The sequence below is a fragment of the Algoriphagus aquimarinus genome, assembly GCF_007997215.1.
GTDB lineage: Bacteria > Bacteroidota > Bacteroidia > Cytophagales > Cyclobacteriaceae > Algoriphagus > Algoriphagus aquimarinus_A.
In genome coordinates this window covers 1-115343 of record NZ_VORW01000007.1, presented here as the reverse complement: position 1 = coordinate 115343, position 115343 = coordinate 1, and the positions used below count along the sequence as shown (strand labels likewise).

General features: G+C 40.3%; 93 protein-coding genes (1 of these 93 running past the window's edge). 52 read left to right on the top strand and 41 right to left on the bottom strand.

Translation table 11 applies throughout. The annotated features are described in order from the left end of the window. Together ESV85_RS12520 and ESV85_RS12515 are read left to right on the top strand one after the other, a co-directional pair. Nucleotides 1-955, top strand: the 3' portion of a protein-coding gene (locus tag ESV85_RS12520; protein ID WP_146918084.1) for an Nramp family divalent metal transporter. Its footprint begins 908 nt before the window's first position; the window shows 955 of its 1863 coding nt (coding positions 909-1863); the start codon falls outside the window, past its left edge; it ends in the stop codon at nt 953-955. 128 nt (nt 956-1083) lie between these two features. After that, nucleotides 1084-1413: a DMT family transporter gene (locus ESV85_RS12515; RefSeq protein ID WP_146918082.1), complete on the top strand. Its 330-nt coding sequence runs from the start codon at nt 1084-1086 to the stop codon at nt 1411-1413. Nucleotides 1414-1422: 9 nt separating this feature from the next. Here the strand turns inward: ESV85_RS12515 and ESV85_RS12510 are convergent, their stop codons facing one another. The 7 genes from ESV85_RS12510 to tsaD all read right to left on the bottom strand — a co-directional run bounded on the left by ESV85_RS12510 (nt 1423) and on the right by tsaD (nt 6093). Next, nucleotides 1423-2139 (bottom strand): DUF502 domain-containing protein, encoded by a 717-nt coding sequence (locus ESV85_RS12510; protein WP_146918080.1) that lies wholly within the window; start codon nt 2137-2139, stop codon nt 1423-1425. A gap of 104 nt (nt 2140-2243) precedes the next feature. Next, nucleotides 2244-2408 carry a DUF1328 domain-containing protein gene (locus tag ESV85_RS12505; RefSeq protein WP_092895095.1) on the bottom strand — a complete coding sequence of 55 codons (165 nt, stop codon included), beginning with the start codon at nt 2406-2408 and terminating at the stop codon, nt 2244-2246. Between the two features lie 418 nt (nt 2409-2826). Next, entirely contained in the window at nt 2827-3267 is a 441-nt protein-coding gene (locus ESV85_RS12500) for a hypothetical protein (protein ID WP_146918078.1), read from the bottom strand. A 69-nt stretch (nt 3268-3336) separates the two neighbouring features. Next, nucleotides 3337-3846: an HNH endonuclease gene (locus tag ESV85_RS12495; protein ID WP_146918076.1), complete on the bottom strand. Its 510-nt coding sequence runs from the start codon at nt 3844-3846 to the stop codon at nt 3337-3339. Nucleotides 3847-3849: 3 nt separating this feature from the next. Next, nucleotides 3850-4647: a hypothetical protein gene (locus ESV85_RS12490; protein WP_146918074.1), complete on the bottom strand. Its 798-nt coding sequence runs from the start codon at nt 4645-4647 to the stop codon at nt 3850-3852. Further along, nucleotides 4610-5077: an SsrA-binding protein SmpB gene (smpB, locus tag ESV85_RS12485; protein WP_146918072.1), complete on the bottom strand. Its 468-nt coding sequence runs from the start codon at nt 5075-5077 to the stop codon at nt 4610-4612. The genes ESV85_RS12490 and smpB overlap by 38 nt, the downstream gene beginning before the upstream one ends. A 2-nt stretch (nt 5078-5079) precedes the next feature. After that, nucleotides 5080-6093: a tRNA (adenosine(37)-N6)-threonylcarbamoyltransferase complex transferase subunit TsaD gene (gene tsaD, locus ESV85_RS12480; RefSeq protein ID WP_146918070.1), complete on the bottom strand. Its 1014-nt coding sequence runs from the start codon at nt 6091-6093 to the stop codon at nt 5080-5082. 77 nt (nt 6094-6170) lie between these two features. Between tsaD and ESV85_RS12475 the strand changes: the two genes are divergently transcribed. The 6 genes from ESV85_RS12475 (at nt 6171) to ESV85_RS12450 (ending at nt 15477) form a co-directional block, all read left to right on the top strand. Next, nucleotides 6171-10700 (top strand): translocation/assembly module TamB domain-containing protein, encoded by a 4530-nt coding sequence (locus ESV85_RS12475; RefSeq protein ID WP_191322000.1) that lies wholly within the window; start codon nt 6171-6173, stop codon nt 10698-10700. Nucleotides 10701-10963: 263 nt separating this feature from the next. Next, the gene (locus ESV85_RS12470) at nt 10964-12262 is read left to right on the top strand and encodes a cryptochrome/photolyase family protein (RefSeq protein ID WP_146918069.1); all 1299 of its coding nucleotides are present in this window, start codon (nt 10964-10966) and stop codon (nt 12260-12262) included. Next, nucleotides 12259-13209 (top strand): Smr/MutS family protein, encoded by a 951-nt coding sequence (locus ESV85_RS12465; protein ID WP_146918067.1) that lies wholly within the window; start codon nt 12259-12261, stop codon nt 13207-13209. Before ESV85_RS12470 ends, ESV85_RS12465 begins: the two co-directional genes overlap by 4 nt. A gap of 3 nt (nt 13210-13212) precedes the next feature. Then, nucleotides 13213-14046, top strand: coding sequence for a hypothetical protein (locus ESV85_RS12460; protein WP_146918065.1), 834 nt, complete (start codon nt 13213-13215; stop codon nt 14044-14046). 19 nt (nt 14047-14065) lie between these two features. Beyond that, nucleotides 14066-14704 carry a hypothetical protein gene (locus ESV85_RS12455; RefSeq protein WP_146918064.1) on the top strand — a complete coding sequence of 213 codons (639 nt, stop codon included), beginning with the start codon at nt 14066-14068 and terminating at the stop codon, nt 14702-14704. Nucleotides 14705-15000: 296 nt separating this feature from the next. Beyond that, nucleotides 15001-15477: an acyl-CoA thioesterase gene (locus ESV85_RS12450; protein WP_146918062.1), complete on the top strand. Its 477-nt coding sequence runs from the start codon at nt 15001-15003 to the stop codon at nt 15475-15477. 145 nt (nt 15478-15622) lie between these two features. Here ESV85_RS12450 and ESV85_RS12445 read toward each other — a convergent pair whose 3' ends face one another. Continuing rightward, nucleotides 15623-17701 carry a beta-N-acetylhexosaminidase gene (locus ESV85_RS12445; RefSeq protein WP_146918060.1) on the bottom strand — a complete coding sequence of 693 codons (2079 nt, stop codon included), beginning with the start codon at nt 17699-17701 and terminating at the stop codon, nt 15623-15625. 201 nt (nt 17702-17902) lie between these two features. Here ESV85_RS12445 and ESV85_RS12440 point away from each other — a divergent pair, with 201 nt between their 5' ends. From ESV85_RS12440 to ESV85_RS12430, 3 genes are all read left to right on the top strand, one after another. Next, a complete protein-coding gene (locus ESV85_RS12440) occupies nt 17903-19234 on the top strand; it encodes a GntP family permease (protein ID WP_146918058.1) in 1332 nt (443 codons plus the stop codon). Nucleotides 19235-19624: 390 nt separating this feature from the next. Next, nucleotides 19625-20413 carry a polysaccharide deacetylase family protein gene (locus ESV85_RS12435; protein WP_146918056.1) on the top strand — a complete coding sequence of 263 codons (789 nt, stop codon included), beginning with the start codon at nt 19625-19627 and terminating at the stop codon, nt 20411-20413. 192 nt (nt 20414-20605) lie between these two features. Continuing rightward, a complete protein-coding gene (locus ESV85_RS12430) occupies nt 20606-21229 on the top strand; it encodes a 2OG-Fe(II) oxygenase (protein ID WP_146918054.1) in 624 nt (207 codons plus the stop codon). Nucleotides 21230-21327: 98 nt separating this feature from the next. Here the strand turns inward: ESV85_RS12430 and katG are convergent, their stop codons facing one another. Then, the gene (gene katG / locus ESV85_RS12425) at nt 21328-23571 is read right to left on the bottom strand and encodes a catalase/peroxidase HPI (RefSeq protein WP_146918052.1); all 2244 of its coding nucleotides are present in this window, start codon (nt 23569-23571) and stop codon (nt 21328-21330) included. Nucleotides 23572-23904: 333 nt separating this feature from the next. On the opposite strand from katG, the gene ESV85_RS12420 reads away from it, so the two are divergent. The 4 genes from ESV85_RS12420 (at nt 23905) to ESV85_RS12405 (ending at nt 27835) form a co-directional block, all read left to right on the top strand. Next, complete coding sequence (locus tag ESV85_RS12420; protein ID WP_146918050.1) at nt 23905-24465, top strand: LemA family protein; 561 nt, start codon at nt 23905-23907, stop codon at nt 24463-24465. A 57-nt stretch (nt 24466-24522) separates the two neighbouring features. Beyond that, complete coding sequence (locus ESV85_RS12415; protein WP_146918048.1) at nt 24523-26202, top strand: DUF2207 domain-containing protein; 1680 nt, start codon at nt 24523-24525, stop codon at nt 26200-26202. Nucleotides 26203-26526: 324 nt separating this feature from the next. Then, nucleotides 26527-27237 carry a hypothetical protein gene (locus ESV85_RS12410; protein ID WP_146918046.1) on the top strand — a complete coding sequence of 237 codons (711 nt, stop codon included), beginning with the start codon at nt 26527-26529 and terminating at the stop codon, nt 27235-27237. A gap of 64 nt (nt 27238-27301) precedes the next feature. Then, complete coding sequence (locus ESV85_RS12405; RefSeq protein ID WP_146918044.1) at nt 27302-27835, top strand: dihydrofolate reductase family protein; 534 nt, start codon at nt 27302-27304, stop codon at nt 27833-27835. Nucleotides 27836-27837: 2 nt separating this feature from the next. On the opposite strand, the gene ESV85_RS12400 is transcribed toward ESV85_RS12405, so the two are convergent. Genes ESV85_RS12400 through ESV85_RS12390 form a run of 4 tightly spaced genes read right to left on the bottom strand, consistent with a single transcriptional unit; the run spans nt 27838 to nt 32483 of the window. Then, nucleotides 27838-28620 carry an SDR family NAD(P)-dependent oxidoreductase gene (locus tag ESV85_RS12400; protein WP_146918042.1) on the bottom strand — a complete coding sequence of 261 codons (783 nt, stop codon included), beginning with the start codon at nt 28618-28620 and terminating at the stop codon, nt 27838-27840. A gap of 39 nt (nt 28621-28659) precedes the next feature. Further along, a complete protein-coding gene (locus ESV85_RS22300; RefSeq protein ID WP_191321999.1) occupies nt 28660-28812 on the bottom strand; it encodes a hypothetical protein in 153 nt (50 codons plus the stop codon). A gap of 14 nt (nt 28813-28826) precedes the next feature. Beyond that, on the bottom strand, nt 28827-29927 hold the full coding sequence (locus ESV85_RS12395; RefSeq protein WP_191321998.1) for a sugar phosphate isomerase/epimerase family protein: 1101 nt from the start codon (nt 29925-29927) through the stop codon (nt 28827-28829). Between the two features lie 3 nt (nt 29928-29930). Next, on the bottom strand, nt 29931-32483 hold the full coding sequence (locus ESV85_RS12390; RefSeq protein ID WP_146918040.1) for a c-type cytochrome: 2553 nt from the start codon (nt 32481-32483) through the stop codon (nt 29931-29933). A 212-nt stretch (nt 32484-32695) separates the two neighbouring features. Between ESV85_RS12390 and ESV85_RS12385 the strand changes: the two genes are divergently transcribed. The 5 genes from ESV85_RS12385 (at nt 32696) to ESV85_RS12365 (ending at nt 38444) form a co-directional block, all read left to right on the top strand. Continuing rightward, on the top strand, nt 32696-33124 hold the full coding sequence (locus ESV85_RS12385) for a cupin domain-containing protein (RefSeq protein WP_146918038.1): 429 nt from the start codon (nt 32696-32698) through the stop codon (nt 33122-33124). A gap of 38 nt (nt 33125-33162) precedes the next feature. Beyond that, on the top strand, nt 33163-34296 hold the full coding sequence (locus ESV85_RS12380) for a DEAD/DEAH box helicase (RefSeq protein ID WP_146918036.1): 1134 nt from the start codon (nt 33163-33165) through the stop codon (nt 34294-34296). A 348-nt stretch (nt 34297-34644) separates the two neighbouring features. Further along, a complete protein-coding gene (locus ESV85_RS12375; protein ID WP_146918034.1) occupies nt 34645-36402 on the top strand; it encodes an arylsulfatase in 1758 nt (585 codons plus the stop codon). A 7-nt stretch (nt 36403-36409) separates the two neighbouring features. After that, nucleotides 36410-36994: a TMEM175 family protein gene (locus tag ESV85_RS12370; protein WP_146918032.1), complete on the top strand. Its 585-nt coding sequence runs from the start codon at nt 36410-36412 to the stop codon at nt 36992-36994. Between the two features lie 214 nt (nt 36995-37208). Continuing rightward, entirely contained in the window at nt 37209-38444 is a 1236-nt protein-coding gene (locus ESV85_RS12365) for a multidrug effflux MFS transporter (protein WP_146918030.1), read from the top strand. Nucleotides 38445-38552: 108 nt separating this feature from the next. Here ESV85_RS12365 and ESV85_RS12360 read toward each other — a convergent pair whose 3' ends face one another. Continuing rightward, the gene (locus ESV85_RS12360) at nt 38553-39977 is read right to left on the bottom strand and encodes a cellulase family glycosylhydrolase (protein WP_146918028.1); all 1425 of its coding nucleotides are present in this window, start codon (nt 39975-39977) and stop codon (nt 38553-38555) included. A 183-nt stretch (nt 39978-40160) separates the two neighbouring features. Here ESV85_RS12360 and ESV85_RS12355 point away from each other — a divergent pair, with 183 nt between their 5' ends. The 4 genes from ESV85_RS12355 to ESV85_RS12340 all read left to right on the top strand — a co-directional run bounded on the left by ESV85_RS12355 (nt 40161) and on the right by ESV85_RS12340 (nt 42584). Beyond that, nucleotides 40161-41027 (top strand): cation diffusion facilitator family transporter, encoded by an 867-nt coding sequence (locus ESV85_RS12355; protein WP_146918026.1) that lies wholly within the window; start codon nt 40161-40163, stop codon nt 41025-41027. A 124-nt stretch (nt 41028-41151) separates the two neighbouring features. After that, nucleotides 41152-41448: a hypothetical protein gene (locus ESV85_RS12350; protein WP_146918024.1), complete on the top strand. Its 297-nt coding sequence runs from the start codon at nt 41152-41154 to the stop codon at nt 41446-41448. Between the two features lie 123 nt (nt 41449-41571). Next, nucleotides 41572-42024 (top strand): aminotransferase, encoded by a 453-nt coding sequence (locus tag ESV85_RS12345; protein ID WP_191321997.1) that lies wholly within the window; start codon nt 41572-41574, stop codon nt 42022-42024. Nucleotides 42025-42164: 140 nt separating this feature from the next. Continuing rightward, nucleotides 42165-42584, top strand: coding sequence for a nuclear transport factor 2 family protein (locus ESV85_RS12340; protein WP_146918021.1), 420 nt, complete (start codon nt 42165-42167; stop codon nt 42582-42584). A gap of 1 nt (nt 42585) precedes the next feature. On the opposite strand, the gene ESV85_RS12335 is transcribed toward ESV85_RS12340, so the two are convergent. From ESV85_RS12335 to ESV85_RS12275, 13 genes are all read right to left on the bottom strand, one after another. Then, nucleotides 42586-43683 (bottom strand): bile acid:sodium symporter family protein, encoded by a 1098-nt coding sequence (locus ESV85_RS12335; protein WP_410488861.1) that lies wholly within the window; start codon nt 43681-43683, stop codon nt 42586-42588. A gap of 90 nt (nt 43684-43773) precedes the next feature. After that, nucleotides 43774-45258 (bottom strand): mandelate racemase/muconate lactonizing enzyme family protein, encoded by a 1485-nt coding sequence (locus ESV85_RS12330; RefSeq protein ID WP_146918019.1) that lies wholly within the window; start codon nt 45256-45258, stop codon nt 43774-43776. 54 nt (nt 45259-45312) lie between these two features. Next, on the bottom strand, nt 45313-46287 hold the full coding sequence (locus ESV85_RS12325; protein WP_223275990.1) for an RraA family protein: 975 nt from the start codon (nt 46285-46287) through the stop codon (nt 45313-45315). Nucleotides 46288-46350: 63 nt separating this feature from the next. Next, nucleotides 46351-47628: a mandelate racemase/muconate lactonizing enzyme family protein gene (locus ESV85_RS12320; RefSeq protein ID WP_146918018.1), complete on the bottom strand. Its 1278-nt coding sequence runs from the start codon at nt 47626-47628 to the stop codon at nt 46351-46353. A gap of 114 nt (nt 47629-47742) precedes the next feature. Next, nucleotides 47743-48678, bottom strand: a complete 936-nt coding sequence (locus ESV85_RS12315) for an RraA family protein (RefSeq protein WP_146918016.1) — start codon at nt 48676-48678, stop codon at nt 47743-47745. 60 nt (nt 48679-48738) lie between these two features. Next, nucleotides 48739-50256, bottom strand: coding sequence for a SusD/RagB family nutrient-binding outer membrane lipoprotein (locus ESV85_RS12310; RefSeq protein ID WP_146918014.1), 1518 nt, complete (start codon nt 50254-50256; stop codon nt 48739-48741). Between the two features lie 11 nt (nt 50257-50267). Then, nucleotides 50268-53810 (bottom strand): SusC/RagA family TonB-linked outer membrane protein, encoded by a 3543-nt coding sequence (locus ESV85_RS12305; RefSeq protein ID WP_223275989.1) that lies wholly within the window; start codon nt 53808-53810, stop codon nt 50268-50270. A gap of 43 nt (nt 53811-53853) precedes the next feature. After that, nucleotides 53854-54867 (bottom strand): FecR family protein, encoded by a 1014-nt coding sequence (locus ESV85_RS12300; protein ID WP_146918012.1) that lies wholly within the window; start codon nt 54865-54867, stop codon nt 53854-53856. Nucleotides 54868-55000: 133 nt separating this feature from the next. Further along, nucleotides 55001-55630: an RNA polymerase sigma factor gene (locus ESV85_RS12295; RefSeq protein ID WP_146918010.1), complete on the bottom strand. Its 630-nt coding sequence runs from the start codon at nt 55628-55630 to the stop codon at nt 55001-55003. Between the two features lie 107 nt (nt 55631-55737). Continuing rightward, a complete protein-coding gene (locus ESV85_RS12290) occupies nt 55738-56877 on the bottom strand; it encodes a DUF819 domain-containing protein (protein ID WP_146918008.1) in 1140 nt (379 codons plus the stop codon). Between the two features lie 8 nt (nt 56878-56885). Then, on the bottom strand, nt 56886-57971 hold the full coding sequence (locus tag ESV85_RS12285; RefSeq protein ID WP_146918006.1) for a DegT/DnrJ/EryC1/StrS family aminotransferase: 1086 nt from the start codon (nt 57969-57971) through the stop codon (nt 56886-56888). Continuing rightward, nucleotides 57952-59241, bottom strand: coding sequence for a glycosyltransferase family 4 protein (locus ESV85_RS12280; RefSeq protein ID WP_146918004.1), 1290 nt, complete (start codon nt 59239-59241; stop codon nt 57952-57954). Before ESV85_RS12280 ends, ESV85_RS12285 begins: the two co-directional genes overlap by 20 nt. 559 nt (nt 59242-59800) lie before the next feature. Further along, nucleotides 59801-61252, bottom strand: coding sequence for an NADP-dependent isocitrate dehydrogenase (locus ESV85_RS12275; RefSeq protein WP_146918002.1), 1452 nt, complete (start codon nt 61250-61252; stop codon nt 59801-59803). 211 nt (nt 61253-61463) lie between these two features. Between ESV85_RS12275 and ESV85_RS12270 the strand changes: the two genes are divergently transcribed. From ESV85_RS12270 to ESV85_RS12195, 16 genes are all read left to right on the top strand, one after another. Further along, the gene (locus ESV85_RS12270; protein WP_146918001.1) at nt 61464-62249 is read left to right on the top strand and encodes an enoyl-CoA hydratase/isomerase family protein; all 786 of its coding nucleotides are present in this window, start codon (nt 61464-61466) and stop codon (nt 62247-62249) included. A gap of 15 nt (nt 62250-62264) precedes the next feature. Next, on the top strand, nt 62265-63767 hold the full coding sequence (locus tag ESV85_RS12265) for a polysaccharide biosynthesis C-terminal domain-containing protein (protein WP_146917999.1): 1503 nt from the start codon (nt 62265-62267) through the stop codon (nt 63765-63767). 161 nt (nt 63768-63928) lie between these two features. Continuing rightward, nucleotides 63929-65656, top strand: a complete 1728-nt coding sequence (locus ESV85_RS12260) for a tetratricopeptide repeat protein (RefSeq protein WP_146917997.1) — start codon at nt 63929-63931, stop codon at nt 65654-65656. Continuing rightward, nucleotides 65649-66389, top strand: a complete 741-nt coding sequence (locus ESV85_RS12255) for a DUF4292 domain-containing protein (RefSeq protein ID WP_146917995.1) — start codon at nt 65649-65651, stop codon at nt 66387-66389. The genes ESV85_RS12260 and ESV85_RS12255 overlap by 8 nt, the downstream gene beginning before the upstream one ends. 5 nt (nt 66390-66394) lie before the next feature. Further along, complete coding sequence (locus ESV85_RS12250) at nt 66395-67642, top strand: murein hydrolase activator EnvC family protein (RefSeq protein ID WP_146917993.1); 1248 nt, start codon at nt 66395-66397, stop codon at nt 67640-67642. 111 nt (nt 67643-67753) lie between these two features. Then, a complete protein-coding gene (gene tatA / locus ESV85_RS12245; RefSeq protein WP_057938704.1) occupies nt 67754-67954 on the top strand; it encodes a twin-arginine translocase TatA/TatE family subunit in 201 nt (66 codons plus the stop codon). 18 nt (nt 67955-67972) lie between these two features. Next, a complete protein-coding gene (gene gatA / locus ESV85_RS12240) occupies nt 67973-69400 on the top strand; it encodes an Asp-tRNA(Asn)/Glu-tRNA(Gln) amidotransferase subunit GatA (protein ID WP_146917991.1) in 1428 nt (475 codons plus the stop codon). A 14-nt stretch (nt 69401-69414) separates the two neighbouring features. Next, nucleotides 69415-70803 carry a LysM peptidoglycan-binding domain-containing protein gene (locus ESV85_RS12235; protein WP_146917989.1) on the top strand — a complete coding sequence of 463 codons (1389 nt, stop codon included), beginning with the start codon at nt 69415-69417 and terminating at the stop codon, nt 70801-70803. Nucleotides 70804-70924: 121 nt separating this feature from the next. Then, the gene (locus tag ESV85_RS12230) at nt 70925-72022 is read left to right on the top strand and encodes a DUF4837 family protein (RefSeq protein ID WP_146917987.1); all 1098 of its coding nucleotides are present in this window, start codon (nt 70925-70927) and stop codon (nt 72020-72022) included. A gap of 23 nt (nt 72023-72045) precedes the next feature. After that, nucleotides 72046-74316 carry an NADP-dependent malic enzyme gene (locus ESV85_RS12225; protein ID WP_146917985.1) on the top strand — a complete coding sequence of 757 codons (2271 nt, stop codon included), beginning with the start codon at nt 72046-72048 and terminating at the stop codon, nt 74314-74316. Further along, nucleotides 74313-74909 carry a Holliday junction branch migration protein RuvA gene (ruvA, locus tag ESV85_RS12220; protein ID WP_146917984.1) on the top strand — a complete coding sequence of 199 codons (597 nt, stop codon included), beginning with the start codon at nt 74313-74315 and terminating at the stop codon, nt 74907-74909. Before ESV85_RS12225 ends, ruvA begins: the two co-directional genes overlap by 4 nt. A 207-nt stretch (nt 74910-75116) precedes the next feature. Then, complete coding sequence (gene sprA / locus ESV85_RS12215) at nt 75117-82052, top strand: cell surface protein SprA (RefSeq protein ID WP_223275988.1); 6936 nt, start codon at nt 75117-75119, stop codon at nt 82050-82052. Between the two features lie 56 nt (nt 82053-82108). Next, entirely contained in the window at nt 82109-82486 is a 378-nt protein-coding gene (gene gcvH, locus ESV85_RS12210; RefSeq protein ID WP_146917982.1) for a glycine cleavage system protein GcvH, read from the top strand. Nucleotides 82487-82495: 9 nt separating this feature from the next. Then, entirely contained in the window at nt 82496-82864 is a 369-nt protein-coding gene (locus ESV85_RS12205) for a VanZ family protein (RefSeq protein ID WP_146917980.1), read from the top strand. A 69-nt stretch (nt 82865-82933) separates the two neighbouring features. Continuing rightward, nucleotides 82934-83611, top strand: a complete 678-nt coding sequence (locus ESV85_RS12200; RefSeq protein ID WP_146917978.1) for an energy transducer TonB — start codon at nt 82934-82936, stop codon at nt 83609-83611. A 158-nt stretch (nt 83612-83769) separates the two neighbouring features. Next, nucleotides 83770-84441, top strand: a complete 672-nt coding sequence (locus ESV85_RS12195) for an energy transducer TonB (RefSeq protein WP_146917976.1) — start codon at nt 83770-83772, stop codon at nt 84439-84441. Between the two features lie 49 nt (nt 84442-84490). Here ESV85_RS12195 and ESV85_RS12190 read toward each other — a convergent pair whose 3' ends face one another. The 3 genes from ESV85_RS12190 to ESV85_RS12180 are packed head-to-tail and all read right to left on the bottom strand — an operon-like array spanning nt 84491 to nt 89745. Next, nucleotides 84491-85372, bottom strand: coding sequence for a YicC/YloC family endoribonuclease (locus ESV85_RS12190; RefSeq protein ID WP_146917974.1), 882 nt, complete (start codon nt 85370-85372; stop codon nt 84491-84493). Nucleotides 85373-85386: 14 nt separating this feature from the next. Further along, a complete protein-coding gene (locus tag ESV85_RS12185) occupies nt 85387-88677 on the bottom strand; it encodes a biopolymer transporter Tol (RefSeq protein ID WP_146917972.1) in 3291 nt (1096 codons plus the stop codon). Between the two features lie 21 nt (nt 88678-88698). Continuing rightward, nucleotides 88699-89745 (bottom strand): NAD(P)/FAD-dependent oxidoreductase, encoded by a 1047-nt coding sequence (locus ESV85_RS12180; RefSeq protein ID WP_146917970.1) that lies wholly within the window; start codon nt 89743-89745, stop codon nt 88699-88701. A gap of 56 nt (nt 89746-89801) precedes the next feature. On the opposite strand from ESV85_RS12180, the gene ESV85_RS12175 reads away from it, so the two are divergent. Genes ESV85_RS12175 through ESV85_RS12155 form a run of 5 tightly spaced genes read left to right on the top strand, consistent with a single transcriptional unit; the run spans nt 89802 to nt 96883 of the window. Then, complete coding sequence (locus ESV85_RS12175) at nt 89802-90455, top strand: MBL fold metallo-hydrolase (RefSeq protein ID WP_146917968.1); 654 nt, start codon at nt 89802-89804, stop codon at nt 90453-90455. Next, a complete protein-coding gene (gene pssA, locus ESV85_RS12170) occupies nt 90452-91144 on the top strand; it encodes a CDP-diacylglycerol--serine O-phosphatidyltransferase (RefSeq protein ID WP_146917966.1) in 693 nt (230 codons plus the stop codon). Before ESV85_RS12175 ends, pssA begins: the two co-directional genes overlap by 4 nt. After that, nucleotides 91141-94395, top strand: coding sequence for a type IX secretion system sortase PorU (gene porU, locus ESV85_RS12165; protein ID WP_146917965.1), 3255 nt, complete (start codon nt 91141-91143; stop codon nt 94393-94395). The genes pssA and porU overlap by 4 nt, the downstream gene beginning before the upstream one ends. A 5-nt stretch (nt 94396-94400) precedes the next feature. Continuing rightward, nucleotides 94401-95609, top strand: coding sequence for a type IX secretion system outer membrane channel protein PorV (porV, locus tag ESV85_RS12160; protein ID WP_410488860.1), 1209 nt, complete (start codon nt 94401-94403; stop codon nt 95607-95609). A gap of 2 nt (nt 95610-95611) precedes the next feature. Further along, nucleotides 95612-96883, top strand: a complete 1272-nt coding sequence (locus ESV85_RS12155) for a M16 family metallopeptidase (RefSeq protein WP_146917961.1) — start codon at nt 95612-95614, stop codon at nt 96881-96883. On the opposite strand, the gene ESV85_RS12150 is transcribed toward ESV85_RS12155, so the two are convergent. From ESV85_RS12150 to ESV85_RS12140, 3 genes are read right to left on the bottom strand one after another with little or no spacing between them, the layout of a single operon-like run. After that, nucleotides 96884-97834: a glycosyltransferase family A protein gene (locus ESV85_RS12150; protein WP_146917960.1), complete on the bottom strand. Its 951-nt coding sequence runs from the start codon at nt 97832-97834 to the stop codon at nt 96884-96886. After that, nucleotides 97834-98763: a hypothetical protein gene (locus ESV85_RS12145; protein WP_223275987.1), complete on the bottom strand. Its 930-nt coding sequence runs from the start codon at nt 98761-98763 to the stop codon at nt 97834-97836. Before ESV85_RS12145 ends, ESV85_RS12150 begins: the two co-directional genes overlap by 1 nt. Then, complete coding sequence (locus ESV85_RS12140; protein WP_146917958.1) at nt 98735-99160, bottom strand: sugar 3,4-ketoisomerase; 426 nt, start codon at nt 99158-99160, stop codon at nt 98735-98737. Before ESV85_RS12140 ends, ESV85_RS12145 begins: the two co-directional genes overlap by 29 nt. Nucleotides 99161-99263: 103 nt before the next feature. Between ESV85_RS12140 and ESV85_RS12135 the strand changes: the two genes are divergently transcribed. Further along, nucleotides 99264-99890, top strand: a complete 627-nt coding sequence (locus ESV85_RS12135; protein ID WP_146917956.1) for an IMPACT family protein — start codon at nt 99264-99266, stop codon at nt 99888-99890. On the opposite strand, the gene ESV85_RS12130 is transcribed toward ESV85_RS12135, so the two are convergent. Genes ESV85_RS12130 through ESV85_RS12120 form a run of 3 tightly spaced genes read right to left on the bottom strand, consistent with a single transcriptional unit; the run spans nt 99883 to nt 103119 of the window. Next, nucleotides 99883-100482 (bottom strand): 3'-5' exonuclease, encoded by a 600-nt coding sequence (locus ESV85_RS12130; RefSeq protein WP_146917954.1) that lies wholly within the window; start codon nt 100480-100482, stop codon nt 99883-99885. The two genes, ESV85_RS12135 and ESV85_RS12130, sit on opposite strands and share 8 nt — an antisense overlap. Then, the gene (gene nhaC / locus ESV85_RS12125) at nt 100479-101942 is read right to left on the bottom strand and encodes a Na+/H+ antiporter NhaC (RefSeq protein WP_146917952.1); all 1464 of its coding nucleotides are present in this window, start codon (nt 101940-101942) and stop codon (nt 100479-100481) included. The genes ESV85_RS12130 and nhaC overlap by 4 nt, the downstream gene beginning before the upstream one ends. A 49-nt stretch (nt 101943-101991) precedes the next feature. Then, complete coding sequence (locus ESV85_RS12120) at nt 101992-103119, bottom strand: NAD(P)/FAD-dependent oxidoreductase (protein ID WP_146917950.1); 1128 nt, start codon at nt 103117-103119, stop codon at nt 101992-101994. Nucleotides 103120-103194: 75 nt separating this feature from the next. Here ESV85_RS12120 and ESV85_RS12115 point away from each other — a divergent pair, with 75 nt between their 5' ends. Next, nucleotides 103195-103674 carry a DUF962 domain-containing protein gene (locus tag ESV85_RS12115; RefSeq protein WP_146917948.1) on the top strand — a complete coding sequence of 160 codons (480 nt, stop codon included), beginning with the start codon at nt 103195-103197 and terminating at the stop codon, nt 103672-103674. Here the strand turns inward: ESV85_RS12115 and ESV85_RS12110 are convergent. Beyond that, nucleotides 103668-105974 carry a patatin-like phospholipase family protein gene (locus tag ESV85_RS12110; RefSeq protein WP_146917947.1) on the bottom strand — a complete coding sequence of 769 codons (2307 nt, stop codon included), beginning with the start codon at nt 105972-105974 and terminating at the stop codon, nt 103668-103670. The two genes, ESV85_RS12115 and ESV85_RS12110, sit on opposite strands and share 7 nt — an antisense overlap. A 217-nt stretch (nt 105975-106191) precedes the next feature. Here ESV85_RS12110 and ESV85_RS12105 point away from each other — a divergent pair, with 217 nt between their 5' ends. Continuing rightward, nucleotides 106192-106689, top strand: coding sequence for a DUF4494 domain-containing protein (locus ESV85_RS12105; RefSeq protein WP_146917945.1), 498 nt, complete (start codon nt 106192-106194; stop codon nt 106687-106689). A 343-nt stretch (nt 106690-107032) separates the two neighbouring features. Continuing rightward, entirely contained in the window at nt 107033-108079 is a 1047-nt protein-coding gene (locus tag ESV85_RS12100) for a PAS domain-containing protein (protein WP_146917943.1), read from the top strand. A gap of 100 nt (nt 108080-108179) precedes the next feature. On the opposite strand, the gene ESV85_RS12095 is transcribed toward ESV85_RS12100, so the two are convergent. Further along, nucleotides 108180-109049: an SDR family oxidoreductase gene (locus tag ESV85_RS12095; protein WP_146917941.1), complete on the bottom strand. Its 870-nt coding sequence runs from the start codon at nt 109047-109049 to the stop codon at nt 108180-108182. A gap of 98 nt (nt 109050-109147) precedes the next feature. Here ESV85_RS12095 and ESV85_RS12090 point away from each other — a divergent pair, with 98 nt between their 5' ends. After that, nucleotides 109148-109963 (top strand): hypothetical protein, encoded by an 816-nt coding sequence (locus ESV85_RS12090; protein WP_146917939.1) that lies wholly within the window; start codon nt 109148-109150, stop codon nt 109961-109963. Between the two features lie 52 nt (nt 109964-110015). Here ESV85_RS12090 and ahcY read toward each other — a convergent pair whose 3' ends face one another. Together ahcY and ESV85_RS12080 are read right to left on the bottom strand one after the other, a co-directional pair. Beyond that, the gene (ahcY, locus tag ESV85_RS12085) at nt 110016-111335 is read right to left on the bottom strand and encodes an adenosylhomocysteinase (RefSeq protein WP_146917938.1); all 1320 of its coding nucleotides are present in this window, start codon (nt 111333-111335) and stop codon (nt 110016-110018) included. 81 nt (nt 111336-111416) lie between these two features. Further along, the gene (locus tag ESV85_RS12080; protein WP_146917936.1) at nt 111417-112175 is read right to left on the bottom strand and encodes a biotin--[acetyl-CoA-carboxylase] ligase; all 759 of its coding nucleotides are present in this window, start codon (nt 112173-112175) and stop codon (nt 111417-111419) included. Nucleotides 112176-112239: 64 nt separating this feature from the next. Here ESV85_RS12080 and rsfS point away from each other — a divergent pair, with 64 nt between their 5' ends. Both rsfS and ftsH read left to right on the top strand, forming a co-directional pair. Beyond that, nucleotides 112240-112587 carry a ribosome silencing factor gene (gene rsfS / locus ESV85_RS12075; protein WP_146917934.1) on the top strand — a complete coding sequence of 116 codons (348 nt, stop codon included), beginning with the start codon at nt 112240-112242 and terminating at the stop codon, nt 112585-112587. A 65-nt stretch (nt 112588-112652) separates the two neighbouring features. Continuing rightward, nucleotides 112653-114722, top strand: coding sequence for an ATP-dependent zinc metalloprotease FtsH (gene ftsH / locus ESV85_RS12070; protein WP_223275986.1), 2070 nt, complete (start codon nt 112653-112655; stop codon nt 114720-114722). A gap of 25 nt (nt 114723-114747) precedes the next feature. Here the strand turns inward: ftsH and ESV85_RS12065 are convergent. Continuing rightward, the coding region (locus ESV85_RS12065; protein WP_146917932.1) for an IS3 family transposase at nt 114748-115343 on the bottom strand (596 nt) is incomplete at its 5' end.

Here is a 115343-nt window from a genome sequence, read left to right as displayed (position 1 = left end):
GATTGCGGCAGGCCAAAGCTCTACCATCACAGGGACATTGGCAGGACAAATAGTAATGGAGGGACATCTAAATATCCGGATACAGCCCTGGGTTCGGAGAATGATTACCAGATTTATTGCGATCATCCCAGCAATGATTACCATCATTTACTTTGGAGAAGTTGCACTTGGAAAATTACTGGTGTTGAGTCAGGTTGTGTTGAGTCTTCAGCTTGGCTTTGCTGTGATTCCATTAATTCATTTCAATTCGGACAAGAAGCTTATGAAAGCCTTTACTATCAAGCTTTGGGTGAAAATTCTAGCTTGGAGCAGCGCTGTAATTATAGTATTCCTGAATGTACAGCTGGTAATCAATGAGATTCAAGGCTGGCTTGCCGAAGCCGGGGATCATACAGTCTACATTTATACTATCGTGATTCCGATAATTTTAGCCTGCTTTGCCTTGCTGGTTTATATTTTTGTCCATCCTATGCTAAAGAATGCTGAACAGAAAAAACGCTTGATTCCGCATGGAAAAGCACTTGATTTTGAAGAAGGAACACCAATAATATATCAACATATAGGTATCGCTATTGATTTTGCCGACAACGACCAGACGATCATTCAAAACGCAATTAAACTAGGCGGAAAAGATGCTCAATACACTCTAATTCATATCGTAGAAAGTGCTGCAGCAAGGTATTTAGGAGCGAACACCCTGGATCATGAGACCCAATTAGACATAGAAAGTCTGAAGCGCTATCAGGAAAAAATGATATCACTAGGATACAGTGCCTCACACGAAATTGGCTTTGGGAATGCAGCTACAGAAATTTCAAAAATCGCCAATACCCATTCCATGGATCTACTTATCATGGGTGCTCATGGCCACAGAGGGATTAAGGATCTGCTCTTTGGAACTACAGTGGACAAATTGCGGCACAGAGTAAAAACCCCAATTTTGATTGTGAAATAAATAATTTTGGTTGGATGTACGATGACCGATGACCCATCATTGGACATCAGACATTACCTCCTTCGTGAAGATTCCATATTACCTTCGAAGCAAAAAGTATAACTAATCACCACGATCACCAACACCCTATGAACTGGATACTACTCATTATCGGCGGACTATTTGAAGTTGGATTTGCCTCCTGCTTAGGAAAGGCGAAAGATGCTATTGGAATAGCAGTCTACGGATGGTATGCAGGTTTTGTAGTTTGTCTAACTATCAGTATGCTACTTCTGATCAAAGCAACTCAAACCCTTCCCATAGGGACTGCTTATGCGGTATGGACGGGAATCGGTGCAGTCGGTACTGTATTGGTGGGGATTTTTGTTTTCAGAGAATCAGCGGAGTTCTGGCGTCTGTTTTTTCTGGTCACTTTGATTGGATCCATTATCGGATTGAAATTCGTGTCTTCTTCTTGACTAATTAGCTCATGAGGACATGGTGTCCATCCTTTCATCCATTATTTTACTCTTTTTGATCTCCTGTTCGCTACCTTTTGTTAGTATCTCGGACAAATCCATCCCTGCCAACATATTCCCCGTTCCAGTTCCCATTCCCATGATCGTACGCATGGCATCTTGGGTACTTACGCTTAGAAAGGTAATGAGCTCTTTTGGCACATGATAAATATTCCCATTGGTGGGATTGGGGGCGGTTGGAACAAATACCGTATAGAGATCACCGTTAATTTGGTCTGTAATGAAACCTGTCATCATTGTACCAGACCTAAAAGGATCCAATAGTACAACTTCCGAAAAAGGAAGCTTTTTCAGACCTACAAACTGATAAACAGTCTGATGAATAAGATTATAAAGAGGGATTTTGGTAAGGTATTTTTTTTCAAAGCTTTTGAAATAAACCTTACCTACTTTATTGCGAACTAAGACGCCGATTAAAAATACAAAAGCGCAAAATATTGCGAGTGAAAATACATTGACTAGCCAATGCGGATCGTCAGAACCTGGATCTAAAGCCGCACTCAAAGGAGAAACAATCCCGAAAATAAAATTGAAAATGATTGAAAGTAGTATTAAAATAATAGTGAGCGGAAGAAGGATCAAGAACCCTTGCAACAGGCTATCTAATATAAAACCTCTTGTAGATTTTTTTTCAACAATTGCAGGGGAGTTTGGCTCTGAGTTCATGGTTCTAATGGAAATCCCTAAAGTCGCACGAATCCATTTTTACTGGAACCGTGCGACTGTTGGTTGGTTAGTGGTTAGTGATTTTTAATTGGCAACCCAGTTAGTTAGGTTTTTCTCACCAAATGCATAATCAAGGAAATGACAAGCAAAACCAAGAAGATGTAAAAGATGATTTGAGCGATAGAAGCTGCACCAGCTGCTATTCCTCCAAATCCTAAAACGGCTGCAATCAATGCGATTACTAAGAAAATTAATATCCAGCGTAACATAGTTTTTATTGGTTAATGGTTCGAACTGACTAAGTTCAAAACCATACCAACTGCCCAAATTGGCCCTATTGGCCTTTTTAGTATCAATCTTCGAGTTAAGTAGGATTTAGCTTGGGGAATGCAAACCCCAAAATCAGCAAATTGATTGCTGAGTAAAAGGAGAAATTAGGGACAACTATTTTCCATTTCAGCTCACTTAGTGAACGTGTTGGAAACGTAGAGATACTATCTCATAATTTAAAAGAAGGAAATTGTCTAGCTGTTTCTGCAACACTAACTATAGCTAGGAATTTAAAAAAAGGAACATAGTCTAGCCATTCTTACAAAACGAACTGCAACCCGGATGAGAATAACGACAGCCTGACAAATTCAATTGTGGCCTCTGCGAAACCTCTGTGTACTGTGCGGTTAAAAAATATTATTTAATTCTTTCGAAAACCAGTTTACCAGATCCAGGATTATTACTGACAGGTTCCAACACCATTCGATCAGTTTCAAACTCCACAATTTTGGCTTTTCTGGTTTCTGCTCCTGTATGAATAATCAACATATTATCGCTGCTGATTTCTACTATAGCTTCCTTCTGCACTACCTCCTGTTGCACATAATCTGTGTATTTCAAGGTATCTCCTGGAATAAATTCATAGATAGTGTTTTCAAGTCTATTTTTAATTTTATACTCTATGCCACCTCGCATAGCTGCATTAGAATTCTTATACTGAGGAGAATTTCTCAATTCATCCATGGCATCAAAGTGAACCAATTGCCAAGTACCAAGAAGTTGTTCGAACTTGATTTGGCTAGTCTGAAGAACAAATGCCAATAAAAGAGTGGGGATAATCGAAAGATACATGGGCATAGCAAGGCAATTATTTTGCCACAATAGTAAGGGTGTTGAAAATTGAAATCAATAAGTTGAGATCACATGCTACTGCACCAACTTAGAATTTAAAAAAGGCAACCATTCCTCCGCTTGTCTTTCTGCATATTCAGACAAAAAATAAGATAAAGTAGGCTTAAAAGGCTGCGTCTGTATCGTAAGTCCAGCTTGTTCAGGACTTTTGTCCCCCTTCAAAACATTGCATCTATGACAGGCTGTAGTCAAGTTTGTCCAGTTGGACTTCCCTCCTTTAGATCGAGGAATCACATGATCTATGGTGAGTTGTCTTCTACTTCCGCAATACTGACATTCGCCACGATCTCTTCGAAATAGATTTACACGATTAAGAAGTACTCCTCGGAAAGGGATGTTTTTGTAATTATTCAGGCATATCACCGCAGGATATTCGAAACTACGGCTAACAGTACGGATCTGAAGTAACTCATACACGGATAGGCAATTTGCTTTTTCCAGCATTAGCAAAACGATGGCTTTTTGTGGAGACACTACCGCCACGGGAGAATGATCTAAATTCAATACCAATACCCGCTTTTCCATGTGTTAACTTATTATTGACCGGGTTTCTAACTCAATCTGTTTATCCTTACTATTCCGTAAGAAGGCTTCCCATTCACTCAAGTCTGAAACTTTAATTCGATTGTCCATCCAAAATACTTCCTCAGCTCCAAGATACAAGGCATATTTCACTTGCTTCTTTTCCAACTCCCTGAAAATAAATAAATCACCTGGCAAAACGAGTTCTGGATCAATTTTTCCTCCAGGAATTTTTCCTGATTTCCACGAATATCCAGCAATACTAAAAATCAGTTCAAATCCCTGATGCTCATCCAGTCCGAAAATACTCCTCCCTCCTGCCTGATAAGGTGAATTGACATACTTAAGAGCAATATCGATCAACTCTTCTCTGTTGGCTTTCACCGAATGACTACGAATCGAACCTGTAAATCCTATGTGATCCTGCCAATTAAAAAGCTCCAAGTCGGAAAAATGGAGCCTGCTGCCCGGAAGCAAATAAAGGTTGGAGCCAAGATATTCTATGGCTGCGATTGGACTGGTTACTATTTGAAAATCTTTATGGAGGAAATTGTAATAGTCATTCTTCGGGATTTCCTTGAGGGACTGCGTAGTAATCCAACCCTGATTTCCCGTGTCTTCATGTAGTATTTTAAACCATTGCTGATCCGAGGTCATGGCTATCGTTTGATAGCATTCACCAAAAAGTAATTGGGTAACCATGGCGGAATCAAAAGTTGGTCTGCGGTAAATGGGTAAAATTGTTTGCCTACAGATCCCAAAAGCGTCAATCAAAGGCCATTCGCTGGATTTCTCTTTTTGCATCTTTTTCTTTCAGGTCCTGTCTTTTATCGTGTGATTTCTTACCTCGTCCAAGCGCAATTTCCATTTTCGCCATCCCTCGGTCATTGATAAATATACGAACAGGAATGATAGTCAGCCCTTTTTCCTGCGACTTAGTTTCGAGTTTCTCTAGTTCTCTTTTGCTCAGTAATAACTTTCTATCCCTAATTGCAATGTGATTATAACTGGCAGCCATGGAATACGGCGCGATGTGCATCTGCCGCACGTAAAGTTCTCCATCGAGAAAAATACAGAACGCTTCAGTCAGCGACACTTTTGCTTCGCGGATAGACTTGATCTCAGTGCCTTTCAGCACCATACCAGCCACATAGGTATCCACGAATTCAAACTGAAAACTTGCCTTTCTATTCTTTATGTTGATGACTTTGTCAAACTTATTATCCTTAGCCATGCTTAGATTTTCATTTTTGCGAGAGGAGTGACATCCATAGATGAAAATTCTCCTTTCAGGTATTTATAATGCGCTGCCATGGCAATCATGGCGGCGTTGTCGGTACAGTATTCGAATTTTGGAACATACAAGTTCCAGCCTTTTTCCTTTGCCAGCTTAGTCAACGTATCTCTCAAACCTGAGTTGGCTGAAACGCCTCCAGCAATGGCGACCTCTTTCACACCATACTGTTTCACCGCCAGCTTCAATTTGATCAGCAACATTTCCACAAGAGAGTATTGTACGCTGGCACAAAGATCAGCTAAATTCTCTTCAATAAATTGTGGGTTTTCCTTCAACTGATCCCGAAGAAAATATAATACCGCAGTCTTAATTCCGCTGAAGGAGTAATTCAATTCCGGCATTCTGGTGATTGGAAATTGAAAAGCTTTCGGATTTCCAAGTTTGGCATATTTATCAATAAGCGGACCACCAGGATAGGGTAAGCCTAACAGTTTTGCTGTTTTGTCAAAAGCCTCTCCCACTGCATCATCTTGTGTCTCTCCTATCACCTCCATAGTCAGATGATCTTTGACCAAAACCAACTGTGTATGCCCTCCGCTCACTGTCAAGCAAATGAATGGAAAATTTGGCTTAGGATCCTCTATAAAATGTGCTAAAATATGCGCATTCATATGATTCACCTCAATGAGCGGAATATTTAGGGAATAGGCAAATGCCTTGGCAAAACTCACTCCGACAAGAAGAGATCCCATTAGACCCGGGCCACGTGTGAAAGCGATTGCTGAAAGTTGAGACTTAGAAATCCCCGAGGTCGAAATAGCCTCCTGAACAACAGGGATGAGGTTTTCCTGATGAGCGCGCGATGCAAGCTCCGGAACTACACCCCCATATTTTTCGTGAACAGATTGTGTGGCGACAATATTATTAAGTACTTTGCCGTCAGCTATTACAGAGGCAGAGGTCTCGTCACACGAGGATTCAATTGCTAGAATAAAGATATCGTTGGTAACCATTGGAAAAGAACGCGAAAGTTACGGATTTTTTGCACAAAGCGTTTCGGATCCTGCTATGGATCGTCTTTTCGCTAGTCATGCTACTTATAGTAGTGGCTTTAACACTACAGATTACTTGGGTCCAGAATAAGGCAATCGACACAGTAACAGGTATTCTCAATAAAAATTCAACTTTTCATACAGAAATAGGAAAAATTCGAATTACCTGGTGGGATGCACTAGTCTTAGAAAATGTAGTGATTCGAGATCATCGGGATAGCCTGATGATCGGAGCCAAAAAGATTAATGCCGACTTTGAGCTGCTCTCGCTGATTCCTCCTGGCATCACCACCATCAATGCCGTTCGCATGGAAAACGCTAAGCTGCACATGCTTACGCATGAAGGGGATTCTGCCATGAATATTAATATCTGGATAGAAGAGTTAGCCGATATGTTCAGTACTGGCGCTACTTCAAGTGGTCCTACTCAGTTCAAAATAAACTCTGTTGAACTCAGAAATTCGGAAATATTTCTAGTTAATGTAATCACAGATGCCATCACTAAAGGACTGGATTACAACAAACTCCGCTTTTCAGACATTACGCTAAATGCAGAAAACTTTTATCTGGAAGGGCCAGAGATTGGAGCTGACATTAAAATGTTGACTGGAACGGAGCTGACTTCTGGTTTTGAGATCAAAGAACTCAAAACGGATATGAAGTACGGACCTGAATTCTTGGAGTTTGATAAGCTAAGTTTGAAATCAGATAATAGCCATATCAAAAACTTTCTTCGTTTTGAATATGCCACACCTGCAGCATTTTCCAATTTCGTAGAAGAAGTCGTCATCATCACCAATATGGATGAAACCAAATTGCATCTGGGAGACCTGAAGCTATTCGCTCCTTCTTTGCCGAACATTGATGATGAAATCTACCTTTCAGGAAAAGTAGCCGGGCCTGTATCAGATATTCGCTCAGAAGAACTGCTCATTAGAATTGGGGAAAAGACAGCAATTTTTGGAGCTTTCAGATTGGATGGATTACCGAATATCGATGATACCTACATCAATCTTTCGCTTAAAAACTCAACCATATTTTCCAGAGACCTTGCTCCTTATCTGCCTAGCAATGTTACCGCACAAATCAACAAATTCAACACAATACGCCTGACTGCTGATTTCGCGGGCTATTTACATCGCTTCGATACCAATGGAGAATTCAAAACATCCATTGGCGATATTGTAGGCCGAGTGAATTTTGATCTAGTAGAAGGCTTGCCCACCACCGTTTCTAATATCACGACAAAGAATCTTGACTTAGGTATTATAGTCGGAGACAGAGAATCCTTTCAAAAAGTCAGTCTTAAAGGCCATGTAAACACCAAGGGTAATTCAATAGACAACCTCCTTCTCGATGTGGACGCAGATGTCACAAAATTTGGTTTCAATAATTACGATTACACCAACATAAAAACTGATGCAACTTATGGTCGGGATCTCTTCAAAGGAAACATCACGGTCACAGATCCAAATCTGAAAATTGCCGCAAATGGTCTGGTAAACCTCCGGGAATCAACTGACTCAGTGCAGATGAATCTACAGATAGATACAGCTTTTCTAGATCGATTGAATTTCACTGAAAAAGCTACGTTCATCAGTGGAAATCTAATCATTGACACTAAAGGAATTAAGCTAGATGACATTCAGGGCATTGCGAGGTTCAGGAACATTGAAGTGGGCTATCTGGATAGGTACTTGCATATCGGCGATTTCAATTTCCAATCTCTTTTTGCCGGAGGTACTCGAACCATGTCACTTAATTCTGACTACCTAGTAGCCGCTGCCTCTGGGCAATTCAACCTAGAGCAAATGGGTCGGGATCTAGATATTTTGCTCCAGCAATACATAGCCATTATCTTAAATGAAGAGCAACCGATTGCTGATCTCGAACGAGATTTCTCTGAAATCTACAATCTCGATCTTAACCTTCGATTAATAAATATCAATCCTATTGTTCAGCTTTTTGAACCTGATCTAAGCCTTTCGAAAAACATGGTTCTGGAGGGCGCTTTCTATCAAACCCAAGAAAATACCATCTTCAATTTCTTCACCAGCATAGACACACTTAAATACAAAAACAACTCAGCCCAGAACATCAATATTGACTTTAACACCTCTAAACTCATCAATAGCCCGGATATTCTAGCCTCCTTCTATGTGTACTCCAAAACACAGGACATAGGGAAATCCATTCAGTTTACCAATTTCGGATTTGAGGCTATCTGGGATAAGGATGAAATGGATATCAATTTGACACTGGATCAAGATTCTACTCAAAGTGCTGCTAGAATCAATGCTTCTGCGCGTTTTACCTCACAAAACACACAACTCGCTTTTGATCCCTCGTCTCTAAAAGTTCTTGATAGGGAATGGAAATTTGATTCTCTGAATCTAATCACCATTACTCCTGCCGAAATACTGGTGGATAGCTTAAAAATCTACAATGAGAATCAATACATTTCTCTTCAGGGAAAAGTAAGTCGCCAACAAGAAGAGCGCTTAAATCTTAAAATCAACAATGTAAATATTGACTTGCTCAATACGCTGTCCCCACAGGATTTTGATGGTACAGCAAACGGCTCTATTTCATTCAAAAACCTATTTGATAAGGCACTGATTGAAGGAGAATTCACGCTTGATCAATTTGCTATCAACAAGTTTCCAATTGGAGACATGAGTGCAAAAGCGAATCTGGACTTGGAGAAACTAAACATTTCCATGTCCAATGTAAATCAAGGGAAAAAGACGATTGACCTTAATGGCTTTATGCTGGTTGAAAATCAAGAGTTGGACATGAAAGCCTCGCTAAATGATGCAAGTCTGGTAATATTAGAACCATTTTTATCCAATTATCTCTCCAGTATGGGTGGCACTATATCAGGGAAAATGGATTTGAAAGGCACATTGGCAGAACCTCAAATCGATGGAACAGGGAAATTAAACAATGGCAGATTTACTGTAAACTATCTCAAGACCACCTATCTGCTTAACGGCAATATACTCTTCAGACCTACACAAATCAGTTTTCAACAGTTAGAACTCAAGGACCTGTATGGACATGGGGCTACACTAACCGGCGGGATATACCATAGGGGTTTTAACGACATCAGATTGGACATCAGAGCCAACCTCAATAATCTGCAGGTGATGAATACTACAGATAATGATAATGAAACTTTCTATGGTACGGCCTTCGTCACAGGAACTGCTTCGGTAATCGGAACAACCAAAAACCTAGATATCAATGCCCGCGCTACTAGTCAGCCCAATACGCAGATTTTCATCCCTTTGAGTAGCAGTAGCACCCAATCTCAGGAGGATTTCATACACATGATCAACATCCAGGATACTGTAAGAATCAAGCAAATCGCGGAGGAAGTGAATAGACTGGAACTGGAAAATGTGCGGATGAATTTCGTGCTTGATATTACTCCTGATGCTTACGCAGAGATCATCATTGACCCAAGAACCGAAGAAGGAATCTCCGGCCGGGGAAGAGGTGTACTGACCATGAACATCGATACTCAGGGCAATTTCACGCTGAATGGCACCTACGAAATCTCTGAAGGCAAGTACAATTTCTCTCTCTACAATGTGGTAAAAAAGCAATTCAACATCAAACCTGGTGGGCGTATTACCTGGTATGGTGATCCCTATGCCGGTATCATGGACATCTCGGCTGAATACACAGAGACTGTATCGCTACAACCTCTGCTTGCCTCCACTGTAACCTCTCAAACTAAAAGTTCAACTTCCAGCCGACGATATCCAGTCAAAGTATTGCTGAACTTAGATGGCGAGTTATTATCCCCAGACATTTCTTTTGGCTTTGACTTTACCCAATTCCCAAGCACTGGGGAAACTCAGACCACTATTTCATCTTTTCAAAACAAAATCGCAAATGATGAGCAAGAGATGAATCGCCAGGTTTTCTCAGTCATCATGACCCGCTCATTTTCTCCAGAAGGGCAGTTCTCAGGAGTTTCCAATATCTCTTCGAGTTTGGGACAATTACTATCATCCCAGCTCAATAGCTTCTTGGGTCAGGTAGACAAAAATCTAGAGGTAGATCTCGACGTAGCCACGTTGGATCAAAATGCCCTTGAAACCTTCCAACTCAGTGTCGCCTATACTTTCTTGGATGGTCGATTGCGTGTGTCTAGAGACGGTGGATTCACTGACAATCGTGGCAATACCGACGCTAACTCCATCATTGGAGATTGGCAGGCGGAATACATGCTTACCGAAGATGGAGTCTATAGAATGCGGGTTTTCAATCGAAACAACTTCAATACGTTCACCTCGCTTTCACTCTCCAAAAACGTATCAACGTACGGCGTTTCGATTTCTCAAAACGTTTCCTTCAATTCATTTTCCGAGCTTTTCAAGAAACTGACAAGAAAGAAAAAAGAGAAACTGATAATCAATGATCAGGATGATTTCTTGCGCTATCAGTTTGAGAAAAAGGAGGAATGGAAACCGATCAAATTGGACAATATCGAAGAAAGACTTGACTCACTGGATCAGGAACGTAGGATTAGAATGTTGAAAGAAGGGAATTTTTAAGTTTATTCCGCTGGCAAATTTCGCTGATCAGCACTGATTTTTCTACTGAAATATTAGCGTGATAGAATCCCCCTTGATTTCCTAATTACTATTGGAAACGTAATTTAATTAAAGGGGGCTAGGGGGATTTTATTCTAATCGCCTTTTTTCACAACTGTCTTTAATGATGATTGCATCTGAGGCACAACTGGTTCTAATTTGTCTATCCCCATAAATATTCTAAACAATTAGCCTCTTTTCTCTATTACACCTATAAAATCAAAATGAAGAAAGTCAGTATTTTTTGGTTCCGAAGAGATCTCCGAATAGAAGATAATCACGGCTTATACCAAGCTTTGAAAGAAAATGAAAACGTCCTACCCTTATTCATTTTCGACAAAAACATACTGGATAAGTTAGATAATAAGGCAGACGCGAGAGTTGAATTCATCCACGATCAAATCAGACAAATTCATCAAGAATTAGAGAAAATAGGATCTGCTATATTAGTCAAATACGGAGATCCTGAAGCCATTTACAAAGAGCTTCTTAGCGAGTATGCAATTCAGTCTGTTTACACCAACCGGGATTATGAGCCATATGCAAAAAGTCGTGATGAAAAGGTAAAGTCATTATTAGAAAGCAAAGAAATCCCATTTCACACATTCAAAGACCAGATGATCTTCGAGCCAGGAGAAATATTGAATGGCTCAGGGGAATTCTACAAGGTCTTCACTCCTTTCAGCAAGGTTTGGCTGAGTAAGTTCAACTCTTCCAAGCCTGAGGAGTTCAAACCCATGCATTGGAAAAATCTGCTGCAAACTTCCGCTTTAGGACTTCCCTCCTTGGAGGAAATTGGTTTTGCAAAAAGTGAGATCTCGATTCCATCCAAAACTGCAGATGAGGAAATCATCTCACATTACAATCAAACCCGTGATTTCCCATCCCAGGATGGCACTTCGAGACTGGGAATTCATTTACGCTTTGGTACCATTTCCATCCGAAAACTAGCACACAAAGCATCCGAACTCAATGCTACTTTTCTCAATGAATTGATCTGGCGGGAGTTTTACATGATGATCTTGGCATACAATCCTCAGGTGGTGGATCAGGCATTCAAGCCAGCTTATGATCGGATTCCTTGGAGAAATAACGAAGAAGAGTTTGCTGCTTGGTGCGAAGGGAAAACTGGCTATCCTATCGTCGATGCCGGAATGAGAGAACTCAATTATACAGGCTACATGCACAATCGCGTGCGGATGGTGGTGGCTTCCTTTCTCACCAAGCATTTGTTAATAGACTGGCGCTGGGGTGAAACCTACTTCGCTGAGAAATTACTCGACTACGAATTAGCCTCGAATAATGGTGGCTGGCAATGGGCAGCAGGCACTGGTACGGACGCTCAACCTTACTTTCGGGTATTCAATCCTACCTCCCAGCAAGAGAAGTTTGACAAGAATTGGAAGTACATCAAAAAATGGATTCCTGAAATAAACTCAGATAAGTACCCAAAACCGATAGTAGATCATAAATTTGCAAGGCAACGTGCAATCGACACCTACAAATCAGCCCTGAATCAATGAATATCGGAGACCGAGTAAGACTACTTCACGGAAACGAAGAAGGAATAATCCGCAAAATTTCCTCTAGTGGAAGAATGCAGATAGAAATCGAGGACGGATTTATCATTCCTGCTTTGAAATCAGAACTGGTTCTAATCAATGCAGCTGAAAAGGAACATTTTGGCGAAAAGTCAATGGAAGAAAAAGAAATTGATACGCCTATTCCCATTTCTGGCCCAAAAGATCAGGGACTTTACCTCGCTTTTGTTCCTATCAATGATCAGAGTCTTAGTCTTTACCTGATCAACGACAGCCGGCAGGCTTATTTGGCACATGCATCGGAGGTGTTTGGTACTAATCAGCGCACTTTACTTGCAGCTACGCTGAATGCTGGTGAGGCAAAGAAATTCGATGATAGATTACTGAAGGAAATGGACGAATGGCCAGCATTTTTGCTAAGGTTTATCCCAATTCATAATACGCTGGAAAAGGCAATTCCTGCTTTTGAGCGTCAGCTGAAGATGAAGGCAACTCAGTTTTTCAAACATCTTAGCAAAGCACCTCGCTTGGATAAAACTGCTTACATTTTTCCACTAGAACAAACTACCAAGGAACTCGATATACGAGCGCTAAACCAGGAACTGGAAGAAATCAGACCAAAATCTGAAACTCCAAAAACTCCTAAACCAGCCAGATCTATTGATTTGCATATAGAAAAGCTAGCGACAGATCCCAAGGGAATGAGCAATTCTGAAATTCTTCGTGTGCAACTGGAGTCTTTTGACAGAAATCTTGATCAGGCTATGGTATCGGGAATGGATGAAATCACATTTATTCACGGCATAGGAAATGGTGTGCTTCGCAAAGAAATTCACAAGCGCCTCAGTCAACTCCAAAATATTAAGTACTTTCAGGATACGCAAAAGGATCAGTGGGGCTACGGTGCTACCTTGGTCAGAATCTCCTAATCTATGCAGGCAAAAGTATCCCCTGTCTTTCAGCTTTTTGAATCACAGCACCAAGAGGCCAAAGCAGTTTTTTTGGCTTTGGGAAAGCAGATCAAGTCCAAGAAAGCAATAGAACTTCTAGGGAAAATGGAGTTCCTGGAGCTCTATGCCGACTTGATGGCAAAGGTTCACTTTGATATTGAAGGCTTGAATTTCAATATTTTCTCGGATTTCAAACAAATGAAGAGAAGCCTGCGGAAAATCCATCATTTCAAACTAGCAGAAAAAAGCCTGAATGATCGCGAAGAAGAACTAGGTTTCAAATACGGGGGATATCGCATACATCTGGATAAATACAAGAAGAAACTTTATACCGATGCCTTTGATCTGATCGTAGGCAGCACGCTGAAAAGCTGGGATGAGTTTCATCAAAAAGCCATGACCGCCAGCCGAGGAATTAAACCTCTGGCTATTCATACCGGGGTGAATCAGATCATTCAGGAGGAACTGGAATTTTTCAATCTAGACCACAAAGGGGCCATGGATAGCAAGGCCTTGAAGGATACTTTTGAAGGTTTGCGAACCATCATCATGTTGGAAAACACCCTTATACAAATGGGATTCAACTCTATTTTTATCGCCGGGATACACGAGGAAATCGGAATTCTGAAGAACAACCTCAAACCTTGGTATTCCAATCACCTTTCGTTACAGTCATTGACACATTTCCTAGGCACCAAGCAGGAAGTATCTAAGAAATACCTAGACTGGGTAAAAGAGCTCAAAGCAGAAAAGAAGATCCTTTCTTCCCAAGCCGAGAAACAAGCACATCAGTTGTTTGATAAGATTTTGGGGTGATAAATAGATTTCGATGATCATGACAAAGAATAAAATTAGACTTATTCTTGTAGCATTAGGCGCTATATTCCTTTCGATTAGCTTAATAGCGATTGTGAAGGAATTTGGAAAAGATGAGAGCAAAACACAACTTGAAACCTACTTCGAACCCAATCAGATCGAAGAACTTAATAAACTAACTGAATTTGTAATTGGACAAATAATTAAAGACTGTGGCGGAGATCAGGCAAGTTGTTTTAACAAATACTTTGATCGATTTAATGGCTACGATTATGAAATTACTGGGATTTCCAAATCAAAGCAAAGTGAACTTTTGGACTCCTTATCTCCTGTTTTATTTAGTGACATTTGGGCTATTTGTAAAGGAACAAGATCCTATTCCGAAGATAGTGTAGTAAACGTTGAGTCTCTCTGTCCTAAAACGGGCGGTAGATTCGGTAGCTTTTTAATAGATTACTGTTCTAACAACAATAGGCTCGCTGCTTATGGAAATACTTTTGAAATGGCCGGTGACTATCCTCCGTCTATGACGGTACAACTTCTTGAAAACCCTTCGACGTTTGATTTGAGTTCGAAAGAAGAACTTTTACTAATTTCTGTTCATTTACTTACTCTGAATAGTGAACATACAATCATAGAATCTATCCCTAACGATTGAGCCAATTAGCAGAATGAAAAAATTGAATGGCGATTTATATTATCTAGAATTGTATTCCAGGCAAATATTGGTCTTGCAGTAGTCAAGATAAATCCTCAAACACAAAGCGATAGGTAGTTAAAAGAGCCTCCTGTATGCCAACGGCATTCCCAGTCCAAACCCCGAATACAGCATGGCGAAATTCAGGGTCATAGTAATCCTAAGTTAATCCAAAGTGCCAAAGGCACGATCGATACAACCTATAAAAACCCCAAAATATCCCTTAGCTTAGCAGACCTATAAAACCAAGCAAACCTATGGATACCTCACACAAAACCTCCTTCCAGTTTATTAGCGAACCTTCTGACATAAATTTCGGTGGCAAAGTCCATGGCGGAGTCGTGATGAAATGGATAGATCAAGCGGCCTATACTTGTGCCAGAACATGGTCGGAAAGTTACTGTGTGACTGTTTATGTGGGTGGTATTCGTTTCTATAAACCCATCAATATCGGTGAGGTGATCAAAGTCGATTGCTCGGTGATCTATACTGGGAGTTCCAGTATTCACATCATGGTGGAGGTGTATTCCAGAGATTTTTCGCATCAAGAATTTGAGAAAAAGACGCACTGCATTATCATTTTCGTGTCAGTGGATGAAAATGGAACTCCCAAAAAAGTGAAGCCTTGGATCCCACAAACCGATCAGGAGAAAAAACTAGAAGAATACGCTATAAAGCTAAAAGCTCTCCGTGAAAATATTCACAACGAGATGAAGCCTTTCTTTAATGAATAAACCGGGTAGCCTAAGCTCGCAAACCATTTTGTGAACCCAGAAAAAAAAGGCTACAATTGATTTAGTCCGTCAACTCGATGGTTATAATAAAAAAGGCTGCTTCTGGAGAAGCAGCCTAACTTAAGTTATCATTATAGCAACTGGCTCAATTATTCTTAATATCACCCTCAATCATCAGACTATTTCCTTCCTTGATTTTTTGCAGAAATAGACCCTCAACATAGAATTGCCAGTCCGAAAATCTAAGTGCCTGATTGGCTAAATGAGCATGGTGATCCTGATCCAAAATATAGTCATCTGGCTTGTTCAGCTCTCTGGTTTTACCATATACTTTCTCCAATTCCACCAACTGAGCGTTCCACTCGCCTTCTAGACTCAGAAGTTTTTCTTTGGCAGTCTCTCTTTCCTCAGCCGTTTTCGCAAGATCCCACTCTGCAAGAAGTAATAGGGATTTATTGGTGAATTGAGTCACTTTAGCCACTTGCTCATAGACTTCTAGCGTATAGTTATTTCTCAATGCAGCTTTTTTGGAAGCAGCGATTTTATACAAAACTGAATCAACTATCACCTGATTTACCTTGGCTTTAGCCAGTTTCTCCTTATTCCTTTCCGTCCATTCTCCAGGAGTATTGGCCTCCGGCAAAGTCAACACTGCATCCTGCATAGGATTGTCCATTCTTCGAAGTTGATTGCGATCTTTTTTGTCCAGCAAGGCATTTTTCCAAAAAGCTACTGGAGCTTCCAAATCATTGATAAAAGCAAAGTCTTCTGACGCCAATTCCGAGCCGAAAGTTCGCTGTCTATAAGCAGCATGTAGTTCTCCGGAAGTCCGCTTTTGACCAGACCAGGTGTACTCAGCAAAAATCGCAATACCTCTGCCATACAACTCAAAGTGCGGAGAATCATCATCCCAAAGCGTCAATAGTAATCCATCTGCATTATTATCAATGGAAATCAAAGCGAAATCCCGAATGTTAGCTGTATTACTTTCCTCGAGTGGCATAAGATTCCAGCGAGTCTGACCTGCGGTAGCTCCCATCACCAGGAAACCATGATCGGTAAACCATTGCATCGCACGATTATTACCCATAGTCTCAGGCATGTCGTAGTTCCAGCGCATATACACACAATTTTTCGGGAACATATCCACATACTTATTCAAGTTAGGTTCGTTCACCGTCCAGATACTATCCACCTGGACTTCCGAAAGATTCCTGTTATAAACAGAACCATATACCCCAGCATTTTTCAACGGCATATCATCCCAAAAAATAGGAGTCACACCATGCTCTTCTGCATACTTACTCACTTTATTCAGCCAGGTTAACTGTAACTCCAAGGGTGATTTCCCACTTCCTCTTCCTGTAGTATGTACTTCATCCCCGCCCACATGCAGGTATTGCGCATGGGGAAAAGCGGCCAGTGCATCCGAGTACAGATCAAATTGCACCTCGTATGTTCGCTCATCAAGCGGATTAAAAGCCCAATCACTTTCCGGATCATCACGCAAATCCTTGTATTCCTCATGCTTCAGAATAAATGAAGCGTGTCCAAGTCCTTGCACCAAAGGAGAAATTCTAATATTTCTAGCCATAGCGTAATCACTCAGCTTTTTCCATTCTGCTATAGTCCATGCATCCGAAGAACCCACTTTTGGTTGCTTCTCAAATGCTAGTTTATCTTCTATTTCCAAAATAACCCCATTGATTTTCATCTCAGCCAAGCGATCCATCAGCTCATAGTAATAGTCCTTCTTTTCCAGATGATGCTTCACATCGAGTTGCACAGAACGATACTTCAGAGCTGGCTCATCCTTTACAGAGATCAAAGGCAAAGCAGCATCTTGATCCAGCGCATCCTGAACTAATTGACCAAGCGTAATCACTCCATACCAAAGACCTTCCTTTGTAGTAGCCGTGATGGCAATGTGATCTTCAGAAATATCAAGCGTATATGCTTCTGCCTTCAAGTCAGAATCCTTGTCTAGGCTAAAAGTCAAAGACTTATTCTTAGAAGCTTCAAGGGCTTTACCCGATATAAAATCTGCTTTTGCCTGATCCACTAGATCTTCAATATCGGAGGCTAGCAAATCAGAAATCCCCGAAATTTCTACTGAGCTAGGGCTTGGTAAAATCATGAAGCTCCCTTCCTTCTTGGGTACTGAGTTGCAGGAAGCAAGTATCAGTAAGGTTATCAGCAAATTGAACGTTGAAAATAATCGCATGCAAAGAGGTTATTAAGTATAAAGAATTTTGAATTGGCTAAAATACCAAATATTCAACCCTAGTGAGGCCGCTCAACAAACAATTCAAAAGCTATTACAGCTTGAGGCTTTAATATTCCCTTTTTTTCCCTAATTTTTAGGTTGAAGGTTCATAACGCTACCTGTTTAGAGCTCTTTTTTAAAAACCCAACCTAACCCAAAATGCTCACACTTCTGATCATCCTTTTTGCCTTGGCATTAATTCTAATTGCCATCGTCAAATTTGACATCCATCCCTTTCTTGCTCTTTTCTGCGGTGCAATCCTCTATGGATTGCTTGCGGGAATGCCTGGAGAATTGATCTTACAATCCATTTCAGAAGGATTTGGAGGTGTACTGGGAAGCATAGGTTTGCTGATTTTGCTAGGTGTGATGATGGGAACTTTTCTAGAGAAAACAGGCGGAGCTATAGTCATTGCAGAAAAAATTCTTTCGTGGATCGGAGAGAAATCAGTGACACTTGCCATGATGATTTCGGGGTATATACTCTCTATCCCCGTTTTTGGAGACAGTACCTTTATCATGATGAATCCGATCAGCAAATCGCTTTCACTGAAAAGTAAGGTTCCTTACGCTGCCACTACTATTGCATTGGCTTTGGGAGCTACTGCATCCCATTCTTTAGTCCCTCCTACTCCAGGTCCGATTGCTACGGCAGGAATTTATGAGGCGGACCTAGGAATGATTATTTTCTACGGACTTATCGTGAGTTTGATTGCATTGATCCCCAGTTACATTTTTGTCAAAAAAGTTGCTTATAAAATCCCTTTGGTGCCAAAGATGGCTGTCAAAACAGAGGAAATTGAAAAGAAAAATAGACCATCAGCATTTGCTTCTTTCTTACCAATTATCGTCCCTTTGATTTTGATTATTGTCGCATCGATTGCAAAATACCCAACCAAACCATTTGGAGAGGGCACTTTTTACACCTTTATCCAATTCGCAGGAAGTCCAGTCATCGCCTTACTTTTAGGCTCATTTCTGGCTTTTACCTTACCAAAAAAATTCGATGCAAAACTTCTTTCATCCAGTGGTTGGATCGGTGAAGCGATTTTGATTGCAGCGCCGGTGATTCTGATTACTGGTGCAGGTGGAGTATTTGGAAAAATGCTGCAGAATTCTGGAATAGGTGATCTGGTAAGCACGAGCATGAGTGGTGCAAGCTGGGGTATTTTTCTTCCATTTCTAATTGCTTTTGCACTGAAAACCGCCCAAGGCTCATCCACAGTAGCGATGATCACTACTGCATCTATAATTGCCCCCCTACTTGGTTCTCTTGGACTTGACTCAGAAACTATGCGTGTCTTTGCTGTCTTGGCTACAGGCGCTGGAGCAATGGCGATCTCCCATGCCAACGACAGTTTCTTCTGGGCAGTGACTCAACTCTCCGGACTATCTATCAAACAAGGCAATCAAACTCACAGCCTAGGCACACTGATTATGTCCGTGACAGCTATAAGTGTGATTTATCTGATTACCTTGGTTGTTGGCTAAAATCTAGATTTTGGGAAAAAGGCCAATAATTGAAGCAGTTATTTTTCAAATAATACCTATACTCAAACATTTCCAAAACAGACATTATGCGAAAAAAATGGAGTAAACTTCACCTTACCTTACGAATAGGAATAATCTTATTGATTGTAGGGATCAGCCCTTTACTAATTGTTCTTGGGCTTAATGAACTAGGAGTCATTGATGCTGGAAATGCTGTAGGACCAGGAATTCTTGCAATGTTAACCTTCTATCCTTCTATCATATTAATTATAATAGGTTCTGTTTTAACCTTTATAAGGAATAGAAAAGCAAAGATATCCCTGTAAAAAACCCTGTAAACACTGACAAAGGGCTTACACTTAAAAATAGAGAAATCAGGACTGAAGGATCATGAAAAAATTTATCATTTTACTTTATACTTTTTCAGTTGTTCTATGTCTTGATGCCCAAATCCTCAAAAAACCAATACCCGACAAATTGGTCGTTCTAACATTTGATGATGCACCGGCAAGTCAGTATTCTATTGTAGCTCCAATGCTAAAGGAATTTGATTTTGGAGCCACATTCTTCGTCTGTGAGTTTCAGCCAAATTATACTGATAGCACATTATATATGAATTGGCGGCAAATTCAGGAGTTGGATAAAATGGGTTTTGAAATTGCTAATCACACGCATACACATTCCAATGTCAGCAAACTAACACAATCAGAATTCAACGAACAGCTCACTTATATCGAGACTAAATGTGCCTCACTCGGAATCCCGAAACCTACCAACTTTGCTTATCCTGGATATGGATTAAATGCTCAAGCTTTAAATTTTTTACAGGAAAAAGAATACGTTTTCGCACGAGCTGGCGGCAGTAGAGCTTATGACCCTTTGAGTGATCATCCATTCCTGATTCCTAGCTGGGCCACCGATGAAACGAATAAGGCTGAGATCATGAATGCCTTTGATCAAGCCAAAGATGGAAATATTGTCATCTTGACAATTCACGGAGTTCCAGATATAGAACATCCTTGGGTGAATACACCTCCCGAACTTTTCAAAGAATACTTAGAATACCTTGACGAGAATGACTTCACCGTTATTTCCATCAAAGATCTGGAAAAATACATCGATGTAGCAGCCGCTAAAAAAACCATCACTCCAGATTTTTCCATGAAGCTTAGTAACTGATTTCTAGAATACTCAGGTAATTAATCTCTCTGTTGAATTCATATATCTGCTAACCTGAGATTTCAAAACTCTTTTTTATCCATCTCTGATTTTCATGCTCTCCAAAAAGAAAATGAAAGAATGACCCAAAGAATGATCTTCTTGTGTAAAACCCGAATTGTAAATTAATACAGCTAGGTTCTAACTACCAAAATGGATAAGGATCAGGAGGATAAGGAGGAGAAAGATCAATTCGAAGAAATGATTCAAGGCCTAATCGACAATAAGTATGGTTGTAGTAATAACTTCATAGATTTTAATACAGTAACAGGCCTTCGGGACAATATACAGCGTGAAAATCAGTCGGGAAATCTGCAAGTTTCCGGAACAGGCAACAAGCAAGATTACCAACAAAATGCGCTGATTAGAGGTGATAAAATCAAATGGATTGATGAGAAAAGTGTCAACCAATTTGAAATGATCTACAATAAAAAAGTGGGGAACTTTATTTCACATTTGAATAAAACCTGCTTTACTTCTATCAAGACTTTTGAAAGTCATTATGCCAATTATGAGCCAAAGAGCTTTTATAAAAGGCACTTGGATCAATTCAAAAATGAAAAGGGAAGGAAATATTCCATTGTTCTTTTTTTAAATCAAGACTGGCAAGCTGAAGATGGCGGCTTGCTTTCCTTGTATCCTGAAGGAAGTGCACAACAAGACATTTCACCTATTGGCGGAAGAATGGTTTTCTTTCAAAGCGATGAGATGGAACATGAAGTTCATCCATCTTTTACCCGCGACCGAAGAAGTATAGCTGGATGGCTTAAGGATTAACTAATCCTATCAAGCTTTTCTATTTCATAAATTGACTTTCAGAAAAAAAGGTGATCTGTTTCCAGATCACCTTTTATAGTTCAATTAAGAAATTTGAATTAAGCCAAATCGTAACGATCAAGCATCATTACCTTATCCCAAGCTGCGACAAAGTCCTTAAGGAACTTATCTTTTGAATCAGAACATCCATAGACTTCTGACAAAGCACGAAGCTCAGAATTAGACCCGAAGATCAAATCCGCACGAGTCCCAGTCCATTTTACTTGGCCTGTCTTACGATCTGAGCCCAAGAAAGCATGCTGTCCACTATCTGCAGCCTTCCAAGTAGTACCCATATCTAGGACATTTACAAAGAAGTCATTGGTCAGAGCTCCTGGAGTTGAAGTAAATACTCCATGCTTAGAGTTATCATAGTTAGTTCCCAACACTCTCAACCCGCCAACAAGCACGGTCATTTCAGGTGGAGTAAGCTTAAGAAGCTGTGCGCGATCTACGAGCATTTCTTCAGCAGACGCTTTGTGCTTAGGTCGGTAATAATTACGGAAACCGTCAGCTGCTGGCTCCATAGCTGCAAAAGAAGCTACATCAGTTTGTGATTGAGACGCATCCGCTCTACCTGGAGTGAAAGGAACTTTAACCTCATTACCCGCATTTCTAGCCGCTTGCTCCACACCTGCACATCCAGCGAGTACAATTAGGTCAGCCAAAGAAATCTGCTTTCCAGAAGCATTGAATTCCTTCTGAATCCCTTCCAGTTTATCGATTACTTTTCCAAGTTGAGTAGGGTTATTTACTTCCCAATACTTCTGTGGAGAAAGACGAATACGAGCGCCATTGGCACCTCCACGCATATCGGATCCACGGAAAGTAGAGGCAGAAGCCCAAGCAGTAGAAACTAATTCAGAAACAGAAAGTCCTGATTCCAACACCTTAGACTTCAGAGAAGCTACATCCGCCTCATTCACTAATTCATGAGTGACCGCAGGAATAGGGTCTTGCCAGATTAATTCTTCAGTAGGTACTTCTGGACCTAAATAACGATCAATTGGCCCCATATCTCTATGAGTCAACTTGTACCAAGCTCTAGAGAAAGCATCTGCAAATTCATCAGGATTTTCGAAGAATCGTCTAGAAATCTTCTCATAAGCAGGATCTTCCTTCAATGCCAAATCAGTTGTCAACATTGATGGAGCATGCTTCTTAGACGGATCATGAGCGTCAGGCACTGTACCAGCGCCAGCTCCACCTTTTGGAGTCCACTGATGAGCTCCAGCAGGGCTTTTGGTCAATTCCCATTCGAATCCAAATAGATTCTCGAAGAAGCCATTGCTCCATTTTGTTGGAGTAGAAGTCCACGTTACCTCAAGACCACTGGTGATTGTATCTCCAGCATTCCCTGTTCCATACGTATTCTTCCAACCCAGACTCATTTCTTCTATCGAAGCTCCAGCAGGCTCATGGCTTACGTATTCACCTGGATCTGCTGCCCCGTGAGTTTTGCCAAAAGTGTGACCACCTGCGATAAGCGCGACAGTCTCCTCGTCATTCATAGCCATTCGACCGAAAGTCTCTCTAATATCATGAGCTGCGCCGATCGGATCTGGCTGTCCTTTTGGTCCCTCTGGATTCACATAAATCAATCCCATGTGAGATGCTCCTAGAGGATTTTCCAATTCACGATCTCCACTATATCTTTCCTTATCTCCTAACCATTCACCTTCTGATCCCCAGTATATATCCTCCTCTGGCTCCCAAATATCTTCACGTCCACCACCAAAGCCGAAAGTTTTCAGCCCCATAGTTTCCAAAGAAACATTACCTGCCAGAATCATTAAATCAGCCCAAGAAATCCTTCTTCCATATTTCTGTTTGATTGGCCAAAGCAGCAATCGAGCCTTGTCTAGGTTAGCATTATCAGGCCAGCTGTTTAGCGGTGCAAAACGCTGAGATCCTGATCCTCCTCCTCCTCGACCATCTGCGATACGATAAGTACCTGCACTGTGCCAAGCCATTCTGATAAAAAATGGACCATAATGGCCAAAATCTGCCGGCCACCAATCCTGAGAATCTGTCATCAAATCAGCTAGATCTTTCTTCACTGCGGCTAAGTCCAAAGACTTGAATTCTTCAGCATAGTTGAAGTCCTTATCCATTGGATCTGATTTCGAAGAATGCTGGCGAAGTATATTCAAATTCAATTGGTTTGGCCACCAATCTCGATTTCTTGTTCCTCCACCTGCAGTCTTTGTTACCGCACCGCCGGTGAACGGGCATTTTGCTTCGCTATCATTGACATCCCATACAGGATCTGTATTGTCATGTCCGTTTTCTTTGTTATCCATATGATTAGGGTTTGTGTTTAATTTTTACGAAAGCTAATTTACTACAAGTATTATATATGTAATCAAAAATTCAATTGATAAAAACTATGACTCTTTTACACATACGATTGAGAAAGTCATTCCTGAGGGGATATAATTGATTTTCAAAATACCTAAATTCTCGGAAAGTTTGAAATTTGTGACCTTTGATAACCAACCTTCAATTTGTTGATTTTCTTGAGTATTCAATAAAAGTTGGTATTTTGAAACTGTTAAATCATTCGACATGGATGATCCCCGTAAGTTTTCACTTTTTGATGTCTCTGTCTTAACCCATTTTAAATTCAACCCATCATGGTAGCACTTCTCATTATTGCTGGAATCATTTTGTTTCTGGGCATTATCCTAGTTGGTATTTTCAACCAACTAGTGAAAAACAAAAACATAGTAAAAGACGGCTGGAGCAACATTGATGTAGCGCTTAAGAGACGCTATGATCTAATTCCTAATCTTGTAGAAACTGTAAAAGGATATGCAAGTCATGAAAAAGAAACGTTGGAAGCGGTGATTCAAGCCAGAAATGCAGCGATGGCAGTACCTTCTGATGACATCAATAAGCAAATTCAGGCAGAGAATCAGCTTCAAAAAACTCTTCGAAGCATCTTTGCATTGAGTGAAGCTTATCCAGACTTGAAAGCGAATACTAACTTCCTTCAACTGCAGGATAAACTGAACGAGATCGAAGAAAACCTGGAGCGCTCAAGACGCTATTACAATGGCACCGTTCGAGAAAACAATACGTATGGAGAAAGCTTCCCTGCGGTAGTTGTAGCCGGTATGTTTAATTATCAGCATTTTGACTATTTCGAGGCAGAACCAGAAAGCCGTGAAAATGTGAAAGTGAGTTTTTCTTAATTGCACGTCAAAAGCCTTGCAACTTCAATGGAGCTTAGTAGGTATATGAGCACTAGTATGAAAAAAATCGCATTTCTATTCCTTATATTTTTTGCGCAGCTCAATGTCTATGCACAGGATTTCACGGTCACTTCTTATTCAGTGGATATTACACTCCATGAAGAGGGTTACTTTGATGTAATCGAGAAGTACAATATCTATTTCACAGATCCGAAGCATGGGATCTTTCGTGACATTCAGACTTCCTATGATTTTCTGACAGAAGAAGGCAATCAAGAAACTCGTAAAATCAAACTAAGCGAGATAGAAGTGCAAGGTTATAAATTTGACGCACCCTCAGCATTTGGGCAGAAAATGACCGATAATCTGCAGATCAAAATCGGTGACGCAGATATTACGCTTCAAGGCCCGCAAGAGTACGAAATCAGGTATAGGGTTGAGAATGCGTTTCTACACGAGAAAGAAGTAATTCAATTCTATTGGAATATTAAGCCTAGTGATTGGTATGCGCCTTTCAATAAAATTGATTTCAAGGTTCAATTACCTCCAGGAATTATGCTAGATGAAGGAGATTACTTTCTATATGCTGGCACTGTTGGATCAGCTGTTCCTACATCAGATTTTGAGACTACTTATTCTAACGGCATCTACTCTGGCTCCACTAAACCTGATGTGGTTTCTTTCGGTGGAGAAGCTGTCACTGTACTTTTGAAACTCCCTTTAGGAAGCATCAAAGAAATCAAACCTTTCTGGCCGTTCTGGACAAATTATGGATGGGTAATCATTTTGACCCTAGTATACATTGCATTTTATGCTATCTGGAAGAAGCATGGCAAAGACGATCACGCCACAACAACGACAAGTTACTATCCACCCAAAGGCATGGATCCGGCCATGGTGGGCTTTTTGATTGACGATTCTGGTGATACGGCAGATTTGATTTCTCTTATTCCATTTTGGGCCTCACGCGGTTACTTGACTATTGAGGAGATAGATGAGAAAGGATGGTTTGCGAAAGATGACACTAGGCTAAAGAAATTGAAAGAATTAGAAGCTGATGCTCCTTTATATCAGCGCCAGCTTTTCAATGGACTATTTGCATCAAAAACTGAAGTGCTTGTGAGTAGTCTCAAAGAAAAGTTCTACACCACCATGAGTACCGCAAGCAGTAGTCTAAAAGACGCTGCTCAGATTTACTATGTGAATAAATCCAGAAGAATCAAGAGCTATACAATTGGCGGATTAGTAGTTTTGTTTTTTATTCTGGTTCCATCGTTTTTATTTTTCTGGGGAATAATTGCCGCCATCGCTGTAGGTATTTCTCTCATTTTCTTATTGGTAATGAGCCAGTTATTGATCAAAAAGAACAAAGAAGGCACGATGATTCTATCCGAACTGAAAGGCTTCAAACAGTTCATCAAAGTAGCGGAGGAAAATAAACTCAAAATGCTACTCAAAGAAGACCCCTCCTATTTCGAATCAACAATGAGCTATGCATTAGCCTTTGGCATGTTTGATAAATGGGCAAAAAAATTCGACTCACTAAATCTGCAACCTCCAAACTGGTATTACTCATCAAGTGGTAGAATGATGTCCATGAATCATTTTTCAAAATCTTTCAACAATTCCATCAAGTCCACTCAATCCACTATGGTAAGCTCACCGGCAAGTTCAGGTGGCTCAGGTGGTGGATCATCCGGAGGTGGTTTTGGAGGTGGTGGCGGTGGAAGCTGGTAAACTACTGAGTGCAGGAATCTCCTGAAACCCCAAAACCAGAGAAAAATCCCCCTGCCCCCTTTGAAAAAAAGGGGGAGTTACCCTATCGAACCTCAACCATTGATCCCAGAAACCTACTTTCAGTTGCCCTTAAACATTTCATAATGGAAGAAAGACCAAAGATCAAAATAAAGTTAGGATTCTGTACAAAAACATCCAAATCGCTCAAGGCTTGAAAGATGGTTTGGGTCATTGGTTTTTGCCTGTTTCCTTAGGATTTGTTTTTATTCCCTTGGTTTATTTTATAGCTTATTCATTTAGAATCAATAAGAAACTTCAGGCTAAATGAACCGAGAACAACTAAACAGTAATTTTTTTCCAACAGAGTTAATGCTCAAACTCTACAGAGACATTCCAGATTCTGAATATGAATCTAAAATAAAACTGCTCAATGATTTTATAGACGAAGTTCGAGGCTCCTATGATGAGGATGTTCTTAAAATAAAACAGCACAACCAAATAGCTCACATCTACTGGATGTCGGAACAATATCCTCAAGCTACTAAGCACTTCGAAATTGTAGTGGAAATTATGGAGCCGGAAGACTATCCTTCCCTTTATTTTCTTGCAATTAATTTATTGATCAGAGGAAATAGACACCTTTCAAACTATGAAGAAGCTGAAAAATGGGTTTCAATTGCATTTGAAAATACAGAGATTTTCAACACTGCTAACAACTTAATCAACCTAAATGATTATGCTGACTTGATCACTGACTCTGGACAAGCTTTCGAGAAGAAATATATCCGGTTGATCAAATTAATAATTGATGAGCTTGGCTTTCCTGAGGTATTGGAAGATCCTGTAGAGACCATTCGATCAATGAATAAAACTCATAAGTTTTGGGCAAGGAGACTAGGTGAAATGGAATTAGGATCAGTCAGATCTGATTTGACTGTAACTATTGGTGAGTATGAGGATTATATTAAATCATGTGAAATTGAATGGTTTAGAAATTATGCCAAGAATGCTGTTGAAAAAATGAAAAACAAATAGCGCAACTCTTTATACTTGCGCTAAATTCAATAATCATCTGGCGCTGCAATAAATCTGATATCGTATGAAAAACAGCGTATTTATAGCCACCAGCTTAGACGGTTTCATTGCCGGAAAAAATGATGAATTGGACTGGCTTTCTACTTTTCCGGAAATTGATCATGTAGACACTGGATTCAATGAGTTCACTTCCCGCATAGATGCCCTGCTGATGGGAAGAAATACCTTTGAGGTGGTTGCAGGTTTTGAAGGTGATTGGTTTTACACCAAGCCTGTATTTGTTTGGAGTAATTCCTTGAAAGAGATTCCCGAAAAGTTCAAAGACAAGGCCTTTCTGGTCAAAGGAAGCATCACAGAAGTTCTTTCCGAAATTCATAGCAGAGGCTTTCACAAGCTTTATATCGATGGAGGCAAAACCATTCAGAGCTTTCTAAAAGAAGATTTAATTGACGAAATGATCATTACGACAATTCCTGTGTTGCTGGGATCGGGCATTCCAATGTTTGGAGATTTACCGAAGCAATTGGTTTTTGAATGCATAAAATCAACCCGTTTTTTAGACAAAGTCGTACAAAACCATTTCGTCAGATCTAGGTGAAATTACCTCGCTGTCCAGCCACCGTCCACAGTCAGCATAGATCCCACCATATAGGTTCCGGCAGCTGAAGCCAAGTAAATCGCAGCTCCCTGGATCTCTTCCAATCTCCCCCATCTGCCAAGTGCAGTAGCACCCACAATAAACTTTTTCCCCTCTTCTGTATCAGCAATCGGCAAGTTCATTTCGGTCAAAAATGGCCCTGGACAAATTGCATTCACAGTAATATTGAATGGTGCAAACTCCAACCCAAGCGCTCGTGTCATCTGAACAACTGCGCCTTTACTGGATGCATAAGGCGTTCTATTAGATAGTCCAACCAACCCCAAAGTGCTCGCCAAATTGATAATACTTCCTTTGCCAGCTTCTTTCATATAAGGAGTTACTGCTTTGCAGCATAGCCAAGTTCCAGTCACATTGATATCCATCACTTTGCTAAATTCCTCCAGCTGCAATTCATCGATCGCGCCGCGAATGTTGATTCCTGCACTGTTGATCAGAATATCTATACTTCCAAATGCATCAAAAGCAGCTTTTGCCATAGCTTCTGTCTGATCTTTATGTACGACATCCGCTTCAAAAGCAATTGCCTTTACACCATACAGTTCGGCGATTCTACTTGCTGATTCCTCACCTTCATTCAGAGTTCTACTTACTAGCATCACATTCGCACCAGCAGAGGCAAGTCCTTCAGCCATGGCTAAGCCCAGTCCTTTCGAACCACCTGTGATGATGGCTGTCTTTCCATTTAGGTCAAAAAGTTTGATTCCAGGTAATTTTTCAGACATGATTAGTTATAGGTTAATGATTAGATATTAATTATTGATTTATATGTATATCCGCTTTTCTGCCAGTATAGCAATAAAGGAAGTGGTTAAAGCTAGGATTGAGGCTACTTCGATTACCGGTCTTCGGGCCAGCAAACCAAAGAAAATAAGACTACTTGCATCATTACGGATAATCACATTGATTTTACACATTTTTTAGAAAACACTTAAACCAATCCTAAAGAACTTCGACTGTAATTCAAGCAAGAGACAACGTTCTGCTCTTCGTACGCGAGTTTCTCTTCAGGACTAAGCCCTGTGACATGAGGAAGATCTCCGGCAAAAGCTTTTTCCTTCACAAGTCGAAGTACTTTGGCAGTTTCCTGAGCAGATGCATCCTCAAAAGTCGCCCAATATCCATCAGTCAAATAAGGAATTTCTAAGGGATCACGAGTGATCATTTCCAGAGAAAATGTGATATCAGGATTGAATTTCTTACACAAATCTACTCCCGCTTTTACATCCACAATCCCCTCGCCAAGCGGAACCTCAGAAAGCAGAATGCCGTCTTCGTAATCTTTCACTCCCATATCCTTCACATGAGTGGAAAAAGCATAAGGAGCCAAAGTCTTGATGACTTCCATTGGATCCTCTAGAAATGACACATTGTTACCAAAGTCTAATGTCACCCCTACCCATTCGCTCCCAAGATTATTGATAATTGCTTCCAACTCTTTTGCGGTCCAGTCTTTATGATTTTCTATTGCCAGCTTCATTTTATGCTTTCTCACAATTGGCTCCGCCAATTCCATGGACTTCAATGCATTTTTTTTGAAGGTTTTATACTCCTCAGGGGTTTTGAAATTCACATATCTCCTACCACCCAAACACGCTGTCCTTAAGACAGTAGCTCCTGCTTCTTTTGCAGCTAACACTTCTGATTCAAATTTCGCGACATCCTCAGGAGTCTTTGGAAGTCCAATACTTCCTTCCAGATATAAGTCTAGCTTTTCTCTCCGATCTCGCACTTTCTTAGCAAAATCATCTGCCCAACCACTTACGAGCACCTGCACTCCACCAGCCCCGATTTGCTTGCAATGCTCCATCATATCAATAGCATCTGTAAAAGCAGGATACTTTTGACTATTTTCCTTGGATTGCCACCTCGCTCCGTAGGAATGAACGACAACGCCCATTGGAACATTCTTTAGGTTTTCAGGCAAAAAAGGAAGCGGAAAGCTCATCGCCATTGCTCCAAGGCTTGCGGTTTTAATGAAACTCCTTCTGTCAGCATCAAAGCTGAGGACATTGGTTTTGGGGTTCTTCATAGGTTAGGGTTTTGGGGTTTCTTCAGGAGGTATAGATTCTATGTATTCATTTAGTTCAGTGGCTTTCCACGGGTAAACTCTTCCTTGGGTAATCAAGCGAGTTTTGCTGACAGTACGGCCAGATATTGGCGGAGATTGATTGCCCCACTCATTCCTAATATAAGTCAAAATCGCTGCAATACTCCCATCATCCATCGTAGAATGTGAAGGCATAACAGGAAGAATATCAGGCGCATCGTAGGTTTTCCCAGCCACATCAATCGGACCTTCCAAACCATGTAGTAAGATCATTGCCAATCGTCTCTCATCTCCCAGTACCCAATCAGAATCAGCCAATGGCGGTCCCATTCGGGTTGCACCTGCTCCATCGGAACCATGACATCCTGCACAGGTCACCAGGAATTTTTGTCTACCCTGAGCAAACTGCTGCATTCCCTTCTCATCCAATTGACTTTCGGAAACTGCTTTTTCTGAAGGAACAAATCCTGGCCACGTAAATATTCGCCTCAGCATATCCAGACGATTTTCATCAATTGGAAGGTCTGTACGCTTGAAAAGCGAAGGTTCAGATTTTAATGCTATAAGCTCTTTGCCCTTTAAGTTTCCGGCCTGAATAGACATCCCTGAAATCAATATATTCTCTTTCCAGCCAAGTTCTTTCGTATTTGCCATTGTCAAAAGCCCATTAACTTCAGCAGGTTTTCCATTTTTCAGAACTGCTGTAGCCAGAGTTTCCAGAAAAATTTCCTTTGACTGATCCTGATTTTGCCACTCTGAAGAGACCCAAAGCTTTTGCAAGAAATCATATTCTCTTCCTTCCAAGCTGCTCAACATTGCATCGCGCATCAGTGGATCATCTCCATATTTTTTGAAAATAGCAGAAAGTACTTTTTCATCATCACTCGCAGAAAGCATATAACTACTCAAGGCAAGTTGTAAAGCTTCTGCCTGAGTAGCTTCTACAGCTGCATCCTCCATAGCTTTTGCTAGTTTGGATCGTGTAGAAGAAGATGCTTGCGCAAATGGCTCAAGTAATCTTAGCGCTGTACTCTGAATCAAACCCGAAGATTGCTCGAAGATTGAGAAAAGAAAATCTTCGGAAAGTATGCTTAGACCTTCCAAAGTCCAAAGTGCATGAAATCGTCCCATTTCACTCGCGTTTGGATCTACCGCCAACTTTATCAAAGCATCCTTCACGCTTAAATCCTTTCGCTCCACCAAAAGTCGCTGAGCCATATCTCTGTACCAGCCATCTTTATCAGAAAGGAATATGATTAAATCCTCATTACTTGCTTGAGAAAGCTTAGGCATAGCTCTGGTAGTTGCTCCCTCAGGAACAATCCTCCAAATTCTACCTAAATGGATGGGTAATTCCAACCCTCTATCTATCGTTTGCTCCAGCAAATACGGTGTCATAAAAGCTCCATGCTGGATCAGACCTCGGTACATGTCTGCTATATATAATGCTCCATCCGGCCCAGTTGCAAAACTTGAAGGCCGAAACCGCTCATCTGTAGAAGCTAAAAACTCTTTTCCTGGATTTGGATCGGTACCTGTGATCGTCGTCCCATTTTGAATCAAAACATTTCGCTTGACCAGATTGCCTGATGGCTCCGCTACAAAGGCATTGCCGTAGTACTCCTCCGGAAAAAGTGTGCTTCTGAATACTAAAGGAGAACATGCTGCAGTGAATTCCATTAGTTTCTGATTCTCATCTAAAACTCCCGGAATATAGCCCCTATTCACTGCTGGCGTAGGGCGAATCGGATAAACTCTACGATCCTGCGCCACTCCATAATCTATCCCAGTGGATGGACTATGATTGGGATTTCTTGAAAGGTAATTTGGAGGAACTAGATCTGCGTGAAGCTGCGACCAATTGTAATTGTAAAACAATCTACCCTGATCATCCTGACTGATTCCCCATTGTCCACGGAATTCGGTCAATTCTCTGATCCATTCTCCATCTTGATATTTATACCTGATTTTCGACTTCGCATTGTAATACCAGTTATCTACATTTCGCAGCAAACCATTATCTGAATGCTCGGGATTCCCTGAAGAGGCATAGGTCGAATCCAGCAAAACCTTTGTATCAGCTTTAAGATCTCCATCCAGATCCTGGGTGATCCAAAGCGCTTTGTTTTCTGCTACCAATACGCCATCGGCGAAAAAACCAAGAGCACGTGGCATTATCAAGCTATCCATATAGATGGTGCTTTTGTCCATCACACCATCCCCATTTTCATCTTCCAAAATGGAGATTCTGCCTATCGGTTTATCCTCTTCGGAACCCAACGTATCTGTCATAAAACCGCGCATTTCTATCACCCAAAGGCGGGCATCTGCATCGAAAGTGATAAATACTGGGTCCTCCACCATAGGTTCGGCGGCAACCAATTGGATTTCAAGTCCAGATTGCAATTGAAAAGTCTCTAATTCTTCCTTCGCTGATTTTGCAGGTGAGGGGTTTGAGGGATCTTCCTTGACTGTTTTGGCACATGATGCCAGAATCATTACTATAAAAAAGTAAGGAATACTACGGGTAATCGACATACTATAACACGGAATTTTGGGTTTGAGCAAAGCTCCCTAGGTAAGTAGACCATTTCAGATTTGGAATACTTAAAAAAGGGACTGTACAATTTGAAACATATTCAGCTGATACACAAGCTAGATTTTATGAATGTAGAGATAGATCTATAGAAAAACTGGCTCCTCTCGCTATCATTTTTGCTATATTAAAACATTCTTTAATACTTCGCCTTATGCTAAAAAACAGTTTGCTTGCCGCTATCCTACTTCTTTTTTCATTCTATGTTATTAAAAAGGAAGTACTGGAAGTCGCTGCTCCAAGTTCCGTCACACTCATCGAATCAGAACTTTCATGGAATGGAGATTCTTTGCCACATTATCCACTATCAAAGCCCAAGATTTCAATTCTCAAAATCACTATCCCTGCCCATTCGGAACTTCCGCTGCATTTTCATCCGGTGATCAATGCAGGCGTACTACTCACAGGAAAGCTATTTGTGATCGATGAAGATGGAAATGAGCTCACGCTAAAAGCTGGTGATCCTATCGTGGAAATTGTGAATAAAAAGCATTTGGGTAGGAATACAGGTGATATCGATGCTGAAATTATTGTCTTCTATGCTGGAACGCAAGGAATGAAGATTACCGAAAAAGTACAATAGTAATTTCCAAGCCTTAACTTTGCGGAAAATACGCGCACATGAACTTTTCAGAATTAGGACTTTCCAAGCAAATCCTTGAAGCAATCAAAAAAGCAAATTACGATAGCCCATATCCTATACAGATAGAGGCCATCCCTGCTATTTTGCAAAAGAAAGATGTGCTGGGAATCGCGCCTACGGGGTCTGGAAAGACCGCTTCTTACATTTTACCTATACTTCAAAGACTTCAGGAAAAAGCTCCAAATAAAGGGCGTATGATTCCTGTTTTGGTGCTGGTACCTACCCGTGAACTTGCAAGCCAAGTCGCAGAAGTGACCGAAAATTTTGCGCGATTTCTGAATAGACCTGTTAAAGCTTTGGCTGTTTTTGGTGGAGTATCGATCAATCCGCAGATGATGAAAATCTACGGAACGGATATTTTGATTGCTACTCCAGGTCGTTTGTTGGATTTGCTCTCTAAAAACTCGCTTAATCTCAATCAAGTGGAAGTCCTAGTTTTAGACGAAGCTGATAAGGTTTTGAATATGGGCTTCAAAGAGGAAGTGGATCAGATTCTAGAAAAACTTCCTAAAAAACGCCAAAACATACTTTTCTCAGCGACAAGTGAAGAATCTGTAGAAGGCTTGATCGACGAGATGCTTCATGAGCCTGTTAGAATTTCTGCCGAACCAGATACTGTTTCTCCGGATCTTATCGAGCAGTATGCGTACAGAGTTCCTATGGAGCAAAAAGGCCCTTTCCTTCGTTATTTGATCAACTCAGGCGACTGGTCTCAAATTTTGGTTTTTGCTTCATCTATCCGTGCAGCAGATAACATCGTCACGAAGCTTAACAAAAATGGGATTGAAGCACTGGCATTTCATGGAGACAAAAGTCAGGGTGCTAGAACGGAAGCATTGCATACATTTAAATCCGGGAAAACACGAATTCTTGTTGCAACTGATTTGGCAGCAAGAGGAATTGACATCAAGTTTTTGCCTCTGGTGATCAATTACGAATTACCTCGCTCGCCGAAAGATTATGTGCACAGAATAGGTAGAACTGGGCGTGCAGGAGCGACGGGCGAAGCTATTTCTCTAGTATCAGAGGAAGAATTGCACCATTTCAAAATCATCCAAAAGAAGATGAAAAAGCATGTGCAGCTGAGAAGTATAGATGAGATTGAGTTTTAAGGATTTTGCTTCCTGTTATACGTCAATTGCAAAAATAATAGGGTTCACACCTCGACTTCGCTCGGTGACCGATAATTTGATATACTATGGAGGGAGGGAGAAAAGTGCGGCGAGCCGCACTTTTCTCCCTCCCTCCTTTATTGATTAACTCCGGTGGCCGAGCGAAGTCGAGGCCAATTTAAATATCCAAACAACACATCGTTTTCTCATATATTAAAAATCCGCGTCGATCCACGTGTCTTTTCTGCGTTAATCTGCGGGAAATAAAAACACTCATTCAGGCACAGGATAGCTATTCCGTCAAAAGAATTTATTTTTAGATTACTGGTACGCACTAACCTTAATCTAATGAAGATCAAAAGCTCCATTTTTACCTTCCTATTTTTCATATCCTTCAGTTTTAGCTTTGCGCAGCAAAAGCAGAAATCTCCCAATATAATCCTCATCATCACCGATGATCAAGGCTACGGTGATTTGGGTTCCACTGGAAATCCTCATATCAATACACCCACTTTAGATGCATTCGCATCGGAGAGCATACGATTTACCAATTTCTATGTATCTCCAGTTTGCGCTCCTACACGAGCTAGCCTGATGACTGGGCGATATTCCCTGAGAACAGGAGTTCGTGATACCTACAATGGCGGCGCGATGATGGCAGAATCTGAAATAACCATTGCTGAGCTGTTGAAATCCAAAAACTACACGACGGGGATTTTTGGTAAATGGCATTTGGGAGATAATTACCCTATGCGCCCGAGCGATCAGGGATTTGATGAGTCATTGATTCATCTTTCTGGCGGAATGGGACAAGTGGGTGATTTCACCACTTTTTATCAGGGAGATCGAAGCTATTTCGATCCTGTGCTTTGGCACAATAATCAGCAAGAAAGCTACGACGGCTACTGCTCTGATATTTTTGCGCAGGAGGCGATCAACTTCATAGAGAAAAATAAAGACAAACCATTTTTCACCTATTTATCCTTCAACGCACCGCATACACCACTTCAGGTGCCAGATGAATATTATCAAAAATATAAAGATATAGACCCGTCAGCCGGTTTTGGCGAAGACGGAAAGCCTTTCTACCCTATGTCGGAAGGGGATAAAGAGGCTGCGAGAAAAGTCTATGCGATGGTGGAAAACATCGATGATAATCTGAAAAAGCTTTTCCTAAAACTAGAAGAGCTAGGGATAGAAGAAAACACCATAGTCATCTTCATGACTGACAATGGTCCGCAGCAACAGCGCTATGTAGCAGGATTAAAAGGCCGCAAAGGCAGTGCCTATCAGGGCGGAATAAGAGCGCCATTTTTCATTCGATATCCTGAAGGATTCAATGGAAACAGAGAAATCTCTGCATTGACGGCACATATGGATGTGCTTCCCACACTTGCAGACCTTTGTGGTTTTGAAGTGCCTAATGACAGAAAAATTGATGGCCACAGTATGGTACCATTGATAGAAGGAAAAAATAATGCTGCTAATGATCGGAGTTATTTCGCCTATTGGACTAGAAAGTACCCTGAACTTTATCAAAATATCTCTATCCAAAAGTCAGGTTGGAAATTGGTGGGCAACACAGATTACAATTCGGAAATCGCAAAATTTGATTTATTCAATCTGAATGAAGACCCTTACGAGCAAAACAATTTGGTGTCCACTAACAGTGCAAAGTCAAAAGAACTCAAATCTGAAATGGATGCCATTTACATCGAGCTTATCAACGAGAAAAACCAAAAAGATCCTCCACTAATCCAGGTCGGCAATACCGCAGAAAATCCTATAATCCTAAATCGAAATGACGCAGCGGGTGAACGTGGTATTTGGGATCAAGAAGACATATTTGGTTATTGGAATGTAAGCGTCGAGCCTGGAGTATATGACATACGGGTAAAATTCGTGAAACCTGTTCCTCCACAAGGGAAAATGACTATCGAGACTTCCAACTACGCCAATATCGCTTTTGATAAATCAAGTGATCAAATAGATATTCTGGAATTGAAGGGCGTGACTATTCAGGCAACTGAAGGGCAATTACTTCCTTTTTATGAGGTAAATGGCCAGCGATATTTTCCATTTTGGATAGAACTAACGAAAAAATAAACATCCAATGAACAAAAATAGGTTAGAAGCTTTTAGTGATGGTGTTTTGGCGATTGTCATCACGATCATGGTCCTGGAGATCAAAGTTCCCCATGGAGATCAATGGGCTGATTTGCACACATTGATCCCGGTGTTTTTTAGTTATGTCTTGAGTTTTATTTACATAGGAATTTATTGGAACAATCATCATCACATGATGCATGCAGCTTCCAAAATAAGCGGCAAGGTGCTCTGGGCAAATCTTCACCTTTTGTTTTGGTTATCCATGATTCCTTTCGCCACGGGATGGATGGGAGAGAATAACTTCGGTGCAGCGCCAATGGCTCTTTATGGAGTTATACTCTTATTGTCAGCCATTGCATACAAAATCCTACAAACAACACTTGTAAACTGTCAAGGGCGAAATTCTATCCTGGCGAAGGCAGTAGGAAAAGACAAAAAAGGGTGGATCTCACCTATACTTTACCTGATTGCAATTGCCGCTACTTGGATTCATCCTATTATAGCAGGAGGAATCTATGTATTAGTTGCATTGATATGGTTAATTCCAGATTTAAGAATTGAGAAAGTACTGGAATCTGAAAAAAACTGATTTTTCACAAAATCTATTCTTTGGTAATCCTATCTCCATCCAAAACCTTTCGATTTAGCTAATTTACTTTTCGCATAAAAAATTAGGCTATTAAAGATTCCTCAATACATTCTAAGCAAGCTTAATTATTTCACAAAAAAATAAGCTAATATTTACGAACTCATAAACAATCATGCCTGTTTACCCCAGATAGTCTGCGTAAAATATTTTTAGGGTGGGAAAGAAATACAGTAAAACGGAATACTTCAAAATTATCCTAGTACTAGGTGCTTTATGTACTATTAGTCCTTTTTCTATTGATATGTATCTTCCGGGTTTTCCTGAGATGGCAAGAGACCTGAATACGCCTATTTCAAATATTCAGCTTTCACTTACTGCCTATCTTGTTGGTATAGCCATAGGACAGTTATTCTACGGACCGCTATTAGATAAATATGGCCGTAAAAAGCCTCTCTATGCAGGTTTGGCTATCTACATCTTAGCATCCATAGGCTGTGCCATGTCTCAGTCTGTAGAGAATCTGATTTTCATGCGCTTCCTTCAGGCCATTGGTGGATGTGCTGGAATGGTGTCTGCTCAAGCTATTGTTCGGGATATTTTCCCTGTTAAGAAAATCGCGCAAGCAATGTCTTTGCTTGTTTTGGTGATAGCAGTTTCGCCTATGATCGCTCCTACTTTAGGTGGATTTGTGACAGCAGCTTATGATTGGCACTGGGTATTTATTATTCTAGCTGCTTTAACAGCCATTATTTGGATCGCTACAGTAGTTGTGCTACCTGCTGGAGCTCTGCCAGACAAGGAAGTATCTCTTAAACCAAAACAGGTTTGGAAAGGCTACATTAAGGTTCTTGAGAATCGGCAGTTCTTAGTTTACATGCTCGCAGGAGGAATTGCCGGCGCGGCACCATTTGCCTACATCGCAAGTTCGGCAGATGTGTTTATGAACATTTATGGATTGACAGAGCATCAATTCGGTTGGCTTTTTGCAATTCTGGCATTTGCTATGATCGGCTCTACTCAGCTGAATCACATTTTGCTTCGCAAATACACGAGTCAGCAGATCATCAATTTCTCCATACACTATCAAAGTATAACTGCTCTTTTCTTGATATTGGGGGTATATTTTAATATATTCAATTTGTATTCACTGATAGGAATGATGTTCATTTTCCTAACAGCACATGGTTTGAATGGTCCAAATACAACAGCGCTAGCCATGGCACCATTCTCTAAGAATGCTGGATCTGCCTCTGCAATGTTAGGAAGTATGCGAATGGCAATTGGTAGTATAGTAACTGCCATCGTGAGTTTATTTCATGCGAGTTCAGCATTTCCAATGGCCGCAGGAATGGCAATATGTGCATTCGGAGGTTTTATAATATTGAAGACTGATCATCATATTCCTGGAACCATCAGTAGAAAAGAAAAAACCGAGGCATTCGCCTCTTAATACCTATTTAAGCCGAAAGCCGGAGTTCTTTATGAATTCCGGCTTTTTTTAATCCACTAAAAACTAGAAGTTTAAACATGCCTTTCAGTTTTTCATTTAAGAAAACATTTATTGCCCAGCACTGATAATCCCCTCAATCAAATCTGGATATAATAGACCTCCTGAGTTTCGATTAAAGAGTGCAGAACCATACTCTCCACCAAATCCATTATCCCAGTAAAATGGCACTACCCCATGTTCTTTGGCACATTTACTAATGTGGAGCAAGTAGTAATTCCGGTAAATATCATTGTCTTCAGCCTTTTTATCTGTAGCAGCATATTCTCCTAGCAGAACCGGAACACCTTTATCTATGAATTTGGTTTTAATCTTTTGGAATTGCCCGTCTGCATAGGATTCTCCTCCCCAGGAAGCTGTCTTAGAAAGGTCTGTAGCATGCTCGCCCCATTGGGTAATGACCTCATCTTCTTTAAGTGAAAACTCATACGGATCATAATAGTGTACTTCCACCATCAAGCGCCCTTCCGTATCATCCGTTGGCATATCAAAGAAATTCACTCCATGATCAATATTGGTATTGAAGGTCTGAACTACTAGATTTCTATAGGTATTTCGCCCACCAGTTGATCTCACAGCATCCACAAAAGTCTGATTAAAGGAATTCTGAACCTGATAGTATTCCGGCTTAGGAGTACTGTAATCTCCATCTACCATCACTTCGTTTGTTCCCGCAAACAGTAAGTGATCATCGTAATCCCGGAAATTTAGGGCGATCTGAATCCACATTTTCTCCAGTCTATTATTGACGTAGTTTTGCTGCGCAAAAGTCGGCTGCATCCAACCCTCATCCCAGTGAATATTCATGACTACATACATATCATTGTCTATCACATAGTCCACGACCTCTTGTACCCGAGCCATCCAAACAGGTTCAATTTCGAACGTTTCAGCTTTGGTGAATTTGCTCCAGGCTACAGGAATTCTTACGGATTTAAAGCCAGCTGCTTTGATGAGCCCGATAAGCTCTTTGGTGGTTTTCGGATTGCCCCAAGCTGTTTCCCCTCCTATTGCCTCCAGTGAATTCCCCAAATTCCAACCTATCCCCATTTCATTTGCCAATTCCAGATTAGAAATATCCCTCATACCTGTCGCGTCGGAAGGAATATAATAAGAAGGAAGTGACGGAGCTTTTGCATCCTGCTTTACAGAAATCAGCTGTACAACTGTCCCTGCTATAACTTTCACATTTACTTCTCTAGCTTCCATCAATTCGTTTGAGGAAGCTTTTAAAGTAATCTGGGTGTTTCCTGTTCCTGCCATAGGGGTTACTTCAAGCCAGGATGATGCAGCCTCGATAGTCCAGGTAGAATTGCTCGTAATGGTAATAATTTGGCTACCACCTTCAGCTTCAAACTGAACAGAATTACTCGAAACTGTAAAAATGAGTGGATTTGGATCTTCAGTTTCCCCACAAGAGAAAATAGCTAATGCAGACAAAAGAAAGAAGCCTAGAAATCTAAAAGGGTTATTCATAGGGTTAGTTTTGCAGTTCTAAAAGTATTCAATCCGTTCCTACCAGAAGGGGTGTATATGTTAGGTAAAAGGGATTCATTTGTTACCTGGTATGAGAAAACGAGAAAGAATTCGTTGTAATCAGCTTTTACCTCAAAAAAAAGAATAATCCCTATTTTTGCCATTCTCCCTTTAGTTCAACCCATGAGCAACTCAAATCTTGCGATCAGAACAGTCATTTTCAGCATGCTGGGAAATGTTGTTTTGGCAGCAATCAAATTTCTAGCAGGCATATTTGGAAATTCCTATGCGCTGATCGCTGACGGAATAGAGTCTGTGGTTGATGTTTTTGCTTCAGTGCTAGTTCTCTTTGGATTGAAATATTCTTCACGACCTGCGGATGAGAATCATCCTTATGGTCATGGAAAAGCTGAACCTCTGATTACTTTTTTGGTAGTAGTATTTCTAATCATCTCTGCTGGTACTATCGCATGGCAAGCCTACGAGCACATCATCACTCCACATGAATTACCCAAACCTTTTACACTGATCGTCCTGGCAATTATTATTATCTGGAAGGAAATCTCTTTCCAAGTGGTCATGTCGCGAAGCAAAAAACTAAAAAGCAGCGCGCTAAAGGCGGAAGCTTGGCATCATCGTAGTGATGCAATTACGTCTGTCGCAGCGTTTATAGGAATCACAATTGCGATTTTTGGAGGAGAAGGATTTGAAGTAGCTGATGATTACGCAGCTCTTTTCGCAGTAGTTTTCATACTTTTCAATTGCTATAAAATATTTCGTCCAGCTCTGGGTGAAGTGATGGATGAAAACAACTACGAGGAGCTTACCGAGCAAATCCGACAGGTTTCCTTGACAGTTCCCGGAGTAAAAGGCACTGAAAAATGCTTTATTCGTAAAGCTGGAATGGAATATCATGTCGATTTACATGCACTGGTAGAAGGCCATCTTACAGTCACTGAAGGACACGACATTTCACATAAACTGAAGGATAAACTTTGCAAAGTGATCCCCGAACTTGGAAATGTATTGATTCATATCGAGCCTTATTAATTCGGAAAATCCCCCTCATAATCTGAGAAATAGTAATTCGATGAGTTAAATTTTGAGTGCTATTCATTAAAACTTTGGTTAACTTAAAAAGAATCAATTCTAGTACGTTAATCCCAAAAACACCATGAATATCCTAGAAAACTTATCCTTCGGCAATGAACGGCCCTCTGTATGTCCCATTCAGCGTACAGACAAAACAAACTATTTCGCAATTGGACTACTTCAAGACCAAATCCTAAAAAAACACACTGCAAATGGCCCTTCTCTACTTACTGTGGTCAAAGGGGAAATTGAATTTTTCATCAATGGCGAGACGATTCGTTTCAAAGAATTTGACACCTATGATATTCCTGTGATGGTAGAACATGAGGTAAAAGGTGTAAAAGAAAAGAATATTTTCACGATTGTTCAGGAGAAATAACGCCTAAACAGACTCTAAATTTTGATGTGACTTTCATGATATAGAAAACCTATTTTTACTTTACACAGTACATTCAGTTTGCAAAGTCCTAAACAAACCACTTTTAAAATTGAGTCAACTTCCTTGAAAGGGGATTTCAAAGTGAGTGAAAATGGAAGAAAAATACTGGAACTAAAATACAAGAATTGGTACTCTGGAATTGCAGAAACCTACCTAGATCGAGAAAAAATTCAACTTAAGCCTAAAAACTGGTGGTCGGGTAAAATTGAAATTTTCAAGGACAGCAGGAAAGTTGGCGAGATCACACACAATTCCAAACTTCATCTGAGCATCACCATAGAAAATAAAGACCAGATCGAAAAAACCTATGTTCTGAAAAGCTCTGGGAATTGGAAAATAAAATTTGAAGTCAGCTCTGATTCCGGAGAAAAGGTAATGATCCTAACTCCTGTCAATTCTTGGAAAAAACTAAACTTCGATGTACAAGTCCTTGACGAAAACTTGCCTCTAGAGGAATTAATGATCTATTCAGCTTATGCCTGCAAACTGTACTACGCCTACGTTTCTGGAGGATAAACTCTCCATATACTTTCGTTCAGAGCTAATCTATTCACTCTTTTTTGTATCTTAACACAGCTCATCAATCATACATATAAGCATCTGATTATGTGAGCAACAAGACTATTTTTAACAACAAAAAAACAACCCAAAAACCTATGAAAACCATTTTAACCTTAGCCCTTTTTCTCAGCGCTACTTTTGCTTTTGCACAAGCTGATAAAGATTTGGCATCCCAAGTAGAAAAACTTCGACTGGCATTAATAGACCCTACAGCAGCTACGCTAAGCGAGCTAAGTTCAGAGAAACTTACCTATGGACATTCAAGTGGAAAACTTGAAAACCAGACGCAGTTTATCGAAGCGTTAGTTAGTGGTGCTTCAGATTTTTCAAAAATGGCTTTTGAGAATCAGACGATCCAAGTAGAGAAAGACGTAGCTATTGTACGACATAATTTGGCAGCGGTCGTTCTGGATGGTGGAAATTCAAACTCAATTAAAATTGGTGTCATCCTGGTCTGGCAAAAAGAAAAGGGCCAGTGGAAATTACTGGCCCGTCAGGCATATAAGCTGCCTTAGATTATTGAGGAACTTTCTCCGGTTCTATCGGTTTTTTATGCCAATAAGAAGCTAGTATAGAACCACTTACATTCATAAACGGACCAAATACGGCAGGTGCTAAACCAACGGTTGCAATCTTCCCCATCTCCTTTGCAATACCAGAGGCTAGTCCTCCATTTTGCATTCCCACTTCGATGGCAATTGTTCTACAATCTTTTTCGTTGAGTCTAAATAATCTACTGGCCCAATAACCAAGTGTATAACCGGCAAGATTATGAATCACCACAAGAATAATCAGAAGAGGACCTATCTCAAGCAAGCTATCCCTTCCTGCAGCTACGATCACCACAAGGATCAATGCAATTGCAGCCATGGAAATAATTGGCATCAGATCATCCAGCCATTTGGCTTTTCCTTGTAGGAAATAATTAAAAATCAAACCTGCCCCTATTGGTATGATGACCATTTTCACAATACTAATCATCATGTCCATCACGTTGATTTCCACAAACTCTCCTGCAAGCCAACCCATCAATAAGGGAGTTACAAAAGGTGCCATTAAGGTAGTGACTGAGGTCACTGTAATAGAAAGCGCAAGATTTGCTTTGGCAAGATAGCTCATCACATTCGAAGCCATTCCACTTGGAGAACAACCGATCAAAATAATCCCAGCGGCAATTTCAGGTGGAAAACCACTCATGCTGGCGAGTGCAAATCCTATAAAAGGCATGATGGAAAATTGGCAGAGCACTCCAATCAATACACCTTTGGGCATTTTGACTACTCCAAGGAAATCTTTAATGCTCATGGAGGTTCCCATTCCAAACATGATTACCTGAATTAATGGGACGATCAGCGCACTGAACTTGAAGCCCTCGTACTCGACGAAATATTGAGGGAAATAAAGAGCTAAAGCCACTGATCCAAAGATCATCATAGAGTAAGCATATCCTTTTAATTTGGGCTTCCCTAAAAAAGCGATAGCACAGATGAAGAAGAACCCTATCCAAAACAGGCCAGCATTTGCAATACCTGAAAAGAGACTTGTTGCCAGTGCGGCTACGAACAAAATGCCTGTGACTATTGAAAGTATTTTTAAAGTTTTTGGATTCAAAATGACGGAATTTTGGGTGAACTCATAAGAAATTACCCGGGAACCAGTTTTTCAACTAGTTCCCGGGTCTATCAATAGGTAAAATAGGTATTATTAACTATACGTTCTATCGTGCGAACGCTTATCATTCCACATATCGGTAGGAGCAAAATACGACTTGTCGGATGGATGAAGATGTGCTTTCACTACTTCCTCATTCAATTCGATTCCCAAGCCTGGAGCGTCCAAAGGAACTGGCGCATATCCTTTATCTATCATTTTGCCTCCGCCAGTCATAGTGACTAAATCTTCCCACCATGGCACATCTACTGAGTGATGCTCAAGTGCGAGGAAATTCTGGGTTGCCGCTGCGCAATGCACATTTGCCATAAATGAAACCGGAGTTCCGGCTTGGTGCATCGCCATAGCAATTCCTTTTTCTTCTGCATAATCGGCTATTCTTTTTGTTTCCAAAAGTCCTCCTGATGAAGCTAAATCTGGATGAATTATATCCACCGCATGATTATCAATCAAGTCTTTGAAATACTCAAGTAAGTAAATATCCTCGCCCGTCGTGGTAGGTGTATTCAGTGAATCTGTGATTGTCTTGTGCTGTTGCCACAATTGCCATGGAACCATATCTTCCAACCACGCCAAACGGTATTTATCAAGCGCCTGTCCTAGGCGGATACAGTTATTCAAATCAAAGTGACCATAGTGATCTGTAGATAAAGGAATATCATAGCCGACCATCCCACGTACATGATCCACGATTTTTGCAAGTTCGTCTAGTCCCTTCTCGGTGATTTGCACTCCTGTGAAAGGGTGAGCAGTGTTACCATAAGACATATAACCACCTGACCACTGACTTTTTCCACCTTTGAAGATTTCGGGATTCACTATACATCCAGGAATATCCATTATCTCGCCGATAGAAACATCCATTTTCAACCAAGTATAACCCTGTTCTTCTGTTCTATACTTGATCAACTTCATCTGCTCTTCCGGAGAACTCGCCTCTGGAGTATCAGCATAAAGTCTCACAGTATCGCGGTAGCGACCGCCAAGTAACTGCCATGCAGGTACATTATAAGCTTTGCCACAAAGATCCCAAAGTGCCATTTCTACTCCGCAAACACCACCGGCTTGACGAGACTGACCACCAAACTGTTTGATGATTTTAAAAATCTTCTCCACGTTACATGGATTTTCGCCCAGAATACGACTTTTCAGCATGAGGGCATATTTAGGATCTGCACCATCCCGAACTTCACCCAAACCATATATACCTTGATTGGTGTCGATACGGAGGATAGCTGTTCCGCCCATTACATTGGTATGGGCATAGCGTAAATCCGTAATCTTAAGATCTGAAGGAGCGGAAGCCCTGCGCACATTCTTAGTGGTTTCGGCCATGGTATCTTCGATCCCAAGTCCCATTAGTGCTGTCAAACTCAACCCTCCGAGTGCAGTTTTCTTTAAAAAATCTCTTCTATTGTCTTTTGTAAAAGGGCTATCGATTTCAGCTTGCCGCTGGAAAGTGTATGCACGTTCCTGTTCCTTATTCTTTTGAATGAGGGTTTGTAAGGTGTTTTTCATCTTGATTAGGTTTATTGGGTTATTGAGTATTTTCGATTTTAAAGAAAATTGGAATTAGTAATTCCGCTCTTTGAGGTAATTATCCAGTTCAGCTTTAGTCATAGGGAGTTTTCCCGGATAATTATTCAGCCAATCCAAAAAGTCCTTTTTGATTTCTTCTGTCCATTGGCTATCAATCTGCCCGGCGAGATATTTACCTTCTCTTAGTCTTTGGTGCCCAAATTCATCCCGTAATCCTGTTACCTCTGAGGTCAATACAAGCTCTTCTACCAAGTATGCTGGAATGAAAATCACGCCGTATTTTTTCGCTAAAACCACATCCCCAGGGAGAACTGTAGCGCGACCTACACGAATCGGAGTATTGATGGACGTGAGCATCATTTGCTGTATGTAGGATGGATCTTGCCCTTTCATCCAAGCATTGAAGCCTTCAATCTCAGAGAGTCCTTCCTGATCTCGGACGGATCCGTTGAAAATCACACCTCGCTGAGATTTAGCATAGATGGCATTTCCAAGATTATCCCCGATTAGTGTTCCATCCACTATTTTCCCATAGCCATCTGCTACATACACATCACCATTGGTGAGAATATCGATTGGCCACGAGTTCGTGCCGCCTTTAGGAGATCTACCCTCTTTTTCAACGCCTTGGTCTTTGACCTGCTTCTCCAAGTCCGGTCTCAGCGGCATGTATTGAGCAGTAACCACACGGCCAGTCATAGCTTCGTCGGGAAGCATAATTTGCCAATCGCCTTCGTATTGGTTTTGATAACCTTTGTTACGCAATACTCCCCAGGCCTCTTCAATGGAAATATTCTTCAGTCGTTCTAAAATGGAGTCTGAAACTTTAGGCCTTCCATCAGGGAATCGCTCTCCTTTCCATTCTGAAGTGAGTGCTTTGATATATTCAGAAGAAGCTCCGACGTTCTGAGCATTAACTTCGGCTTTGGGCAATAGTAATAGCCCTGAAAAAGCAAGTATCCAAAGTGAGGCCTTTATGCCTTTAATGGGTGAGATAATAGAGTTCATTAGTATTGAGGGTTTAATATTTTATAATCATTTATCAATTCAATATTTCAAACCAATCGCTGGTTACTCAAAAAATGGAATTCCTGGGACTGCATGTTTTTTCATTCCTTCCTCATTGATTTCCACACCAATTCCAGGTTTTTCTGAAAGAGTGATGAAGCTGTTTTCAGTCTTTGGTCCATCATAAGTCACAATATCCTTCCAGAGGTCATCTTTGTCCATATAAATCTGCCATTCCATAATCTGGAAATTGGGCACTGAAGCACACACATGACAACTCGCCATAGCTCCTAGAAAAGAGGCGACCATATGTGGAGAAAAAGGCACATAATACAGATTTGCCAAGTTGGCAATACGCTGACCTTCACCAAGCCCACCTGCTTTTTGGAGATCTGGCATTATGATGTTTAAAGCTCCATCAGACAATAGCTTCGTGAAACCATAAGCCAGGTAAATATTTTCACCTGCGCAAATCGGAGTGCTTGTCTCCTGAGTGATATGCTTATAAACCTCAGGATTGTCAGCAGGAACAGGTTCTTCCAGCCACATGAGGTTAAGTGGCTCATACATTTTGGCCATTTTCATACCTGTGATTGCGTCGTACCGACCATGCATATCCACACAGACATCGATATTTGGCCCCACGGTTTCTCTCACTGCCGCAATAGCATTGTACATTCTATCAATCTCAGCAGGACTTGCAGTCCAGTTGAAGCGATCATACTTATTAGGATCTCTACCGTCATCCACGTCGAATTTCACCGCATTATAGCCGCGGGAAACAGCATCTTTTGCCGCAGCTGCATAGTCGTCCGGCGTTGGGTTAGTAGAAGTATAAAGTGCTGTATCGCAATAGACGCGGATTTTATCCCGGTATTTTCCACCTAACAATTGATAAACTGGTACTCCAAAAACTTTCCCGGTAATATCCCAAAGTGCTGTCTCAATCGCTGTCAATACAGCCACAAAAACCCCAGACTGAGCACCACCAAAAAAAGCTCCTTTTCGGATTTGCTCAGCCAGCCGATTAGGATTGAGAGGACTTTGGCCTCTGATCTGCTCACCCAATTTTTTAACTAAAAAATAGGAGCCTTGTATCGCGTCCACTGCTTCTCCACAGCCCCAGACGTCCTGATTCGTATAGATTTTTACATATACTGCTCCTCTTACAAAACCACATTTTACATCAGTGATCTTGAGATCGGCAGGGTTAGAATAGGGATTCTGATTAAGTACCGCGGCATTTAATCCTTGTCCAAAAGTGGCTAGTATACCGGCGCCAGTTAAGCCTGCTGCGGCTCCTTTCTGTAGAAAGGATCTTCTTGAATTCTTGGTTTTCATGTGTTTATAAAATGTTTTTTAGGCCACATGGAATCTCGCATTTACTATAATTATCCCTCTGTGTGACAGTTACGGCATGCTCGATTTCATAGGTTTTAAGGGTTGTAGTTAGGGTTACCAAGTTCTGTTTTTCAGAATTTCTTGAATTTGCTCTTTTGCTATAGGAAGCTCGTCTATATGAGCAGTGAGCCATAGGGAAAAATCCTTTTCTATCTCATCGGACCATCTCGTATCAATTTGGCCAGCAGTGTAGGTTCCTTCTCTTAATCGCTGATGTCCAAACATGTCTCTGAGACGAACGACCTCAGAAGTCGTTACCACTTTTTCCGCCAAATGAGCTGGAATAAAAGACACTGCTCCATCCCTCCCAAGCACGACATCTCCAGCCATCACAGTAACTTGATGGATTCTGGTAGGCTTGTTTATCCCAATCAGCATAGTATTTAGGTCACCTTGCTGATTGTGGTGAGAAGGGTGATAACTCGAAACAAACGAAGTGAATGATCCTATTTCCTTTAGCCCAACAATATCTCGCACAGCACCATCATACACGATCCCATTTCCGGATTTTGCATAAATAGCGTTACCTACATTGTCTCCTATGGTGGGTCCTCCATTGTGAAGACTAAACTGGTCTACCACATATACATCGCCCTGTTGGAGAATATCCACCGGCCAAGAGTTCTGGCCCCTTTTCCCTTCTTTCTTTCCCCGCTCATCAATCGCATCATGGATATCCGGTCTACCTGGCATAAAAGTCGCCGTCACTGCTCTTCCTATCAAAATGCTGTCTGGATTGATCATTAAGCCCCAGCCGTCAGCATATTGATATTTGTAGCCTGCATTTTTCATAACAGCCCAAGCTTCGTCGTGTGTCACTTCTTTCATTCGTCGAAGTATATCGTCAGAAACTTTTGGCCGTCCATCTTCAAAGCGCTCTCCTTTCCACGCCTGGGTGAGAAAGAGCATTTCTTCTTTGGATATCTGCTGAGCGAAAGATTCTATCCCAAAAAAGAATAGAAACAATAGGGTTATATAGATTTTGTTCATTTTTGAATATAACTAAAATTAAAAAAACCGAGTCTGGATTTTCCAGACTCGGTTATATTTCTATTTGTCCCACCACACTTTAGTAGCCAGATTGTCTGCCCCTTGAACTGAAATAGCTGCTTGAACATTTTCAGAGTTCACTGAAATCTCAGAGTTTGGATAAGTCAATCGATTAATGAATTCAACTTCCTTACCTGGGAAAGGATTGGAAGTCAAGAGAGGATATCCAGCTCTACGGAAATTGGCGAAGGCCTCAGGACCATTCATAAAGGATGATACCCAATATTGTGTATTGATCATTTCCAATGCCTTTGAAGCGTCAAATGGATTTGCAGCCAAATATGCATCAGCAGCGGCTGGAGCTATGGAAGATGCGGCATCTACCGTACCCAACTGCTCCATATGAGCTTTTACTCCTGCTATATAATAGTCTTCCACCGTTCCTACGGTAATCCAACCTCTTTGTCTAGCCTCAGCCAAAAGAAGGTTGTTTTGAGAAGCTGTCACCAGAAAGTTTGGTGCTGTATTTTTAGCGAGTCTTCTTCTGTCAGCTTGTGCAAATTCATAAAAACTAGATAATCCTGCATCTGAAGCTGCTTTTACAGCTCCTACATTATCGTTGCCCATAGGCATTCCCTTATGTACACTGGCATCATATGTCCCGCTGGCAGCTGTTTGCTCAGGACCGGATTTGGCCCCAACATAAGTGACAGCTATTGCGGACAGGCGCGGATCGTTTTTGCTTCGCAAATAATCTACAAATGGCTTAGTCAAATAGAAATTTGAAGCTTCAGTAGAGTTCAACAAGTTCCCTATAGTGTTAGTATAGTTTGCGTCATGTGCAATTTTTGCATTGTCTGAGTTGGAAAGAATTACTCCACCTTGGAATGCTGCCTGAACTACTTGCTGAGCTTTTGTAGGGTTTACTTCACTCAATCTCATCCCAGCTCTAAGCAATAAGGAGTTCCCAAAGCTTTTCCACTTATTCAAATTCCCACCATACAAAATATCCGCACTTTCTACTTTCCCTGAGAGATTCAGCGCAGCTGTAGCTTCAGTTAATTCCTTGATGATATCTGTATAAATAGCTTCCTGAGAATCATAAGTTGGGAAGAATATCTGCTGTGAATAGCCTATGCCTCCTTCAAAATAAGGAATACTTCCATAGTCATCAGTCAAAACCATAAAGGCAAATGCCTGAATAATCCGTGTCATATTAAGCAGGTTAGCTCTGCTCGGATCGTCTTGAACTTGACTTATTACATCTCTGGTGTTCTTGATGACATTCCGGTAGTAGCTCTGCCAAAGTTCTTGAGTAGCAGCTCTATTATCTTGATTGTAATTTGCTCCGGTAAGTACTCCTGAGTTTGGTGAAACAATTTGCTGAACTATTCCTATGTCATAAATCAAAGTACCATTTGGATAAGCGCAGCCAACTATCGCTGCATTCATTTGAAACGCTGGGTCAATAGCTGTAGCGCTAACCTTATTGGTATTTAGCTGGTCAAAATTATTGTCGCATGATGATGAGTACATCAAAATGGACACTAAGAATATATAATTAATGATCTTTTTCATATCTGTATAGCTTAGAATTTGACGTTAAGATTGAAACCTAAACCTCTGGTGGATGGAAGACCAGTGGACTCCATACCTACCAAGTTATCAGAAGAATACCCGAACGATTCTGGATCGATATTGTCAACCCATTTCTTTATCATGAGTACATTGTTCGCTACGAAATTAAGTTTGATTGACTTGAAAGGCAGATCCTCTGGAAGATGCTTGGTAAAATCGTAGCCAAGTGTAATCTGCCGCAGCTTCCAATACCCGCCATCATAGATTACAGGTTCTATTAAAGCCTGAGATCTAACCACTTCCCAGTACGATTGTACCGGTGCTACCACCTTGTTTATCTCACCTGCTTCATTTACTCCTTCACCGATCACTCCACCTTCTCGTCCTTCCAAAGTCATCTTATGTAGACCATGTCTTGTCGCATTGAAATTGGTACCAGAAAGCATGATGTTCCCTAGTTTGAAATCTACCAGGAAAGAAAGCGTCACGCCTTTGTATTTGAATGAGTTGTTAAAGCCACCTACCCAATTCGGTAGAGCACTTCCGAAATTGACTAAATCAGAAGTACGGAGCGGAATACCATTGGCACCGAAGATCTTCCTCCCCTGCTCGTCTCTTTTATAACCGAAACCAGCTATTTGGCCCATTTCCATTCCCACGATTTGTCTTAGTTCTCCGTTGAAAACGTGGGTACCTACAGTGATTCGTTCTCCAGGAGTATCCGTTAGCAGACTAAGCACTTCCGTCTTATTGTATGCTGCATTTATTGAAGATTCCCAAGTGAACTTATCGTTCTCAATTGGAACCAAAGTCAAGAGCATTTCCACTCCTTTGTTTTCACTTTGTCCACTATTGATTGAGGTATTCACAAATCCAGAAGCGTCTGAAATCTGAGCACTTACAATCTGATCTGTAGTGAGTTTTCTGTAAGCAGCCATATCAAGGCCTACTCTGCCTTGAAACATTCTCAGTTCAAACCCTACTTCAGCTTCACCAATTCTCATTGGACGCAAGTTCGGATTTGGGAGATTGCTACCGTTAGGTCCACCGACAGGCTGACCGCCAAAAAGATTGTTATTAATCCCATAAAAAAGCACATTGGAATAGGCTCCTACATCGGCATCACTACCCACTTCAGCATAGGCAACTCGTAGTTTACCAAAGTTCAACCAGCCACTTTTATCAAAATTCTCGGTAAACACCCAGCTGGCAGAAACCGAAGGATAAATGATACTTCTGTTTTCTTCAGAAAGTGTAGAGAACCAATCATTACGCACCGTACCGGTCAAAAACAGCATGTCTTTATAGGAAACTTCAGCAGATCCATAAATTGAATTAACTGCACGCTCATTGAGGTCATAAATAGGATCTTTTGCTCTACCATTTTGCACCGTATAAAGATCTCTTACCACAAAGTCGGTTACCTGTACGCTGTTCAAATCAGATCGTCTCTGCATGTGATTGCCACCGACGTTCACGTTCACACCAAACTCACCGAATTTCTTATTTGCATTGATCAAAAAGTCAGTGTTCAATTCACGAAATCTTCGTTGATCTTGCGTGTACACGCCATTCACAAAACCTGCTGGCGCGGGAGCCCGCGAAGCTTGTCCTGTAGGGAAGTTATTGTAATCCTGATCTCTTGTCCAGAAATCCTGGCCTACTCTACCTTGGACAAACAACCAATCAGTCAGGTTGTATTTAAGTGCAATGTTTCCGAAAATCCTATCTCTACTAATATTTTGGAATTGATCAGATAGTGTAAAGTACGGGTTGGTACGATTCCTAAATCTTGAATAAACTGCTTCGTTTCCATTCGCGTCATATCTATTATCCCGAAGCACATCCAAAGGCATGGAATTCGCCATATTATATAGCGCCACTGGAATAGTATTATCTTGTTGCCCTACGTTAGGTGGATTAGTATTCTCTTCGTGAGAGTAATTAAAGTTTCCTCTAAAGCTAAATTTTGAGCTCAAATCATAAGCAAAACCTAAATTAATGGTCTTTCTATTGTAGGTGTTGTTTGGAACAATACCCTTGCTATTTAGGTCCGAAAAAGACAAGCTCAAACCACCTTTTTCACCTGAAGTAGCGAGCGTTATAGAATTGGTTACGTTCTGACCGTTGCGGAAGAAATCATTAATAATTCCTTTAACAGGCTCGTAAGGAACCGTTACTCCATTGAAAAGCATTTGTGTCATTCCTGGCTGAAATTTCTCGCCAAAAGACCACTGTCCTGAGGTAGGATTTGGGGTGGTAGGTCTCACACCCTGCTCTCCCTGACCGTACTCATATTGGTAATCTGTGAAATCCAGTGGAGCCTCATTCGTATAATTCAGGTTGTAAGTCACACCTAAGCCTCTGCTGTCATTTTTACTTTTGGTTGTGATCATGATTACTCCGTCTTTTGCACGAGAACCATATAAAGCAGCTGCTGCAGCTCCTTTAAGGATAGTCATGGATTGCACATCATCAGGGTTGATGCTGGATAGTCCATCACCACCATCGGAAGTATTTCCACCGCCTCTTACACCTATACTGCTATCTGATGCATTATTTCCTGGGTTTGAACCAAAGTTGGTATTGTCTATTGGTACTCCGTTAACCACAATTAGAGGATTATTTTGACCTGAAATTGAAGACTGACCACGAATACGGATTTTGGATGTACCTCCAGGACCAGTTCCCAATGCAGAGATTGACACACCAGCTACTTTTCCTTGGAGAGCATTCATGACATTTGGTGTTCTATTTACTGTCAACTCATCAGATTTGACTGTGGAGGTGGAATAGCCAAGGCTTTTTGCAGACTTTTCTATACCCAATGCTGTTACTACAACTTCTTCGAGGTCACTTTCATCTACCTTCATGACAAGGTCTATTTCTGACCTATTCCCCACCACGACTTCTTGATTGAGATATCCTACAAATGAAAAAACTAATACAGATGTCTCACTTTCTGCATTGATAGAATAGTTACCATTATTACCTGAAACGGTACCGACGGCGGTTCCTTTCAGCAGAATGTTTACACCCGGGAATCCCACTCCATTTTCATCCGTTACCTTGCCAGTAATCTGGATTCTACGGTTTTCTGTTTTAGAATTTAGGGACCTTGCAAACCTAGCATTTGTACTGCTTACTCTCCCATCTGAAGCTGGTGCAAAGGATGCTGTTTGAATATATTTCAAAGCAGCATTTTTTAAGGGCTGGCTCGACTTATTTTGAAATATCACATAAAAATTCTCACCAGCTTTCTCGTAGCTGAGACCAGTTTCTTTTAGGATTACTTTCAATCCCTCTTCCACAGAATTAAAGGAAGATTTTGAAGATTTGATTTTTTTCGATTGAACCAAATCATCCTTATAAGCAATCGAGACATTGTATTTTCGCTCGAATTGGCCAAGCACCTCTTTGAGGTCTCTGGCTTCAGTTTTGGATGCCCCGAAGGTATCCCGGTTTCGTTCTGAGGCTATTAAACCCTCGACTTGCGCAGATGCAAACCAAGAAATCGAACAGCTAAAACACACTAATAGTACAAACTTTCTCATTGTAAACAGGGTTTAGGTTATTTTGGAAATACTTCATTTTGGGTTATTTAATCAGGTACTTATTTTGTTCGTTTACTATTTCAATATTGAAGATCTTAGAAATTTGATCCATAAAATTGGCAGCATCCAGAAGCGGCATAGAGCCCGACGCCGTTTGCTTAAGGATATCCTCATTTTGGACCTCAATCTCAATTCCGTAATTATTTCTAGCCATCTTTATGATTTCATCAAGGCTTGTTTCATCGAGATTGAGGACTTTGTCTTTCCAGGAAGTATATAGTGAAGTGTTTACTTTTTTGCGTTGAAACTTACTCTCCTTAAACTCTACTAGGTCACCTGGATTCATCAGGATTTTACCTTCTTTTTCTTTCACCGGAAAGCTAAGTGTCACCATTCCAGAGGTGAGTACTACTTCAGTTTCCTCTGACCTGTTGTACACATTAAATTCTGTCCCTAGAACCTCTATCGCTACATTTTGAGAACTTAGGACTTTAAAAGGCTGATGGTCCACTTTGTGAACCACACTGAAAAAAGCCTCTCCTTCTATCCATATTTCTCGAGCCATCAGTCCTTCCCAATTATCGATAAAAGTCAATCTGGAATTAGAATTCAGGATCACTACAGAGCTGTCAGGCAGGATGATCTCTTTTGTTTCTCCAAAAGCAGTCAGGTATTCTATTTCTTTTGGCAGCTCATACCAATACCAGACAAGCATGGCTAATACGATGGACGCAGCTGCAGACACAAAAGGCCAAAAGTTACTTTTGTGAGAAGAAGAAGATTCAAGAGACTTTGGGGGCAGCTTGATGTTGCTTTGGATGGAATCCCACACGGAAATCAATTCATCTGAACTCATTTGAAGTTTTGACCTCTCGAGACTTAAAACCAAAGCCCTCGCTTCATCTACTCTATTGACTTTGGAAGGATTGGATTCTTTCCATTCCATCCAAAATTCATCATGAATCGGATCTGAATAGAGTACCCATTCTTTAAAAAATGGATCCATGACAAAGTCATCAATTGTATAATTATCGTAATCGCTGGGCTGATGATTCACTGTATCTCCTTTGGTTAATACCTATAAGAGTGTGAAAGCATTAAAACCTCATCATTTTTCTGAGGCTTTTTCTAAAAAAAAAATAAAACTATATGAAAATCACTCTCAAAATACTGATTATCAAAATCATGCATCAAAAACATAAAAAAAACGCACCTATCAAAAAAATATTTATGACTACCCTTAAACACTGCAAAGCTTTTGATAGAAGATTATGAGCAGAAGCAGGCGTGAGATCCATTAGACTCGAAATCTCAGCGTAGCTTAAGTCATTAAAGTATTTAAGTATTACAATCTCTCTTTGTCTTTTAGAAATTTTGAAAAGTGCTATCGCAATTTTCTGTTTATTTTCCTTGAGATATTCTTCTATAATAATGCTACTCTCTATAGAGGAATCTGACTCCTCGAATTCATAAGAATCATTAAAATCAACAAAGCGCTTTCGGTCATTACTGATGTGCTGAACAAGCAAGTTTCTAAAAGATTTGAAAAGATAATACTTGACCGAATCAATCTCTGAAAGTGCTTCTCTCCTATTCCAAATAGTTGTGAAAAGCTCTTGTATACAATCTTTGACCAACTCACGATTGTAGCAAAAGTGCATTCCATAGTTAAAAAGTAAATTAGAATAACGCTGGTACAAATTAGAAAATGCGAGATCATTCCCCTTTCTGACACTTTGCCAAAGGGCTTTGTCATCTAATTGGGAATTTGAAGTTTTTTTAGGGCTTCTTGAAATAAATAGATTAACTGTACTACCCATAAGCAAAATATTATTGCTGTAAATTTAGATTTTAAGGTAGTAAATTTTTTATTCTATATCAAATACCAATTTTTATAAACAATAAACTCCTTAATACAATTAAGAACTCAACCCAAAATCCCTGCAATGAAAAATCCCGCATAAGTCCCCAGCGCATTCCCTAAACTCCCCACCAGCACTCCTGGAATAAGCAGATCTGGGCGATTCAAACTTTCCGCTGATGCCAAAGCCGTAGTGTTCCCTCCCACGTTTGCCTGAGAAGCTACGGCAATTACATCCCAATCAATTTTGAGAAGTGCGCCTAATCCAAAAATCACTAGACCGTGAGTTAGAACTATTATAGACACAAAAAGAATCAGTGTCCCTGCCAAATCACCTAATCCAGAAAGTGTACTTAGATCGCAAAGTGTACCTATCGTTGCTAGAAAAAGAAGAATAAGAAAAAATCCGATGGTATGTGTGCCCGATAATTTCTTCACAAATGGCATCTGCGCCAAAATCAGCGCCAAAGTAGTAAGTGTTATAATCTCAGGTATCTGAGGAAAAGCCTGAGCAATAAACTTGGAAATTGCCATGGCTAAAAATGCTAAGCCCAGAACGCTTGCTAAACCCGCAATACTGATTGATTCTTCAGTCTTTATTTTTTGATTTTCATTTGTTAATGGAAGTAGTTTTTTTCTAGGAAAAAAAGACTGCAAATACTTAGGAAGGATCAATGTGGCAATGATCCATGGAGTTCCGATCAAGTTATCAACTACTGTCGTAGCTGCAAATAAATCCGCATTATCATTGACATGATAACTCAGTGCGACTGCATTAAAATTTATACTGCCACCTATATAAGTTCCTGTATACATTCCCGCCACCGCATTTGCCATCGGCCCAATTTCTGCCGCAGGCTGTACCAGAAACCAGGCGACTAGCACCCCGACAATGGTTCCCAACCCGCCAAGGCAAAACATAAGTAGAATGGGCCAACCTGCCTTCTTGAGACTTTTGAGATCTACTTCCAACAATGCTATAAAAATCCCCATTGGAGCCAGATACATAAATACACCGGTGTAAATCGGGTTGCCATTAGTAGCAGTAGGGATGATTCCAGAGTTAGCGGCTATAGCCGTAATCAGTATCACCAAAATAGGTGTACCGATGGTTTTCCATCCTTTGAATTTTACCAGCCATACTGCAAGCAGCACAAATGCGCATAGCATACCGCTGACATATATTGGGTCTTGAGTCCAAGTCATTGGGGAAATTAAGTGAAAAAGTCCCGAATAGCCTTAACTATATATTCTATTTCTCCTTCCTTCATCCAAGGATTAAGTGGCAATGAAAGTACCTGTTTGCTTAGCTTTCTGGCATTTGAAAAATTTCCATCACTGTGAAAAGGCTTCATATCCGGCAAAATATGTGGATAATGAATAGCGGTTCCAATTCCTTTGTCCATGAGAAAAAGTTTTAACTCAACTCTTCGGACTGTTTGGATTACTAAAAGGTGGGCGTTATGACCTTCTTCTAAAATAGACGTTGGAAATTGTAATCCATCGATTCCTGTAAGTCCTTCCAAATACATGCTTGCAAAGTTCTTCCTTCGCGTTTGGAACAAATCGAATTTCTCGAAAATGGCATTTAAGAACCCTGCTTGAATAGAATCAATTCGGCTGTTTCTACCTAGCAACTCATGTTCATCTCGAACTAACTGCCCGTGATTGAGTAGCAGTCTTATTCGTTTATTTAATTCAGCAGAATTTGTCAAACACATTCCAGCTTCTCCCAAAGCTCCCAAGTTTTTGGTCGGATAAAAACTCAAACAGCCCACATCACCGAAAGTGCCTGCGCCCTTTTCATTTTGGTATGAGCCAAATGATTGTGCTCCGTCTTCAATCACAAAAAGCTTATGTTTTTTAGCTTTTTGCATCAACGACTCCATATCCACCATCTTCCCATAGAGATGCACTGGAATCACAGCTTTGGTTTTTGACGTGATCGCTTTTTCCCAATCAGAAGCTAAAAGTCCATCTGCATCCGTATCCCAAAATACTGGCGTCGCTCCCACCATCACCACAACTTCTGCGGTAGAAACCCAGGTCATCGCAGGAACGATTACTTCATCTCCCACTCCAATTTCAAGCGCTCGCAAGGCGAGCTCCAGTGCATCGGTTCCATTTGCACAAGCAATCGAAAATGGAGATTTGAGATAGGTTGAAATTTGAGACTCCAAAAGATTCACTTCATCCCCTCCAGAAAAAATGCCTTTGTCGAGCATATCGGAAAACTTGGATTTCAAAGCGGCTTTAAGCTCCTCATCCATTCTTTTAAGGTCAAGAAATTGAATCTGCATCCAATAATTTGGCTAGTTGAACACTTAGATTTCTTCGGGAATACTGATCAATTCCTCTGGCAGATTCGGCTTTGCCACTGCGCTCAAACAACCTCCTCAAGCTAACTTGAATGGCCACATGATCCGAATGAGAGAAAACCTGACCTGCCTCAGCCTCTTTCAAAATCTTGGCAGAATCCCCCTCTGGATCTCCTAAAGCCAGAATAGGCAAAGTCGTCGCCATGTATTCAAATAGCTTCCCAGGAATATTTCCCTTCGCATTTTTAGTACTGGTGAGAATCAAAGCCAAAGCATCGGCTTTCTCATAAAACCCGAAGACTTCCTGATGCGAGACATATCCAGCAAAATGTACATGAGTTGAAAGCCAGGAATCAGCCGCTATTTCCCCACGAACTTGGTCACTCACTCTGCCTACAAAAGTGAATTTCACATCTCCTTTTTCCTTAGAAAATTCCTCTCGCATAGCTTTCAGCAAAGGCATGGGATTCCTGATCGAATCTATAATCCCAGTATAAACAAGGTGCAAACTGCCAGCTTTTTTCTCGCCAACAGAAAAACCTTCTGGAATATCAGTATCATCAAATCCATTGGTAATTAGATTGATTTTACGATTTGCTACTTGTTCCAAATCATGCTGAAACGTAGGAGAAATCGTAGTTACTACATCTGCTTCATTAAGAACTTCCTGCTCCATTTTCTTATGCTTGTCTCGTACTCGATTTTGCATGGGCAGCTTATCCAGAAACTCCCACTGAGACCAAGGATCTCGAAAATCTGCCAACCAAAAAACACCTGTTTTCCTTTTCAGATCCCTTCCGATCAAATGCATGGAATGCGGTGGTCCCGTAGTGATTACGGCATCAAACTGCCCTTTCTCCACTAGTTCGGTCAAGAATTTCACTGAAGGTTTTACCCAGAAGACTCTTGGATCAGGAACCATCAGATTAGCTCTAAGCCAGATCGCGGCTTTTTCTATAAAACTTTGCTCTTTTTGTTCCAGCACTCTTCCTGGATGTGATTCTTTTTTACCTCTAATTCTATCCAACAACTGATAAGGTTCCCAAATCGGGAATTTCATTACCTCCAGATTGGTAGAGATTTCCTTTTCCAGACTCTCGTCTTTCAGGTCAAAATCTGGATTCTCAGGCGTAAAAATTACTGGCTCCCAACCAGCTTCAGGTAGGTATTTGGCAAATTTCAGCCAACGCTGCACGCCGGAACCTCCACTCGGCGGCCAGTAGTAGGTTATAATTAAAACTCGTTTTTTCATCTGTTTCTAATTGTCTTTCAATGGTCAGATAGCCTGTCCCGACTTGTTTCGGGAGAATCTCGCACTATGAATAATTATTCTTCGTGTGTGTTTTCGATATGCCTGTCTCCCTCAGGCAGGCTCGATTTCATAAGTGTACCATGTCCTAAGTACAAAGTACCAAGTAGCTGGCCATAAAATCAAATTTGAGGAAAAACATTAAGTCGCAGTCTCAGTATTCAATCAGAGTCGTAAACTTGTCCATTGAATTTGAACATTGACCATTGAATTTATTTAAACCACATAGGAAGATATAGCCATGTCCTCAGTGCATCAAAACAGATGTATTCTAATTTCAAAACCTTAAGCTCTTTTCAATTTTATGGTCAAAAAGTTCTACCGCAAAAGGGACAAAGATAAAAATTATGGAAGTCTGAAGACTTCATTTTTGTGGATCCAAGCCCGCCTGGCATCGGACAGGTCTGAAGACTTGAACAAAAACCCACTACTATGCAAAAAGGGAGCAGGTCACCCCACTCCCTTATAATTTCAAATTTGAGATTTCAAATTTCTAATCCCATTACTCTCCCTGTGCTAGAGAATATCCTCTTACACCGTCGAAAGAATATAGATTCTCAGTTTTGATGAAGTCAAATCCTAATTCTTCTACTTGCTTCAGAAGTTCACGAATCTGAGCATGAGAGATCGTAGACTGCTCCGGAGTTTGGAATCTACATCTCCAGTGATCCGTACAGAATGTTTCACGCATGCCATCAGGGAATACTTTGATTCCACGGTTAGTGATCAAAGTCAACTGAAGTCCATCCGCATTTGTCTGGCGAAGTTTCTCGCCTAAGATCTGAGGATTTCTTCCTGGCTCATCCCAATCTACAAACACATCCACACCGATCAATTCTTTTTTAGCTTTGACCACTGGCGAAACGAACACATTCATAGGAGTAGTATCCTTGTCAAATGAAGCTGGAACCATAGTAGACGGAACCTGCCCCAATCGTTCTATTACAGCATTGGCAAATTCTTCAGTACCGGCTTTCTTGCTAGAAAGACCTTCCTGATAGATGTCACCCGTATGAATACCATCTTCCAACGTTTTCATCCAAGCATTGGAGATTTTCTCTGCGATCTCAGGCTGACCGATGTGAACCAACATCATGATCGCACCATTTAGCAATCCAGATGGATTGGCGATTCCCATCCCTGTGATATCAGGAGCAGAACCGTGAATAGCTTCAAACATGGCTACTTCCTCGCCGACATTGGCAGAACCACCAAGTCCTACAGAACCAGTAACCTGAGCTGCTACATCTGAAATAATATCTCCGTAAAGATTTAATGTCACAATTACATCGAAAGTCTCTGGTCGATCCGCGATCAGAGCAGTTCCGATATCGATGATTTTGTGATCCACTTTGATTTCTGGATATTCTTTAGAAATCTCATCAAATGTCCGGTGGAACAATCCATCCGCAATCTTCATGATGTTATCCTTAGTCATACAAGTCACTTTCTTGCGACCGTATTTCTTAGCATACTCAAATGCATATCGGATAATTTTCTCAGAACCTGGCTTAGAAATCAACTTCAAAGACTGACAAACTTCCTGAGTTTGTCTGTGCTCGATACCTGCGTATAAATCCTCTTCATTTTCACGGATAATCACCAAATCAGTCTCTGGGAAATACGTGTGGATAAATGGAGAAAATGATTTACAAGGTCTCACGTTCGCATACAAACCAAAGGAAGTTCTGGTGGTCACGTTGAGCGATTTAAAACCTCCACCTTGAGGAGTCGTGATAGGTGCCTTCAAGAAGATTTTCGTTTCTCTAAGCGATTCAAAAGCATTTGGTTCCATACCAGAACTGATTCCTTTGAGATAAACTTGCTCTCCGATTTCGATTACATCGTATTCGAGCTGAGCTCCAGCTGCTTCGAGGATCGCCAAAGTAGCCTTCATGATTTCGGGACCGATCCCGTCACCATAGGCAACCGTAATTTTTCTTTTGGAAGACATATTAATATAGCGGATTAGTTAAAATTCGATTTTGAACAAAAGTAAATAAAAATGTGGAAGCAGGTTTTTGACCTAGGACAAAATCCGCTTTATCCGCACTTAAATTACAAAAGGGGTAATAATCCTTTACCTTAGGTTTATGATTTTATAAGTACGCAGTTTGGGATTGAATACCCTGCTTGTATATTTGTTTTATACTCAACGATGAACTATGGCTGATTTCAAAAATATCCTAACTGATGTGAAGAATGGTGTGCTCCATTTGACCGTCAACAGAGAGGACAAAATGAATGCATTGAATTTTGAGACTTTAGATGAATTAAGGACGATTTTTGAAGAGGTTTCAGACACAAAGGAAATCAAAGCTGTGATCATCACAGGTTCAGGTGAGAAAGCTTTTATTGCTGGTGCCGATATCAGTGAGATCGCTACCTTGAATGAGGTAAATGCAAGGAAGTTTTCTGAGAATGGTCAGGAAATATTCAGCATGATAGAGAACTGCCACAAACCAGTAATAGCTGTAACTAATGGTTATACACTCGGAGGAGGATGTGAATTAGCAATGGCTTGTCATATAAGAATAGCAACAGCTAACGCGAAATTTGGTCAGCCGGAAGTTAACCTTGGCATCATCCCCGGCTACGGCGGAACTCAACGTCTTACTATCCTAATAGGAAGAGGAAAAGCCAATGAGCTGATGATGACAGGCGACATGATCGGAGCTGAAGAAGCAAAGTCATTAGGATTGGTAAATCATGTACTTCCTACAAAAGAGGAAGCTCTGGCAAAAGCTGAAGAAATCATTGCTAAAATACTAAGTAAAGCGCCACTCGCTATTGGAATGATCATAGACTGCGTTAATTCAGCTTATATACCGGACGAAAATGGCTTTCAAACAGAGGCAAACAGTTTCGCCAGATGTGTAAAATCAGGCGATTACAAAGAAGGAACTTCAGCTTTTCTAGAAAAAAGACAGCCGCATTTCAAAGGAGAATAAGCTCCTTTACCTTGAATGAGCAACCTCAAAAAATTAGCTGGACAAACAGCAGTTTACGGACTGAGTAGTATCCTCGGTCGATCTATCAATTTTTTAATGATCTTCGTGTACACCGCATACCTCAGCAAAGAGGCATTTGGTTCGTTCACGAGCATCTACGCACTGATCGGATTTCTGAATATCGTTTTCACCTACGGGATGGAGACTACTTTTTTCAGATTTACCACAGGAAAAAATCTTGATCCAAAAAAAGTTTACAATACCACGCAATCGCTGCTGCTTACCAGTACGGTGGTTCTAGGATCAGCGCTTTTCTTGCTTGCCCCTTGGCTGGCTGAATGGTTAGAATATCCTGGCCAGGCCTATTTATTCAGATGGACAGCTCTGATACTATCTTTTGACGCGATTCTGGCTATCCCTTATGCCAAGCTTCGTTTAGAAAACAAAGCATTGATTTTCGCGGGAACGAAGATCTTGAATATCCTCCTGAACATTTTCTTTAATCTTCTTCTGATCATCGTATTTCCTTACCTGATCTCCAACGGAACGATTTCAGAAGGATTCCTAGGTTACAGATCAGACTGGGGAGTAGAATATATTCTACTTTCTAATCTGCTTGCCAATGGTTTGATTATTCCATTTGTGTGGTGGAAAGCTGGTTTTTTCAAATTTCAATTGGAAGGAGCTATCATCAAACCCATGTGGACATATTCCATTCCTCTACTATTCATGGGATTTGCTGGTGTGACCAACGAGTTACTTTCCAGATTCTTATTCGAATATGTATTGCCACCAAATTTCTACGCAGGACTGACCGCTCGGGAAGCTGGAGGCGTATTTGGAGCCAATTTCAAGCTAGCAATTTTGATGAATTTGGTAATTCAGGCGTTTAAATATGCCGCTGAACCTTTCTTTTTCAAACAGTCAGCAGACAAAAACTCTCCACTGCTTTACGCTAAAGTGATGCACGTATTTATCTTATTCTGCACTCTTTTAATGATTGCCATTTCTGTGAATTTGGATTGGATTGGCTCATTTTTGAAAGAGACTGGATACGGAGACGCACTATTTATAGTTCCTACCCTGCTGATGGGATACCTACTTCTTGGTATATATTTCAATCTTTCTATTTGGTTCAAAATCACAGATCAGACCAAGTACAGTTTCTGGATCACCTTGGTTGGAGCGATACTTACTATAGCTATTATATTCATTTTTGTTCCAATTTGGGGGTATATGGGAGGAGCACTAAGCACCATATTATGTTACTTCGTCATGTGTCTGCTTTGCTACTTTTATGGTCAAAAATATTATCCTATTCCCTATCAAACAGCGAAGGGACTCCTTTACCTAATCATCTCATTTGTAGTTAGCTATTTAGGCTTTTACATGGACTTGGGTGATTCAGCCATTAATTTCTTTGCAAAAAACAGTCTCATCTTCCTTTATCTTGGACTTATTTTCCTAATAGAAAAAGATCAGATCAAGGCATATTTACCAAAAAGTAAAAAGCTTTAGACTTAATTTTTATAAACTGGGGATCATTTTCGTGTCAACTATCGTTAACAAACCGAATAGCCCTTATAATCTACCTAAGTATTTCAATCATACGTACAAACAAAGCCTAATTGCATAAAAGGCATTATGTTTGTGAACTCAAGCTGCAGTCCAAATTTCCCGTGAATTTCAAAAGAACACTCATCATATTTCTAGTAGTCGTTTTAGGCTCCTACACAGGTTTTGCCCAAGACAGACTTTCGAAGAAAGAGCGTACCGCTCAATTAAACGAAAAACAAGGCACCCGATATTTCATCGAAGGTGAAAAAAACCTCGTGCTTGATGATTTAGAAAAAGCCTTTTTCTATTTCCAAAAAGCATTGGAATTCTCACCAGAAGAGCCTGCTATCCACTACAAAATTGCTGAGGTACTGGTAAAAGTAAATCAAGCCGAAAAAGCAATGCCCTATGCTACCAAAGCAGCAGAGTTAGATGGAGATAATAAGTATTACTCCTTGATGCTGGCGGAGATTTACACCAATCTCAAGCAACCACTCAAAGCAGCTGAAATACTGGAAAATTTGACTGCTGATGGCGAAAATAACCAGCAATACAATCTTGACTTGGCTTCGATTTATCTTAATGCCAATGAGCTGGACAAAGCCTTGGTCGTACTGGATCGTGCTGAAGAATACTATGGCGTGATGGAACCGATCACCATTCAAAAGCAGCGAATATATTTGAATAATAACAACCTCAATCAAGCTATTGCTGAAGGTAAAAAGTTGGTAGAAGCCAGACCTGGAAATCCAGCTTTTGTCATGAATGTTGTTGAGATTCTATTTAATAATAATCGTGTGGATGAGGCATTGGAATTGGTTTTTGGAGAAATCGAGAAATATCCTAATCAGCCTGAATTGCAGATGGCGGCGCATAGTCTGCTAAAAGAAAAAGGAGACATCCAACAGTCTAATCATCATCTTTACCTGGCTTTTGCAAGTTCTGATCTTGACGCTGAAGTTAAATCGAAGGCATTTATTAGTCAATTGAACGAGATAAAAACCCAAGAAAGAGACATTTTACTGGACAGCCTTGAAACACTCATGTCTGTCGCCAGTCCTGAAAGTGCCTTCATATATGCAGCACTAGGTGAGCGAAGAATTCAAGATCGAAAAACAAAAGAAGGTATAGACTATTTCAAAAAATCTCTTTTGATCAACCCGAAAAATGCCAAAATGCTTGAGCAGGTGATATTGGGGTCTTTTGGAGAGGACGCAGATTTTATTGAGCTGGAAAAATTCACTGTTCTTGGAGTTGATGAATTCCCTCAAAATCCAGAATTCTGGTTTTATGACGGTGTAGTGAAGTCCGCCCAAAAGAAAGACGAGGAAGCGGTAGTCTCCCTGAACAAAGCCATAGAATTAAATGCTAATAAAAATCCTCAATTAGATCAGGTCGCTTTCGGGTCGCTTGGGAGTTCACTTTATAATCTGGGTGACAAGGAAGAAGCATTTCGGAATTTTGATAAAGCTCTGGAGCTCAATCCAAATGATGAGCAGGTCTTAAATAATTATTCCTATTTTCTTTCCCTAGAAAAGAAGAATCTGGAAAAGGCGAAGACCATGTCTGATAAAGTTGTTAAGAGATTCCCAGACAATGGCACTTTCCTTGATACACATGCATGGGTTCTATTTCAGATGGAAGATTACGAAGGTGCCAAGAAGTTTATGGAATTAGCCATGAAGCATGAGGAAAAGCCTAGTGGTGTGATGCTGGAGCATTATGGCGATATATTATTCCATCTTGGTGAAAAAAATGAGGCCCTTAGTTATTGGAAAAAAGCAGAAGGAAGTTCAGAAGCGTCAGATAAACTTTCACAAAAAATAAAAGAAGGAAAATACCATGAATAAACTTTTTGCAGGAATTGTATTTACCATAGGCCTTAGCCTACTTTTCTCCTGCTCCAAAAAGACGATAGTCTATCAGGCAGATGGGAAAATGGAAGATTTTTCTCCCATCTATACCGATTACGAATACATGAGCGCTAAAGCAAAAGTGGTAATCGAGGAAGAGTCTGGTAAAATCACTCGAGGAAGTATGAACCTACGGTCAAAAAAGGATTCTGTTCTTTGGTTTATGATTTCTCCAGGTATGGGAATGGAAGCAGTGCGAGGCCTGATCACTCAGGAAAAAATCCAAATCAAAGACAGAATTGGAAATGAAGAAGTAAATCTAACATTCAAAGAATTTGAGTCTATATATGGGTTAAAGTTATCGCTTGAGATATTTCAAAATGTTCTTTTCGCTAACCCACCTCATCAGGTAGATTACAAAGACAGGTTGGTAAGAGTTGGGAAAGCCTTTGAACTGACTCAGGTTCGCGATAAAGTAAGATACTTTTCTAAAGTCGATGTCAATTATAGAAAAGTCTCTGAGATGGTAAGTAATTCCTTAGATGACCGAGGCTCCTTGCTAGCAAGTTATGCTACATTTCAAGAGGTTGATTCCAAGCCATTTCCCTTTGAAGTCCTTTATAAGTTAGCTTATCAACTTCCTGAAGGTGGCCAGAACACAATTATTCATGTGGAATGGACATCAGTAGATCCTAATTCTGCCCCACTAAGCTTCCCCTTCAAATTTTGAATTGCATGCTCCGCAAATACCTTATTCCATTTACTCTTTTAATTGGATTACTATTTTTTTCGGCTCCTGAACTTGCTGCGCAAACAAAAAGAACACGTGAGCAACTTGAGAAAGAAAAAGCTGACGTGCAGGCGAGATTGCTTGAATTTGACAAAATCTTAAAGCAAACAACAGCTACAAAGAAAAACACCATTGGTGAGCTGAACGCTGTTACTAGGCAATTTCAGACTCAAAATAAACTGGTCAACACATTAGACCGTGAGGTGAAGTTGATCAATCAGGAGATCAAAGAAACCGAGACAAAAATAACAAGTTTGGAAAGTCAGCTGAAGGAGCTGAAAGCTGAATACGGCCGAATGATCTACAATGCTTCTAAGCTGAATCGAGGACTTTCTATCGTTTCTTTTGTCTTTAGCTCGGCGAATTTTAATCAGCTTTATTCCCGACTGATGTACCTGAAACAATACACAGACAGTCGTAAGCAACAAGCGGCACAAATCGAAAAATTAAGCACTCAACTAGCCGAAGAGCGAGTTCTTTTAGATCAGAAAAAAGCTGATAAAGAAAAAGTTCTGGTAGAAGAACAACAAGAACGCGCGCAGCTCGATAAGATGAAGCGGGAGCAACAAGGTATTGTCAATACACTTTCTAGTAAGGAAAGAGACATCCAAAAGCAAATCGCGGCTACTAAAAAACAGCAAGATCAATTGAATAAAATGATCAAGCAGGTGATCGAAGATGAGATTAGACGTGCGGAAGCTGCTGCTAAAAAAGATAATAGTACTGCTACCAAATCTTCAGGAAGCAGTATGCCTATGACTCCTGAAGTGGCTGCTTTATCCAATTCATTTGCAGGAAATAAAGGAAGGCTTCCTTGGCCGGTGGAAACAGGCTTTGTGACACAGGGATATGGCACCTACCCCCATCCTACTTTAAAAGGTATTACCATGGAAAGTGATGGAGTGGATATTCGTACTCAGCCTAACTCCAATGTACGGGCAGTATTCGATGGGACAGTCACCAAAATCACGACTATGCCTGGCTTCGGAGGAACCGTGATTATCAAACATGGTGAATATTATACCATGTATAGCAAGTTGAAAACCATTACTGTAAAATCGGGTCAAACTATAAGCTCAAAAGACGTAATTGGTCAGGTAGCTACAGGCGCAAACGGCGAAGCAGAAGTTCATTTTCAGACTTGGAAAGGACTGACAGTAATGAATCCTTCTGCGTGGCTTTCATCCAAGTAGCACTTAATTGCGTATATTAAAAAAAAGATGGACTGCTTTCCCGTTGAACTTTGTGTAAGCGGATCACAGTTATATCTTTGTAAACTCATTTACCCTTAAACACACACCATCATGACTACATTAGGTTTCATTCAAAATATGGGCGGAGGCTCGATCGTATTGATCGTATTAGTCGTTCTTCTATTGTTTGGTGCTAAAAGAATACCTGAATTGGCCCGTGGCCTTGGACGTGGTATCAGAGAATTTAAAGATGCTACTAAGGACATTCAGAACGACCTAGAAGAAGGACTGAAAGACGGCAAGAAAAAGTAATCTCTTAATCCAAGACAATTGGGAAAATTTATCTCATTCGACGATATTAAAAAATCTCTCGAAAAGAAGGAAACGGATTGTCATACGATAGTCCAATATTACTTAACCAACATTCAGACGAAGGCGCATCTCAACGCCTTCGTCGAAGTTTACGAGCATTCTGCCTTAGAGCAAGCTGATCTGATAGATCAAAAATTAGCTATGGGCAATGCTGGTAAACTTGCCGGAATGGTGATCGGAATCAAAGATGTACTTTGTTATACCGGCCATGAGGCTAATGCTTCCTCCAAAATCCTAAAAGGTTTCGAGTCTCAGTTAACGACTACAGCTATCCAACGATTGCTGGACGAGGATGCCATTATCATAGGCAGACTCAACTGTGATGAATTTGGCATGGGAAGTTCAAATGAGAATTCAGCACACGGAAAAGTATTGAATGCTGCAGATGAATCCCGAGTACCTGGAGGATCTTCTGGAGGATCCGCTGTAGCAGTCCAAGCTAATCTTTGTACTGTTTCTTTAGGAACTGATACTGGAGGATCTGTTAGACAACCGGCGGCCTTTACAGGAGTGATTGGCATGAAGCCAACTTATTCACGTGTATCGCGCTGGGGTTTGATCGCATATGCTTCCTCTTTTGACTGTATCGGAGTATTTTCCCGCACAGTAAAAGACAATGCAGTGGTGATGGAAATCATGGCTGGACACGATGAATACGATAGTACTTCTTCGAGAAAGTCAGTACTTCCATACAGTGAACTTTTGCATTTTGAGAAAAAAGCTAAAATCGCCTACCTCAAAGAGACAATAGAATCACCTGCCCTTCAACCGGAAATCAAAGCCAACACACTAGCTGTCTTGGAAAAATTGAAATCTGAAGGTCATGAAGTCGAAGAAGTAGATTTCCCTCTACTAGACTATATATTACCTACCTATTACATTCTGACTACTGCAGAAGCAAGCTCTAATTTGTCTCGCTTTGATGGAGTTAAGTATGGTTACAGAACTCCAAATGCACATAATCTAGAGAGCATGTATAAGCTGACTAGAAGCGAAGGATTTGGAGAGGAAGTAAAGCGCAGAATAATGCTTGGTACGTTCGTTCTAAGTGCTAGTTACCACGACGCATATTTCACCAAAGCACAGAAGGTCAGAAGATTAATAAAAGATTTCACTGAGAATCTTTTGAATGATTTTGACTATATTATCATGCCGACTACGCCATCTACAGCGTTTAAATTTGGTGAGCATAGTGGTGATCCAGTAGCCATGTACCTTGAAGACCTCTTCACAGTACAAGCGTCAGTTTCAGGAGTACCTTCTATTTCTCTTCCAAATGGAAAAGATGAGCAGGGAATGCCGATTGGATTGCAAGTAATATGCAACTCATTCAAAGAAGCAGAGCTTTATGCTTTCAGTAATTATTTAACCGAATTGACATCATAAAACCCATTAATCTAATGAAAAGTCTTTTGTACAGAACCATCACACTTGCGCTTATCACATGTTTGATTCCACTGTCCAAAGCCTATTCTCAGGATGATGAGTTGGTCGCGGCAGCCCCTCTCCTTGACGAGGAAGTATTGCCAAATTATCACTACGAATACATTCCGGATTTCACTTATGAGCAAATTGACCGTCGTGTAAAAGCGATGGATCACGAGATGGCTTTTGATTTGAACGACAAAGTTTTTTCATTTATCCAGTACTTTACAGTAAGGAACAGAGACTATACCAAAATGGTCTTGGCTCGCAAAGAGCTATTTTTTCCAATGTTTGATGAGATGATGACCAAGCATGATATGCCTTTGGAAATCAAATATCTCTCCATCATCGAATCTGGCCTAGATCCTCAAATACGTTCTCGGGTTGGTGCTATGGGGCTTTGGCAGTTTATGCCGGCTACCGGAAGAATGTATGGTATGAACACCAACAATGACATAGATGATAGAATGGATCCAGAGCTTTCTACTGAAGCTGCTGCTAAATACCTGAAATCGCTCTATCGTATGTTTGATGATTGGGAAGTTGCTATGGCAGCTTATAATTGTGGTCCCGGCAACGTAAGAAAAGCAATCAGAAGATCCGGTGGTAAAAAGACTTTCTGGGGAATCTACAACTATTTACCTAGAGAAACTCGAAGCTATGTCCCTCAGGTACAAGCCATGTTGTACATTTTAAACCATTTGGAGGAGCATAATTTCCACCCAGAAGATCCTACTTATGTAGTAGAATATGAGAAAATCCGTTTCGACAGAGCTTTAAGTCTAGATAAGCTAGCTGAACTCACCAACCTCTGCGTTACCGATTTGAAAACTCTAAATCCTGCTATTAAGAATAAAAAGCTTCCGGAAAGCAATCGAAGCATGGCACTTCGTATCCCAAAATCCAAAGTCCCTTATATCAAAGAAAACCTAGCTTGGTTGAACGATTCACTTAACAATGCACCTACAATATTCCTAGCATCTAACTTGCAGTTACAATCTGTAGAAGCCCTAGCACAGGATATTCGCCAAAACGGTACGACTTACAAAGTGAGATCTGGAGATGTTTTGGGATCGATCGCACAGCGTCATGGTGTAACAGTCACTCAAATTAAATCTTGGAACAATCTATCTTCAAACTTGATCCGAGTAGGTCAGACACTTCATATCAACTCTGGAATGTCAAACAATATAGCTTCCACACAAACAAACTCTTCTGGTCAGACTACTTACACTGTGCAACCTGGAGACTCGTTATGGATTATCTCTAAAAAACATGAAGGCCTGACAGTGGAGCAAATTAAGAGATTGAATAACCTTAATTCCAACAATATTAAGCCTGGTCAAAAACTGATAATTGGTTAATTGACGCCTTATTCCAACTTAGTTTGTTAATTTTTTTTAACTAATGGCAATATTCAATCCTAAATAAGGATATATGTTGTTATGTCATTAATTTGACATAATCCAAAACCAAACAACCAAAATGAAAACCTTTTCATCCTTGCTTATAGCCCTAGTTCTGGGCATAATCCTAACATCTTGCAATTCAGATGGAACTACTGCAGATAGTGCCAAGCCAAAAGCAAGAGGCACAATAGGTGAAATAATTTTAGTCATTGACTCTGTAAAGTGGGCTGGCCCAGTTGGAGACGAGCTAAAAGATATTTTTGAATCTGACATCCCAGGAATGCTTCGATCAGAAGCCAAATTCAAAGTTAATACTGTGGATCCGAGAGCAATGACGCGCATTCTCAAAATGTCAACCAACTTGATTTATGTGACCACTTTTGATGATAAGGGGTCTGCAAGTCAGGTGATTAACGCACAGTTCTCTAAGGAATCAAAAGAGAAGGCAATGAATGACAGCAATATGTATTCTTTGCGAATTGAAGATGAATATGCGATTGGACAAGAAGTTTTATACTTATTTGGAAATACTGAAGACCAACTCATCGCAAACCTTAAGAAAAACGGAGGTCGTTTACAGAATCTTTTCGAGGTAAGAGAAAGAGGAAGACTGGAAAAAATCATCCTCGCCAGAAAAAATACCGCAGCTGGTTTTGAAGCTAAAAAGAACCTTGGAATCGAAATCAATGTCCCAGCTTCCTATCAGGTGGCAAAGTCTGAAGATGATTTTCTGTGGGTGAGACAAATCACTCCAAGTGCAAATAGAGCTGATATCAGTTTATTTTTCTATGAAACAGATTACACTTCAGAAGAGCAAACATTTCCTGCAAACATCCTAGCACTCAGAGACTCTATTACAAAGCAATACATTTTTGGGGATCCTGAAGACCCTACTTCCTATGTAGTATCTGAAAAACAAATTCCTCCTGCTTTCAGAAACATGGTGATTAATGATAATTTTACCACAGAAATGAGAGGTTCCTGGAAAACCAACAACATCAGCATGGGCGGATCCTATTTGGGTTACCTTATGGTTGATCAGAAAAAAGGAAAACTTTATTACATTGAAGGGTTCGTGTTTTATCCAAATGAAGTACACAGAGATGCCCTCCGCGAAATAGAGACTATTCTTCTCAACACAAATGTGAGTTGGAGTGAAGACCAGGGGGCTTAAAACCCAAATTATACTAGCTTTTTATGGCAATCAAAATCCGCAAGGAAGACGCACTTAACTATCACACGCAAGGTTCTCCTGGCAAAATTGAAGTAAATCCAACAAAGCCACTTTCCAGTCAAATGGATCTTGCCCTTGCCTACTCCCCAGGAGTAGCAGAACCATGCAAGGAAATCGAGGCAGATGTAGAAAACGTTTATAAATACACTGCCAAAGGGAATTTGGTGGGAGTAATAACTAACGGAACCGCAGTGCTTGGCTTAGGGGATATCGGGCCAGAAGCTTCCAAACCAGTAATGGAAGGAAAGGGAGTCCTTTTCAAGAAATTTGCTGGGATTGATGTATTCGATATTGAGATCAATGAAAGAGATCCTAAAAAGCTCATTCAAATTATAAAATCGCTAGAGCCTACTTTTGGAGGGATAAATCTAGAGGATATCAAAGCACCTGAATGCTTTGAAATTGAAACTGAACTGAAGAAGGAAATGAAAATCCCTGTCATGCACGATGATCAGCATGGCACAGCTATCATCTCTGGAGCAGCATTACTAAACGCTCTGGAGATTGTAGAAAAAGACATTTCCAAAATCAAATTGGTGGTAAATGGTGCCGGTGCTGCCGCAATTTCCTGCACTAGATTCTACATTTCTCTAGGTATTAAGAGAGAAAATATTGTCTTGTGCGATATAGTTGGTATTCTCCGCGCAGACAGAACTGATCTCGATGAGATCAGAAGAGAATTCTGCACCGACAGAGATCTTTTTACGCTTACAGACGCTATGAAAGATGCAGATGTATTCTTGGGTCTTTCGGCGGGAAATATAGTAAGTCAAGATCAGCTCAGACTAATGGCGCCGAACCCAATTGTTTTCGCATTAGCAAACCCTGATCCTGAAATCCCCTATGACCTTGCCGTTGCTACACGCGAGGATCTGATCATGGCTACAGGACGATCTGATCATCCTAACCAAGTAAATAACGTACTTGGATTCCCTTACATTTTCCGCGGAGCACTTGATGTCAGAGCTACTGCGATCAACGAAGAAATGAAGCTGGCTGCTACTCACGCAATTGCAAAGCTTGCTAAAGAGCCTGTTCCAGATATAGTAAATAAAGCATACGGGGAAGACAAACTTGGTTTTGGTAGATTATATCTGATTCCTAAACCTCTTGATCCGCGACTGATCACTACCATAGCTCCTGCTGTAGCTAAAGCTGCAATGGAGTCTGGTGTGGCTAAATATCCAATCAAAGATTGGGATGCTTATGAACTGGAGCTGCAGGAACGCATAGGAATTGACCAGAGACTGATGTCTGTGGTGATAGCAAGAGCCAAAAAAGATCCTAAGCGCGTAGTATTTGCGGAAGCAGATAACAGAAAAATACTCAAGGCAGCACAGATCATCAGAGACGAAAAAATCGGCGAGCCAATACTATTGGGTAACCGAGAGAAAATCTTGTCTTTGATCGAAGATAATTCTCTGGATTTGAATAACGTAACTATCATTGATCCAATGGAAGAAAAGGAGCTGCTGAAGAAATTCGCAGATATGCTCTTCCAGAAGCGCCAACGAAAAGGTATGACAGTCGGAGATGCCGCGAGACTGGCAACGCAGAGAAATTACTTTGGAGCATTGATGGTAGAATCTGGAGCTGCAGATGCATTTATCTCCGGTCTTACCCGTGATTACCCGAAAACTATTTTGCCATCGCTTCAGACTATAGGTGTGAAGCCCGGCGTAAATAGAGTGGCAGGTATGTATATCATGAATACCCCAAAAGGCCCATATTTCTTTGCTGATGCTACAGTAAACTTAAATCCTACTGCTGAGGAATTGGTAGAAATTATTGGATTGACTGCGGATGCGGTTAGATTCTTCAATATGGAACCTAGAATTGCAGTCCTTTCTTATTCCAACTTTGGATCTGCAAAAGGAGATATTCCTGATAAAATGGCTAAAGCAACTGCTATCGCTCAGAAAAAATATCCAGACTTGATCATAGAAGGAGAAATGCAGGCAAACGTTGCAATTAACGAAGATATCCAGCGGGATATGTATCCATTCTCCAAGCTTATCAATAAGAGAGCAAATACATTAATCTTCCCAGACTTGAGTTCAGGCAACATTGCCTATAAACTTTTGGCTGAACTTGGAAACTCTGAAGCAATTGGGCCAATTCTACTTGGAATGAATAAACCAGTTCATATTTTACAACTAGGTAGCTCCATCCGGGAAATCGTGAATATGGTGGCTGTCGCAGTTGTAGATGCACAATCCGCAAATACCTTATGATCGATTATTTAAGTGGAAAACTAGTTTTCAAAGACCCTACGTATGTGATCATAGACGTAGGTGGAATTGGATATCATGTGAAAATTTCACTTCAAACCTACACGGAAATCAAAGATGAGGAGCAGATCAAGCTCCTCACTTTTCTTCATATCAAAGAAGATGCTCATACACTTTTTGGATTCAAACAAGAAGATGAAAAACGTCTTTTTTTACTTTTACTCTCTATCAACGGAGTTGGGCCAAGCACAGGCTTAATGATTCTTTCATCCCTAAGTTCAGTTGAAATAGAGCAAGCTATATTATCAGGAGATGTAGCTACTATTCAGCATGTCAAAGGGATCGGTGCTAAAACAGCTCAACGAATAATTTTAGAATTGAAAGATAAGGTTGGCAAAGCTGGTTCAGATGCTATTACCACTCCACTCGGATTCCTGAAATCCAGCAATAAAATACGCGAAGAAGCGTTACAAGCACTTATTACGCTAGGTTTCCCAAAAGCTGCCGCAGAGAAAAATATCGCGACGGTCCTCAAAAAAACCACTGGAGAAATTTCGTTAGAAGATTTAATTAAAGCATCTTTAAAGACATCATAATTTTACTTTGTATTGAACTTTTGGAGTGTACTGACTTTTTGCGGGAGGAGGTTCCTCGGTAGTTGGCCTAAATCATTTATCCTTTTTGGTCTGCTACTGGCCTATTCCACTTCTGAGGCTCAACAAACCAATCCTGACACTGTTCAGTCTCGGATTGATTCTTTGAATCTAAGGAGACTATCTCCCTCATATTTGCTGTGGCAAAATATGAGGACAAATCCTCTATATCCTTCACGCAACCCATTTCTACGATCTCAAAATCCCTTTTTCCCAACTTCTCCAATCACCCAAAATATAGAAGTAAAGATAGATTCTACACTTCGATATAATGTCGTAGATCAGATAGATACAGTTCGGGTAGGAAACGAGCAAGAATACAACTTCGATGAATTTTCAAAGATTCAGGAGTATAAAGTCAGGCAAAATTACTGGCGAAGCAGAGCTCGGGGAGGTGATGGAGAAAGTGCAGTAGAAGGAAGAGGTCTGATTCCACCATTAACTGTGAGTCCCTCTTTTGATAGGCTCTTTGGAGGTAGTGAAATAAATATCGTTCCATCTGGCTATGTAAACCTAGACTTCGGCGCTATTTTCCGAAGAGTAGACAACCCTACCCTACCAATTAGGCAGCAGCAAAACGGTGGTTTCAATTTTAACCAGCAAATCCAAATGGCTGTAAATGGCTCTCTGGGTGAAAAAGTAAAAATCGGAGCCAATTTTGATTCGAATAATTCATTTGACTTTCAAAATCAAATGAAGCTCGAGTTCAATGGGTTCGAAGAAGACATCATCCAATCCGTGGAAATTGGTAATGTCAGCATGCCTGTTCAGAATCGGTTGATTCAGGGAGCACAGAACCTTTTTGGGGTAAAAACGCAGCTTAAATTCGGGAAGTTGGGTGTCACTGCAGTAGCTTCTACACAACGAGGACGACGCGATAACCTGACTATCGATGCCAACGGTCAAGGGAGGTCATTTGATATACAGGCTTCAAAATATGATGATAATAGACATTTCTTTATAGGTCATTTCTTCCGAGACAATTATGAAAGATGGCTAAGAGGTCTTCCTCAAGTGCTTTCTGGAGTGAATGTGACTAGAATTGAGGTATATATCATGAACAGGGCGGCAAATACTGAAACACTTCGAAATTTCGCCGCCTTCATGGATTTGGGTGAAGGAAGAGTGATCTATAACCCCACTAATCCAAACATTGGGCAAGGAACTCCTTCTGCGCCGGCTGGAAATTCAGCTAACAACCTTTTTTCAAATATTACTAATAACCCTTCTTTCCGTCCATTTGACACAGGATCTCGAGCGATGGAATCAAGTTTGGGAATCAAAAAAGGGGTTGATTTTGAGCAAATCAACGGTGCAAGAAAATTGCTTCCTACAGAGTACTTTTTCAATCCTCAACTAGGCTATTTATCCCTTTTCAGAAGACTTCAGAATGATGAAGTTCTGGCAGTTTCTTACGAATACACCTACAATGGTCAGGTTTATAAAGTCGGAGAGTTAACTGAAGACTATCAAAACAGACAGGAGGATGAGATGATTTTCTTGAAACTTCTTCGTCCCGCCCGAATCAATACCCGAACTCCAACGTGGGATTTGATGATGAAAAACGTCTATAGCCTGAATGCTAATCAGATTACCAGAGATGGCTTCCAACTTCAGGTTATTTATAGAGACGATAGAACTGGACTTGATAACCCTTCACTATTAGAAGGAGCAGAAGTCAAGGATAAACCTTTGATAAGGCTCACAGGGTTGGACAACTTAAATCCGCAAAATGACCCTGCGCCTGACGGAAATTTTGACTTTGTCGAAGGACTCACCATCCTCTCCGATCGCGGACTTCTTGTTTTTCCTGTATTGGAACCCTTTGGATCCACGCTGGAGAAGTATTTCCAACCAGGCGAGGTCGTGCTGAAGGAAAAATACGTTTACGATACCCTTTACCGAACGACTCAAGCAGATGCGGAGCTCGTTACAAGACTTAACAAATATTTCATTAAAGGTCGACTGACGGCAGGCTCAGCTAGTGAGATCCAGCTGCCAGGCCTGAATATTTCTCCTGGATCCGTAATCGTTCAAGCTGGCAACATACCTCTGACAGAAGGCATAGACTTTACTATAGATTATAATGTAGGTAGGCTTGTAATAATCAACGATGCAATCCTTCAATCAGGTAAGCAAATCAATGTGAGTTTCGAAAAAGCTGATTTAGTATCCTTCCAAACAAGAAGTTTGCTTGGAACGAGATTGGACTATCTATTCAGTGACAAATTCAACATAGGAGGTACTTTTCTTTATTTAAATGAAAGGCCAAATATCACAAGAATAGCCACAGGCAGCGAAACATTAAGAAATAGCCTTTGGGGATTAGACGGGAATTTCAGTGATGAGTCACGCTGGTTAACTAAAATGGCTGATGCTCTTCCTTTTACCAGTACCAAGGAAACCTCTCTCGTTCAAATTAGCGGGGAATTTGCACACCTTATTCCAGGCACGTCTAATCAAGTAAATGGTGAACAAGCATCATACATCGATGATTTTGAAGCGGCCATCACTCCTTATAACTTAGGAAGTGCGGCTAATCAAAACTGGAAACTGGCTTCTACACCACAAACTATTGACGATAGATTTGACCTGAGTAATCAAACGGAAGATAATCTTGGAGCTACATACCGTAGAGCAAGAGTTGCTTGGTACAATATTGACAACATCTTCTATAGAGAAAATGGACCTGGGGTTCCATCCAATATTTCGAGGGAAGATCGCAGAAACCACTACGTGAGACGTGTTGTACCCCAGGAAATTTTCCCTCAGCAAGATCGAGACGTGATCGTTACTCCCGAGCCACTTTTTGAGCTGGCATACTTCCCCAGCGAACGAGGGATGTATAATTACAATACCAATCTGACTACAGAAGGATTACTCCCAACACCAAAAAAGAACTATGGTGGAGTTACCAGAGCTATTACTACTGAAGTTGATTTTGATAGGACAAACATAGAATACATAGAGTTTTGGCTTTTAGATCCATTTATAGGAGGTGAAAATGGTCGTGTATTGGATGGTGTTTTCAATCAAAACAATACTACTGGAGGAAAGCTATTCATCAATCTTGGAGATATCTCTGAAGATGTGATGAAAGACGGTCGACATTCATTTGAAAATGGATTGCCTGCGGATGGAGACCCTGCAGAAACAGGCCAAAATGAGTGGGGAAGAATTACGAGAGAGCAATTCCTTTTACCGGCTTTTGACAATTCAGAAACCTCAAGACAAAATCAGGATGTAGGTCTTGATGGATTAAAAAATGAAGATGAAGCCAACTTTTTCCGTTCAAGATTCTTGGATCGTCTTAATGTAAATACTACAGCTAGGAACGAGATTCTCCAAGACGTTTCAAGTGATTTATTCAAGTATTATCTGGGCGAAAATTTCGATCAAAACGATGCGAAAATTCTAGAGCGTTACAAGAAGTTTAATGGCATGGAAGGAAATACGCCAGTGACTGCCAATCAAAACCTTCCTTATACTCCATCAGCATCAAATACACCTGATAATGAGGATTTGAATACAGACAATACCATTAACGAACTGGAGAATTACTATTCCTATGAGATGGATTTGAAACCAGGTAAATTGGTAGTAGGGCAAAATTATATTGTAGACAAAACCACTCACAACGAAGGCGGAGAAAATGTAGATTGGTATTTATTCCGCATTCCTGTTCGCCAGCCAGACCGTGTGGAAGGTGATATCACCGGTTTCAAATCTATCCGTTGGATCAGAACATATTTAACTGATTTTGAGCAACCTGTTGTACTCAGGATGGCTAATTTCCGAATGGTAGGTAGCCAATGGAGAGTCTTTCAGGAATCGCTTTTCGAGAGAGGCCTTTTCGAAATTCCTGAACCTGATAATTCCAATGTAACTGTTGATGTAGTAAGCATAGAACAAAATAGTCAAGGTAGTTCTACCGAAAGTCCATATGTATTGCCGCCTGGTATTTTCAGAGATCGGGACAACACCTCCACTGTGGAGCGAAGATTAAATGAGCAATCACTCCGAGTATGTGTGGAAGACCTTGCTGCAAAAGATGCCAGAGCTGTTTTCAAGAATGTTACCTTGGATTTGGTACAATTTGAACGAATCAAAATGTTCTTGCATGCTGATAGTGAAGACGCCATGGATGGAGAGATTTCAGCGTTCTTGCGACTAGGAACTGACAATACCGACAACTATTACGAGATAGAAGTTCCTCTACTAATCACTCCCAAAGGCACGAGAGATCCAAATCAGATCTGGCCTGAGGAAAATGAAATAGACATTGCAATCCAAGATATAGTAGGCGTAAAAGTAGAACGTGATAATCAACATGTTCCGCTGAACATTCCTTTTTCTCAACAAATCGGTCGCTATAAAGTAACCGTAGTAGGCCGACCAGAACTGAGTCAGTCCCAATCCTCTATGATCGGGGTAAGAAACCCTGGCACAAACGGTGGCGGCAGTAGAAGCATCTGTATTTGGGCAAATGAGCTAAGAGTTACAGGGTTCACCAAGTCTAATGGATGGGCTGCAAACGCCCTGATGAATGTCAAAATCGCAGATGTCGCGGTAGTATCTGCTTCGATCAGACACAATTCCATTGGTTTTGGAGGTTTGGAGACCAGACTTTCTCAGCGAGCCAGACAATCTACTACGCAATATGATATCTCTACTAACGTAGATATTCATAAGCTTTTACCAGAAGCTTTGGGCGTGAGCATCCCGATGTATTTCTCGATAGAAAATAGCACCACTAAGCCAGAATATGACCCACTGAACCCAGATGTTCCTTTCGAAGTAGCTCTTCAGAAATTTGACACACAGGGTGAAAAAGATGCTTATCGGGAAATTGCTTTGGATCAAGTAAACCGTAAAAACATCAGTTTCAACAATGTCCGGAAAATCAAGACTAATCCGGAAGCAAAAAGTAATTTCTATGACATAAGCAATTTCTCATTTTCCTATGCTTTGGGAATAATGAGTCAGACCAATGCTCAAATTCAAGATTACACTTACAAGACCTATCGTGGAAATGTCACTTATAGTTTCCAACCCAAACCGCTTACCATAGAACCTTTTAAAAATGCCGGTTTCTTAGATTCCAAGCATTTACAATTGATCAAGGATTTCAATTTAAACTTATCCCCTACGCTAGTTTTAGCTAGACTGGATGTTGATCGTAAACATTTGAGATCCCAATACAGAAATGATCAATTGGGCACATCTGGAGTAGATCCACTTTTCCAAAAAAGCTTTTTTATGAATCGCTTTTATTCTGTGAATTGGGATTTGACAAAAAATCTACGAGTTGATTATTCGGGAAGTGTAATGGCGATTGTAGATGAACCTCAGGGCGATCTTGACACAGAGCAAAAATCAGATTCAGTGAAATATAACGCGTGGCGATTTGGGCGAAGAACAAATTACAATCATAACATTACACTTAATTACACACTACCTCTAGATAAGTCCCCGCTGACTGACTGGATTAAGGCTGATTACAAATATACCACGACCTACACTTGGCTGACAGGTGCTATCGGCCAAAAGGACACACTTGGTAATTCCATTCAAAATACCAGAGATCAATCACTCAACGGTAAACTAGACCTTATCAAGCTTTATAATAAAAATAAAAAATTAGCAGCCTTAAATGCTCCGAAACGGCCAAGTATCCCAGGTAGGCCTGGAACTCAAGCAGAGGATACTATAGGCACACCTTTCACCAACAAGGTGTTAAAAATGCTGATGATGGTAAAAGAAGTAACCTTTAATTATGGCAAAATAGAAGGAACTTTCCTCCCGGGCTACATGCCTAATACGGGGCTTCTAGGAATGGATCGAGCTTTTGACAATCCTGGCTTGGCCTTCTTATTAGGCAGCCAAGATGCAGGTATTAGGAATGAATTCGCACTAGCAGGTATCATGGCTCCAAGCAGTGAACTCACTCAGACATTTAGGCAAAGTAGTGTTGTGAACATGCGGTTTGGTAGTTTGATAGAGCCTTTCCAAGACTTTAAAATCACCTTGAATGCTACTAAGCGGGAAGTTGGCGATTATCAAGAAATTTTCAGAAATTCTATAGATAACCCTGGAGTATATGAATCAATAAGTCCAAACAGACTTGGGGCATACAGCATCACCACGATAATGTTTGGAACTGCCTTTAGCAAAGATGGTTTTGACAATGTATCCCCGCTCTTTACAGAGTTTGAAAATAACCGAGCTATTATCAAAAACAGATTAGATGCATTAGATGACGGAGGAGAATATTCGATAAATGGGCAAGATGTATTAATACCTGCCTTTATGGCTGCATACAGGGGAAAAGACGCATCTACCTTCAATATGAATCCATTCCCTAAAACACCGCTACCAAACTGGCGACTGGATTATCGCGGACTTTCTAGGCTGAAAGGACTGAGCGATATCTTTAGCAGCATCAATATCACACATATGTATACTTCTACATACGATGCCAGCAATTTCTCCAATTCCCTACAATACAAGCAAGGATTAGAACTTTACAACACACTACAAAATATCCCTAGACCTACACAGGTGAATACAGAAGGTCAATACATACCGATATATGTATTGAATCAGGTAGTTCTTACGGAACGGTTTGGCCCACTGATTGGCATTGATATGTTGACAAAAGACAGATTCAATATTGCAGTGCAATACAATAAAGAAAGAAATCTTGGCTTAAACTTTTCTAACTCACAGGTGACAGAACAAAAAAGCAACGATTTTGGATTGACTTTAGGTTATACAAAAGCAGGTGTAAAAATCCCTTTCAAATTTCAAGGAAAGCAATCAGTGTTGAAAAACGACTTGCAGTTCAAACTAGACTCCAAGGTTGTTAGCACTACTCAAATTCAGCGAAAAATTGAAGAAGGCAGCACCATAACTAGTGGTAACTTGAACATTTCGATAAGACCTACCATCTCCTACTTAATCAATCAAAATCTAAATCTTACTTTATATTTTGACAGGACTATCAATGATCCTAGGGTAACAACCGCCTATAAGCGAACTTCCACAGCTTTTGGAGGTCAACTTCGATTTAATTTAGGCCAATAGATTTTATCCTTACTTGATTCCTATTAATTTTGACTCCCTTATAAATATTTACAAACATGGATTTTCCACAAGAACTAAAGTACACCAAAGACCACGAATGGGTTAAAATTGATGGTGATGTTGCAACTATTGGAATCACTGAATTCGCAGCTGGCGAACTAGGAGATATCGTTTATGTAGAAGTTGAAACGACAGGTGATACATTAGACACCAACGAGGTTTTTGGCTCTGTAGAAGCAGTGAAAACTGTTTCAGATTTGTTTATGCCTGTTTCAGGAGAAATTCTGGAAGTAAACCCGGAGTTGGAAGATGCTCCAGAATTAGTAAATGAATCTCCTTACGAGCAAGGCTGGATGATCAAGGTGAAAATCACTGGTGATTTACCTTCTGATCTACTGTCTGCAGCGGAGTATGCTGAGCTAGTAGGAGAATAAGAATATATTTTGAGATTAGGACTTGCAATAGCTTGGCTTTTATTTATTGCCATTGCCATGTTGACTCCCGGGAATAATTTTCCTGACGCTTCATTCAACTTTCAAGACAAGCTGATTCACTTTATATGCTTCGGCACTTTAAGCTTTCTTTGGTGCGGAGTTGGTGTAAAAAGAGTCTCTGTTAGTACTGTGCAAGGCCGGGTTCTGAGCAACTATTTGATTTTCGGCGTAGCCGCTGGAATAGTTCTAGAATGCGCTCAAGTATATATTCCCTTCCGATCTTTCGAATATATGGACATGATTGTCAATGAAATAGGCGGGATAGCTGGTTTATTAGCATATTTTAAGATTCCGACCAGCAAGATTGGCTTGGATTAATGCCTATTAATTATTACAATTGTTAATCAAAATAAGAGCAAAATTTAACCTTTATAAACCAAACTTACCATGGAAGCAAAAAAGACTCCCAGCGCTGATCTAACCAGAAAGTCAGGAATGTTCCTGAACCTTGGTTTGGCTGTTGCTGTAGGTGCCACTCTTGCTGCCTTCGAATGGAAGTCATTTGACGATGGTTCTTTGAAAGACCTTGGTCAAGTAACTGATAACTTCGAAGAATTGCTAGATATTCCAATCACGGAGCAGCCACCACCACCACCACCACCACCAATTGAGCAGCCTATCATCCAGGAGATTCCTGATGAGGTTGAAATTGAGGAGAAAATCGAAGTTAACTTCGATGTGGATGTAAAGGAAAAGACAGTAATTAAAGAAATCGTAATTGCTGAAGCTCCAGTTGAGGAAAAAGCAGATGCTATCTTTGATGTGGTAGAAACTCAGCCTGAACCTCCAGGGGGAATGTCAGCTTGGAACAAATACCTAAGCGACAACCTAAAATACCCAACTCAAGCAAGAAGAATGGGTACTGAAGGTACTGTAATCGTAGTATTCGTTGTAAACACAGATGGATCTATTCAAGATGTTGACGTGTTGAGAGGAATCGGCGGAGGCTGTGATGAAGAAGCTGTAAAAGTAGTGAAAAATGCTCCTAAATGGACTCCAGGAAAACAACGAGGTCGTCCAGTACGTACTCGAATGAGACTTCCGATTAGATTCAAACTGAGCTAATCACCAAGTAATTATAAAGGCCCGATATATCGGGCCTTTTTTTTGCCTTCTGTTTAACAACTTTTAGCTTAGTTAAATAGTGTTAGACGATTAGTATCAATGAGTTAGGTAGTGTAAATTATTAGAGTAGTTTTTTTCTAACCTCTAATTTTACACTCATGGAACTCAAAAAAAATCCTAAGTCTGATCTTAAAAGATGGTCAGGTACATTGTTTAACTTGGGACTGGCAGTCAGTCTCGGTGCAGTATTAGTAGCTTTCGAATGGAAAGCCAATGAGAAAGTTGTAATACAAGATTTTGCAGGAATGGAAGATGATTGGGACATCCTCGATATCCCTATCACTGACCAATCTCCCCCTACTCCGCCGCCTCCTGCTCCAATCGAGGTTGTAATAAAGCCTGATGATATCGTAATTGACGACATTGATTTAAAGACTATCGACATCAATACTACAGAAACCTCAGTAATCCCTGTAGTAGAAATGACTGCTCCACCTGTGGTCGAAACGGCAGATGTGATCAATGACTTTGTCGAAGTACAAGCTATGTTTAAAGGGGGAATGGACGCGTGGTACGCTTATCTTAAAAAGAACCTGGATTACCCTTCACAAGCCCGGAGAATGGGGACTGAAGGCGTAGTAATCGTTCGCTTCGTCGTCAACACTGATGGCTCTATACAAGACCTCGAGCTACTGAGGACGATTGGTGGTGGATGTGATGAAGAAGCGATGGAAGTCATCGCAAACTCACCAAACTGGACACCAGGAAGAATCAGTGGAAGAGCGGTAAGGTCTAGAATGACTATGCCAATTCGTTTCAGGCTTAACTAATCATTGAGCGAAGCTATTATTCATAAAAAAAGGGGCCTAAGCCCCTTTTCTATAATACATTCAATGATTGTTCCTTCACTTTTTCCAGCTCATCCTTCATTAGGATTACGTGCTTTTGCATTTCTGCATCATTAGCTTTAGAACCAATAGTATTGATTTCTCTTCCTATCTCCTGACTGATAAAACCAAGTTTCTTTCCCTGGCTGTTTTCTTCATGCAGGCTTTTTGAGAAGTATTTTAAATGAGTATCAAGCCTTACGATCTCTTCAGTAATATCTAACTTCTCAAAGTAGTAGATCAATTCCTGCTCGAATCGATTAGCATCGAAAGAATTCTCGTCCAGCCATTCATTGAAGTGATTACGAATCTTTTGCTTAATTCTATCTTTTCGGTTGCCTTCCTCCTCTTCAATTTTATTCAAACCACTGGCTATTTTATTGATATTTCCTTGCAACTTATCTTCCAAGGAATTGCCTTCATCCTGTCTAAATGAATCACATTTGTTCAAGGCAACTACCAATACTTTTTTAATTTCCTCCCAATCTGCCTGATCATCTCTTTGCTCACCAGTCACCTGAGTGATTACACTTGGAGATTGTAGTGCGAGTTTGAATAGGTCTTGAGAATCGTCTTTTACGCTATCAGCAAGGCCTTTGTATTTCAGGTAAAAGAGATTGAATAGATCTTCATTAATACTTACAGGCATCTCCGCAGAGCCTTTAGACTGAAAGTCAATAGATATACTCACTTTGCCACGATCCAAAACGGATTGAACAAGGTTTCTGATTTCTAGCTCTTTATCATTAAACTGTCTAGGGCTACGGATAGAAAGGTCCAAAAACTTAGAATTGAGCGTTCTCACTTCCACTTGGATCACCATCCGCTCATCCTCAAATCCGGCGTTTCCGAAGCCGGTCATTGATTTGATCATAATAAAATTTGTAGTTAGAAATTGAAGCCCAAAGTTACATAGAACTTTAAGTCTTCTGCTTCATAATTTCGAATTGGTCTTGCCACATCGAATTTGACGTAATAATTAAGTAAGACCGTACGTAATCCAGCCCCATAACTTTGCAACCAGGGATTGTTGAAATTATTCAGAACGATAGTGAATGGAGATCCTTGAGTATTGATTACTTCTGTATTTTGATCATTTACCCGCTCCCATGGAGCAGAATCATTCCAGGCTGATCCTATATCGTAGAATCCTACCAATTGGAAATTGCGAATGAAATTTGAAGTAATATTTCCTCGTGTCAAGTAAGAAAATACAGGAATTCTCAGCTCAGTGGTAAATGTCACCACATTTCTGCCTCTAATTTCATCGTAATCATATCCTCTCAAATCCACAAAGTCAGCAAAGAGTATATTGGAATTCTCAACACCTGATGGATTCCTAATTGGAGACGATTCAGGTCTGTTTGATGGTGGGCTATAGAATGCATTGAAGAGCCAATTATCCATGCCACCTACCATATAGGTCTGAGGATTATTTCCCATGAATGACCCGGCATACAACCTTGCTGCGAGAACTATATTCTTGTGAATTTTTCTATATTCTCTCAGATCAAGATAAAAATTACCAAAAGACCGGTCCTTATTTCCGAAAGACTGATACTGTGTATATCCAATTTTCCCCTTGAATCCTGTCTGCGAGTAAAGGCCAACAGGTTGGGTACGGTCATAGACAAATTCTGCCCTACCTCCCACATAATTGACATCAAGCTTATTTTGAGATGGATTCTGCCCATTGATCAATGAGTCTGAATTCAAATTAAAGTACTGAGTCTTTGCCACAAAAGGTGACAAAGAAAACCTTGCATTTGCGTTTAGCGGGTATGAAACACCTGCTTCAACTTTGGTCAAGACATATTTCTGAAAAGTGATATCACCTTCGGTAATCCGCACAGTCTTACGGTCATATCTCGCCTTGAAATCAACTCTGCTTTTTAAATATTCATATTCAAAGAATATATCGCCGCCAGAGCGGAAATCCAACGTAGTCAATACACCGCCTTGGAAAACATGATTGTCTAGCAAATCAGTCATTTTCCCGGTAAGCCCTATCCCAAAACCTCTCAAAGGATCAACCACGAACCTCGTATTGATACTGTTTATGAAAAACTGAGGTTCCATTTGTCTTGGCCCAGTCACTCTCTTTTTCAAACTCTGCTTCCGGAAAGTCTCCAGTAAATTGGTTTTAGACTCTGAATCTGAAGCGACTGAAGAACCAAGATTACTCGGCAATGTATCAAATGTGTAATTATCCGTATTTAATCCATTTTTAGACTCAAAACTAAGTCGCTTTAGATCAATAGAAGAGGTTGTGTTTTTCGCTACCGTATCAAGTTTCGTTGGCTGTGGGAAATTCATTGTCGGCTCCCTAGTGACCGGTTGTAGATTGGCTTTCGATTCTCTTTCTTCCAATAACCTTCTGGCTGCCAACCTTTCATTCAGGCTTTTTGCTTGTTCTAGCTGTATCCTTGGCGTACTTGGAGTGAATTGGTCAGAATTAGAGAATCCTTCTAGCACCAGATAGCTTTCCCTACCATCCCTTATAGAATAAGCCATTTTATTCATTCTGCTGTTTACGTCAAAGGCCTCTATGCTTCTATTATAGGCTGAAATCTGGTTAGACACCTGATTTCCTATACTCATCCGCATCAGGTTATTTATACCGCTAAGATCACTCAGGTAAACAATTGAATTGCTATTCACCTTTCGAGGACTTATGTTTTTGCTATTTGAGTTGGTCAGTTGTTTGGTGATGATCGTGTCCGTCACCTGCACCATGAAGAGGTTATAGTAATTAGGTAAAGACTTCAATTCTAGACTATTACCTAAAAGTGAATCTGGAAGATTAGTCGCATTGGAAGAGTATATAATAGTAGAGTCATTCAAAAAGACAGGCGTCAGTTCGTCAAAAGAATCATTTGTCAATCGCTTCCCTGCACCTCTTGCATTCAATGTGTATATATCTGACTTCCCATTTGAGATAGCAGAAAGAACCATGTTTTTTCCTGTACTATTGAAATCAAGACTTAATATTTGGGTGATGTTCCTGAGGAAAATCTTATCCTGATTTGACCCATCAAGTGATCTCAACCTCAGTGTGGTAAAACCTCTTTTAAATGAAGCAATCGCAATATTCGCGGAGTCTCTCCAAGCAATAATCGGAGAATAAAAGTTTGCCTGCTGATCTTGCAGAGATGTCCCCCCAGAAAATATAGTTTGTTCCCGGCCAGAACTTACCTCTCGCACCTGAACTTTATATTTTCCTTCATTATTTATCACATAAGCCAGATTCAAGCCATCAGGGCTAAACTTTATATCATTTATGGCTCCAATAAATTTCGGAGAAGTTTTGGCAACTATAGCACTCTCATTAGGAATCTTGAAGTTTGAAGAAACTTGTTTATTTACATCCAGATAATACTTTTTCCAATCTTCAGTGAAGGTCTTGTAATTCAGCCCAACGGTATTTGCAATACTGTTTTCCTCATTTCTATTTATTCGGGAAAGATTGAGAATACTAGAAACATACCTTCTTCCATATCTTTCGGCTATGTAATTCCAAACGGACTGTCCCACTAAAGCGGCTTCCCTTTCTTTTAACTTAAGAATTTTCGGGTTTTCATCTTCCTTGAAATAGTGGCGAACAAAATCATCCATTTCCCTACTCCATCCTTTTGCCAGATATAATGCTATGCCGTCCACATACCACTCCGGAAAACTATTGGTCAGATTGGACTGAAACGCATCGGATACAGAAGAACCGTAAAGCATTTCTTCAATGATTACTTTAGTCGTACCATAAATTAAGTCAGCCTTAAACAAATCAACTTCTCCCTTGTAAGAAACCTCCGCTAAAAGTCGGTTGAAATTGGTTTGTCCCTGCTCGTTATATTCTTCTTTGTTGAGATTGATATTACTTTGCAAAAGCTCCTCTGGGGAGTTATAAATGTAAATTTTTGGCTTTGTGTAAGCTACATATCCAATCATCTGCGTGAGTCGATCGAACTCGCTTTCCAGATAATCAATGGCCATTTTGGCATTTGCGCCTCCACGGTCATAGTAATACACCTCAAAATTATTTGAGGAATAAAAATACCATTCAAACTGCTGGTGCTGAAGTCTGTTTTTCCCAAAACGCTCTTGATCAAACTGAGCGAGGGCAAAAAATGAATTCAACCATAACCCAGCAAAAACTAAAATTCGGAATAGGTGATATCGCATTCGGTTTGCTGAAAGATGTTTTTAAATATAATTAAAATACCTAGCTATGTCCACTTCAGAATCAATAGCCTTACTATTAAGTAGATGTTCAACCATTTGTTTACTAAAATAAGGAATTAGTGATACGCCTTTGGCTCCAAAACCATTGAATATGTAAACGCCTACCTCGGTAGGATGTTTTCCCAAAAATGGTTTTCTATCTCTGGTAGCAGGTCTAATTCCTGTCTTATGGCTTATTATCCCCTCTACAGGTAGCCTTACCAAATCTGTCAACTTCTCCAAAATCTCAGTTTTCGCGGCATCTGTCGCCCCTACGTCCAAATCGTGTTTCGTATAAGTTGATCCTACTCGATGAACTCCATCTCCCAAATGAACTCTGAAAACTCCTCTGTTCACCACATAATCCGGAGTAAATGCTTGCTTTACTTCCAAAATCTCACCCTTGACTGGAGCAAATGGAAGGAAATTGAAAAACCTAGAATTCATCGCCCCCAAGCCATTACAATAAATTACTGCTTTTGCTTTCAGATCTCGATAAATCCATAAATCATCCTCACGTGAAAATAAACTCTCGTCGAATTTTTCCAAAATCAATTGCTCTTTAAAATACGAAGTCATCGCATCAAGTAGATTGTTGATATTCAACCAACCAGAGTTGCGAAGCATAACTCCACCATAAGGGTCCTTGAGAAATTCAGATTGACTTTCTTGAAAAATCTTCTCCAGGTAGGTTTCAAAACCAGGATCAGCACTATGTCCCATCCATTCGTTCAGCTCCTCAATCGTTAAAAAAGGCCTATAAATTGCTTTTTCTGTGAGAAACTTGCTTCCCGTAACCTGTTCGAGTTCTTGATAAAATGGCTTGATTTCTGGAAAAAGTGAATCAGCCTTCCAAGTTTTCACCATCTTCCTGCCAGTCACCGGATTAAAAAGCCCAGCAGCAATTCTACTCGAGTTATTAGCTTCAGGCTGATCAATTATTCTTATTTTCTTTCCAGCTTGCTTAAGTCTATAGGCCAGCGCTGTACCAGCAAGTCCTTGTCCAATCAGCAAAAAATCAATTTCCATAGCCCAAAATAAAGGTTTAATTCCTTATTTTGTTCCTTTACACCGATACATTTCCCATGCTTTATATTAAGTCTTTTACATTCAACCCTTTTCAGGAAAACACCTATTTGCTATATGACGAAAATGGCAATGGAACATTGGTAGATCCGGGATGCTTTGACCTCGCTGAGCGAAAAGAGTTATTAGATTTCGTGACAGACAAAAAGATACGAGTGACTCAATTACTCAACACACACTGTCATATCGACCATGTCTTGGGAAATGCTTGGGCTAAAAAAACTTTTGGTGTGGAACTCCTAATTCATAAAGAAGAAGCTGCCGTATTGAAAGCGGTGGAAGTATATGCCCCCAACTACGGCTTTGTAGGCTATGAGTCAAGTGAAGCGGACGGATTTCTAACTGAAGGGGAAGAAATTAAAGTTGGTAATGAAACGCTGAAAATCATCTTTGTACCAGGACATGCTCCAGGGCATGTGGTTTTTTACCATGAACCTACTCATCAATGCATCGCTGGTGACACGCTTTTCAAAGGAAGTATTGGCCGCACTGATTTACCAGGTGGAGATCATGAACTCCTTTTGAGCAAAATCAAATCGGAGCTTTTCACTCTTCCCGAGGAAACTGTGATTTATCCTGGACACGGGCCAGAAACAACAATAGCTTTCGAGAAAACACATAACCCATTTGTGGGTAAAAACGCAAGACCTTGAAAATAAAATCACATATCCCAAATGCAATCACACTCCTAAATCTACTTTCAGGAGTAATTGGAATTATTTGGGTGATCAATGGAGACATAGTTTCCGGCGCATATTTCATCATTTTGGCAGCAGTATTTGACTTCTTTGATGGCTTTGCAGCTAGACTACTGAAAGTGCAAGGTGAGCTTGGTAAACAGCTAGATTCATTGGCTGACTTGGTTTCCTTTGGTGTACTTCCAGGAGTGATACTTTTCCAAATGGCCAAAGTAACTACTCAGATTGAATGGCTCCCCTATCTTACCTTAATCGTCCCACTATTGTCTGCAGTTCGTTTAGCCAAGTTCAATCTTGACACCAGACAAAGTGATAAGTTTATTGGCTTACCTACACCTGCAAACGCTTTGTTCATAAGCACATTGCCGTACTTCGCCATTAAATGGACTTGGGTGGGAACATGGGTCACTTCACCAATTTTTCTGGTTGTGATAGCTTGGGTCTTTGCAATACTTTTACTCGTTGAGCTTCCGCTTATCGCTTTGAAATTTAAGTCCTCTTCTTTTGCTGATAATAAATTCAGGTATGCACTTCTACTGATTGGTCTTGCATTGATTTTGTTATTTGGTTTGGCAGGCATCCCTCTTGTCATCTTAGCATACCTTGGTCTGTCCGTGGTGGAAAATGGTATAAGCACAGAATGACATCCCTATGTCAGAAGCTCCTGTTTTTTCTATTTTTCAGCTTCTTGTTGATTGGATCTGCTTCTGGCCAAAATTCATTTTTCAAATTTAAAATCACCAAAGCAGGCATCTATAAAATCAGTGCCAGTCAAGCCCAGAAGTTAGGCGTAAATTCCTTAGGTGAAATCGCGGTTTATGGGTACCCGGGGATGTTGCCACAACGTCTGGAAAATGAGAATTTAGACTTGCAGGAAATTCCTGGCTTAGAAAAAGACGGCAATTTGTATTTCTATTTATCATCTCCAAATAGCTACCAATACTCAGAGAATGATATAGAATATCATTCAAATCAATTCTCGGATTCTCTCAGCTTTTTGATTGGTTTTTCTGAAAACCCAAAGAGAACATCTACAATAAATGCACAATCGGGACTCTCCGTCCCAGCTGTATTATATCAATGGAATTGGCTAAAAGAAGATGTAAACAATATTTTGAATTCGGGAAGAGCTTGGTATTCTAAAGCTGTTGCACCTGGAGTAACAAGAGGCTATGCCTTTCCACTATCTACAGAATCTACTGCCAAATGGAAAGTTTCAGCAAAGCTAATGGGTAGGTCAAGTTCAGAATCAAAGATCAACTTGGCCGTAGATGAGATGACTATTTCCGAAAGCTCTATAGCTGGAATTCCATCTAGTACCTATGGCATAAAAGGTCAAGAGATTCGGGTTAGCAAAGAGTTTTCTCCTTCTGGAAATAAAGTGGAAAGGCTCAGAATTTCCTTTCAGGCATCAGATCCAAATTCCAGTGGCTATTTTGAATACATAGGAATAGGCGTACCTCAATCAAGCCTATCATTACATGAAGGCATTTTTTCAATAGATCAGAAATCTTCTATTTCTATTGCTCCTGCGGTAGGGTTATCGGCTTGGGAAATTAGTGACTTCTACAAACCAAAAGCACTCGATTTCAGCATAGGCTCAATTGTAACTGGAGAGAAATTCATCGTTTTCGATGAAGCAAAAACAAGCGAAATCCCTGAAATTGAATTAGCTAATCTTTCTCTGAGAACACAATCCTCCTGGCCAGAATTACTTATCATCACTCCGCAACTTCTTTTTAACTCAGCTGAGAAACTTAGCCTTCATAAAATCGGAATGGGAATCTATTCCGAAGTAGCATATCTCGATGAAATCTACGATGCCTTTGGCTATGGCAATCCTGACTTAAACGCCATTCGCAATTTCCTAGCATGGCATTACCAGCAAGGGGGAAAGCTTCAGAATGTCTTAATTCTGGGAAAAGGAACATTTGATTACAAAGGAATACTGGGAGGCAGGCCAAACCTTGTCCCTATATACACCAGCAGAAACAGTCTAAATCCATTGACGACATTCAGCTCTGACGACTATTTTTCTCTCCTAGAGTTTGGGCAAGGTGAATGGGCAGAAAGTCGTGCAGGGGATGAGTCTATTCAAATTGGAGTGGGGAGATTGCCAGTGATCAATCCTCAGGAAGCCAAAATAGTCGTGGACAAAATCATCAACTACGAAAGCAACCCGAAAGCTGGGTATTGGAAACAAACCGTGACTTTTTTTGCTGACGACGGGGATAACAATATTCATTTACGAGACTCAGAAACTCACTCCAACTTTCTGAATGATAATCATAAAGAATACAAGCAAGTCAAACTGTATTTGGACAGATTTGAACAAGAGAAAAATGGAGAACGACAATCTTCACCACAAGGTAGAACAGCAATTGAAGAAACGCTGGAAAATGGGACTTTACTACTAAACTATATTGGCCACGGAAATGAAACCACGCTAACAGCCGAGGAAATATTTCTGGTATCTGACATAGCTAATTGGGCTGACCAAGATCAATTGGCACTCTGGATGACTGCTACCTGCGAATTTGGAAGGCACGACAGTCCATTTATACGATCTGCCGCAGAAGAACTATTGATTGCTCCTAATAAAGGTGCAATAGGGCTTTTAAGTACAGGAAGACCCGTTTTCAGCAGTGTAAATTTCTCTTTGAATGAAGCATTTATCGAAGAAGTATTCCGACTGGAAGACGGAATACCACAAGATCTAGGAAGCATTTTCCGAAATACGAAAAACAGAAGTCAAAACGGATCACTAAATAGAAACTTTAGTCTCTTGGCCGATCCGAGCATGAAGTTAGCCAGACCTGGATTTGGCATAAGCTTTACCTCCTTTACTGACCCTGAAAATAAAAATTCTTTAGACACACTTTCCGCTTTGCAAGAAGTGGAATTCGAGGCCCAAGTTATTAATCCGAGCACAGGTGGAGTTGCAAGTAATTTTAACGGTTCCTACACAATTGAAGTGCGAGACAAACCTGTAAAAACAAAAACTCTGGGAGATGAAAGTAGTTCAGTTGAATATGATGAGGAAATAATCCTTCTGTTCAAAGGAACAGGAAAAATCACATCAGGACTTATCAAAGGCAAAATGATAATACCCAAAAACATAGATTTAGAGCTTGGAGAAGGCAAAATTCGCATTCTTGGAATAAGTGAGGATCAAGCTTGGGAAGCTTTTGGATTTAAGACCTCTATCATAGGCGGAAGTTCAAGTAAGCCTGTACTAGACGAGGAAGGCCCAGAGATCAAAGCAATTTTTGGAGATAGAGATATACCTCCATTTACTTTCTCATCAACATCTATAGAACTGGAAGCTCAATTTTCAGATATAAGCGGCATTAACATTTCAGGCTATTTACCATCCGAAAATTTGACCGTTCAAATAAATCAAAATGATATAATACTATTAAATGAGTTTTTTACATCAGTTGATAACACGTTTACATCCGGAAAAGTGAATTTCAAATTATCCGGATTAAAAGAAGGTAAGAATTTGGTAACTATCAAAGCTTGGGATATCTTAGGTAACCAGAGTGTATTCAAGCAGGAAATTATAGTGGAAGGAAGTGATAGACTTCGAATTTTAAATCACAAGACCTATCCAAATCCGACACAAATTGAAAGTCATTTTGAGCTTGAGCATAATCAACCAGGAGAGAATTTGATTGTTACACTTGCGGTTTATCAAACAGACGGCAAGATACTATTTACAGAAAGTGATCGTTTAGTCAAAGCTGACGCTCATATAGGGGATTTGTCTTGGTTTTTTTTACAAAACCAAACCAAATATCCAGCAAAAGGAACTTATATTTACAAATTAACGCTACAGTCGGAAGGTAATAATTCGGTAGCTTCAGTGAGCGGACAAATCGTGATTCAATGAAAAAAATGGCCATTTTTAATAGGAAAAACTTACTCGTTGCAGTATTTACCCTGGCTACTTTATCCGCGTATGCGCAGAATAGCACTATTATTTCCGGTCAGGATCGCACTCGAAGAGTAATCACTACAGCTGTACCTTTTTTGAATTTTGCACCAGACTCCAGACATTCAGGTATGGGTGACGCAGGAGTTGCTACTTCCCCCGATGCTAATTCAGCACATTGGAATGCGGGAAAACTTGCTTTTGTAGAAGACGAAATGGGTTTTTCACTGTCTTACTCTCCTTGGCTTGGGAAGTTGGTAAACGATATGTCATTGAGCTATCTAACCGGATATTTCAGAATTGATGAGGTTTCCGCATTTGGGTTTGATTTGCGCTATTTCAACATGGGCGATATACAATTGACGGATGGCCGAGGAAATTCACTTGGCGAATTCAACCCACGTGATATTGCAATTGGCGGCACATACTCTAGAAAACTATCCTCTTATCTAGGTTTGGGTATATCAGCGCGATTCATCTATTCAAACTTATCTGGCAACATCTCTTCCGTTGGCGGAAGTGAAGCTAAGCCAGGAGTGAGCGTAGGAACAGATGTTGGCCTTTATTACTCAAAGCCAATCTTTGCTGGAGCAAAAGATGCAAACTTTTCTTGGGGACTTAGCATAACTAATATCGGCCCTAAGATTACTTATAACTCAGCTGACGACCTAGACTACATCCCTACTAATCTTAAAGTGGGAGCAGCATACGCTATAAATCTTGACGAGGTAAACACATTAACCTTTGCGTTAGACCTTAACAAATTACTTGTTCCAACTCCTCCTATCTATGCTACAAACGAAGATGGTACACTAGAGACGGATGAAAATGGGAATCTCATCATAGAACCTGGTAATGGAAAAGACCCTAATCGTCCATTGATTTCAGGTATGTTCGGTTCTTTTGCCGATGCTCCAGGTGGATTCTCTGAAGAATTACAGGAAGTCATGATTTCTTTTGGCGTAGAATACAATTACGATGATAAGTTTGCACTTCGTACAGGCTACTTTTATGAAAACCCAAATAAAGGAGGCAGAAAATACTTCACCATGGGTGTAGGTTTTGATCTGAAAAAACTTGGATTTGACTTCTCCTACTTAGTTCCTCAAAAGCAAAATCACCCACTCGCAGAGACATTAAGGTTTACTTTAATGTACGATATCCCCAATTAAAAATGGTTTTAGACAGGTCAAAAGCTCCGGAATTTAAGGTTCCTGAGGATTTTGAACTATTGCCTCCATCGGAATTCAAACTTTCCAATGGAGCAAAGTTCTTTTATATTCCTACACCTGGTTTAGACGCCGTAAAAATCGATGTGATTGGCAAAGGCCAACGAACCTCGCTCCCACTCGATCATACCTTGGTATCTTCCTTTACTCTTCAAATGCTACTGGAAGGCACAACCGAAAAGGATGCCGGTGAACTTGCTGAATTCTTTGATTTTTATGCTTCTGAAGTTCATCCCATTTCCACATATTCTCATGAAGGCCTTGGACTTTTGTCTACCAAAAAACACCTTTCTACCGTATTAGATATATTCAATTCTCTATTTACTGCGGCGACTTTTCCTGAGAATATGCTAGAAAAGAGGCAATCTCAGCGTAAGCTCAGTATTCTACTAGAAAAAGAAAAAACAGCATCGAGAGCTAGTACAGTTTTTCGAAAGTGCCTTTTTGGTGCCAATCATCCATACGGAGCAGAAATCGAGGAAAGACATGTAGATAACATTTCAAGAGATCAACTGATTTCTTACTATGAAACAATGCTTTGGCAAGACATAGAAATTTTCGTGGCTGGGAATTTCGATTCTATAGAGCTAGAGAACCTCTGTACCCTATTCGGGCAATTGCCAAATCGAGCCGTCTCTGATTCCATTCTTTTACCTGGAATAAATACGTTATTGGCAGTATCGGAACCTAAAGACAAATCTGTTCAAAGCAGTATCCGCGTTGGTAGCTGGTCTATTCCAAAAACACATCCTGACTTTATAGCGCTTACGGTTTTCAATACAATTCTAGGTGGATATTTTGGCTCCCGCCTTATCAAAAACATTCGTGAAGACAAAGGTCACACGTATGGAATTTATTCCTCATTATCAGAAATTGGCGATTCAAATTTTTGGGTAATAGCAGCTGATGTCCAAAAGGCATTTTATCCAGATGTAATCAAAGAAATCTATCACGAAATAGAGGTATTGACTCAAGTGAAAATCGATGATGATGAACTGGAGGTAGTACGAAATTATTTAATAGGTCAGATGCTTAAGCAATTCAGCACCTCATTTGATTTGATTGATAGATTTCAAGCAGTGCATTATTCAGGAATGAATTTCGATTATTACGCCCAAAAATTGGCTTACCTGAAGACATTCACAGCAGAAGACATAATTACTGTGGGTCAAAAGTACTTTGCTAAACCTCCATTTATTGAAGTAGTTGTTGGTTGATCAGGTAAGCTTGACATAAAGCCAAGAGATATCAAGACGGACGCGAAGCCACAGTTTATATAAACTAAACTGAATGCCTTTTATATTCATCTCGTCTGCAAGATTTGCGAAACCTTGTGCAACCTCAAAATTTGCAGACCACAATGCATGCTTCAACTCAAACAATACGCGCTCGGAAAGCGCAGCCTCTTCTCTTGAATTTCTATTCATTTCCCTGATTTTCTCACAAACTCGAAGCGTAGAAGGGAGCATTTGTGACTTGTACCGCTGATACTGGCTAGCAGAAAGTGAATCTCCATGCTTTCTCTTCAATACGCCTACATGCTCAGAAAAAACGATTGAAAAATCTCTAACCAATCGTAACTGGACATCAAAGTCCTCATACGAAAGTGTAGCATCATACCCACCTACCTGCTTAAGAATGTCAATACTGAAAACCACCGTTGGAGCTGAAATATAACTTCTACGAATCAGCGTTTCATACATATCATTCGCAAGCGTTTTCTCTGCCAACTCCTTATAATCCTCACGCTCGTAGAATGTGCTCTGCTCACCATTTTCATCCAGAATCATAGCATCAGAAAAAACAAAAGCGGCAGTTGGTGTCTGTTGTAATTTGGCAATCGAAAGAGACAAATGATTTGCATACAAAAAATCATCACCGGACAGATCAACCGCAAACTGACTTTCCACCTGACTCAAAACCTCATTGAACAGCTGACAATAGGGTACAGACTTGCTCTTATAAATCGCAGTAACAGGGAGTTTATCTGTATTATTTTTTACCCATTCCTTGATTATATCTGGAGTCCGATCCTTACTTCCATTATCCACAATGATTAACTCTCTATCCTCGAAATCTTGCAGCAGTACACTTATCATCGCCTTTTCCACCCACTTTTCATGATTGAAAGCAATACAGATAATAGTAACTCGATTAGTAAACTTCATTAAATCTTCTTTATCCAAGTGATCTTATTACAAATATCATTTGAAAAGCGGGACTTAAAGAACATCAAACTATGATTAACACCTCCATCGAGGTCTGATGACCCAAGATCTATAAAATTCACTTTTTGCTCCGCAGCCAGCTGAAAAAGGGCGCTAAGGATAAGTTCTCCTCCATTCTTCACAGGAGTTTTTGGATTCATCGCAGAAAGAAAATAATACAGAGAATCACTTCTGAGTTTGACTCCAAGTGAGTATCCAATTGCTTCGCTATTCTTGCTTACTGTGATTAAGAAATACCTGTCTGGGTACTCCGAAACTTGCTGCACTATTCTGTTCTCGTCAATTGCTACCTCATAGCCTTTTTCAAGATTCCAAGATCGTATTTCCTTCAAAAACCCAAAGTTAGAGATAGGTGAATGACTGACACTTAGCCCTGCAATCTTACTCTTAGACTGGAGCTTTACAGACTCCTTTTGAGCGAGCTTTTTAATTTTCTTTTTACCTATGAAAAAATGATGACTTAAAACTTTTACTTGTTCAAACCCATTTTTAAACAAAAGGTAATTGATCAAATCAAACTGTGGCTCGTATGGTTTAGGTGACTGTGTCAAAGAAATAGATTGTATCCCTCGTAACCTCATTTCAGCTTCAATAGCCAAAATAAAGGCCTCAATAGAAGCCGAACTTAGGCCATCGTATATCCAAAATCCTCCAAAGGGTGATTGAGGAAGAGAAATAGCTTCGCCACCTTGTGAGATTGCAAACGTAATGATTGCCTTAGTTTTATGTTTTTTCTCCCAGATAAAGTCCAAGTGATCCTGATATCCTTCACTTAGGAAATTGCTCAAAAAATAATCCTTTGCCTCATTAGAGGCCGAAATCACACGAAGCTCGTGGGGATCACTTATTTCTTTCTTGAAGCTTTCCAAAATAATCTAGGTCTCGGATATAATCATTTTCTGAAAAAGCTCGATCTGACATCCCAAGCAACACTGAGTTGGGTGAAAATCTAGCGATTAACCAATTTAAAGGGGGAATAAAAACTGCCTGCTCAGGCGAATGTAATTCGAAATTATAAACCTTACCCTGTGCTGAATATATTTCCAACTGAATGCTTCCGGCTACTGCGACGATCACTTGTGACTCTTGCCAGTGCGCATGATTGCCGCGCGTATCATCTTCCTTTACACCTGATATCCAAAAACATCGCTGAATACCATCAGGAAAGAGTTCAAAATTCTCCCAAAAGTGAAGACTTCCAGTTTCGCTGGAATTACCAGGAAGACTTAATGCATACGGTGCTTGAGCAGTTATAGATTCGAGCATTGGTTAAAATTTCCTCTAGCTAAAATTAAGATAATTCGAATGGATAAACCGTTACCCAATTGTTAATTTTCTAAATTCGCTGCTCATCAACCTCACCTAATCCATGTCAGACTTCGGCGACGAGTCAGCATTCGAAGATACATTTTTTACGATTTCCAGAACTAGCGATGGTCTGTACAAAGACAGAAGCAGCAAGTTTCTATACTTTTCCTATCCAGTAAAAAATGAAGAGGAAATCAAAATCCATCTAGCCGAGCTTCGGAAAAAATACTATGACGCGAGGCATCATTGCTTTGCTTGGACGCTAGGGAAGGACGGGGATCAATTTAGAGCTAATGATGATGGAGAGCCCAATCATTCTGCTGGAGATCCGATTTTGGGACAGATCAGGTCAAATAATCTTACCGACATCCTGATAGTTGTCGTGCGCTATTTTGGGGGAACCAAGCTAGGAATGAGTGGCTTGATTCAAGCCTATAAAACTTCCGCTGCTATGGCTATTGAAGAAAATGAGATCATAGAAGAGCAAGTAAAAACCTCTGTTTCCATTCAGTTTCCTTATCCAGTAATGAACGATGTTATGAAACTTATCAAAGCTCATGACCTTGATATTCTGTCACAGGAAATGACGTTGGATTGCCAAATGAATTTGGAGTTCAGAAAAGGATTGGAAGAGCTAATCGTCAGCTCACTTGAGGAAATTGAAGGGTTGGAATTAACCCTTACTTAAATAACGGATCAAGAAATCCTTCTGCTTTAAGCTTTTTGAATATTTCCAAACATCCCCAAGCATCAGTGGCTGCATAGCGTTGTTGCTTAAGCGTAAGTTTTTCTGCTTCCCAGTTTGAAACTTGCTCTGATTTAGAAATTCGGATTCCGAGAACCATCGCACAAAGATTACGCACACCAATATTGATAAAACCAACTCTTTTAAGCTCATCGTTTAGATCGAAAAAAGAATTAGCGTAGAAAGAGTCCGTGAGCTTTGCCAATCCTTTGATATCATCATGAACAGCTGCCCCAACTTTCACAATACTCTCTTTTTCTAGGATGTTACGGATGGAGTCAGGAAAACCAATTTCATTCAATCTAAAGAGAAAAGCTTGTGTAGAAGTAGAAAGCTGAAGTAGAGACACTTGATTGATCACACCTTTTTGAAAGGCTGGTTTAGTCTCTGTGTCAAAGCCTATCACTCGCTGCTGCACAAGAAACTCAGCCACCTCCTCTACATCTTCAAGTTTATCAATTAAAAACATTTCGCCCTCAAACTGTCCCAGCGGAAGAGCGTTTACCTCATCTTTTGTAATCTTAAATGGAATCATACCAATTTTTCTTCTTCTACGTCGTCGTAATAAGTGATCCCAATTTTGAAATATCCATATAGAATGGTCATAAAGGGACTAATAATATTGAAAAAGCAAAAAGGCGCATACGTCAAGGTAGCTACCCCCAAAACCGACGCTTGCGTGGCTCCGCAAGTGTTCCAAGGCACAAGCACCGAGGTTACCGTTCCTGAATCTTCCAACGTTCTGCTTAGATTTTCTGGTGCCAAACCTCTCTTCTTATACACATCTGCATACATTCTGCCAGGCACTAGGATTGCCAAATATTGATCTGAAGTGGTGATATTAAAGAAAACACAAGTGGCAACTGTGGATGCTATCAAGGAGCCTACACTATGAACCTTCTGGATCACTGCTTCCGCAAGGACTCTTAGCATACCACTTTCCTCCATGATCCCACCGAATACCATTGCAGCAATAATAAGCCAAATGGTATTCATCATGCCTCCCATCCCACTAGTAACCAGCAATTCATTTACCACATCATTGGTAGTAGGAATGCTGATTTCTCCGTAAAGAGACATCATCACCGCTTTGAAACTCTGATAGGCATAAGATGCATTCTCATTTGCAATCAGGCGAATGATGTCTGGTTGGAAAATCAAGGCAAACAGCCCTCCTAAAAGAGCACCTGTAAGCAATGCCGGAATAGCAGGCACTTTTCTGACTATCATTACTATTACCAATAGTGGCACGACAAACAACCAACCAGTCACGTTGAATTTCTGTAAAATCACATCCGATATAGCCTGTACGTCATTCACAGAGCCGTTGGTTTCATAATTCAAACCAATCACTATAAAGATGATAAGTGTAATGCTAATTGACGGAATAGTAGTCTTCGCCATGTACCGAATGTGAGTGAATAAATCTGTTCCCGCCATGGCAGGAGCTAGATTAGTCGTATCCGATAATGGTGACATTTTATCTCCGAAATATGCTCCGGAAATGATCGCTCCAGCAATTATTCCTTCTTCAAAACCTAATGCTTTGCCTATACCCAATAGCGCAACGCCCACAGTAGCAACTGTAGTCCAGCTACTTCCTGTAGCTACGGAAACAATAGAACTAACTATACATGCTGCCACTAGGAATATAGCTGGACTCAAAATCTGAAGGCCATAATAAATCATTGCTGGCACAATCCCACTAAGCAACCAAGTACCGGCAAGAGCTCCAATAAGAAACAAGATCAAGATGCTGGACATCGCCGCACTGATACTTTTAATGACACCATCTTGGAGTGTCTCCCAATTGAAACCTAAGCGAAAGATTGCTACCAAAGCGGCAACCATGGAGGATAGAATTAGCACGATTTGGTTGGAACCCGAAAGTCCATCTGTGCCGAAAACTTGAATATTCAATACCAAAAGGACAATCAAAAAAACCAGGGGAATCAGTGCGTCAATAACTTTTGGAGTGCGGGTAAAACCTTGCATTAATTGGGGTTTGGTGAGTTAAGAGTCTGAATCTAACAAAAAAAATTAATTACATCTTGGACAAAATTACAGAAAGCTCCTTTCCTACTTGCCAACCTATTGCCACGCCCATTCCGCCAAGACGTACCGCAGCAACAGTTTTGTCTCCCACCTGCTGTATAAGTGGAGATTTAATTTTGCCAAAAGCCATAATTCCAGTCCATTCAGTATCCCACATCATACTTTTTCCCGGAAAGATCACCTCCCTGGCAAGTTTTTCTAAATGTGATTTTATTTTTGGATTGACACTGAAATCCGTACTTTCTTCACCTACAAAATCCTTATTCCTAGCTCCACCTAAGAGGAGTCTTCCATCAATCTGACGAAAATAGACATAGCCTTTATCCATGTGAAAGGTTCCTTTCCAAGGAACATGGAAGTCCAAAGGTTTAGACAAAAGAATCAAACCTCTTCCCGGCTGAATATCTGACTCTGGTAAAAGTTTCTTCGTGAATGCATTGGTACAAACAGCAATTTTCTTCGATTTGAATTCCAGATTTGTTTTTCCGTTGCCATCTTCAGCTATTACTATTCCTTCATCTTTCCTGATTTCACAGACAGAAACACCCGTTAATATTCTGATTCCTTCCTGCTGTGCTAGTTTCCACAGTGAATTCATGTACTTCCCGGGATCCAATTCTCCCTCGAATTTATTTTTCACTACCACTTTAATCTGCTCAGCAAATCCCATTTTCCCGGGATTCTTTACCAGAGAAAACACATTTTCTTTGAAAACGGGCTTAAGAAGATTATTCACTCCAGTTATCTGATCCACAGCTTCCAGTTGGCTTGGTTCTAGTAGTTCATAGCCATTGGTATGAGCATACCCTAGGTTTTTATCTCCAAATTGCTTTCTAATCGACTTTAGGCCTTTATAACGGCGCTCCACTAAAGCCAACACTTCATCTTGGGTCATTTGCCAGAAATCATCCAAAATCTCTGTTAAACTTCCAAAGCAGGCAAAACCTGCATTCTTGGTACTTGCGCCCGTTGGGAAAACTCCGCGTTCTAATACAAGTACGTTTGCTTTGGGGTGTTTTGCCTTGTAATGAATGGCCGTGGATAAGCCCACGAAGCCTGAGCCTACCACGATAAGATCGTAATCAAAAAAGTGTTTTGTCTCCCAATAACTGAACATTTCGAATTTTAGAAAAAGGAATTAAAATAGATTTAGTATTTTAAATAAATCTAAGCGATTAAAACCCAATATACCATGAGAAAAATTGATGCGTTATTTCTAGAATACGGGTTGAGTCATCAAAACATGACAAATAAGCTCATACACTGGTTTTGTGTACCTGCAATTTTCTTCAGTATTGTCGGCTTGATTTTCAGTATTCCTGTTGGACCACTACCTGAAGTGATGCCTTTCCTCGGCAATTTTGCCAATTGGGCTACCGTAGCGCTAGTTTTGGTTCTTATTTATTACCTCATGCTCTCGACTCCCCTTACTTTGGGCATGTTCCTTTTTTCGTCATTATGCCTTGCCGTCGCTAATTTCATAGACCTAACTTTCCCCGGAAAGCTCTGGATGTTTAGCCTTGGAATATTTGTTCTGGCTTGGTTCATGCAGTTTTATGGTCATAAGATTGAAGGTAAAAAACCCACATTTCTTAGAGATCTTCAGTTTTTGCTGATAGGTCCTGCATGGTTAATGCACTTTATTTACAAAAAGTGGGGATTTTCTTATTGAGGATTATCCTTTATTACTAGGACACTATCCTCTTTTACAGGCTGATTTTTGGCAAACAACTCTTCTAAACGCTTGAGTGAGCTTTGGTTTTTAAGCGTATAGACACTTTCTAGAATTGACTTTTTCTCTCTAGCAGTCAGTCTCCAATTTAGAGATGCTCGCTGCATTGTCTCTTGACTTTCTGTCAATTTTTCCGCCTGTACCTTTTCCGGGGCATATTCAAACTCTATTCTTTCCAGATCAAAAGGCATAGATTCTGCCATATAGTTGAAAAGAACCTCATTTTGAATAGTTTGAACATTGTCCCAATTCGCATAAATGTTTTTGAGAGGGGTGAAAATCTTCTCGAAAATTCTCGGAGGGAAACTAGGTGCTATTTCCGTTATTTTCTCTGAATCACGAATAGTAACCAGTACTACTCCACCGGTATTTTCATTGATCCAAGATTGAAAAACATACATAAATCGAAGTGCATCCTGAATGCCAAAATTATCAGACAATCCAGTATCCATCGTTTCCATGATTGGCGCTGTGGGAAGTTCGATATTAGGAGTAATGAATGGAAAAGTAGCGCTCATCCGCAATGCAGATAGGAAGCGTAGATTCTTTGAGTCATGCCCTTCGAAAAATCTAAGAAAGTCTATCGTTTGTTTTTTCTCTTCCGAACCAAATTTCCCTAACAGAGAAGTCCCAAAAAAAGACATGGAATGAGGAGAAATCACCAGTTTCCTGCCATCATTGGTAATCAAAGTTGTCACTGGAAGCAGTGGGATACTTCCTGAGAATTCAGGTTCTTTATAAGCAGAAATAGGCTTATCCAAGATTCCATCTGTATTTTTATTTAATTGATCTTCAAAAGCAAATCCTCTGTCTTTAAGATATTTATGCCCATTGTAATGGAAGTTTTGATTTCTAATCAATAAATCATTCACCAGCAAAGTGAAAATAATGGGGTTAAGATTATCCGCAGAGATTTGATCTAGGTACTTTGAATCCATTGGGTCTACCAAAGAATCTGTCAATGACCTAAGGTAAACTTCCCTGAAAAATGCTTCACCTAACACTCCACCTGAAGCCCCTGTAAGTAATTCTGTATGTTTTAGAACCTCTCCTTGCTCAATTTCATAAATATTCTGTAGGACCTTAACAGTCCATAGCGCTGCCCGTTGTCCTCCGCCACTTGCTGCAACCATCACTAGTTTAGGCTTACTTTCCTCAGGAAACTTAGCTTTCCAATTTTCCAGAATCTCCAATACATTATCCCGATCTTTTTTGACTATTTCTGGAGTCAATAGTGAATCCATGTGAGCCAAACTATAAGTCACTGGAGGTACAGAATAATCTAATCCATAAGCCTCGTGAGGGCGATTAAGAAAATTAAAATTACTGAAATAGTTAGCCAGAAACAGAAAAGCAAATACGGCAAAAGTGGACCATCTTCTCAGCCAAAAACTAACCGCTCCAACCAGCATAATAAGAATAGCAAACAATAAAGTTGCACTCATCGCTGCAGGCAACTGTAGGTATGGATTCTCTTTAAAAAACCCCAAAAACAAGACGAAAAGAATTAAAACTACTTGAATAATAAACAGATTCAAATGATTCTGATCGAAGACTCTAAGCAACTTTGTCCCTTCAAATCTGCCAATATCCGGTCTAACTTTTTCAGGGCGAAGATGAATATTCAGGTAGTAAAGAACCTTATATTTTTGAGTTTTTAGATCCTTGTATTGGCTGATTACATTCCCTCTCGTCAATCTGACTTTGCGGAGCCTTTTGTCGACAGTTCCAGCAAAAAGGATAAAGAAATCCTTGTTAGTAAAAGCAAAATACCCAAATATAAGCGAGTAGGTAATTACACCCCCTCCTAAAAAACCGAGGAAATAATATAATACTTCCCAGTCATTGGAAAGGTCATTGCCAAGTTGGAAACTCACAAATCTGGTAATATATACTAAATAAAAAATCAGTGGAATAAGTCCATTATTCACGCAGTAATGAATAAACGGCTTATTAACAATGGCTAAAAAGGGGAAATGCCTTCCATCCATAATATAAGTGGACATATGAAACCCCATAGTCAAAACTGCAAACCCCACTCCCATCAAGAAAAAGCTTACCCAAGAAACCCGATGTAAATATTCAGGATCAAGAAAAAGATATGGAATCCCCAATACAACACCCAAGTATTCCAAAATAACTCCCATTAGGACCACCCATATAAGTGTTAGCCCTAAATTTTTTCTCAAGTGAAGCAAAAATAATTGTACAGGGAAGCTGTACCAGATTTTATCCCGCATGTAATAGGTTTTTCGATAATTTACTGCTTTTCTTTTACTCCCCACAATTCAGGAAGCTTTCCGTTCTTTCAATTTCTAACCTTTTTCCCCCACCAAATAAATCAACTTGACAATCAGCTACTTAATCTCAATGACAGTAGATTAGGTAATTCTTTGAATGAAAATCCTCTTGTCCTTCTAAGTATAAATTTTACCTTCGAAATTCAAATAGAAAGATATGAGAACCTGGTTTTTGTGCAAAGTCAAGTACGCGAAAGAAAATGAACAAGGATTGCTGAAGAATATTTCTGAGCAATACCTAGTGGATGCGGTATCCTTTACCGAATCGGAAGCGATCCTTTATGATCGACTAGCTTCTCAGATTAGAGGAGATTTCCAAGTGACCGGCATCAGTAAGAGTAACATTGTAGATGTGTTTTTCTATGAGGATGCTGATATATGGCACAAATGCAAAATCTCTTACATGGTCGCAGATGGAGAAAGTGGCAAAGAAAAAAAGGTTACTCAATACATGATTGTCACTGCCAATGACGTCAAGGAAGCTTACGATAGAATTCAGGAAAGCTTGGGCAATATGCTAGTAAGTTTCAGAGTCCCAGATATAGTGGAAAGCCCGATTGTAGAAGTTTTCCCATATGAAAGAGACGAAGTCGCTGAGCAATTGCCTGAAGGCAACTTCAGACCAGTGTCAGCAGTTACGCAAGATGAAGAGTAGATTACCTCAATTATAAAAACAAAAAAGCCGCTTATGCGGCTTTTTTGTTTTTATAAGTTTAATTCTTGATCGATTTTTCACCTTACCTACTTATTCTGCAATTGCTATGTGAAGATCTTTGAAACTGCCAGCATGTAGATATTTGTAGCTGAATGTAAAGCTATTTAATTCCGAGGCCGCACTTTAATAACAGATTCCTGCCCGTATGTATAAGTCATAGTATTCAGCCAAAAATCAAGACTAGCGAAGAATTAAAGATACTTACAAATCTAATTTTTTGTATTTCATGCTATTTTTTATGTTTTTTAAAGCATATAACCGTATGATTCTTTAAATTTGCTTTATGAACAACTACGATCCTATTCAGGCCCTAAGTCACCTAGCGGTAGTATCCGATTATTTTTTACAAGTCACCTTAGACAAAAGTGGTAAGGTCATTAGTTCTGACTCAGGTATTGGCCCAGTCCCTACTTTTTTCGATAATAAAGAGAAACCGATTTATTTTTCGGATTGCTTTGTAGCTTCTAATTGGGGGAAATATGAAAGTCAGCGGATTAAAGCATGGAGAAATTCTCACAAATCTTTCACTGTAGATCTTCAAAAAATCGTTCATCCGCAAGGAGAAATAGTAGACACAAAATGGGAGTTCTTTTTTGTAACCGACGATTTCGGCACCTGTTTAGGCATAGGACATCCTTACACGCAACCAATGCCTTATAATTTAGGGCTAGGTGATTTTTTTGATAGTACAACTAATGAAGGCAAGCAAATTATAGACAGCATACTAGAAGATAAACTCCTTGGGTTTTGGGAATTTGATTTAACAAATAAAGGAGACAAAATCAGCCAGGGATTAGGACATATGCTTGGGTATACACAAGATGAATTAGCTGGAACAACTCCAATTTCTTGGCAAAAGCATATCCATCCAGAGGACTTTCCAAATTTGCTTCGTGACCTTGGAAGTCATTTTAAAACTACTGGAAATATCCCTTTCAAAAAGGAATTCCGAATCAATCAAAAAACTAATCAAACTATTTGGGCTTTAGGGTTTGGTAAAACTATTGAATGGTCAAACACTGGACGTCCTACCAAAATATTAGGCTGTATTGTAGATATTTCTGATAGAAAAAAACAGGAGATCTGGCTCAAAGAGCATCATTATTTCCTCAAAGAACTTGCGTTTGAGCAGTCCCACACACTACGGGCACGAGTGGCAAATATCTTGGGAATTCTCGAAATACTGGATAGTGAACCTCAAAACAATGAATCTAAAAGGCTTGTTCAACTGATCAAAAGGGAGACTAAACTTCTTGATCAATCTTTAAAGAAAAGTATCAAAGAATCTGTATCCAAGAACAAGTCTATGGAGGATGTAATCTCAGAATAAGCTTCCTTAGGTAGGATTTATTGAAAATCCCTTGCGTTGATTCACAAGTTTCTGATTTTCCACTTAGCTTTTAGATAGCCCCAAATTACTTTGGGGCTCATTACTTTTTTCCTCTTGAAGCTTCCATCATGTCCCACATTTCGTCTGGTATCTGATCCAGATTATTGAATTCACCTGCTCCTTTCAGCCATTCTCCTCCATCAATAGTCATCACTTCTCCATTGACATAGGAAGAGTAATCTGAAACAAGGTAAGCTGCCAGGTTTGCAAGTTCCTGATGCTCTCCCACTCTGCCCACAGGGACTTTCTTAGCAGGATCAAATTTCTTCACCAAATCTCCTGGTAATAATCGGCTCCAAGCACCCTCCGTAGGAAATGGTCCTGGTGCAATCGCATTAGAACGAATCCCATATTTAGCCCATTCTACTGCCAATGAACGCGTCATTGCCAATACACCGGCTTTTGCAGCAGCAGAAGGAACCACATATCCAGAGCCAGTCCAAGCATAAGTAGTCACAATATTGAGAAAAGTGCCGGGCTGTTTATTTGCTATCCAGTATTTACCCGCTGTGAGCGTCACTTGTGAAGTGCCCTTCAACACAATGTCTAAAACGGTATTAAAAGCATTCGTCGATAGTCGCTCGGTTGGGCTAATAAAATTCCCTGCAGCATTGTTGAGGACCACGTGGATTTGCCCCAACTGCTCTATGGCATCTTTCCACATAGTTTCTACTTGGTCTATCTCACGCACGTCGCAGGCAAGCGGGATTACTTTTCCGCCCTTCGCGGCCATCATTTCTTTGGCAGTTTCCTGGAGTACATCCAGTTTTCTCGAAGTGATCACCAAATTGGCTCCCAATTCCAAAAAATACTCTCCCATCGATTTCCCAAGCCCTGTTCCACCTCCAGTGATTACGATGTTTTTCCCTTTCAGTGCCCCTGCTTTGAGCATACCTTCTGCTAAAATCATAAATTTGTGGTTTATCGTCGATTTCGAAGATAGTTATTTCGGCTTGGTAATTGAAGAAGGAAAATTAAACCAACTCTGATATTTTCAAAATTCACCTAATGAAAAAAATACTTTTCGGACTTATTGTCCTATTGCCACTCATGATGAGCTGTGAAGAAGATGAATCAAAAGTCATCCAAACTGATCTTGCAATAGAAGCTGAGCAATTATTCGCCACCTCCAGTGCACTTAGTGAGAGTGCTGTTTTTGCTCTTTTTGGATGGAACAATTATCAAAACTTGGATTCACTTGCACTGCCTGGTTGCCCTAAAGTGATTGTAAATAAAAGTTTAAAGCAGGTCACTCTTAATTTCCTATCTAGTACCGCTTGTGAACCTTCAAAGAAATACGTGAGAACTGGAGAAATCCATCTGCAATATGACACTTTATCAAATTCTCCTGATAGCAATGTCATTATGAAATTCAACAATTATAAATCTGGGCCTTATTACTTAGAGGGTTCACGGTTTTTCTCCCAATTTAACCCCACCAATGCTTTAGGATCATTCAATGAGCTAATTATTCACTCCGAAGATAATACGTTAACAACTCAGGTTTCTGGTGATATGATCTATGTTCTTACTTACCAAAATGGTAGTCTCACCACAATCGAATCTTCAGGTGAAATAGAAGGAATAAATCCAGTAGGAAGAGTACTTGGCATTAACATCACTACTCCTAAGGTTCAAAAATTGAGCTGCTTTAGACAAAACCTCGTGCAACCTTCTGCAGGACAAGAAACTTGGCAAGTAGGAAGAGACAATAATTCTAAAGTCACCTATTCAGTGAGCTACGAATCTACAGCAACTTGCGCAACCAGTGTTTTCGTTATTCTTCCAGATGGTAGAAAACTCTTGCTTAATCCAAACGAATAAAAACAAAAAAGCCCCGATCTGCATCGGGGCTTCATTTTGACTTTTCAGTCTATTAATATCTGTAATAGTCAGGCTTGAATGGCCCTTCTACAGTTACTCCGATATATTCAGCTTGTTCCTGAGAAAGCTCTTCAAGCACAACTCCTAATTTAGAAAGGTGCAAAGCAGCTACTTTTTCATCCAAATGCTTAGGTAGAACATACACACCTGGCTTATACTGATCTGTATTATTCCAAAGCTCCAATTGAGCCAAAGTTTGGTTCGTAAATGAGTTGGACATTACGAATGATGGATGACCAGTTCCGCAACCTAAGTTTACTAGTCGGCCTTCTGCCAATACAATGATTTCATTACCATCTACATTATATAGATCCACCTGAGGTTTGATCTCTATTTTGGTGTTACCATAAGTGCCATTCAACCAAGCCATATCGATTTCATTATCGAAGTGACCGATATTACAAACGATAGTCTTATCTCTCATCAATCTGAAATGCTCTTCAGTGATAATGTTTTTGTTTCCAGTTGCTGTAACTACGATATCAGCTTCTTTTACAGCATCTACCATTTTCTTGACAGCATATCCATCCATTGCAGCCTGAAGCGCACAGATTGGATCGATTTCAGTAACGATTACTCTTGCTCCAGCACCACTCAACGAGGCTGCAGAACCTTTTCCTACATCACCATAACCACCAACAACAGCTACTTTTCCAGCCATCATCACGTCAGTTGCTCTTCTGATCGCATCTACCAATGACTCTTTGCAACCATACTTGTTATCAAATTTTGACTTAGTTACAGAGTCATTTACATTAATAGCAGGCATAGGAAGTGTACCATTCTTCATTCTCTCATAAAGTCTATGAACACCAGTAGTTGTCTCTTCAGAAAGACCTTTGATAGCTCCAATAAGCTCTGGATAATTATCCAAAACCATATTTGTCAAATCTCCACCATCATCCAAGATCATGTTGAGTGGCTGACGATCCTCTCCGAAGAACAATGTCTGCTCAATACACCAGTCAAAATCCTTCTCATTCAATCCTTTCCATGCATACACAGAAATACCTGCAGCGGCAATAGCTGCAGCAGCGTGATCCTGCGTAGAAAAAATATTACAAGATGACCAAGTAACTTCTGCTCCAAGAGCTACCAAAGTCTCAATCAAAACTGCAGTTTGGATTGTCATGTGAAGACAACCAGCGATTCTAGCTCCTTTCAAAGGCTGAGCATCTCCATATTCCTCACGAAGAGACATCAAACCCGGCATTTCAGCTTCCGCCAATTTAATTTCTTTTCTTCCCCACTCTGCCAAGGAAATGTCTTTTACCTTGTATTGAACGTACTTTTCAGATGTAGTTTCTGACATAATATTGATAGTTAACGTATTTTTTCACTAAAACCTCTGCAAAGGTACCGCATAAAATTTGGAATCTAAAATGCATGCCCACTATAGAAAAGAGATCTCCTTCAATCCAAAAATGGCTATTTCCCCATCTTTCAATTCTACCTGAAGTTTCCCGTCTGCCTTAATTCCAACTATTTTTCCTGAGAATTGTTTGCCCTCAGCTGAATAATTTGCCCATGAATCCATTCTATACAAATGCATCAGGTACTCTGACTTGATTTCCTTCCACTTCCCCTTTTTCAACTGAATATAGCCTTGCTCCAGCTGGGTGATCAATAGTCGAAACAACTCTTCCAGCTCGAATAGACTTCCAGTAATTGAACTAATCGAGGTAGCATTAGGCGATTCAAATTCAAGTTGGTTTATATTCAACCCTATACCCACAATGGCATATTCCCATTCTTTTCCAGAAAAAGTATTCTCAATTAAGATCCCTCCAACCTTGCCAAACCCGGGGACTAGTAAATCATTTGGCCATTTCACTTCTAAATGCGGGACATAGTCTTGTAACAATCTCCTGATACTATTTGAAACTGCCATATTTAAATAAAACTGCTCAGAAAGATCCATGAAATCCGGTCGCAACACCAGAGAGAAGGTTAGGTTTTTTCCTTTATGAGATTGCCATAAATTGCCTCGTTGACCTTTTCCCTTCGTCTGATGATCACAGATTACTACACTACCTTCGTCAGCCTGCCTTTGCCTGACCAAATTCAATGCGATGTCATTAGTCGAGTGACACTCTGGCAGGAAATGAACATCTTTCCCTAAAAAAATCGTATTGGCAAGAATTTTATACATAAATTTTGAGTTGGTCGAATAAGTATGTTTTTTATCTTCGACATTGTAAAATTAAATGAATAATATGACAGCAGAAGAGCTGAGCAAAGTAATCATCAAAGGAATGGAGGAGAAAAAAGCTTCTGACATTATATTAATGGATCTTAGAGATGTGAAAAATACAGTAACAGATTTTTTTGTTATTTGCTCAGGCAATTCTGACACTCAACTCGATGCTATCGCGGATTCTATTGAAGAAGAAGTGATAAAAATCGGGCAAGGAAACCCCTGGAAAAGTGAAGGAAAAAGTAGTCGACAATGGATTTTGGTTGATTATGTGAACGTTGTAGCACATATTTTCCTTAAAGACAAGAGAGCATTTTATGGATTGGAAGAGCTTTGGGGCGATGCTAAAATTACCCAAGTAGGTTAATCCCTGCAAACTTTCATCTCCCTCTTCCGTTTTACCTTAAGTTTATAGAATTACCCTAACAAGAAATGAGCGACACAAAAAATAAAACTAAAAAATTCACCCCAAAGACACCTCAAAAGCCCAATTTTCAGCTTTATCTGATTATTGCTGCTGTAGCTGTCCTACTTGGACTTACCTATATCCAAAACAGGAACTCGGTGGTAGATATCACTCAAAAAAGATTTGAGGATATGTATTTGGTCGGAGATGTCTCTAAAGTGACCATGGTCAAAAACATGGAACGAGTGGACATTACACTTAAGTCTTCCGCTTTATCTACCGATAAATACAAGACTGAATTGGAATCCAATTCTTCTTTTTTCAATCCAGCAGGACCTCACTATTCATTCCAGGTCGCTTCTATTGAGAAATTTGCGAACGATTTCGATGCCTTAAAAGAACAAGTACCTGAAGAGAATAGGATAGAATTGTCGGTTGCTACCGAAGAAAACTGGGGTAGCTACTTCAGCAGCTTTGGCTTCTTGATTTTATTATTTGTTCTTTTCTGGTTTATGATGAGAAGAATGGCTGGGCCTTCTGGACCAGGCGGACAGATATTCAACGTAGGTAAATCTAAAGCTCAATTGTTCGATGCTGAAAACAAAGTCAAAATTACTTTTGACAATGTGGCCGGACTTGATGAAGCAAAAGAGGAAGTTCAGGAAATCGTAGAATTTCTGAAAAACCCAGGGAAATTCACCAAACTAGGTGGTAAAATACCTAAAGGTGCTTTGCTAGTAGGCCCTCCAGGTACAGGTAAAACCTTACTTGCAAAAGCTGTAGCAGGTGAAGCAGGTGTGCCATTCTTTACACTTTCAGGTTCTGATTTCGTAGAGATGTTCGTAGGTGTAGGTGCTGCTAGAGTTCGTGACTTGTTTAAGCAAGCCAAAGAGAAAGCACCTTGTATCATCTTTATCGATGAGATAGATGCCATAGGTAGATCTAGAGGTAAAGGTCAGATGCCAGGTTCCAACGACGAGAGAGAGAACACGCTTAACTCTCTGCTAGTGGAAATGGATGGATTCGGTACTGATACAGGTGTAATTGTAGTCGCTGCAACCAACAGACCTGATGTGCTTGACAGTGCATTACTAAGACCGGGACGTTTTGACAGACAGATATCAATTGACAAACCAGATATCAATGGACGTGAGGCTATTTTCAAAGTTCACTTGAAGCCTATCAAAACGGCTGACGATGTGGATCCTAAAAAATGTGCTGCTCAGACTCCAGGTTTCGCAGGTGCTGAAATCGCAAACGTATGTAATGAAGCTGCTTTAATAGCTGCTAGAAGAAATAAGAATGCAGTAGATATGCAGGATTTCCAAGACGCCGTCGATAGAGTAATCGGTGGCTTGGAAAAGAAAAACAAGATCATTTCTCCTGAGGAGAAGAAAATTGTTGCTTTCCACGAGGCAGGTCACGCGGTAGCGGGCTGGTTCTTGGAGCATGCTGATCCATTGGTCAAAGTAAGTATCGTTCCTCGTGGAGCAGCTGCGTTGGGCTATGCTCAATACCTTCCAAAAGAACAGTTCTTGTACCAGACAGAGCAGTTGATGGATGAGATGTGTATGACTCTCGGTGGTCGTGCTGCTGAAGAAATCATCTTCAAGAAAATCTCTACAGGCGCTTTGAGCGATTTGGAACGAGTTACAAAACTTGCCTACTCTATCGTATCTGTCTATGGCATGAACGACAAAATAGGAAACGTTTCATTCTACGATTCTAAAGCTGATGGTTACAAGATGACCAAGCCTTACTCGGAAACTACAGCGGAGGTGATCGATCAGGAAGTTAGAAAATTGATTCAGTCGGCTTATGATAGAACCAAAGAATTGCTGACGCACCGCATCAAAGAATTAGAGATCTTGGCTAAAGAGCTATTGGAAAAAGAGATTCTTTTCCAAGCTGATCTGGAGCGATTGATTGGTAAAAGACCATTTGAAAAGGAAACTACTTATCAAGCTTTCACCAATAAAAAGGATGAGCCAAAAGTGCCTGACTTGATTTCCTCAGAAGGTGACGATGAAAATCCTGAGTCATCAGATCCATTGGTTGATCCCATCCCGGAGCCGAATTCTGATAATCGAATTTGACCCGTCCTGAAATAGATTGACAGATTTAAGTTAGTAAAATTAGCCGAGGGAGATTTTCTTCCTCGGTTTTTTGATGGATTTCATTTGGGGTTTTCATATTGAGACTTAGGTGAGGTCTTTCCTGGTTGAAAATGTTTATGGATTCTTTAATTAATTTTTCTAATTCTTTGCCGGTGTTACAGATTTCTAGTAAGAATTCTTGTTTTAAAATACCATTAATTCGTTCTGCCAATGCATTTTGATAACAATCATAGCCATCTGTCATAGATGGTTTTATTTGGCCGGAGGTTAATTTTTCTTGATAAAGTGCAGAACAATACTGTAGTCCTCGGTCAGAGTGATGGATAAGTGGCCAAGTTGTTTTTCTGTTTTTTATAGCCATCTGAAGTGCTTTAACCACATTTCCTGCGCTCATGTCATCACTAAGGTGATAGCCCATTATTTTTCTGCTAAATGCGTCAGTGACTAAGCTCAAGTAGTGAGTACGTTCCCTACTTCTAACATAGGTGATGTCACTGACGAAGACTTCCTCCATTCTTGAAGGTACCAGATCCCTGAGTAAATTAGGATGCTTTTTTAACCAATGCTTGGAATGGGTTGTCTTGGTATAGCTTTTTAATG

What these genes read in the sequence shown, in the direction of transcription:
- ESV85_RS12515 (WP_146918082.1), top strand. Translation starts at nt 1,084, where the DNA reads ATGAACTGGATACTACTCATTATCGGCGGACTATTTGAAGTTGGATTT.
- ESV85_RS12510 (WP_146918080.1), bottom strand. Translation starts at nt 2,139, where the DNA reads ATGAACTCAGAGCCAAACTCCCCTGCAATTGTTGAAAAAAAATCTACA.
- ESV85_RS12505 (WP_092895095.1), bottom strand. Translation starts at nt 2,408, where the DNA reads ATGTTACGCTGGATATTAATTTTCTTAGTAATCGCATTGATTGCAGCC.
- ESV85_RS12500 (WP_146918078.1), bottom strand. Translation starts at nt 3,267, where the DNA reads ATGCCCATGTATCTTTCGATTATCCCCACTCTTTTATTGGCATTTGTT.
- ESV85_RS12495 (WP_146918076.1), bottom strand. Translation starts at nt 3,846, where the DNA reads ATGGAAAAGCGGGTATTGGTATTGAATTTAGATCATTCTCCCGTGGCG.
- ESV85_RS12490 (WP_146918074.1), bottom strand. Translation starts at nt 4,647, where the DNA reads ATGCAAAAAGAGAAATCCAGCGAATGGCCTTTGATTGACGCTTTTGGG.
- smpB (WP_146918072.1), bottom strand. Translation starts at nt 5,077, where the DNA reads ATGGCTAAGGATAATAAGTTTGACAAAGTCATCAACATAAAGAATAGA.
- tsaD (WP_146918070.1), bottom strand. Translation starts at nt 6,093, where the DNA reads ATGGTTACCAACGATATCTTTATTCTAGCAATTGAATCCTCGTGTGAC.
- ESV85_RS12475 (WP_191322000.1), top strand. Translation starts at nt 6,171, where the DNA reads ATGCTACTTATAGTAGTGGCTTTAACACTACAGATTACTTGGGTCCAG.
- ESV85_RS12470 (WP_146918069.1), top strand. Translation starts at nt 10,964, where the DNA reads ATGAAGAAAGTCAGTATTTTTTGGTTCCGAAGAGATCTCCGAATAGAA.
- ESV85_RS12465 (WP_146918067.1), top strand. Translation starts at nt 12,259, where the DNA reads ATGAATATCGGAGACCGAGTAAGACTACTTCACGGAAACGAAGAAGGA.
- ESV85_RS12460 (WP_146918065.1), top strand. Translation starts at nt 13,213, where the DNA reads ATGCAGGCAAAAGTATCCCCTGTCTTTCAGCTTTTTGAATCACAGCAC.
- ESV85_RS12455 (WP_146918064.1), top strand. Translation starts at nt 14,066, where the DNA reads ATGACAAAGAATAAAATTAGACTTATTCTTGTAGCATTAGGCGCTATA.
- ESV85_RS12450 (WP_146918062.1), top strand. Translation starts at nt 15,001, where the DNA reads ATGGATACCTCACACAAAACCTCCTTCCAGTTTATTAGCGAACCTTCT.
- ESV85_RS12445 (WP_146918060.1), bottom strand. Translation starts at nt 17,701, where the DNA reads ATGCGATTATTTTCAACGTTCAATTTGCTGATAACCTTACTGATACTT.
- ESV85_RS12440 (WP_146918058.1), top strand. Translation starts at nt 17,903, where the DNA reads ATGCTCACACTTCTGATCATCCTTTTTGCCTTGGCATTAATTCTAATT.
- ESV85_RS12435 (WP_146918056.1), top strand. Translation starts at nt 19,625, where the DNA reads ATGAAAAAATTTATCATTTTACTTTATACTTTTTCAGTTGTTCTATGT.
- ESV85_RS12430 (WP_146918054.1), top strand. Translation starts at nt 20,606, where the DNA reads ATGGATAAGGATCAGGAGGATAAGGAGGAGAAAGATCAATTCGAAGAA.
- katG (WP_146918052.1), bottom strand. Translation starts at nt 23,571, where the DNA reads ATGGATAACAAAGAAAACGGACATGACAATACAGATCCTGTATGGGAT.
- ESV85_RS12420 (WP_146918050.1), top strand. Translation starts at nt 23,905, where the DNA reads ATGGTAGCACTTCTCATTATTGCTGGAATCATTTTGTTTCTGGGCATT.
- ESV85_RS12415 (WP_146918048.1), top strand. Translation starts at nt 24,523, where the DNA reads ATGAAAAAAATCGCATTTCTATTCCTTATATTTTTTGCGCAGCTCAAT.
- ESV85_RS12410 (WP_146918046.1), top strand. Translation starts at nt 26,527, where the DNA reads ATGAACCGAGAACAACTAAACAGTAATTTTTTTCCAACAGAGTTAATG.
- ESV85_RS12405 (WP_146918044.1), top strand. Translation starts at nt 27,302, where the DNA reads ATGAAAAACAGCGTATTTATAGCCACCAGCTTAGACGGTTTCATTGCC.
- ESV85_RS12400 (WP_146918042.1), bottom strand. Translation starts at nt 28,620, where the DNA reads ATGTCTGAAAAATTACCTGGAATCAAACTTTTTGACCTAAATGGAAAG.
- ESV85_RS22300 (WP_191321999.1), bottom strand. Translation starts at nt 28,812, where the DNA reads ATGTGTAAAATCAATGTGATTATCCGTAATGATGCAAGTAGTCTTATT.
- ESV85_RS12395 (WP_191321998.1), bottom strand. Translation starts at nt 29,927, where the DNA reads ATGAAGAACCCCAAAACCAATGTCCTCAGCTTTGATGCTGACAGAAGG.
- ESV85_RS12390 (WP_146918040.1), bottom strand. Translation starts at nt 32,483, where the DNA reads ATGTCGATTACCCGTAGTATTCCTTACTTTTTTATAGTAATGATTCTG.
- ESV85_RS12385 (WP_146918038.1), top strand. Translation starts at nt 32,696, where the DNA reads ATGCTAAAAAACAGTTTGCTTGCCGCTATCCTACTTCTTTTTTCATTC.
- ESV85_RS12380 (WP_146918036.1), top strand. Translation starts at nt 33,163, where the DNA reads ATGAACTTTTCAGAATTAGGACTTTCCAAGCAAATCCTTGAAGCAATC.
- ESV85_RS12375 (WP_146918034.1), top strand. Translation starts at nt 34,645, where the DNA reads ATGAAGATCAAAAGCTCCATTTTTACCTTCCTATTTTTCATATCCTTC.
- ESV85_RS12370 (WP_146918032.1), top strand. Translation starts at nt 36,410, where the DNA reads ATGAACAAAAATAGGTTAGAAGCTTTTAGTGATGGTGTTTTGGCGATT.
- ESV85_RS12360 (WP_146918028.1), bottom strand. Translation starts at nt 39,977, where the DNA reads ATGAATAACCCTTTTAGATTTCTAGGCTTCTTTCTTTTGTCTGCATTA.
- ESV85_RS12355 (WP_146918026.1), top strand. Translation starts at nt 40,161, where the DNA reads ATGAGCAACTCAAATCTTGCGATCAGAACAGTCATTTTCAGCATGCTG.
- ESV85_RS12350 (WP_146918024.1), top strand. Translation starts at nt 41,152, where the DNA reads ATGAATATCCTAGAAAACTTATCCTTCGGCAATGAACGGCCCTCTGTA.
- ESV85_RS12340 (WP_146918021.1), top strand. Translation starts at nt 42,165, where the DNA reads ATGAAAACCATTTTAACCTTAGCCCTTTTTCTCAGCGCTACTTTTGCT.
- ESV85_RS12330 (WP_146918019.1), bottom strand. Translation starts at nt 45,258, where the DNA reads ATGAAAAACACCTTACAAACCCTCATTCAAAAGAATAAGGAACAGGAA.
- ESV85_RS12325 (WP_223275990.1), bottom strand. Translation starts at nt 46,287, where the DNA reads ATGAACTCTATTATCTCACCCATTAAAGGCATAAAGGCCTCACTTTGG.
- ESV85_RS12320 (WP_146918018.1), bottom strand. Translation starts at nt 47,628, where the DNA reads ATGAAAACCAAGAATTCAAGAAGATCCTTTCTACAGAAAGGAGCCGCA.
- ESV85_RS12315 (WP_146918016.1), bottom strand. Translation starts at nt 48,678, where the DNA reads ATGAACAAAATCTATATAACCCTATTGTTTCTATTCTTTTTTGGGATA.
- ESV85_RS12310 (WP_146918014.1), bottom strand. Translation starts at nt 50,256, where the DNA reads ATGAAAAAGATCATTAATTATATATTCTTAGTGTCCATTTTGATGTAC.
- ESV85_RS12305 (WP_223275989.1), bottom strand. Translation starts at nt 53,810, where the DNA reads ATGAGAAAGTTTGTACTATTAGTGTGTTTTAGCTGTTCGATTTCTTGG.
- ESV85_RS12295 (WP_146918010.1), bottom strand. Translation starts at nt 55,630, where the DNA reads ATGGGTAGTACAGTTAATCTATTTATTTCAAGAAGCCCTAAAAAAACT.
- ESV85_RS12290 (WP_146918008.1), bottom strand. Translation starts at nt 56,877, where the DNA reads ATGACTTGGACTCAAGACCCAATATATGTCAGCGGTATGCTATGCGCA.
- ESV85_RS12285 (WP_146918006.1), bottom strand. Translation starts at nt 57,971, where the DNA reads ATGCAGATTCAATTTCTTGACCTTAAAAGAATGGATGAGGAGCTTAAA.
- ESV85_RS12280 (WP_146918004.1), bottom strand. Translation starts at nt 59,241, where the DNA reads ATGAAAAAACGAGTTTTAATTATAACCTACTACTGGCCGCCGAGTGGA.
- ESV85_RS12275 (WP_146918002.1), bottom strand. Translation starts at nt 61,252, where the DNA reads ATGTCTTCCAAAAGAAAAATTACGGTTGCCTATGGTGACGGGATCGGT.
- ESV85_RS12270 (WP_146918001.1), top strand. Translation starts at nt 61,464, where the DNA reads ATGGCTGATTTCAAAAATATCCTAACTGATGTGAAGAATGGTGTGCTC.
- ESV85_RS12265 (WP_146917999.1), top strand. Translation starts at nt 62,265, where the DNA reads ATGAGCAACCTCAAAAAATTAGCTGGACAAACAGCAGTTTACGGACTG.
- ESV85_RS12255 (WP_146917995.1), top strand. Translation starts at nt 65,649, where the DNA reads ATGAATAAACTTTTTGCAGGAATTGTATTTACCATAGGCCTTAGCCTA.
- ESV85_RS12250 (WP_146917993.1), top strand. Translation starts at nt 66,395, where the DNA reads ATGCTCCGCAAATACCTTATTCCATTTACTCTTTTAATTGGATTACTA.
- tatA (WP_057938704.1), top strand. Translation starts at nt 67,754, where the DNA reads ATGACTACATTAGGTTTCATTCAAAATATGGGCGGAGGCTCGATCGTA.
- ESV85_RS12235 (WP_146917989.1), top strand. Translation starts at nt 69,415, where the DNA reads ATGAAAAGTCTTTTGTACAGAACCATCACACTTGCGCTTATCACATGT.
- ESV85_RS12230 (WP_146917987.1), top strand. Translation starts at nt 70,925, where the DNA reads ATGAAAACCTTTTCATCCTTGCTTATAGCCCTAGTTCTGGGCATAATC.
- ESV85_RS12225 (WP_146917985.1), top strand. Translation starts at nt 72,046, where the DNA reads ATGGCAATCAAAATCCGCAAGGAAGACGCACTTAACTATCACACGCAA.
- ruvA (WP_146917984.1), top strand. Translation starts at nt 74,313, where the DNA reads ATGATCGATTATTTAAGTGGAAAACTAGTTTTCAAAGACCCTACGTAT.
- sprA (WP_223275988.1), top strand. Translation starts at nt 75,117, where the DNA reads ATGAGGACAAATCCTCTATATCCTTCACGCAACCCATTTCTACGATCT.
- gcvH (WP_146917982.1), top strand. Translation starts at nt 82,109, where the DNA reads ATGGATTTTCCACAAGAACTAAAGTACACCAAAGACCACGAATGGGTT.
- ESV85_RS12200 (WP_146917978.1), top strand. Translation starts at nt 82,934, where the DNA reads ATGGAAGCAAAAAAGACTCCCAGCGCTGATCTAACCAGAAAGTCAGGA.
- ESV85_RS12195 (WP_146917976.1), top strand. Translation starts at nt 83,770, where the DNA reads ATGGAACTCAAAAAAAATCCTAAGTCTGATCTTAAAAGATGGTCAGGT.
- ESV85_RS12190 (WP_146917974.1), bottom strand. Translation starts at nt 85,372, where the DNA reads ATGATCAAATCAATGACCGGCTTCGGAAACGCCGGATTTGAGGATGAG.
- ESV85_RS12185 (WP_146917972.1), bottom strand. Translation starts at nt 88,677, where the DNA reads ATGCGATATCACCTATTCCGAATTTTAGTTTTTGCTGGGTTATGGTTG.
- ESV85_RS12180 (WP_146917970.1), bottom strand. Translation starts at nt 89,745, where the DNA reads ATGGAAATTGATTTTTTGCTGATTGGACAAGGACTTGCTGGTACAGCG.
- ESV85_RS12175 (WP_146917968.1), top strand. Translation starts at nt 89,802, where the DNA reads ATGCTTTATATTAAGTCTTTTACATTCAACCCTTTTCAGGAAAACACC.
- porU (WP_146917965.1), top strand. Translation starts at nt 91,141, where the DNA reads ATGACATCCCTATGTCAGAAGCTCCTGTTTTTTCTATTTTTCAGCTTC.
- porV (WP_410488860.1), top strand. Translation starts at nt 94,401, where the DNA reads ATGGCCATTTTTAATAGGAAAAACTTACTCGTTGCAGTATTTACCCTG.
- ESV85_RS12155 (WP_146917961.1), top strand. Translation starts at nt 95,612, where the DNA reads ATGGTTTTAGACAGGTCAAAAGCTCCGGAATTTAAGGTTCCTGAGGAT.
- ESV85_RS12150 (WP_146917960.1), bottom strand. Translation starts at nt 97,834, where the DNA reads ATGAAGTTTACTAATCGAGTTACTATTATCTGTATTGCTTTCAATCAT.
- ESV85_RS12140 (WP_146917958.1), bottom strand. Translation starts at nt 99,160, where the DNA reads ATGCTCGAATCTATAACTGCTCAAGCACCGTATGCATTAAGTCTTCCT.
- ESV85_RS12135 (WP_146917956.1), top strand. Translation starts at nt 99,264, where the DNA reads ATGTCAGACTTCGGCGACGAGTCAGCATTCGAAGATACATTTTTTACG.
- ESV85_RS12130 (WP_146917954.1), bottom strand. Translation starts at nt 100,482, where the DNA reads ATGATTCCATTTAAGATTACAAAAGATGAGGTAAACGCTCTTCCGCTG.
- nhaC (WP_146917952.1), bottom strand. Translation starts at nt 101,942, where the DNA reads ATGCAAGGTTTTACCCGCACTCCAAAAGTTATTGACGCACTGATTCCC.
- ESV85_RS12120 (WP_146917950.1), bottom strand. Translation starts at nt 103,119, where the DNA reads ATGTTCAGTTATTGGGAGACAAAACACTTTTTTGATTACGATCTTATC.
- ESV85_RS12115 (WP_146917948.1), top strand. Translation starts at nt 103,195, where the DNA reads ATGAGAAAAATTGATGCGTTATTTCTAGAATACGGGTTGAGTCATCAA.
- ESV85_RS12110 (WP_146917947.1), bottom strand. Translation starts at nt 105,974, where the DNA reads ATGCGGGATAAAATCTGGTACAGCTTCCCTGTACAATTATTTTTGCTT.
- ESV85_RS12105 (WP_146917945.1), top strand. Translation starts at nt 106,192, where the DNA reads ATGAGAACCTGGTTTTTGTGCAAAGTCAAGTACGCGAAAGAAAATGAA.
- ESV85_RS12100 (WP_146917943.1), top strand. Translation starts at nt 107,033, where the DNA reads ATGAACAACTACGATCCTATTCAGGCCCTAAGTCACCTAGCGGTAGTA.
- ESV85_RS12095 (WP_146917941.1), bottom strand. Translation starts at nt 109,049, where the DNA reads ATGATTTTAGCAGAAGGTATGCTCAAAGCAGGGGCACTGAAAGGGAAA.
- ESV85_RS12090 (WP_146917939.1), top strand. Translation starts at nt 109,148, where the DNA reads ATGAAAAAAATACTTTTCGGACTTATTGTCCTATTGCCACTCATGATG.
- ahcY (WP_146917938.1), bottom strand. Translation starts at nt 111,335, where the DNA reads ATGTCAGAAACTACATCTGAAAAGTACGTTCAATACAAGGTAAAAGAC.
- ESV85_RS12080 (WP_146917936.1), bottom strand. Translation starts at nt 112,175, where the DNA reads ATGTATAAAATTCTTGCCAATACGATTTTTTTAGGGAAAGATGTTCAT.
- rsfS (WP_146917934.1), top strand. Translation starts at nt 112,240, where the DNA reads ATGACAGCAGAAGAGCTGAGCAAAGTAATCATCAAAGGAATGGAGGAG.
- ftsH (WP_223275986.1), top strand. Translation starts at nt 112,653, where the DNA reads ATGAGCGACACAAAAAATAAAACTAAAAAATTCACCCCAAAGACACCT.